The 115,343-nt window shown below is 69.2% G+C and carries 73 protein-coding genes and 2 pseudogenes (2 of these 75 only partly in view); 48 read left to right on the forward strand and 27 right to left on the reverse strand.

Going from position 1 to position 115,343, the window contains the following annotated elements; all coding sequences use genetic code 11:
- Nucleotides 1-13,025, reverse strand: the 5' portion of a protein-coding gene (locus tag BKA16_RS08785) for a non-ribosomal peptide synthetase (RefSeq protein WP_343067335.1). The gene continues 475 nt to the left of window position 1, outside the view; the window shows 13,025 of its 13,500 coding nt (coding positions 1-13,025); it begins with the start codon at nt 13,023-13,025; the stop codon falls past the left edge of the window.
- 155 nt (nt 13,026-13,180) lie between these two features.
- Here BKA16_RS08785 and BKA16_RS08790 point away from each other — a divergent pair, with 155 nt between their 5' ends.
- Nucleotides 13,181-13,795: a ClpP family protease gene (locus BKA16_RS08790; RefSeq protein ID WP_183370298.1), complete on the forward strand. Its 615-nt coding sequence runs from the start codon at nt 13,181-13,183 to the stop codon at nt 13,793-13,795.
- The gene (locus BKA16_RS08795; protein WP_183372973.1) at nt 13,792-14,403 is read left to right on the forward strand and encodes a ClpP family protease; all 612 of its coding nucleotides are present in this window, start codon (nt 13,792-13,794) and stop codon (nt 14,401-14,403) included. The genes BKA16_RS08790 and BKA16_RS08795 overlap by 4 nt, the downstream gene beginning before the upstream one ends.
- On the opposite strand, the gene BKA16_RS08800 is transcribed toward BKA16_RS08795, so the two are convergent.
- The 4 genes from BKA16_RS08800 to BKA16_RS08815 form a co-directional block, all read right to left on the reverse strand.
- Nucleotides 14,385-14,672: a helix-turn-helix domain-containing protein gene (locus BKA16_RS08800; protein WP_183370299.1), complete on the reverse strand. Its 288-nt coding sequence runs from the start codon at nt 14,670-14,672 to the stop codon at nt 14,385-14,387. The genes BKA16_RS08795 and BKA16_RS08800 overlap by 19 nt on opposite strands.
- Before the next feature lie 61 nt (nt 14,673-14,733).
- The gene (locus tag BKA16_RS08805; protein ID WP_183370300.1) at nt 14,734-15,573 is read right to left on the reverse strand and encodes a class I SAM-dependent methyltransferase; all 840 of its coding nucleotides are present in this window, start codon (nt 15,571-15,573) and stop codon (nt 14,734-14,736) included.
- Between the two features lie 29 nt (nt 15,574-15,602).
- Nucleotides 15,603-15,983 carry a hypothetical protein gene (locus tag BKA16_RS08810; protein ID WP_183370301.1) on the reverse strand — a complete coding sequence of 127 codons (381 nt, stop codon included), beginning with the start codon at nt 15,981-15,983 and terminating at the stop codon, nt 15,603-15,605.
- On the reverse strand, nt 15,983-17,146 hold the full coding sequence (locus BKA16_RS08815; protein ID WP_183370302.1) for a 3-ketosteroid-9-alpha-monooxygenase, oxygenase component: 1,164 nt from the start codon (nt 17,144-17,146) through the stop codon (nt 15,983-15,985). Before BKA16_RS08815 ends, BKA16_RS08810 begins: the two co-directional genes overlap by 1 nt.
- 133 nt (nt 17,147-17,279) lie before the next feature.
- On the opposite strand from BKA16_RS08815, the gene hsaA reads away from it, so the two are divergent.
- The 6 genes from hsaA (at nt 17,280) to BKA16_RS08845 (ending at nt 23,173) form a co-directional block, all read left to right on the forward strand.
- Nucleotides 17,280-18,464, forward strand: coding sequence for a 3-hydroxy-9,10-secoandrosta-1,3,5(10)-triene-9,17-dione monooxygenase oxygenase subunit (hsaA, locus tag BKA16_RS08820; protein ID WP_183370303.1), 1,185 nt, complete (start codon nt 17,280-17,282; stop codon nt 18,462-18,464).
- Between the two features lie 24 nt (nt 18,465-18,488).
- Nucleotides 18,489-19,406 (forward strand): iron-dependent extradiol dioxygenase HsaC, encoded by a 918-nt coding sequence (hsaC, locus tag BKA16_RS08825; protein WP_183370304.1) that lies wholly within the window; start codon nt 18,489-18,491, stop codon nt 19,404-19,406.
- A gap of 5 nt (nt 19,407-19,411) precedes the next feature.
- Entirely contained in the window at nt 19,412-19,987 is a 576-nt protein-coding gene (hsaB, locus tag BKA16_RS08830) for a 3-hydroxy-9,10-secoandrosta-1,3,5(10)-triene-9,17-dione monooxygenase reductase subunit (protein WP_183370305.1), read from the forward strand.
- Nucleotides 19,978-21,162 (forward strand): hypothetical protein, encoded by a 1,185-nt coding sequence (locus BKA16_RS08835; RefSeq protein ID WP_183370306.1) that lies wholly within the window; start codon nt 19,978-19,980, stop codon nt 21,160-21,162. Before hsaB ends, BKA16_RS08835 begins: the two co-directional genes overlap by 10 nt.
- 102 nt (nt 21,163-21,264) lie before the next feature.
- A complete protein-coding gene (locus BKA16_RS08840; protein WP_183370307.1) occupies nt 21,265-22,044 on the forward strand; it encodes an SDR family oxidoreductase in 780 nt (259 codons plus the stop codon).
- Nucleotides 22,037-23,173, forward strand: coding sequence for a sulfotransferase family protein (locus BKA16_RS08845; protein ID WP_183370308.1), 1,137 nt, complete (start codon nt 22,037-22,039; stop codon nt 23,171-23,173). The genes BKA16_RS08840 and BKA16_RS08845 overlap by 8 nt, the downstream gene beginning before the upstream one ends.
- Before the next feature lie 26 nt (nt 23,174-23,199).
- On the opposite strand, the gene BKA16_RS23820 is transcribed toward BKA16_RS08845, so the two are convergent.
- Nucleotides 23,200-23,427, reverse strand: a complete 228-nt coding sequence (locus BKA16_RS23820; RefSeq protein ID WP_343067336.1) for an HNH endonuclease — start codon at nt 23,425-23,427, stop codon at nt 23,200-23,202.
- Nucleotides 23,424-23,645, reverse strand: coding sequence for a hypothetical protein (locus tag BKA16_RS23825; RefSeq protein ID WP_246372566.1), 222 nt, complete (start codon nt 23,643-23,645; stop codon nt 23,424-23,426). Before BKA16_RS23825 ends, BKA16_RS23820 begins: the two co-directional genes overlap by 4 nt.
- A 447-nt stretch (nt 23,646-24,092) precedes the next feature.
- On the opposite strand from BKA16_RS23825, the gene BKA16_RS08855 reads away from it, so the two are divergent.
- A complete protein-coding gene (locus BKA16_RS08855) occupies nt 24,093-25,328 on the forward strand; it encodes an Nramp family divalent metal transporter (protein WP_183370310.1) in 1,236 nt (411 codons plus the stop codon).
- 67 nt (nt 25,329-25,395) lie between these two features.
- Here the strand turns inward: BKA16_RS08855 and BKA16_RS08860 are convergent, their stop codons facing one another.
- From BKA16_RS08860 to BKA16_RS08895, 8 genes are all read right to left on the reverse strand, one after another.
- Nucleotides 25,396-26,487, reverse strand: coding sequence for an acyl-CoA dehydrogenase family protein (locus tag BKA16_RS08860; protein ID WP_343067603.1), 1,092 nt, complete (start codon nt 26,485-26,487; stop codon nt 25,396-25,398).
- A gap of 131 nt (nt 26,488-26,618) precedes the next feature.
- Nucleotides 26,619-27,575 carry an acyl-CoA dehydrogenase family protein gene (locus BKA16_RS08865; RefSeq protein WP_183370311.1) on the reverse strand — a complete coding sequence of 319 codons (957 nt, stop codon included), beginning with the start codon at nt 27,573-27,575 and terminating at the stop codon, nt 26,619-26,621.
- Nucleotides 27,576-27,578: 3 nt separating this feature from the next.
- Nucleotides 27,579-28,736, reverse strand: coding sequence for an acyl-CoA dehydrogenase family protein (locus BKA16_RS08870; RefSeq protein ID WP_183370312.1), 1,158 nt, complete (start codon nt 28,734-28,736; stop codon nt 27,579-27,581).
- Entirely contained in the window at nt 28,736-29,656 is a 921-nt protein-coding gene (locus tag BKA16_RS08875) for an enoyl-CoA hydratase (RefSeq protein ID WP_183370313.1), read from the reverse strand. The genes BKA16_RS08870 and BKA16_RS08875 overlap by 1 nt, the downstream gene beginning before the upstream one ends.
- Nucleotides 29,657-29,829: 173 nt before the next feature.
- A complete protein-coding gene (locus BKA16_RS08880) occupies nt 29,830-30,684 on the reverse strand; it encodes a glycosyltransferase family 2 protein (RefSeq protein ID WP_183370314.1) in 855 nt (284 codons plus the stop codon).
- Nucleotides 30,685-30,870: 186 nt separating this feature from the next.
- Nucleotides 30,871-31,470 (reverse strand): helix-turn-helix transcriptional regulator, encoded by a 600-nt coding sequence (locus tag BKA16_RS08885; protein ID WP_343067337.1) that lies wholly within the window; start codon nt 31,468-31,470, stop codon nt 30,871-30,873.
- The gene (gene fdxA / locus BKA16_RS08890) at nt 31,467-31,814 is read right to left on the reverse strand and encodes a ferredoxin (protein ID WP_183370315.1); all 348 of its coding nucleotides are present in this window, start codon (nt 31,812-31,814) and stop codon (nt 31,467-31,469) included. The genes BKA16_RS08885 and fdxA overlap by 4 nt, the downstream gene beginning before the upstream one ends.
- Nucleotides 31,811-32,419 (reverse strand): DUF2249 domain-containing protein, encoded by a 609-nt coding sequence (locus BKA16_RS08895; protein ID WP_183370316.1) that lies wholly within the window; start codon nt 32,417-32,419, stop codon nt 31,811-31,813. Before BKA16_RS08895 ends, fdxA begins: the two co-directional genes overlap by 4 nt.
- 174 nt (nt 32,420-32,593) lie before the next feature.
- On the opposite strand from BKA16_RS08895, the gene cysD reads away from it, so the two are divergent.
- Nucleotides 32,594-33,481 carry a sulfate adenylyltransferase subunit CysD gene (gene cysD / locus BKA16_RS08900; protein WP_183370317.1) on the forward strand — a complete coding sequence of 296 codons (888 nt, stop codon included), beginning with the start codon at nt 32,594-32,596 and terminating at the stop codon, nt 33,479-33,481.
- The gene (cysC, locus tag BKA16_RS08905) at nt 33,481-35,346 is read left to right on the forward strand and encodes an adenylyl-sulfate kinase (protein ID WP_183370318.1); all 1,866 of its coding nucleotides are present in this window, start codon (nt 33,481-33,483) and stop codon (nt 35,344-35,346) included. Before cysD ends, cysC begins: the two co-directional genes overlap by 1 nt.
- A 94-nt stretch (nt 35,347-35,440) precedes the next feature.
- On the opposite strand, the gene BKA16_RS08910 is transcribed toward cysC, so the two are convergent.
- From BKA16_RS08910 to mftR, 3 genes are all read right to left on the reverse strand, one after another.
- Nucleotides 35,441-37,147 carry an AAA family ATPase gene (locus tag BKA16_RS08910; protein WP_183370319.1) on the reverse strand — a complete coding sequence of 569 codons (1,707 nt, stop codon included), beginning with the start codon at nt 37,145-37,147 and terminating at the stop codon, nt 35,441-35,443.
- Nucleotides 37,148-37,243: 96 nt separating this feature from the next.
- On the reverse strand, nt 37,244-38,302 hold the full coding sequence (locus BKA16_RS08915) for a ferredoxin--NADP reductase (RefSeq protein ID WP_183370320.1): 1,059 nt from the start codon (nt 38,300-38,302) through the stop codon (nt 37,244-37,246).
- 49 nt (nt 38,303-38,351) lie between these two features.
- A complete protein-coding gene (gene mftR / locus BKA16_RS08920; RefSeq protein WP_183370321.1) occupies nt 38,352-38,957 on the reverse strand; it encodes a mycofactocin system transcriptional regulator in 606 nt (201 codons plus the stop codon).
- Between the two features lie 142 nt (nt 38,958-39,099).
- Here mftR and mftA point away from each other — a divergent pair, with 142 nt between their 5' ends.
- The 5 genes from mftA (at nt 39,100) to BKA16_RS08945 (ending at nt 43,051) form a co-directional block, all read left to right on the forward strand.
- Nucleotides 39,100-39,192, forward strand: coding sequence for a mycofactocin precursor MftA (mftA, locus tag BKA16_RS08925; protein ID WP_132992091.1), 93 nt, complete (start codon nt 39,100-39,102; stop codon nt 39,190-39,192).
- Nucleotides 39,192-39,542, forward strand: a complete 351-nt coding sequence (gene mftB, locus BKA16_RS08930; RefSeq protein ID WP_183370322.1) for a mycofactocin biosynthesis chaperone MftB — start codon at nt 39,192-39,194, stop codon at nt 39,540-39,542. Before mftA ends, mftB begins: the two co-directional genes overlap by 1 nt.
- A gap of 4 nt (nt 39,543-39,546) precedes the next feature.
- On the forward strand, nt 39,547-40,830 hold the full coding sequence (mftC, locus tag BKA16_RS08935) for a mycofactocin radical SAM maturase (protein ID WP_382426897.1): 1,284 nt from the start codon (nt 39,547-39,549) through the stop codon (nt 40,828-40,830).
- Between the two features lie 88 nt (nt 40,831-40,918).
- The gene (mftD, locus tag BKA16_RS08940) at nt 40,919-42,136 is read left to right on the forward strand and encodes a pre-mycofactocin synthase MftD (protein WP_183370323.1); all 1,218 of its coding nucleotides are present in this window, start codon (nt 40,919-40,921) and stop codon (nt 42,134-42,136) included.
- A 114-nt stretch (nt 42,137-42,250) separates the two neighbouring features.
- Complete coding sequence (locus tag BKA16_RS08945) at nt 42,251-43,051, forward strand: mycofactocin-coupled SDR family oxidoreductase (RefSeq protein WP_183370324.1); 801 nt, start codon at nt 42,251-42,253, stop codon at nt 43,049-43,051.
- 12 nt (nt 43,052-43,063) lie between these two features.
- Here BKA16_RS08945 and BKA16_RS08950 read toward each other — a convergent pair whose 3' ends face one another.
- The gene (locus tag BKA16_RS08950) at nt 43,064-43,390 is read right to left on the reverse strand and encodes a nuclear transport factor 2 family protein (protein WP_183370325.1); all 327 of its coding nucleotides are present in this window, start codon (nt 43,388-43,390) and stop codon (nt 43,064-43,066) included.
- A 17-nt stretch (nt 43,391-43,407) separates the two neighbouring features.
- A complete protein-coding gene (locus BKA16_RS08955; protein ID WP_183370326.1) occupies nt 43,408-44,163 on the reverse strand; it encodes an SDR family oxidoreductase in 756 nt (251 codons plus the stop codon).
- Nucleotides 44,164-44,226: 63 nt separating this feature from the next.
- On the opposite strand from BKA16_RS08955, the gene BKA16_RS08960 reads away from it, so the two are divergent.
- Nucleotides 44,227-44,919, forward strand: coding sequence for a TetR/AcrR family transcriptional regulator (locus BKA16_RS08960; RefSeq protein WP_343067339.1), 693 nt, complete (start codon nt 44,227-44,229; stop codon nt 44,917-44,919).
- A 101-nt stretch (nt 44,920-45,020) separates the two neighbouring features.
- On the opposite strand, the gene BKA16_RS08965 is transcribed toward BKA16_RS08960, so the two are convergent.
- Nucleotides 45,021-46,136 carry a CaiB/BaiF CoA transferase family protein gene (locus tag BKA16_RS08965; protein ID WP_183370328.1) on the reverse strand — a complete coding sequence of 372 codons (1,116 nt, stop codon included), beginning with the start codon at nt 46,134-46,136 and terminating at the stop codon, nt 45,021-45,023.
- 151 nt (nt 46,137-46,287) lie between these two features.
- On the opposite strand from BKA16_RS08965, the gene mftE reads away from it, so the two are divergent.
- Genes mftE through mftG form a run of 3 tightly spaced genes read left to right on the forward strand, consistent with a single transcriptional unit; the run spans nt 46,288 to nt 49,624 of the window.
- Nucleotides 46,288-47,001, forward strand: a complete 714-nt coding sequence (gene mftE / locus BKA16_RS08970; RefSeq protein WP_183370329.1) for a mycofactocin biosynthesis peptidyl-dipeptidase MftE — start codon at nt 46,288-46,290, stop codon at nt 46,999-47,001.
- Entirely contained in the window at nt 46,998-48,413 is a 1,416-nt protein-coding gene (gene mftF / locus BKA16_RS08975; protein ID WP_183370330.1) for a mycofactocin biosynthesis glycosyltransferase MftF, read from the forward strand. Before mftE ends, mftF begins: the two co-directional genes overlap by 4 nt.
- Nucleotides 48,410-49,624, forward strand: coding sequence for a mycofactocin system GMC family oxidoreductase MftG (mftG, locus tag BKA16_RS08980; protein WP_183370331.1), 1,215 nt, complete (start codon nt 48,410-48,412; stop codon nt 49,622-49,624). Before mftF ends, mftG begins: the two co-directional genes overlap by 4 nt.
- Before the next feature lie 52 nt (nt 49,625-49,676).
- On the opposite strand, the gene BKA16_RS08985 is transcribed toward mftG, so the two are convergent.
- The 3 genes from BKA16_RS08985 to BKA16_RS08995 all read right to left on the reverse strand — a co-directional run bounded on the left by BKA16_RS08985 (nt 49,677) and on the right by BKA16_RS08995 (nt 51,712).
- Nucleotides 49,677-50,336 carry a vitamin K epoxide reductase family protein gene (locus tag BKA16_RS08985; RefSeq protein ID WP_183370332.1) on the reverse strand — a complete coding sequence of 220 codons (660 nt, stop codon included), beginning with the start codon at nt 50,334-50,336 and terminating at the stop codon, nt 49,677-49,679.
- An 8-nt stretch (nt 50,337-50,344) separates the two neighbouring features.
- Nucleotides 50,345-51,094: a thioredoxin domain-containing protein gene (locus tag BKA16_RS08990; protein ID WP_183370333.1), complete on the reverse strand. Its 750-nt coding sequence runs from the start codon at nt 51,092-51,094 to the stop codon at nt 50,345-50,347.
- Nucleotides 51,095-51,220: 126 nt separating this feature from the next.
- On the reverse strand, nt 51,221-51,712 hold the full coding sequence (locus BKA16_RS08995; protein ID WP_183370334.1) for a hotdog fold domain-containing protein: 492 nt from the start codon (nt 51,710-51,712) through the stop codon (nt 51,221-51,223).
- A 195-nt stretch (nt 51,713-51,907) separates the two neighbouring features.
- On the opposite strand from BKA16_RS08995, the gene BKA16_RS09000 reads away from it, so the two are divergent.
- Nucleotides 51,908-52,642: an SAM-dependent methyltransferase gene (locus BKA16_RS09000; RefSeq protein WP_183370335.1), complete on the forward strand. Its 735-nt coding sequence runs from the start codon at nt 51,908-51,910 to the stop codon at nt 52,640-52,642.
- A gap of 30 nt (nt 52,643-52,672) precedes the next feature.
- Here BKA16_RS09000 and BKA16_RS09005 read toward each other — a convergent pair whose 3' ends face one another.
- A complete protein-coding gene (locus BKA16_RS09005) occupies nt 52,673-53,170 on the reverse strand; it encodes an NADPH-dependent FMN reductase (protein WP_183370336.1) in 498 nt (165 codons plus the stop codon).
- 482 nt (nt 53,171-53,652) lie between these two features.
- Here BKA16_RS09005 and rpsJ point away from each other — a divergent pair, with 482 nt between their 5' ends.
- The 24 genes and pseudogenes from rpsJ to BKA16_RS09120 all read left to right on the forward strand — a co-directional run bounded on the left by rpsJ (nt 53,653) and on the right by BKA16_RS09120 (nt 112,208).
- On the forward strand, nt 53,653-53,958 hold the full coding sequence (gene rpsJ / locus BKA16_RS09010) for a 30S ribosomal protein S10 (protein ID WP_003938093.1): 306 nt from the start codon (nt 53,653-53,655) through the stop codon (nt 53,956-53,958).
- A 16-nt stretch (nt 53,959-53,974) separates the two neighbouring features.
- The gene (rplC, locus tag BKA16_RS09015; protein ID WP_183370337.1) at nt 53,975-54,631 is read left to right on the forward strand and encodes a 50S ribosomal protein L3; all 657 of its coding nucleotides are present in this window, start codon (nt 53,975-53,977) and stop codon (nt 54,629-54,631) included.
- A complete protein-coding gene (rplD, locus tag BKA16_RS09020) occupies nt 54,628-55,284 on the forward strand; it encodes a 50S ribosomal protein L4 (RefSeq protein ID WP_183370338.1) in 657 nt (218 codons plus the stop codon). The genes rplC and rplD overlap by 4 nt, the downstream gene beginning before the upstream one ends.
- A 2-nt stretch (nt 55,285-55,286) precedes the next feature.
- Nucleotides 55,287-55,592: a 50S ribosomal protein L23 gene (gene rplW / locus BKA16_RS09025; protein ID WP_183370339.1), complete on the forward strand. Its 306-nt coding sequence runs from the start codon at nt 55,287-55,289 to the stop codon at nt 55,590-55,592.
- 31 nt (nt 55,593-55,623) lie between these two features.
- Nucleotides 55,624-56,460 (forward strand): 50S ribosomal protein L2, encoded by an 837-nt coding sequence (gene rplB / locus BKA16_RS09030; RefSeq protein WP_183370340.1) that lies wholly within the window; start codon nt 55,624-55,626, stop codon nt 56,458-56,460.
- A 17-nt stretch (nt 56,461-56,477) separates the two neighbouring features.
- Nucleotides 56,478-56,759: a 30S ribosomal protein S19 gene (gene rpsS, locus BKA16_RS09035; RefSeq protein ID WP_183370341.1), complete on the forward strand. Its 282-nt coding sequence runs from the start codon at nt 56,478-56,480 to the stop codon at nt 56,757-56,759.
- Nucleotides 56,760-56,761: 2 nt separating this feature from the next.
- The gene (gene rplV / locus BKA16_RS09040) at nt 56,762-57,172 is read left to right on the forward strand and encodes a 50S ribosomal protein L22 (RefSeq protein ID WP_183370342.1); all 411 of its coding nucleotides are present in this window, start codon (nt 56,762-56,764) and stop codon (nt 57,170-57,172) included.
- A 3-nt stretch (nt 57,173-57,175) separates the two neighbouring features.
- A complete protein-coding gene (gene rpsC, locus BKA16_RS09045; protein ID WP_183370343.1) occupies nt 57,176-57,976 on the forward strand; it encodes a 30S ribosomal protein S3 in 801 nt (266 codons plus the stop codon).
- Nucleotides 57,977-57,979: 3 nt separating this feature from the next.
- Entirely contained in the window at nt 57,980-58,396 is a 417-nt protein-coding gene (gene rplP / locus BKA16_RS09050; protein ID WP_183370344.1) for a 50S ribosomal protein L16, read from the forward strand.
- The gene (gene rpmC / locus BKA16_RS09055; protein ID WP_221246786.1) at nt 58,396-58,629 is read left to right on the forward strand and encodes a 50S ribosomal protein L29; all 234 of its coding nucleotides are present in this window, start codon (nt 58,396-58,398) and stop codon (nt 58,627-58,629) included. Before rplP ends, rpmC begins: the two co-directional genes overlap by 1 nt.
- Nucleotides 58,626-58,907, forward strand: a complete 282-nt coding sequence (gene rpsQ, locus BKA16_RS09060) for a 30S ribosomal protein S17 (protein ID WP_183370345.1) — start codon at nt 58,626-58,628, stop codon at nt 58,905-58,907. The genes rpmC and rpsQ overlap by 4 nt, the downstream gene beginning before the upstream one ends.
- A 441-nt stretch (nt 58,908-59,348) precedes the next feature.
- Nucleotides 59,349-60,821: an ATP-binding cassette domain-containing protein gene (locus BKA16_RS09065; protein ID WP_382426908.1), complete on the forward strand. Its 1,473-nt coding sequence runs from the start codon at nt 59,349-59,351 to the stop codon at nt 60,819-60,821.
- Nucleotides 60,818-61,636 carry an ABC transporter permease gene (locus tag BKA16_RS09070; RefSeq protein WP_183370346.1) on the forward strand — a complete coding sequence of 273 codons (819 nt, stop codon included), beginning with the start codon at nt 60,818-60,820 and terminating at the stop codon, nt 61,634-61,636. Before BKA16_RS09065 ends, BKA16_RS09070 begins: the two co-directional genes overlap by 4 nt.
- A complete protein-coding gene (locus tag BKA16_RS09075; RefSeq protein ID WP_183370347.1) occupies nt 61,633-62,463 on the forward strand; it encodes an ABC transporter permease in 831 nt (276 codons plus the stop codon). Before BKA16_RS09070 ends, BKA16_RS09075 begins: the two co-directional genes overlap by 4 nt.
- A complete protein-coding gene (locus BKA16_RS09080) occupies nt 62,460-70,361 on the forward strand; it encodes an amino acid adenylation domain-containing protein (protein WP_183370348.1) in 7,902 nt (2,633 codons plus the stop codon). Before BKA16_RS09075 ends, BKA16_RS09080 begins: the two co-directional genes overlap by 4 nt.
- 35 nt (nt 70,362-70,396) lie before the next feature.
- Complete coding sequence (locus BKA16_RS09085; protein ID WP_183370349.1) at nt 70,397-94,474, forward strand: non-ribosomal peptide synthase/polyketide synthase; 24,078 nt, start codon at nt 70,397-70,399, stop codon at nt 94,472-94,474.
- 74 nt (nt 94,475-94,548) lie between these two features.
- A pseudogene (locus tag BKA16_RS09090) lies at nt 94,549-105,807 on the forward strand (non-ribosomal peptide synthetase); the annotation flags it as partial.
- 63 nt (nt 105,808-105,870) lie between these two features.
- Nucleotides 105,871-106,641: pseudogene (locus BKA16_RS24280) on the forward strand (thioesterase domain-containing protein); the annotation flags it as partial.
- Nucleotides 106,642-106,721: 80 nt separating this feature from the next.
- Nucleotides 106,722-106,943: an MbtH family protein gene (locus BKA16_RS09095; protein ID WP_183370351.1), complete on the forward strand. Its 222-nt coding sequence runs from the start codon at nt 106,722-106,724 to the stop codon at nt 106,941-106,943.
- Nucleotides 106,944-107,206: 263 nt separating this feature from the next.
- Nucleotides 107,207-107,557, forward strand: a complete 351-nt coding sequence (locus BKA16_RS09100) for a hypothetical protein (protein ID WP_183370352.1) — start codon at nt 107,207-107,209, stop codon at nt 107,555-107,557.
- A gap of 139 nt (nt 107,558-107,696) precedes the next feature.
- The gene (locus BKA16_RS09105; protein ID WP_183370353.1) at nt 107,697-108,950 is read left to right on the forward strand and encodes a sensor histidine kinase; all 1,254 of its coding nucleotides are present in this window, start codon (nt 107,697-107,699) and stop codon (nt 108,948-108,950) included.
- Nucleotides 108,947-110,002, forward strand: coding sequence for a hypothetical protein (locus BKA16_RS09110; RefSeq protein ID WP_183370354.1), 1,056 nt, complete (start codon nt 108,947-108,949; stop codon nt 110,000-110,002). Before BKA16_RS09105 ends, BKA16_RS09110 begins: the two co-directional genes overlap by 4 nt.
- A complete protein-coding gene (locus BKA16_RS09115) occupies nt 109,999-111,168 on the forward strand; it encodes an ATP-binding protein (protein WP_183370355.1) in 1,170 nt (389 codons plus the stop codon). The genes BKA16_RS09110 and BKA16_RS09115 overlap by 4 nt, the downstream gene beginning before the upstream one ends.
- Nucleotides 111,165-112,208, forward strand: a complete 1,044-nt coding sequence (locus BKA16_RS09120; protein WP_183370356.1) for a hypothetical protein — start codon at nt 111,165-111,167, stop codon at nt 112,206-112,208. The genes BKA16_RS09115 and BKA16_RS09120 overlap by 4 nt, the downstream gene beginning before the upstream one ends.
- A 77-nt stretch (nt 112,209-112,285) precedes the next feature.
- Here the strand turns inward: BKA16_RS09120 and BKA16_RS09125 are convergent, their stop codons facing one another.
- The gene (locus BKA16_RS09125; protein WP_246371697.1) at nt 112,286-112,813 is read right to left on the reverse strand and encodes an MTB12 C-terminal domain-containing protein; all 528 of its coding nucleotides are present in this window, start codon (nt 112,811-112,813) and stop codon (nt 112,286-112,288) included.
- A 53-nt stretch (nt 112,814-112,866) separates the two neighbouring features.
- The gene (locus BKA16_RS09130; RefSeq protein WP_183370357.1) at nt 112,867-113,616 is read right to left on the reverse strand and encodes an acetoacetate decarboxylase family protein; all 750 of its coding nucleotides are present in this window, start codon (nt 113,614-113,616) and stop codon (nt 112,867-112,869) included.
- A gap of 217 nt (nt 113,617-113,833) precedes the next feature.
- On the opposite strand from BKA16_RS09130, the gene BKA16_RS09135 reads away from it, so the two are divergent.
- The 3 genes from BKA16_RS09135 to BKA16_RS24170 all read left to right on the forward strand — a co-directional run.
- Nucleotides 113,834-114,505, forward strand: coding sequence for a response regulator (locus BKA16_RS09135; RefSeq protein ID WP_183370358.1), 672 nt, complete (start codon nt 113,834-113,836; stop codon nt 114,503-114,505).
- 168 nt (nt 114,506-114,673) lie between these two features.
- Nucleotides 114,674-114,997, forward strand: coding sequence for a response regulator transcription factor (locus BKA16_RS09140; protein WP_183370359.1), 324 nt, complete (start codon nt 114,674-114,676; stop codon nt 114,995-114,997).
- A gap of 16 nt (nt 114,998-115,013) precedes the next feature.
- A protein-coding gene (locus BKA16_RS24170; protein WP_183370360.1) for an ATP-binding protein crosses the window boundary here: on the forward strand, nt 115,014-115,343 show its 5' portion. Its footprint extends 900 nt past the window's final position; only the first 330 of its 1,230 coding nucleotides appear in the window; the start codon lies at nt 115,014-115,016; the stop codon falls past the right edge of the window.

Raw genomic sequence — 115,343 nt, forward strand, 5'->3', positions numbered from 1 at the left:
TGCGCGATCAGCCCGCCGAGCGACCATCCGAGCAGACGGTAGGGCCCGTGCGGTGCGACCTCGCGGATTCGCCGTACGTAATCGGCGGCGATCTCGTCGATCGACTCGGCCGGGACGGCACCCGACAGGGCCGGGTTCTGCAGCCCGTAGACGGCCCGGCCGTCGTCGACATGCGGCAGCAGGGTGGTGAAGCTCCACGCGAGTCCGATCGCCGGGTGGATCACGAAGAGCGGGGCGTTCGCCGTGTCGGGAGCACCGCGGCGCAGAGTCAGTAACGGCGCCAGTGCCGGAGACGAGGATCGGTCGCCCGCGGTCTCGTCGGAGAGCACAGCGGCCAGCTCGGCGGGTGTCGGTGCGGCGAACACGTCCGGGACGGTGAGCCGATGTCCGGTTCCGCGCAGCCGCGTCGCGAGCGTCGTGGCGAGCAGCGAGTCACCGCCGATGTCGAAGAAGTTGTCGTCACGGCCGATCCGTTCGGTTCCGAGTACCGCGGCGAATGCGTCGGCGATCTGCTGCTCGGTCTCGCCGACGGGTGCCTCTCCGACGACCGTCGACGGGGCGACCGGATCGGGAAGCGCACGTCGATCGACTTTCCCGACAGCGGTCATCGGGAGCCGGTCGAGAACGGTCACCGTCGTCGGCACCATGTGGCGCGGCAGGCGCCGGGCCACCGCGCGGCGGACCGACGCCGCGTCGAGCGGCCCCGCACCGGGCGCGGGCGTCACATAGCTGTGCAGGACGGTCTGATCGGACTCCGAGTCGGCGACCGTGACCGCGGTGTGCACGCGGGGCGCCTCGGTCAGCGCGTCGTCGATCTCGCCCAGCTCGACGCGGAAGCCGCGGACCTGGACCTGACCGTCGGTGCGCCCGACGTACTCGAGTCGCCCGTCGCGACTCCACCGGACGAGGTCGCCGGTCCGGTACATCCGTTGGCCGACGAACTCGGAGCCGAGGACCATCGGAGCGGCCGGGTAGCGGGCGGACGTCAGGGCCCGTCGCCCGTGGTATCCGCGAGTGATCTGCGGTCCGAGGAGGTACAGCTCGCCCGGCACGCCCGCGGGGACCGGGTGCAGTCGGTCGTCGAGCACGACCGCGGCCACACCGTTGTTCGGCGTGCCGATGGTGACCCGATCGTCGGGTGAGAGCGGTTCGGAGGATGTGGTGATGATCGTCGTCTCCGTCGGACCGTAGACGTTGAGCAGCGTCCGACCGGGCGACCACGCGCGCACGAGATCGGGTGCGACTGCCTCCCCGCCGACGGCGAGCGAGGTCAACGCGGGCATCGCGTCGGGCGACATCGTGGCGACCGCGGCGGGCGTGATGAACGCATGGGTCACCGCTCTGCGCACCAGAAGGCCTTCCAGGTCGGCGCCGCCGTAGACGGTGGTCGGGGCGACGACGAGGGTCGCCGCGCCCGACGCGGCCAGCAGGAACTCGAGCACTGACGCATCGAAGCTGGGGGAGGCGAAGTGCAGCACCCGCGACGTGGGGGTAGGCGACATGCGGTCGGCGAGCTCGTCGTGGACGGCGGCCAGGCCGCGGTGCGGGACGAGTACACCCTTGGGCGTGCCGGTGGAACCCGACGTGTAGATCACGTAGGCCAGGCCGTCGACGTCGATCGGTCGCGGCAGCTCGCCGTCGTCGATCGGCGCGGGCGGGGTCGCGGCCAGCCGCTGCTGGACGCCCGGGTCGTCGAGCACCAGACGGGGCGCCCCGTCGGCGGGCAGGGCCCTTGCGTGCGCCGCGGTCGTGACGATCAGGCAGGCGCCGGAGTCGTCGAGCATGTGCGCGATGCGGTCGGCCGGGTAGGTCGGGTCGACCGGGACGTACGCGGCTCCGGTGCGCACGATCGCCCAGATCGCTACGACGGCCTCGAGCGACCGCGGGACGGCGACGGCGATCACCGATTCCGGGTGCCGCGCCACCCCCTGTCGCAGGAGATGCCGGGCGAGACGGTTCGCCCGCCCGTACAGGTCGAGGTAGGTCACGTCGACCGTCGACCCCGCCGCGTTCTCGGCACTGACGGCGATACCGTACGGATTGCGGTGGACGGCGTCGTCGAGCAGGTCGGCGTAGGTCCGCGCAGTGCTCGCCGCGGGCCCCGACACCGGTGCCAGGCGGTCCACTTCGAGCGGATCGGTGATCCGGATGTCGCCGACGCATCGCTGCGGATCGGTGACGAGGGCGCGGAGCACCCGCAGCAGACGGACACTCAGCTCTTCGGCGCCGACGCGGCTGTACCGGTTGCGGGCGTACGTCAGCGACAGCCTCGGGGCCGGCGATTGAGAATTCATCCCGGTGATCGTGAACTGCAGGTCGAACTTGGCGGTGTGCAGGTCGAGCTCGGCGATCTCGCCGACCAGGTCTGCCGAGACCGGGAGCTGTTCGCCGGCGATCGAGTCGGTGAAGTCGTGCACCGACAGGGCCACTTGGAACAGCGGTCCGCGCCCGGGGACGCGCGGCGGGTTGACCGCCGAGACCACATCGTCGAACGGCGCCGTGAGATGGTCCCAGGCCGCCAGATCGTCAGCCCGCACATGATCGAGCAACGACTGCGCGCTGGCATTCGAGTCGACGACCGTGCGGAGCGCCACGGTGTTGACGAACATGCCGACGGTCCGGCGGAAGTCGCCGGCGTCGCCGCTCACCGACGCGCGGGTGTCGACGGGGGTGCCGATCACGAGATCGTCGCCGGCTCCCAGGCGGTTGAGCAATGCTGCGAGAGCGGTGTGCAGCACCGTGAACGCGGAGGTCGCGTTGGTGCGTGCGAACGCTGTGACGGCGTCGCGCAGCTCGTCGTCGATCGGTACGTCGACGCGGGCGCCACCGGTCCGGTCGGCGACCGCAGGGTCGGCGGCCACACTGCTCACCGGCCGTGCTCCGGTCAGCGTGGACGTCCAGTAGCGGAGGTCTTCGCTCTCCCGGTCGGCGTCCTGCGACCACGCGTAGTGGCGGTAGTCGGGGACGGCGGGCGCACGCGTGAGAGACGATCCGGTCGCGCCGGTCCGGGCGCGGTACGCGTCGAGGAGATCGCCGATGACGACCGGCATGGAGCCGCCGTCCGCGGCGATGTGATGTAGCACGATGACCAACGCGTGGCCGTCGCCGTCACCGGTGAGGGCGGCTCGCACCGGCACGTCGCGGGTGAGGTCGAACGGACGCTCGAGCAGTGCGGCGACGATCGTCTCGGTGTCGGCGTCGGCCACCTCGAGCTCACCGACCGCCCGGCGGGGATCGTCGGACACGACGCCGACCGGCCCCGATTCGGTGTCGGTGTAGACCGTGCGGAGAACCGCGTGCCGAGCGAGCACGTCGGTCAGGGATTCGCGGAGGGCCTCGGTGTCGAGGCTGCCGTGCAGTCGCAGAACGAAGGGCATCGCGTAGTCGACGGAATCGGGGTCGCTGCGATGCAGCGACCAGATCCGCTTCTGCATCGGTGCGAGCGGAAAACGGTCAGGATCGGTCGGCGACGTGCGCGCGGCGTCGCGGTCCACCGTCTCGGTGCCGCACGGGTCGTCGACCGCCGACGGGTCGATCTCGACCAGCCGCGCGAGTTGTGCGACGGTCGGGTCGTCGAAGACCGTGCGGACCCTGATCGGGTCGCCGCGGTGGACGGCGTTGATCCGGCTGACCAACGTGGTCGCCTGCAGCGACGTTCCGCCGAGTGAGAAGAAGTCGTCGTCGGCCCCGACACTGCCCGCGGGCAGCCCGAGTGCGTCGGCGACCAGATCGGCGACCACGCTCTCGGCGCCTGCGACCGGTCGCCGGGTGGAGGAGGGCTCGGTCCGTTGCGGTGCGGGCAGGGCGGCTCGGTCGACCTTGCCGTTGACCGTCAGCGGAATCGCGTCGATCGGGACGACGGCCGACGGGAGCATCTGGCGGGGCAGCCGTTCGGCGGCGAAGGCGATGACCTCGCTTTCGCCGACCGCTGCGTCACCGGCCGCCGTCACATAGCTGACCAGATGAGCCGCGTCGCCGGAGCCGAGGACCTGGGTGACCGAGGCTCCGACGTCCGGGTGTCGCGCGAGCGTCGAGTCGATCTCGTCGAGTTCGATGCGGAAGCCGCGCACCTTGACTTGTCGGTCGGTCCGTCCGTGGAAGGTGACGACACCCGCGAGATCCGTGGCGGCGAGATCGCCGGTCCGGTACATCCGGTCGCCCGAACCGTCGATCGCGCCGACGAAGGTCGCCGACGTCTGCCCGGCCCGATTCAGGTAGCCGCGTGCCAGCCCCGGCCCCATCAGGTACAGGTCGCCGGGCGCGTACGGCGGGACCGGCCGCAGCCGTGCGTCGAGGATGACCGCCCGGACTCCGTCCACGGGGGTGCCGATGGTGACCGGCGTGTCCGGAGCGACCGAGCCGATCATCGCGACGATGGTGGTCTCGGTGGGGCCGTAGCAGTTCAGGAACGTGCGGCCGCGTCCCCACCTCGAGACCAGTTCGCGGCTGAACGATTCGCCGCCCACGCCGAGGCACCGCAGGGCGGGCAGATCGCGCGGTGCGGCGGCCGCGAGTGCGGCCGGGGTGACGAAGGCATGGGTGACCTGTCGGTCGGCGAGGAACTCGGTCAGTTCGTCGCCGCCGTAGATCGAGGTCGGTGCGATGACCATCGTCGCGCCCGCATCGACCGCGAGGAGCAGTTCCAGCATGGAGGCGTCGAAGCCGGGGGCCGCGAAATGCAGGGTGCGGCTGTCGGCGTCGACACCGTAGCGGCGGGTCTGGGTCGCCGCGAACGCGGCGAGGCCGCGGTGCGAGATCGAGGCGCCCTTCGGGACGCCGGTGGTCCCCGACGTGTAAACGATGTAGGCGCAGCTGTCGAGGCGTCGGACCGGACGGTTCCGCAGACGTCCGAGAGCGCCCGGCGTATCGGCGGTCAGTTCGTCGACGGTGACCCACCGAAGCTCGTCGGGAGCGTCGCGGAGCAGGTCGGCGGTCGTGATGCCGAGTACGGCGCCGGAGTCGGTGATCATGTGCCGCACGCGGTCGGTCGGATGCCGTGGATCCACAGGCACGACGGCCGCGCCGGTCTTGGTGACGGCCCACGTCGCCAGGACCGACTCCGCCGATCGGCCGATCGCCACCGCGACGACATCGTCCGGACCGACGCCGTACGCGCACAGTGTGCGTGCCCAGCGGTCCGATATCCGGCCCGCTTCGCGGTAGGTGAGCCGACGGGAGCCGTCGTCGAGTGCCACGGTGTCGGGCCGCGTCCGCACGGCGCGGTCGATGATGCTTGCGAGGTGGGACGGATCGACCGCGGCGACCTGTGCGGCGGCCGGCCCGTCGTCGGGCCGGGCGATGTCGAGATCGCCGATCCGGCGGTCGGGGCGGTCGGCGATCTGCCGTGCGAGGGCGACGAACCGCTGTGCGAGGTCGGCGATCCGCCGCTCGCTGTAGAGACCCACGTCGTAGGTGAAACGTGCGACACCATCGCGGATGCGCAGTTCCAGATCGAACCGCGCTCCGCCGGTGCCGATCTCACGGGCGGACGCCGTGACGCCCGGCAACCGGATCGCCGCATCGTCGGACGGGGCGTCGAGCGTGATCGCGACGCCGAACAGCGGGTGTCGGCCGGTGCGCGGGGGAGCGAGCGCGGCCACGAGCTTCTCGAACGGCATGTCGGCGTGCGAGACGGCGTCGAGGTCCGCGTCGCGGACGGCGGCGAGCAGGTCGAGGAAGGAGTCGTTCGAGTCCACCCGGGTGCGCAGGGGCACCGAGTTCACGAACATTCCGACGAGGTCGGTCAGTCCGGGATCGGTGCGCCCGGCGACCGGGGTGCCGATGACGAGATCGCTGACGCCGACCCCCACGTGTGCGGCGGGATCGGCCGACATCCGGTGCAGCAGGGTTGCGAGCACCGCGTGCACCGTCATGAACTCCGTGGCGCCGGAGACGTCGCGGCTGCTCAGCGCGGACCGGAGGTTGTCGGGGAAGGCGACCTCGACCACACCCGCCAGCCCGGTCGCCGACGGCTCGTCGACGTCGGACATCAGGACGGGTGCGTGGTCGATGCCGTCGAGGTTCTCCCGCCACCACGAGGTGAGTTCGTCCAGCCGGGTCGACGGTTCCGGTGAGGCGGCGGCGTCGGCGAGCTGCGCCGTCTGCCAGCGCAGGTAGTCACGGTAGGTGAACGACGGCGCCGGCTGTCGAGGGTCACGGCCCGCATGCAGATCCGCGTAAGCCGAACCGATGTCGGCGGCGAGCGGAGCCATCGACGCCCCGTCGGCCGCGATGTGATGAATCACCAGGGTCAGGCGGTGGCGGACGGGGGCGCCGTCCTCGTTCGGCAGCCGATGCAGCGCCGCGCGCAGCGGCCGGTCCACCGTCAGATCGAACGGTTCGGTCGCGATCTCCCGGGCCCGATCCTCCCACTCGTCGTCGGCGACGAACTGCGGGTCCAATGCGATGTCCGGGGCGGGCAGCACGTCCAGAGTCGGGCGACCGTCGCGTGCCGGGTACCGCGTGCGGAGCGGTTCGTGACGGGCGATCGTGTGCCGCAGTGCGCCGCCGAGCGCGGCGACGTTCAGGTCGCCGTCCATGTCGAGCGCGAACGCGATGTGGTAGCCGGCGCCCTCACCCGGGTCCGCGAGCCGGTTGAGGAACCACAGCTGCTGCTGTGCCGGGCCGGGGTCGACCGGATCGTCCGATCGATCGTGCACCAGCGGTGCCCGGGGTCGACCGTCGTCGGCGAGCGGCCCGGCGTCGGGGGAACCGATCAGTCGGCCGATCGCGGCGATGCTGGAGGCGTCGAACAGAGCGCGTACCGGCACGCGGACGTCGACGTACTGCTCGAGGGCGGTCGCCAACTGGGTGGCGAGAAGCGAGTTGCCGCCGAGCTCGAAGAAGTCGTCCTCGCGTCCGAGCCGGTCGGCGTCCACGTCGAGGATCCGGGCGACGGCGTCGGCCGCGGCGTGCTCGGCGTCGCCCCGCAGCGGTGTGCGCGCCTGGGCGTCGTCGACGTTCCGGGGCGCAGGCAGCGCGCGGGTGTCGACCTTGCCGGCAGGCGTCACCGGGATCTCCTCGACGGGGATGACGGCGCCGGGCACCATGTGCCGCGGCAGCCGGGCGGCCAGCCGGTCGCGGACCGCGCGGACGGCGTCGTCGTCGAGCACAGTGCCTTCGGTTCCGGTGGCGTACGCGATCAGGCGCGCGGAGTCGTCGGTACCGGACACGATGGTCACCGCGCCGCGAATCGCCGGGTCGGCGACCAGAGCGGCGTCGATCTCGCCTAGTTCGATCCGGTGACCGCGGATCTTGGCCTGGTGGTCCGCGCGGCCGCGGAAGTCCAGGGCGTGGTCCGCACCCCAGCGGACCAGATCGCCGGTGCGGTACATGCGTTCGCCCGGCTCGCCGAACGGATTCGCCACGAACCGCTTAGAGGTCAGGGGCCGTACCCCGTGGTAGCCGCGGGCGAGATGCGGACCGCACAGATAGAGTTCGCCGACCACACCGGGCGCCACCGGCCGCAGCCGTTCGTCGAGGACGATGGCGGACACGCCGCGAATCGGCCTGCCGATGGTGACGGCGTCGGTGGGTTCGATGCTCTCGGACATCGTGGCGACCACTGTGGCCTCGGTCGGACCGTAGGCGTTGATGAGACGTCGACCGGCGGACCAGCGTCGGACGGCTTCGGCGTTCGGGTGTTCGCCGCCGATCACGAGGGTGCCCAGCGCGGGGAGATCGTCGGGCGACATGGTGGTCAGAAGCGACGGGGTGAGGAAGGCGTGTGTGATCGCGGCGTCGGCCATCAGATCCGACAGGTCGCGGCCACCGACGATGTCCGCCGGAGCGATGTGCATGCAGGCGGCGGAACCGACGGCCATGATCACCTCGAGCACCGACGCGTCGAAGCTCGGCGACGCGAGGTGCAGAGTCCGGCTCTTGCTGGTCAGTTCGAGACGCGAGACCTGCTCGGCGGCGAAGTCGGCCAGTCCGCGGTGGCTCACGACCACGCCTTTCGGCCGCCCGGTGGTGCCGGAGGTGTAGATCAGGTACGCGGGCTGATCGACGTGGACCGGAGCGAGTCGGTCGGTGTCGGTGATCGGCGCCGGATCGGTTGTGCGCGGGATGTCGCCGTCGAGCACGACGACCGTGTGCTTCTCGGTCGTGGGCAGTCCGGTCGCCGACGCCGAATCTGTGACGACGATGCGTGCATCCGAGTCGGTGAGCATGAAGTCGGTGCGGGCCCGCGGATAGGCGGGGTCGACCGGAACCCAGGCAGCGCCGGTCTTGGCGACCGCCCACAGCGTGACCATCCACATCGCACCCCGCGGGAGGGCCACCGCGACGTAGCGTTCGGGTCCGGCGCCCGCGTCGATGAGGCTCCGCGCGAGCGCGTCGGAGGCCTCGTCGAGCTCCCGATAGGTGAGACGGCGATTGTTCGCGGCGTCGACGACGGCCGAACCGAACGGCTCGGCCGCCACCGCCGCCTGCAGGAGCCGAGTGAGGTGTTCCACCGGCCGGGCGCCGCCGCCGACGGCGGGCACGAGGTCGAGGCGATCGGAGGCGTCGAGGACGCACGCGTCCCCGATGGACATGGCGGGTTCGGCCACCACGGTCTGCAGGAGCCGGACGAATCGAGACGCGAGGCCTGCGACGGTCGCCCGATCGAAGAGTTCGTCGGCATATCCCAGGGTCAGATCCATCCCGCCGTCGGCCGCCCGGTCGGTGACAGTGAACTCGAGGTCGAATTTGTTGGTGCCGGTGTCGACCTTGGTCGCGGTCGCGGCGAGACCGGAGAAGTCGACGGCCACCTGCGCCGGGTCCTCGAGCGTGACGGACACGTCGAAGTACGGTTGGCCGCTGCCGCTGCGCGCCGGGTTCAGTTCGGTCACCAGGCGGTCGAACGGTACGTCGGCGTTGTCGAACGCTGCGAGATCGCGTTCGCGGACGACGGCGAGCAGGTCGCCGAAGGAGGCGTTCTTGTCGACCGGTGTGCGCAGGGCGAGCGTGTTCACGAACATGCCGATCAGCGGGTCGAGATCGTCGGCTCCGCGTCCGGACACCGGGGTGCCGACGACGATGTCGTCGGTGCTCGACAGCGTGCGCAGCAGTGCGGCGACAGCCGCGTGCACCACCATGAACGGGGTGGCGCCGTGCCCCTCGGCCAGCGCGACGAGGCGTTCGCGGGTGGCCGCGTCGATCGGCGCCGTGGTGTGGGCGCCGGAGCGGCGGTCGACGGCCGACGGCGAGCGGTCGTACGGCAGTTCGGTGTCGACGGGTGCGTCGGCGAGCGTCCGCGCCCAGAAGTCGATCTGTGCGGCGGCGCTGGAGGCCGGGTCGGCGAGCCAGGCGAGGCGGTCGGCGGCCGCCTGGCGGTAGGTGATCGGCAGATCGGGCCATGACGGAGCGTCGCCCGATCGGCGGGCCTCGTACGCGTCGGCGAGATCGTCGGCCAACGGTCCGAGCGACCAGCCGTCGGCGGCGATGTGGTGGATCACCACGGCGAGCGTGTGGTCGTGGGGGTCGTCGGCGTACAGCCTCGCCCGGATCGGGAGATCGGCGCCGAGGTCGAACGGCGCAGCGGCGAACTCTTCGATGTCCGCGGCCGCTGATCCCGTCTCGACGCATTCCACGCCGAGAAGCCGTCCGTCGGTCGGCACGACGTCCTGGTACGCGGTGCCGTCATCGTCGACCGCGATGGTGGTGCGTAGGGGTTCGTGCCGGTCGACGACATCGTTCAGTGCCGCGATGAGCGCGTCGACGTCCAGGTCGCCGATGAGCCGGACCGTGAACGGGACGTTGTATGTGGCGGCCGCCTCGGGGTCCAGGCGTCCGGCCAGCCAGAGGCGGTGCTGTGCGGGCGAGAGCGGGACCGGCCCGTCGATCTCCACATGGGCGGACTCCGCGGCGGACGGCGACACGTCATCGGGCACCCCCTGCGCACGCGCCGCCTCCGCGATGCCCGCGACGTCGGCCGCGTCGAGGATCGTTCGGATCCCCAGACGGCTGCCGGTCGCGGTCGAGAGCCGCGCGGCGATCCGGGTCGCGGACAGGGAACTGCCGCCGAGTTCGAAGAAGCCCGCCGCCATCGACGTCTCGGCGACGCCCAGAACCGAGCAGACGGTGTCGTGCACCAGCCGCTCGAGCCCGGTGGACGGCGTGTCATGCGTCCCGGTCGCCACGCCGGCGCCGTCGAGAGCGGGGTCGGGGAGGGCGCGGCGGTCGAGTTTGCCGTTCGCGGTGGTCGGCAGTTCCGCGCAGACCACGACGGCGGTGGGGATCATGTGCGACGGGATCGACGCCGACAGTTCGGCGCGCAGGTCACGGTCGTCGAGCCGGTCGCCGCTGACGTACCCGACGATGATCCGCTCGGTGAGGAGATCGTCGCGGAACACGGCCCCGGCCGCGCGCACGCCGTCGAGTGCGGCGAGCGCGCTCTCGATCTCACCGAGCTCCACGCGACGCCCACGGATCTTGATCTGCGAGTCGCTGCGGCCCAGGTACTCGAGTTCGCCGTCGCGGCGGCGGCGAACGAGATCGCCGGTGCGGTAGAGCCGACCGTGACCGTGCGGGTCGGCGACGAAGCGATCGGCCGTGAGGTCGGGGCGGCCCCGGTAGCCGCGGGCGAGCTGGACGCCACCGAGATAGAGTTCGCCGACCGCACCCGTCGGTGTCGGTTCGAGGCGCCGGTCGAGGACGTACGCGGTGGTGTTGTGCACGGGGCGTCCGATGGGGACGACCGGCTCGGCCGGGTCGCACGCGTCGTGACGGGTCACGTCGATGGCCGCCTCGGTGGGGCCGTACAGGTTGTGGACCGGGGCGTGGGTGAGAGCCGCGGTCGCGGCGACGATGCCCGGGGTGAGCGCCTCGCCGCTGGTGAAGATCGCGCGCACCGACGCGAGCGCGCTCCGGGTCCGCTCGGCCGTCTCGGCGTCGGCGCCCAGGGTCTCGGTGAACACGGCGAGCATGGACGGGACGAAGTGCAGGACGCTCACCTCGGCCTGTTGCACCATGCCGCGCAGGTACCACGGATCGCGATGACCGTCGGGCGCGGCGACGACGGCCGCGGCCCCGACCGTCATCGGCAAGAAGTACTCCCACACCGACACGTCGAAGCTCGCCGGGGTCTTCTGCAGCACGCGATCGGCCGAGGTGAGCGCGTATTCGGACTGCATCCACAGCAGCCGGTTCACCAGCGCGCGATGACTGATCATGACGCCCTTCGGCGCACCGGTCGATCCGGAGGTGAACAACAGGTACGCACCGTTGTCCGGGTGGACGCGCACCGCGGGCGGCTCGGCGGGCTCGACGTCGAGGGCTCGCAGCGTGGCGGTCCGCACCGGGAGAGACTGGTCGTCGTCCACGATCACGAGGGCGGGCGCGGCGATGCCGATGATGCGGTCGCGCCGTGCTTCGGGTTCGTCCGGTGTCAGCGGTACGAACGCCGCACCGCTGGCGATGATCGCGTGCAGTGCGATCTGCTGGTCGACGCCGCGCGGGAGCATCACGCCGACGATGTCCTCGGGTCCGATGCCGTGCGCGCGTAAGCCGGCCGCCACTGCGGCGACCCGATGTCGCACGTCCGAGTAGGTGAGGTGCTCACCGTCGGGGGCGATGAGCGCCGTCCGGTCGCCGAAGCGGTGGTACGCGTCGGCGAGCAGTCCGGTCACCGTCCGATCGCCGCAGTCGGCGATCGGGCCGGTCGCGCAGCGGTCGGCGAGCGCGGTCTCGTCGGCGGTCGCCACCGGCAGTCCGGTGACCGGCCGCGCAGGCTCGGCGGCGACGAATCGGGAGAGGAAGTCGACCAGGCGTTCGTGGTGAGCACGCACGTCGGCGTCGTCGTAGACGTTCGGATTCGCCTCGAGGTCGAGGTGCATGCCGCCGGATATCGAGTCGTAGACGTTCACCGACGCGTCTTCGACGGGGCCGGTCGAGAGGATGTTCAGCGCGCCGGTCAGCGAACCGAAGTCGATGTGCTTGAAGAACAGCATCACGTTGAGCATCGGCCCGAAGAAGCCGCGTCGCCCGCCCGCGGCGCCGAGGACCTCGGACATGATCTCCTCGTGGCGGTAGTGCTGGTGGCGGACGGCGTTCTTGATGTCCCGGTCGACGTCGCGGATCAGCTCGTCGACCGGGATCGGTCCGTCGGCGTGATCGATGCGGGCCAGGACGGGCACCACGTTGGAGGTGAGGCCGGTCGACGAGCGGAGCGCGGGGGTGTCGCGCGCGGCGACCGGGAGGCTCAGCATGGCATCCGCGGTGTTGTTGAATCGAGCGAGGTACACCGCGAGGGCCGCCGAGATCACGGATGCGGGCCGCACCCCGAGGTCGGCGGCGCGTGACCGGATCTTCTCGACCACGGGGTCGTCGAGAGCGGTCGAGACGACGGTCGCCAGCGGCGCCGCGACGTCGCTGCGGGTGGAGAACGAGGTGCTCGGCAGGGCCTCGAGGTCGTGCCCGAGACGGCCGGACCAGTACTCCCGGTCGTCGGCGAAGCGCTGCGACCCGCGGTAGTCCTCGTCGATGTCGGCGACGTCGGCCATCGACGCGATGGCGGCGTCGGGAAGGTCGCCGCCGTCGGCCGTGTATCGCTGGGCTACGCGCAGCATGATGTACATCGCGCCGTAGCCGTCGAAGGCCAGGTGGTGCGCCCAGCAGTACCAGATGCTGTGGTTCGGACCGAGAGTCAGGAGGTAGGTCTCCAGGAGCGGTTCGGTGAACAGGTCCGGGACGTGAGCACGATGCTCGTCGATCCACCGCAGCGCGGCGGCGCGGGGGTCGTCCTGCCCGGAGAAGTCCCGACGGCCCAGCGTGACGTCGCGGTCGTCGTCGACCAGTGCGGTCGGTTCATCGTCCCCGTGGTCGACGAGTCGCAACAGGCCCGACTCCGTCTCGATCGCGGACTCGGTGACCGCGCGGCCGAGGCGGTCGACGTCCAGGTCGCCGTGGAACTCGACGAATGCGGCGACCGACATCGGGACGTGCGGATCGATCTGCTGGGCGTAATAGATGCCACGCTGCGCGGCGGTCAGCGGCAGTTGCGCTCGAGTCTGTGCGGAATGAATCAGATTGTCTGTGCTCACGCGGTCCTCCTTCGGCAGCTGTCATAGGTGCTTCGGCTGGGAGCCCGGCGCAGATGGGTCGGATGCGGATCTTTTTTCTTCGGCGCCGCTATGAGCGGATCTGCCCTGGGCAGAGAGTCGGGCGCCGCGGTCGGCGTCGGGCGCACGATGGCCGCATGGACGAGATTCGAGAACCCAGACGATTCACCAGACGAGACCGCGACGAACTGCTCGCGCGGCGCGTCCTGGTCCTCGACGGCGCGCTCGACGACGACAACGGCACCCTGCTCGCCACCCAGATGCTGACGTTGGCGGCCGCCGATGACGCGGACATCGCGCTGTGGATCCACTCGCCGGGCGGCTCGGTTCCGGCGATGCTCGCCATCCGTGACGTGATGCGCTTGATTCCGTGCGACGTGTCGACGCTCGCCCTCGGCCTCGCGTGCAGTGCCGGACAGTTCCTGCTGTCGGCCGGGACTGGCGGCAAGCGCCGCGCGCTCCCGCACGCCCGCATCCTCATGCACCAGGGTTCGGCGGGCATCGGGGGAACGGCCGCCGACGTCGAGCTCCAGGCCGACGATCTCCGTTACACCCGCGACACCGTCCTCGGGTTGATCGCCGAGGACACCGGGCAGCCGATCGACGCGGTCTTCGCCGACTCGATCCGCGACCGCTGGTACACCGCGCAGCAGGCGCTCGACTACGGGTTCGTCGACGAGATCGTCGCCGACTTCTCGGTCCTCGCCCCGCCCGCGCCACGCACCGGGTTCGGTCTCACGGGAGGAAACTGATGTCGTATCCGATTCCGAACGTCGTCGAACGGACCCCGGCGGGCGAGCGATACAGCGACGTCTACTCCCACCTTCTGTCCGGACGCATCGTCTACGTCGGCACGCCGATCGACGCGGGCGTGGCCAACGCGCTCGTCGCGCAGCTGCTGTACCTCGACGCGGAGAACTCCGAGCGCGATGTGGAGCTGTACATCAACTGTTCCGGCGGCGATCCGGCGGCCATGCTCGCCGTCTACGACACGATGCGGCACATCCGCGCGGATGTCGCGACGACGTGCGTCGGGCAGGCGGTCTCGGTCGGCGCCGTACTTCTCGCGGCGGGCGCGGACGGGAAACGATCGGCGACGCCGCACTCACGGATCGTGCTGCACCAACCGGGTGTCGAGGGCGGTCGGGGGACCATTCCGGATCTGATCATCGAGGCCGACGAGCTCGTGCGGGTCCGGGCGCAGATCGAGTCGGTCCTGGCTCGCCACACCGGTCGCGAGCCCGCACAGATCCGATCGGACACCGAGCGCACCCGCGTGTTCACTGCACCGGACGCCGTCGACTACGGGCTGATCGACGCGGTGGTCGACGGGGATGCGACTCATGCGGCGAGCGCGTAGGCGCGCGTCGACGCGGGTCGGCTCAGTCGTTCGCCGACGGCGGTCGACACCTCGGCGACACTGACGTCGAGGGCTCCGGACACGGCCTCGATCATCTCGCTGGACGGATCCTTGCGGCCGCGTTCGATCTCCGACAGATACTGCGTGGAGATGCCCGCCCGCTCGGCGACATCGGACAGGCGTTCGCCGCGTTCGCGTCGCAGGTCGCGCAGATGCGCGCCCAACTCCTCGCGGAAGAGCGGCATCCGAGTCCCGGCGAGAAGTCTCATGACCGCAGCGTAGACCGGATCCGCGCACCTCCGCTCGGCGTTCTGCTCTCGGCGGAGCGACTCACGCTCGTGCGGTCACCGACCAGCAGTGTCCCTCGTGGGCGAGCCGACCGTCGACGACGTCCGCGCGCAGACTCTCCCGCACGCGGTCGAGGAGCTCGGTCCACCCGTCCTCGCCGAGCCGTTCGCGGACCTCGCCCTCGACGAGCTGCCCGGTGCTCGTCGCGAGGATCACCGCGAGCCTCTCCTCGACGCCGTCGCTCGTCGGTGTCGAGTAGTCGGCCGTGAACGTGAACGGATCGATCGCGACGGCGGACCATCCGGCGGCGGTGAGCACATCGCGCAGATAGCTGGAGTCGGCGAAGGCGACCGGTCCGGGTGCCCGCGGCTGCGGGCGTGCGGGCTTCTCGTCGAGCGCTTCGATCAGCGTGCTCGTCCCCAAGGTGAAGATCGGATTCTTCCGACCGTCCTGCCAGCACATGAACGCCATCGAGGCATCGGGTGCGGCGGCGCGACGGATGTTCGTGAACGCCGCGACCGGGTCGCCGAAGAACATCACGCCGAAGCGCGAGACGAACCGGTCGAAGCCGTTCGGTGCGAGTGCCGTCAGATCGGTGGTCTGGGCGTCGGCGACGACGACGGTCGCCTGCGGAACCCGCTGCGCGGCGGCCTCGACCATCGCCGACGAGATGTCGACCCCGACCGCCGTCGCTCCCGCGTCCACCGCCGCTTCGATCAGAGTGCCCGTACCGCAGCCGATGTCGAGTACGGTCCCGGACAGGTCGGCCGCCTCCACGATCGCTCGCGTCACCGGTGCGAAGATGCGGTCGAAGACGACGTCCTGCGCGGCCCAGCCCGCGCCGTGTCGTGTCCAGTCGGGTCCGAGCGTCTCATCGGTCATGGCGTCGACGGTAGCGGACTGGTCGGACCTCACCAATAGCCGTCGGGGTCGGCGTCGGGCGACTCGCGCGGCACGATGCCCTCGGTGACGCCGTGGTCGATGCTCGCCGACATGCGCGGGCACGTCGGGAGCAGGGCCGGGTTGCCGCCCTCGGCGAGGATCTTCGAGATCTCGGTGCATCGGCTGCGCGCGTCGCCGGTCCACTGAACGCTGGTGTGATGCGGGCTGGTCTTCTTGACCAGCGCGCACCCGTGGCACGTCCGGCACTCGATCGGGGTCATCCCGCCCGCCAGATAGTGCCGACGGTCGCGGGCGGTCGCCGCCGCGATCGTCGACCGGCGTTCCGGGTCGGCCGAGTAGTCGGGGGCCTTGGCCCAGCCGCTCGCCTCCGACGCGTCCGTCACGGACATCAGACCGACGCGCCCGATTCTGCGGCGGACTCCTCGGCCGCCTTCTCCTCGGCCTGGATCCGCAGATTCTCCTGAACCTCGAGGTCCCAGTTCTCCAAGGCCTTCTCGGTGTCGATCTCGTATTCGAAGCGACCGGTCATCTCATCGGTCACATCGTCGACGTCGACATAGAACTGCTCGTACCAGCGACGCAGCTGGTAGACCGGGCCGTCCTCCTCGACCAGGAGCGGATTGTCGATGCGGGTCTTGTGCCGCCAGATCTCCACGTCCTGCAGGAAGCCGACCTCGACTCCCGCGGTGATCTTCTGGGCCATCCTGGCGCCCTGTTCGACCGAGAGGCCTTCCGGAATCTTCGCCATCACGCCGTACATCAGGACGAACGAGTTGGCGTCGATCGGGTAGTGGCAGTTGGTCAGAATCGTCTCGACCGCGTACTCGCCGTAGTACTGCACCATCGGGTTCAGCATGTAGGAGGGGCCGTAGTAGGCGGCGATCGACTCCAGCCGACTGTCGCCGTAGGCGGAGGTCAGGGCGATGTCGGGGCGTCCACGACTGTTCATGTACTGCGCGGCGGTCTCGCCCTCGAAGACGTTCTTGAAATAGTCGGGCAGGGCGTAGTGCACATAGAAGAAGTGCGCCATGTCGACGACGTTGTCGATGATCTCGCGGCAGTTGGATCCCTCGATCACGATCTTGTTCCACGTCCAGTCGGTCCATCCTTCGGCGCCGTACTCGGCGACCTCGGGGATGACGACGTTCTCGGCCGGTGGATTGCCCTCGGGATCGTTGTAGACGAAGACCTGACCGTTGCGGATCATGGTGGGCCAGGTGCGGGTCTTGGCCAGCTTCGGATGACGCTTGGCGTAGGGGACGCCCGCGCAGCGCCCCCGGCCGTTCCACTGCCAGCCGTGGAACGGGCAGGCCACGTTGTCGCCGCGCAGCTTGCCCTGCGAGAGGTCGGCGCCCATGTGTCGGCAGTAGGCGTCGAGCGCCTTCACCTGACCTTCGGTGTCGGCCCAGACGACGAGCTTGGTGCCGAAGATCTCCAACGAATGCGGCTTGCCGTCGGTGTAGTCGCTCACCAGGCCGATGCAGTGCCAACCGCGCGCGAAACGGGTGGGCGGTGTCCCGGTGTCGATCTCTCGGATGTCGGTGTCAGTCATCTGCTCGTGGCTCCTCGTCGATGTCTGCGCGTGTACTCGTCTGTCTCAATAGTAGAACAGGTTCCAGTCAGAATGAGAACGTGTTCTAATATTGGCAACAGAGATCGAGCCGCACATCGAACAGGAGAAGGCCATGGGAGCACAGCGAAGCGAGGCAGCGCAGGAGGTTCTGACCAAGATCGACGCCCTGCTGCCGGAGCTCGCACAGCGGGCGCAGTCGACCGAGGACGCGCGTCGGGTGTCCGACGAGGTCGCCGACATGCTCGACGCCACCGGCTTCTTCAAGCTGATGCAACCCGCTCAGTGGGGCGGATACGAGTCCGATCCGGTGACCTACTACGAGGCCGTGCGACGGATAGCCACCGCATGCGGCTCCACCGGTTGGGTGGCCGGCATTGTCGGCATCCACAACTGGCATCTGGCCCTGTTCGACCAGCAGGCGCAGGAGGACGTGTGGGGACAGGACACGAGCGTCCGCATCTCGTCGTCGTATGCGCCGATGGGCATGGGAGAGGTGGTCGAGGGCGGTTACCGGGTGAACGGCTCGTGGGCGTGGTCGTCGGGATGCGACATCGCCGACTGGGTCGTGGTGGGCGGGCCGGTGATCAAGGACGGCAAACCCGTCGACTTCGTCAGCTTCCTGATCCCGCGCGGCGACTACTCGATCAAGGACGTGTGGAACGTCGTCGGACTCCGCGGCACCGGATCGAACACCATCGAGGTCAAGGACGTGTTCGTCCCGACGCATCGCATGCTGAGCTTCGGCAAGATGAGTCAGGGCAAGGCGCCCGGGCTGGAGCGCAATACCGCCCCGGTGTATCGGATGCCGTGGGGCACCGTGCACCCGTCGACCATCTCCGCCCCCATCGTCGGGATGGCGTACGGCGCGTACACCGCGCACGTCGAACACCAGGGCAAGCGCGTCCGCGCCGCGTATGCGGGGGAGAAGGCCAAGGACGATCCGTTCGCCAAGGTCCGGATCGCCGAGGCCGCCAGCGAGATCGACGCGGCGTGGCGGCAGCTCTCGGGCAACCTGCAGGACGAGTACGACCTGATCCTCGCCGGCGAGGAGGTGCCGATGGAGTTGCGGTTGGCCGCCCGACGCGATCAGGTCCGGGCGACGGGCCGAGCGATCGCAGCCATCGATCGGCTCTTCGAGAACTCGGGTGCGCATGCGCTCGAGAACGGAACGCCGATCCAGCGCTTCTGGCGTGACGCGCACGCGGGCCGGGTGCACGCGGCCAACGATCCCGAACGCGCCTACGTCGCCTACGGAAACGGGGAGTTCGGCATCCCCATCGGCGACACGATGGTCTGACCCGGGGTGACGTGAGGAGAACAGATGACACAGCAGCAGAGTCCGATCCGATCGCTCGGCTACATGCGGATCGACGCGACCGACATGGACGCGTGGCGTGAGTACGGACTGAAAGTCCTCGGCATGGTGGAGGGCTCCGGTGCGACGCCCGATGCCCTGTACCTGCGCATGGACGATCACCCGGCCCGCCTGGTGATCGTCCCGTCCGATCGCGACCACCTCGCGTGCTCGGGGTGGGAGTGCGCGAACGCCGAAGCGCTGCAAGAAGTTCGAGATCGTCTTTCCGCCGCCGGTGTCGAGTTCCGAGAGGGCACGCGCGAGGAGCTCGCCGACCGCGCCGTCGTCGAACTGATCGTGTTCGCCGATCCCGACGGCAACGTCCTCGAAGCCTTCCACGGTGTCGCGCTGCAGCACCGACGGATCGTCAGCCCGTACGGGCACCGGTTCGTGACCGGGGAGCAGGGGTTGGGGCACGTCGTGCTCACCACCACCGACGACGCGAAGGCGCTCGCGTTCTACCGGGACGTCCTCGGCTTCCGCCTGCGTGACTCGATGCGACTCCCACCGCAGGTCGTCGGTCGTGAGGAGGGCGACGAGCCCGCCTGGCTGCGGTTCTTCGGCTGCAATCCGCGCCACCATTCGCTCGCATTCCTGCCGATCCCGAACAGCACCGGCATCGTCCACCTGATGGTCGAGGTGGAGAACTCCGATGACGTCGGCCTGGCCCACGACCGCGCACTCCGCCGGAAGGTCCCGATGTCGGCGACTCTCGGCCGCCACGTCAACGACCTGATGCTCTCCTTCTACATGAAGACGCCAGGTGGCTTCGACATCGAATACGGCTGCGAGGGAAGGCAAGTCGACGACGGCGAATGGATCGCCCGTGAGTCGACGGCGGTCAGCCTGTGGGGTCACGACTTCACCGTCGGAATGAAGGGCTGACCGCGATGGCGCCGCAGTCGCCGTACGGCACGGCCGAGTTCGACTCCCGCGCATTCCGGACGGCGATGGGCCAGTTCTGCACCGGCATCACCGTGATCACCTCGATCGACGGCGTCGGCGACCCCGTCGGCTTCGCCTGTCAGAGCTTCGCGGCGCTGTCGCTGGATCCGCCGCTGGTGATCTTCTGTCCAATGAAGACGTCACGGACCTGGCCGGTGATCGCCGAACGGGGCTCGTTCGTCGTCAACGTCCTGTCGAATCGTCAGCAGGCGGTCAGCGCGGTGTTCGGGGCGCCGGGACAGGACAAGTTCGCCTCCGTCGAGTGGGACCCGTCGCCCGCGGGAATGCCGGTGATCCGGAACAGCCTGACCTGGGTGGAATGCGGCGTCGAGACGGTGACCGACGGCGGCGACCACCACGTCGTCATCGGACGTGCGAACGTTCTCGGCGAGGTCTTGCAGGACAAGCCGCTACTGTTCTACCGAGGCGGATACCTCTCGACCGAGCATCCGCGCGTGACACCCGTTCAGGAGGAACTCGAGAACTTCCTCACCTGGAACGGAGGGGACACATGGCTGTGAACGAGCCGGTCACGAAGCCGTTCACCGATGCGATCGCCGAAGCCGAGGCGCTCGTCGCGTCCGCCCGGTTCGCCGAATCGGACGCCGACCGGGCCGAGGGTCTGGACTATCTGGCCGGCGGCATCTCGTCGATCCTGCAGCTGGCGCGCACGCACAGCAAGAGCCATCCGACGTTCGTCACCTCGACCGGACCGTACGCCAAGATGGGGCTGGACAACCCGGACACGATCTACTACCACGCAACCGTCGAACCCGATGCCACGTACATCGTGCGCGGAGTCCGCGGCAGCACGGCGGATCTGAGCTTCCAGGTGCTGCGCGGCGACTACACGCCGACGAACGTGCCCGGCGGCGACGACGCCTTCGACGACCGGCGCATCCCGATCGCGGACGACGGATCGTTCCAGATCACCTTCGGGCCCGCCGTTCCCGATCCCGCTCCCGGATACTTCGTCCTCGGCGAGGGATCGTCGATGCTTGCGGTGCGCGAGGTCTACTCCGACTGGGCGGTGCAGCGGCGCGGGTCGGTGACCATCGAGCGTGTCGACACCGTGGGGACCGCTCCCGACGACCTCACCGAGGCCAGAGCCGCGCGACGGTACGCGATCGCGGCGTCGATGCTCAAAGCGCGCATAAACACGTGGTTCAACTTTCCGAAGTGGTTCTACCTCGACGAGCCGGTCAACACGTTCACCGCGCCGCGGACGACGCCGGGCGGGCTGTCGACGCAGTACTCGTCGGTCGGTCACTTCGATCTGCCCGCGGGGAGGGCCATGGTGGTGACCGTCCCGCGATCGGATGCGCCGTACCAGGGTTTCCAACTCGGCAGCCTCTGGTACATCTCGCTCGACTACGTCAATCATCAGACGTCGCTGAACTCGACGCAGGCGCAGGTCGATCCCGACGGGATGATCCGCATGGTGATCTCCGACCGCGATCCCGGCGTCGCCAACTGGATCGAGACGACGGGGCGGCGGCGCGGCATCCTGCAGTTCCGGTGGCAGCGGGTCGACGGGCCGGTCGGTCTCGAACTGGGACCGAACTGCGTCGTCGTCGACGACGCGGACGTCCCCGATCACCTGCCGTTCCATGAGCAGAACCGCATCGACGCCGACGGCTGGGCCCAGCGGATAGCCGAGAGGCAACGCGCCTTCGCCTGGCGCATGCTCGGCTAGTCCGTGACGGAGACACCGCCTGGGCCCGCGGGCCGCCCTTCGCCGGCGGAGGGACCACAGCACTCTGATGAGACGACAGCACTCTGATGAAGGGACCACCCCATGACACTCCTCACCGACAAGGTCGTCGTCGTCTCCGGCGTGGGCCCCGGCCTCGGCCGGTCGCTCTGTCTGCGCGCGGCGGCCAACGGCGCGTCCGTCGTGCTCGGCGCTCGCACGGAGTCGAGATTGACCGAGGTCGCCGCGGAGGTGCGCGACCTCGGCGGCACCGCCCTCGTCGTCCCGACCGACATCACCGACGACACCGCCGTCGACAACCTCGTCGCTCGGACCGTCGACGAGTTCGGGCGGGCCGACGTCCTGATCAACAACGCGTTCGCGATGCCGTCGATGAAACCGTTGGGGCGCACCGACTTCGATCAGATCGAGGCGAGCCTTCAGCTGACCGTCCTCGGTACGCTTCGCGTCATCAAAGCGTTCACGCCATCGCTGACCGATTCGGCGGGAGCGATCGTCAACATCAACTCGATGGTCATTCGGCACTCCGAACCGCGGTACGGCAGCTACAAGCTGACCAAGTCGGCGCTGCTGGCGATGTCGCAGACCCTGGCCACCGAGCTCGGCGGCCAGGGCATCCGCATCAACAGCGTGGCACCCGGCTACATCTGGGACGACCAGCTCAAGTGGTACTTCGGTGAGATCGCCAAGAAGTACGAGATCACCCCCGAGCAGGTGTACGAGCAGACAGCGTCCAAGAGCGATCTGAAACGGCTGCCCGAACCGGACGAGATCGCCGACGCCGCGGTGTTCCTCGCATCCCCGATGGCCAAAGCGATCACCGGGCACACCCTCGATGTGAACTGCGGTGAATACCATGACTGAAGCACGCACCTCTGTCGGCACCGTCGACGATCTGCACGCCGCCGCGACGCGGGCCGTCGGCCTCGACGACTTCGGCGAACCCGACTATCTCGAGGGACTCGAGGTTCTGCTCACCTCGTATCGGGACGACGCCGGACTCACCGAGCTCGGCAGCAAGATGTTCCGCTACTTCCTCAAGGGCGCCCTGATCGCGCGGCTGCTCAGCGAGGCCGGGTGGAAGAGCAATCCGTCGTACGTCGACGTCGAGGTGGAGCGTCCGGTGTTCGTCACGGGCCTGCCGCGGACGGGTACGACGGCGTTGCATCGGCTGCTCGCCGCCGATCCGGCCCATCAGGGATTGCAGATGTGGCTGGCGGAGTTCCCGCAGCCGCGGCCGCCCCGTGACACCTGGACCGACAATCCGGTGTTCGCGCAGATCGAGGCGGGACTGAACCGGCACCACGTCGAGAACCCCGAGTTCATGGGGCTGCACTACATGAGTGCGGGCGAGGTGGAGGAGTGCTGGCAGTTGCTGCGGCAGTCGCTCATGTCGATCTCGTACGAGTCGCTCGCCTACCTGCCGACCTACTCGCAGTGGCTGCAGGCCCGGGACTGGGGACCGGCATATCATCGGCATCGCCGAAATCTGCAGCTCATCGGCCTGAACGACCCGGGCAAGCGATGGGTGCTCAAGAACCCGAGTCACCTCTTCGCGCTGGACGCTCTGATGGAGGCGTACCCGGACGCCGTGGTCGTGCAGACGCATCGTGCGCCGGAGACGATCATTCCGTCGATGTGCAGCCTTGCCGAGCATGCGACCGAAGGGCATTCGTCGGTGTTCACCGGGGCCACGATCGGCCGGACCCAGCTCGAACTCTGGTCGCGAGGTCTACGCGAGTTCTCCGCGGCCCGCGCGAAGTACGACCCGGCGCAGTTCGTCGATGTCCACTTCGACGAACTGCGCGCCGACCCGTTCGCCGCCGTCGGTCGCGTCTACGACGCCCTCGGCACCCCGATGTCCGACGAGGCAGGCGCCGCGATGGTCGCGCTCGACGAGGAGTCCAAGTCGGGCGATCGCAAGCCCGTCCACAAGTACTCGCTCGAGGATTACGGCCTGACCGTCGAACAGGTACGGGAGGCGTTCGCCTGACGCACCCGGGCGTTCAGACCTTGCCGTCACGCCGCGTCGGCGGTCTCGTGGACGGTTATGGTTCGGCGTGTGTGCGAGCGGATCGCCCGCCGCGCGCCGGGTCGGTTCGGGTCGGTCGGGGGTACGAACCACGGATGGCCGTCGTGCCCGATGAACACCTCCCATCCACCGTGATGGATCAGAGTGTGACAGCGGCGGCAGAGCAGGACTCCGTTGTCGATGCCGGTTTCGCCGCCCTCGGACCAGGGAGTCACGTGGTGGACATCGCACCAGGCGGCGGGTCGGCCGCATCCTGGTCGGGCGCAGCACCGGTCGGTAACTCGGCGTCGTCGATGCCGGTGCGCGACAGTCGGTCGAGCCGGACGGCCAGGCGGAGGCCGGGGCCTTCGGTGTCGGCGAGTTCGTCGGTGGTGGGCGGGGCGAGTTCGTCGACGATGCGGTCGGCGAACTCGGTGATCAGAGCAGCAAACATGACTTTCGCCTTCCTGGAAGGGATGACGCGATGAGGTGCCGTGAAATCGTCGCGGCAGACAGCAGAGACAAACGCGTGGTGACCGCATTCGGTCGTGGACCGTAGCGCTCCGGGGCACTCCCCGAGGCGGGCGCCGCCGCAATACCCTTCACCGCAGTTCGACTCACCCGAATCGCTTACCGCGAAGTCGCCTGTGTGCGGCGCGCTATGCGGTTGTCAAGGAACGTATATGTCATAGATTATACGCACATATGTTCGAATAGACCAAGAGTTCGACGAAGGTTCTTTCGGGACGGCTCAGCCCTCCGTGGTCCCGTGCTGTGGTGAACCGCTCGGCTATTCTCCGTTCATACGATCGGAGACCGAATGGTGGAGCCGAACTGGCCGAAACGCCTTGAATTAATATTTCGGTTGACCGAACTTTCTAATAACGTCTAACCTCAAAACATGTTGAGGAAGGGTCGGACAGGGGTGTATGCGCGGACGGGCGCGTTGCTCGGTCCAGCGTTCGTCGCGGCGATCGCCTATGTGGACCCGGGGAACGTCGCGGCCAACATCACGGCCGGCGCCAAGTACGGCTATCTGTTGGTGTGGGTGCTGGTGCTGGCCAATGCGATCGCCGTGATGGTGCAGTATCAGTCCGCGAAGCTCGGCATCGTCACCGGCCGAACACTGCCGCAGACTCTGGGCGACAGGCTCCCGCAGAAGTCGCGCCTCGCCTACTGGGCGCAGGCCGAACTCGTCGCCGGTGCCACCGACATCGCCGAGGTGATCGGCGGCGCCGTGGCCTTGTACCTGCTGTTCGGGCTTCCGCTGCCCGTCGGCGGTCTGATCGTCGGTGTGGTCGCGATCGTTCTGCTGACCACCGCGAACAGGCGCCGGCAACGGCAGTTCGAGACCATCATCGTCGGACTGCTCGCGATCATCGTCGTCGGATTCCTCGCCGGCCTCGTGGTGAGCCCGCCCGATGCCGGCGGCGTGCTCGGTGGCCTGGTGCCGCGGCTCGACGGCTCAGAGACGGTCCTGTTGGCCGCGTCGATGCTCGGTGCGACGGTGATGCCGCACGCCATCTACCTGCACTCCTCGCTGGTCATCGATCGGCATGGCGAGCCGACTACTCGTCAGCGCACGCGCAAGCTGCTGTCGATCACCAAGGTCGACGTGTGGATCGCGCTCGCGCTGGCCGGTGTCGTCAATATCGCGTTGCTGGTTCTCGCGGCCACCAGCCTCTACGGACGGGAGGGAACCGACAGCATCGAGGGTGCGCACGCCGCGGTTCGTGACGCGCTCGGGCCAGTGGTCGCCGGCGCGTTCGCCGTCGGACTGCTCGCCTCGGGCATCGCGTCGACGTCGGTGGGTTCGTACGCCGGCGGTGCGATCATGGCGGGCATGCTGCGCAAGCAGCTCCCGATGATCGTTCGCCGGTCCGTCACCCTGGTTCCTGCGATCATCATCCTCGCGGCGGGCCTCGACCCGACGACGGCGCTCATCGTCTCCCAGGTCGTCTTGAGCTTCGGCATTCCCTTCGCCATCATCCCCCTGCGTCGATACACCTCGAACAAGGCGATGATGGGCGACTTCGTCGACGGTCCGTGGCTGCGGTGGGCGTCGGCCGCCGCGGTGGTCGCCGTCGTCGTGCTCAATGCGGCGCTCATCGTGCTGACCGTGAACGGCAGCGGATAGCCACCGCTAACGACGGTGCATGGGCGTGGCGCGCGTCGGCGGTCCGTCCGTGCGTGGAGGTGTCGACCTACAACGACACCGCCGCGAGCGCGGTGCTCGGCCGGCCGAACAGTTGCGCGTCGGCCTGTGCGCGTTTGAAGTAGAGGCCGATGTCGTGCTCCCAGGTGATGCCGATGCCGCCGTGCAGCTGGATCGCTTCACCGGTGACGCGCATGTACTCCTCGGAGCACTGCACGTGAGCGATGGCGGCGAGTTCGGCGGCGTCGTCGCGGCCGGAGACGACGGCATCGATCGCGGCCGCCGACATCGAGCGCATCGCTTCGACGGACACGTACATGTCGGCCATACGGTGCTTGAGTGCCTGGAACGAGCCGAGGGCGCGGCCGAACTGCTTGCGGGCCTGCGTGTATTCGACCGTGAGTGCGAGGGCGCGAGCCGCACCGCCGACCTGCTCGGCCGAGAGCATCGTCCATGCGAGGGTTCGTATCCGATCGAGCAGGTCGGGCGGTGTCGGGATCGTGGTGCCGGCGACCTCGTCGAATGTGACCCGAGCCAACGCGCGCGTCGGATCGAGCAGCGGCAGCGGGGTGATCGTGACGCCGGGTGCGTCCGCGGCCACCTCGTGGAGGGTGGTCGGCCCGCCGTCGTCGGTTCCCGCGACGACGAGCAGAACATCGGCGGTCTCGCCGTCGATGACGTAGTCGGCGGTCCCGGATAGCAGCCCCGCGTTCGCGGACACCCCGGGGCGGTCCCACCCGGCCGGATCCGCCCAGCAGAGCGCGCCGATCGACTCACCGGAGGCGAGGGCGGGGAGCAGGCGCGCGGCGGTGTCGGAGTCGCCCGAGGCCAGTACGGTGCCGACGGTAAGTACGGCGGATGAGAAGACCGGCGCGGGCGACAGGGTCGCACCGAGCTCTTCGAGGGCGAGAGCCGTCTCCGCCCAGGTGGCCCCCGCGCCGTCGAACTCTTCGGGAACGGCCAGTGCGGCGACGCCGATCTCGTCGGTCAGCGTGTCCCACAGGCCGCGATCGATCCGCCCGGGTGAGGCCATGGCGGTGCGGACGGCCGCTGATCCGGATCGTCTGCGGAGGACGTCGCCGATCGCGTCGGCCAGCGCGGCGCGTTCCTCGGCGCCGGGAGCGGAGTGAGCGGGCCGGATGTCGTCGGCGCCGGGAGCGGAGTGAGCGGGCCGGATGTCGTCGGCGCCGGGAGCGGAGTGAGCGGGCCGGATGTCGTCGGCGCCGGGAGCGGAGTGAGCGGGCCGGGTGTCGTCGGCGCCGGGAGCGGAGGTCACAGTGTCTCCAGGATCGCGGCCCGGTGATGGGCGGGGGTGCCCCACGCGGTGAGCAGCGCGCGGGTCTTGGTCAGGTACAGGGAGAAGTCGTGTTCGGCGGTGTACCCGATGGCGCCGAGGACCTGCAGGCCGCGACGGGACGCCAGATAGGCGGCATCGCCTGCGGCGACTCTGGCTGCGGATACGTCGCGGGAGACGTCGGTACCGTCGGGGGCCTGGCCGTCGAGTCCGACGGCGGCGCCGTGCACGAGCGGTCGAGCCATCTCCAGGGCGATCGCGACGTCGGCGAGGTGATGTTTGACGGCCTGGAACGATCCGATCGCGCGATGAAACTGGGTGCGGGTCTTGGCGTATTCGGCGGACAGGTCGAGCATCGCCGATCCCAGACCGAGCAACTGGGCCGCGGTGGCCAGCGCCCCGAGGTCGCCGGCACGGTCGGTGGTGCCTTCGACGGTGTCGCCCCCGGTGATCTCGGCGACCTTGCGCGTCGGGTCGACGGTGTCCAGGAGTTCGCCGGTCGTCGCCGCGTGCACGCCGTCGTCGGTGATCAGTAGGGGCACTGCGATGTCGGGGTTCGCCGCCCGCGGGTGCAGCGGGGGCATCGCGCACGTCGTCGGTGTCCCGGCGAGGAGGCCATCGAGGGCGGGCCCGGCGCCGAGGATCCCGGGCGCGACGGCGAAGGTCTCGGCGACGGGGCCGGGCAGGCAGGCGCGGCCGAGGCGTTCGACGGCCACGACCGTCTCCACCGCGCCCGCGCCGCTGCCGCCGAGTTCGTCGGGGACCAGCAGACCGGTGATCCCGGCCTCGGCGAGCTTGCGGTACGCGGCGAGCGCGGGAGCGTGGTCGCTTTTGTCGGCCCAGTCGCGGGCCAGGTCGATGCCGCCCGCGCGGTCGACGATGCCGTCGACGGTCGCCGCGAGATCGGTGTGGAAGTCGGCGAGGAGGAAGTCCATGGTCTATCGGTCCCCTCGGGGTAGGCCGAGCAGGCGCTCGGCGATGACGTTGCGTTGAATCTCGTTGGTGCCGGCGTAGATCGGCCCGGACAGGGAGAACAGGTAGCCGTCGGTCCAGCCGGTGTCGAGTTCGGCGTCGGCGCCCAGCAGGTCCAGTGCGGTCTCGTGCGCGGCGATGTCCCACTGCGACCAGAACACCTTGTTGATCGACGACTCCATGCCGAGTTGTCCGCCTGCCGCCAATCGGCTGACGGTCTGATACGTCGACAACTCGTAAGCACGCGATCCGATCCATGCATCGGCGACGGCTTCGTCGCTGGTGGGGACCGTGTCGCGGCGCGACTTCCAGAGCGTGATCAGCCGGTCGGTCGCGGCCAGGAATCGACCCGGGGAGCGCAGCGACAGTCCGCGTTCGTTCGCGGCGGTACTCATCGCGACCTTCCACCCGTTGTTCACCGCGCCGATCACCCCGGAGTTCCCCGGATCGGCGGGGTCGTCGGGCACGAACACGTCCTCGAGGAACAGTTCGGCGAAGCCCGGCTCGCCGTCGAGTTGGGCGATCGGACGCACCGTCACACCGGGCGCGCGCAGATCGAACATGAAGTACGTGATCCCGCGATGACGGTCGGCGGCGGGGTCGGTCCGGAACAACCCGAAGCCCATATCGGCGAAACTCGACCGCGAACTCCACGTCTTCTGCCCGTTGAGCAGCCAGCCGCCGTCGGTGCGGGTGGCCGTCGACCGGAGTGAGGCCAGGTCGGAGCCCGCCTCGGGCTCGCTCCACGCCTGACCCCAGATGTCGTCGGCGCGCGCCATCCGCGGCATGATCCGCGCCAACTGGTCGGGATGGGCGTGTTCGAACAGAGTGGGAGCGAGCAGGAAGATCCCGTTCTGGCTCACCCGACCCGGGGCGCCGGACCGGTAGTACTCCTCCTCGAAGATCACCCAGTGCAACAGGCTCGCGTCGCGGCCGCCGAACTCCGCGGGCCAGCTGACCACCGACATTCGCGCGTCAGCCATCGTCGCCTCCCAGGCACGGTGGGCCTCGAAACCTTCGGCGGTGTCCATCGACGGCAGCGGCTGGTCGGGGACGTTGGCCGCGAGCCATTCGCGGACCTCGATGCGGAACGCCTGGGCGGCGTCGTCGAACAACAGGTCCATCAGACGGTGCCCTTCTCGGCCGCGTTCTTCATCGACTTGGCGTCCATCCCGCCGAGCGAGTCGCCGGAGTCTGCGTCGTTCGCCGCGTGCGCGTAGTGATGCCACCCGAACACCGAGTCCATGGCGGTGCGCATGCCCATCTGGTCCTCGCAGATGTTGACGGCCTTCTTGCTCAGGAACAGGCCCTGCATCGGCATCTGCGCCATCTGCTCGCAGATCGCATCGACCTTGCCGTCGAGGTCCGCGCGCGGCACGACGTGGTTGACCATGCCCCAGTCCAGGGCCTGCGCCGCGGTGAACCGTTGCCCGGTGAACAGGATCTCCTTCGCACGACGAGCCCCCAGGACGTATGCGTGGGCGAAGTACTCGACGCCCGGGATGCCCATGCGCGCCACCGGATCGGAGAAGAACGCATCATCGGAGGCGACGATGAAGTCCGCCGACCACGCCAGCATCAGCCCGCCCGCGATGCACGCGCCGTGTACCTGCGCGATCACCGGCTTCGGGATCTCGCGCCACCGACGGCACATGCCCATGTACACCTCGATCTCGCGTGCCAGACGCTGGTTGCTGTCCAACGGCTGCCCGTCGCCGCGGGTGTGGTCCCAGTGCAGTGTCGCCGTGTTCGGGTAGTAGGTGTCGAAATCGCGCTCGGGTGTGCCGATGTCGTGCCCGGCCGAGAAGTGCTTGCCGTTCGCGCGCAGCACGATCGTCTTGACGTCGCCGTCGTCGACGGCCCGCCGGAACGCCGCATCCAGTGAGTACGTCATCACCGAGTTCTGGGCGTTGCGGTAGTCGGGGCGATTCAACGTCACGTAGGCGACGGAGTTCGCGGGCCCGCCGACCTCGTAGGAGACCGGAGAGGTGTCCGGTCCGAGATCGTCGGGGCCCAGTGCGGGAGGGATCGCGGCATCACTCATACCGTCGACTGTAACCGAGCAAGTGCTTGGTTGGTAGTCGGATGGGTGGGATGTCCGGCCTAGGTGGGCTTCGTTCGCGTCGATAAGGGCCGCATCCGCGCGCTCGCGCCCCGTCCGACGGGCGCGGACCGCTGCGAAAGGTTCGACTCGATCCGCCTTCTAGAGGGTTTCCGTCAATCGCGGAGCGCTGTCACGTCGCCGTGATCATGATCGAGCGGGAGGACGAGCCGGTGCGGCCGCCAGGTCTGCTTCCGGTCATTCCACGGTCGGAACACCAGCCACGACACGGTGAACAGGATGAATCGGAGCGGCAAGTCGATGCGCATGGTCTTCAGCGACTTCGCATCCCCGCGGGCCTTGGCGGTTCTGATGCCGCCGAACAGATAGTGCCAGTTCGCGATCGGCGACTTCTGCTGCGTTCGGCACGAGGTCGACACTTGTTGCTGTGGCGTGTACCAGATGCGGAGACCCTTCTCCTTCAGCGCCATGGAGATGTCGAAGTCCTCCCACACGTCGGGACGGCGCGTCAGCGTATCGCGGATCTGCAACCACGCCGACTTGCGGATCGCGTGGTTCGGGCCGACGAGCGTCGGAGCCTCCTGTGCCTCGGCGACGCCCTGGGTGACCTTCTCGATGATCTTGAACGGCGGTCCGTCGTACAGCGACACCGAGCCCGTCGATGCGCTGAACGGTCGGCCGGCCTCGCTGTCGAAGAAGTCGACGATCGTTTCGGCCCACCGCTCATCGACGAGCGTGTCGGCGTCGGTGCGCGCGATGATGTCCGACGTCGCCGCGTCGTATCCGGCCGCGCGAGCCGCATAGCAGCCCGGTTCCGACTCGGAGATCAATCGCACGGTGGGGTGTTCGGCAGCGATCTCGGCGACTCGAGTCGATGAATCGTCCGTGGAGTTGTTGTCGACCACGATGATCTCGTCGATCGGCCGACTCTGTCGGAGGAGTGCGTGGAGTGTGTCGGCTATGCGGTCGTGCTCGTTGTACATCGGTACGACGACGGAAACGGATGCCATAAGGTTGAAACCTTTGAGGTGGAGATCGGCTGGACAATGCTGAGCCCTCGCTCGGGAGCGGCGGGACCATCGCGAATGCTACTGCCCGCACTGAGCAGAGTAAGTGGTACTTCGGGTTTCGGATCGGCGTGACGCCTCGCTCGGGATCGGCGGCGGCCTCTGCCTGCTCGCGGTGGCTCGAACGTCTCACCCGGCGACTCGCGACAGCGTCGCCGTGCAGTGGTCGTCGTCGACGAACGCGTCGAGCCGCACCTCGACGTCGACGCGGTGCGCGTCGAGTACGCCCTGCATCAGACCTCGATGCACCGAGCACGTCACGGCGGGGTTCTCTCGGGCGGTCTCCAGGAACGGGCACCGTCGCAGACGGATCTCACCGACCGGCCGAATCTCGGGGTCGAAGCCGAGATCGGCGAGGACACGCGTCAGATCGGCCTCCGTCTCGACGTCGCAACGGGCCCGCCCGGCGCCGATCCGCCGACCGGCCGCGGCGGCCAGCTCGGGTCCGCCAGGCGCCGCGTCGAGAGCCGCGACCAGTGCGTGGGAGAGCATCTCGTATTCGCGCGGGCCCGCCGGATCCATGCCCGACCGCGCCCGATACCGCACGCTCGGGCGGCCGGGTCCGGCGGCGACGTCGGTGTGCGCGTCCGCGAGCGAATCATCGGTCAGCGCTCGGAGATGGAAGCGGATCGTCGTCGCGGGCAGGTCGAGCGTCGCGGTGAGATCGGCGACGGTGACCGGTTCGGACGCCTCCCGCAGGGCGGCCAGGACCATGGCTCGCGTGGTCACGGCTGCGCCTGCGGCTCGAGAGAGGTCACCAGGGGCGCGTCCGAACCGGTCGGTCCGAGTTTTGCGGCTCCGCCCGGTGAGCCGAGCGGAGCCTCGCGTCCGGGCAGGACCTCGGTGAAGAACTCGGCGTTGTCGGTGATGTACGGCTCCCATTCATCGGGGACGTCGTCCTCGTAGAAGATCGCCTCCACCGGGCACACGGGCTCGCAGGCGCCGCAGTCGACGCATTCGTCGGGATGGATGTACAGGCTGCGGCCACCCTCGTAGATGCAGTCGACGGGGCATTCCTCCACGCACGCACGATCCATCACGTCGACGCAGGGGAGTGCGATCACGTATGTCATGGTCGTGGTGCCTGCGGCGCGAGCGGTTCGATCGTCAGTGTCGGTTCGCGGTGCGTGTGCACCGTCAGATAGCTCAGTCCGTCCGGACCCGCGGTGAACGAGCGCCGCGAACGACGCGGCAGCCACAGCAGGTCGCCCGCGCTCACCTCGACGTCGTCGGCCTCCGTGCCGAGAGTCCCTGATCCGGCGACGACGTGCACCAGCACGTCGACCTCGCCGCCGGCGTGCGCGGCGATCGCGCCGCCTGCGGCCAGTCGGATCAGATTGGAGTCGAGGTGCCGATCGGACGAGGTGAGCTTCCACGCGACGTCGGCGGCGTCGACGGGCCGCTCGGTGAGTTCGGCCGTGTTGCCGAGTCGGCGCGGCGGGGTGGCCGCCGTGGTCTTGCCGATGCGGATCCGGTAGTCCCGCTTCTCGCGGACCAGGTAGTCCCACGAGTAGCCGCCCGCCCGGTCGGCCTCGAACTCGTCGTGCAGGTGCCGCGGGTCGTGATCGTTCACCAGAACGAGCGCGTCACCGACGTCGAGGCCGTCGAAGATCGCGAAGATCTTCGGGTGACGCTGCGGTTTCGGGATCTCGCGGACGTCGAGAGTGATGTCGGGCATCGGGCGCCTCCTGGGTTATTACAATGTCTTCTTGTAAAAATACTCTCGACGGCGACGCACGTCGACGGCCGCCGGTCGATCCGGGCCGGATTCGCCCGGGGTCCGCGACGAGAGGACCGTCGTCGGCCACAATGGTCCTCGACCGTCCGACCCCGTCCAGGAGGCTGTCCTGCCGTGATCTCCGAACTCGAAGCCGAATCGGTGCACATATTCCGCGAGGTCGCGGCGACCTTCGAGCATCCGGTGATGCTGTTCTCCGGTGGTAAGGACTCGGTGGTCATGTTCCACATCGCGCGCAAGGCGTTCTGGCCCGCGCCGGTGCCGTTCCCGTTGATGCACGTCGACACCGGGCACAACTTCGACGAGGTCATCGAGTTCCGGGACCGGCTCGTCGAGCAGACCGACGCGCGGCTCGTCGTGAGCAGCGTGCAGGACGACATCGACGCCGGCCGCGTCGTGGAACAGACCGGGCCGGGCACATCGCGCAACCGGTTGCAGACCGCCGCGCTGCTGCGCGGGATCAGAGAGGGCGGGTTCGATGCGGTGTTCGGCGGTGCCCGCCGGGACGAGGAGAAGGCCCGTGCGAAAGAACGAGTGTTCAGCTTCCGCGACGCGTTCGGAGCATGGGATCCCCGCAACCAGCGGCCCGAACTGTGGAACCTGTACAACGGTCGGCATGCGCGCGGTGAGCACATCCGGGTGTTCCCGATCAGCAACTGGACCGAGCACGACATCTGGGAGTACATCGCGGCCGAAGACATCGAACTCCCGTCCATCTACTACGCGCATGAGCGGGCCGTCGTGCCGCGCGACGGAATGCTGTTGGCCGACACCAGATTCCTGGAGAAGTATCCGGGGGAGAGTGCGCACGTGGAGCGGGTGCGGTTTCGCACCGTCGGCGATGCGACGTGCACCGGCTGCGTCGAGAGCGACGCCGACACCCCGGCGAAGGTGATCGCCGAAGTCGCCGCGACACGCGTCACCGAGCGCGGCGCGACACGTGCCGACGACCGCATCTCCGAAGCAGGCATGGAAGACCGTAAGAAGGAGGGCTACTTCTGATGAGCGCCCCCACGATAACCGAGAACACGCGTACCGATCTGCTCCGCATCGCCACCGCGGGCAGCGTCGACGACGGGAAGTCGACCCTCATCGGTCGACTGCTGTACGACTCGAAGTCGATCTTCACCGATCAACTGGAAGCGATCGAACGGACCAGCGCCCAGCGGGGCGACTCCACGGCCGACCTCGCCCTGCTCACCGACGGCCTGCGCGCCGAACGCGAGCAGGGCATCACGATCGACGTCGCCTACCGCTACTTCTCGACGCCGGAACGCAAGTTCATCATCGCCGACTCACCGGGTCACGTGCAGTACACGCGCAACATGGTGACCGGAGCGTCGACCGCCGACCTCGCGATCATCCTCGTCGACGCGCGCAAGGGGGTGCTCGAGCAGACTCGGCGGCACGCGTTCCTGTCGTCCCTGTTGGGCATCCCGCATCTGACGGTGTGCGTCAACAAGATGGATCTCGTCGACTACTCGCAGGACCGCTACGACGAGATCGTCGACGAGTTCACCGCGTTCGCCGCCAAACTCAACGTGAGCGACGTGTCGTTCATCCCGATCTCGGCACTGCGCGGCGACAACGTCGTCGAGCGTTCCGAGCCGATGGACTGGTACTCCGGTCGCTCGCTTCTCGGGCACCTCGAAGCCGTGCACATCGCCTCCGACAAGAATCTGATCGACGCGCGGTTCCCCGTGCAGTACGTGATCCGGCCGCAGCGCGGCGACGGTCTCGACCATCGCGCGTTCGCCGGGACGGTCGCGGGCGGCGGTCTCACAGTGGGGGACAAGGTCGTCGCTCTTCCCGGCGGATTCGGCACCGAGGTCACCCGGATCTGGGGGCCGGGTGGAACCGAGCTGGCCGAGGCGTCGGCGGGGCAGGCGGTCTCGATCTCGTTGGCCGATGAGATCGACATCGTGCGCGGCGACATGATCGTGCGGCCCGGCAACCGCCCGCATGTGGGCCGCGATCTGGACGCGATGGTGTGCTGGTTCTCCGAGAGCCGCAGCGTATCGGTGGGTGACACCTTCCTCATGCTGTGCGGCACCCGTGAGACGCGCGTGTCGGTCAGCGGCCTGAACTATCGGCTCGACGTCAACACGCTGCACCGCGACGCCGACGCCGACGAGTTGGAACTCAACGAGATCGGCCGCCTCACGCTGCACGCGCAGCGGCCGATGATGTTCGACGAGTACCGCCGCAACCGGGCCACCGGCAGCTTCATCCTGATCGACGAGGCCACGAACGCCACCGTCGGCGCGGGGATGATCGGTGCTCCGGTCGCGCACGACTCCAATGTGGTGTGGCAGGAGACCAAGGTGACGCGCGAGCACCGCGCCTACCGGGGTGCGACGATCTGGCTGACCGGGCTGTCCGGGTCCGGAAAGTCGACCATCGCCACCGAGTTGGAACGCCGTCTCGTCGCCGAGGGACGCCCGGCGTACATGCTCGACGGCGACAATCTGCGACACGGCCTCAACGCCGACCTGGGGTTCAGCGACGACGACCGCCGCGAGAACATTCGACGCACCGCCGAGGTCGCGGCCCTGTTCGCCGACTCGGGTGCGGTGTCGTTGGTGTCGCTGATCAGCCCGTTCGCCGCCGAACGGCAGCGTGCGCGGGAGATTCACGAGGCGCGGGGACTGACGTTCGTCGAGATCTTCGTCGACACCCCGCTCGACGACTGCGAGTCCCGCGACCCGAAGGGCTTGTACGCGAAGGCCCGCGCCGGTCAGATCGCCCAGTTCACCGGCATCGACTCCCCGTACGAGCGGCCGATCACGCCGGAGATCGTGATCCGCCCGTCCGACGGTCCGCCCGCCGAGATCGCCGAACTGATCATCGCGCGGCTGGGGATGTGAGCAAGTCGGGACACCGCCCTCCACAGCGGTGCCGCCGAACGATCGACTGCGGACAGCGCAAGAGAAGCGACCGCGGAGGTCGGGCAGGCGTCGATCACCGTAGACCCACCGTGCACCTCGCCAACGCCGTCCGGATGTCGTCGCCGGTCAACGACATGAGGTCGGCGTCGGTGAGCGCATCGGGGTCGGTGCTCGAGGCGAGACGGTGCTCACGCTCCTCCTCGGCCGCCTCGATCACGTTGCGCACGTGCCGACCGTTGCCCGCGACGTCGATGCCGGAACGGCCGCCGACACGGGTCGAGCACAGCCGCTCGAACGAGGACTCGAGCAGATCGGCGGCGTCGGCGGTCAGTCGTCCGTCGCGTGCGCGTGTCATCGACTCGGCGATCTGAACCAGTTCGCTCGGCGAATACGATCCGAAGCCGATCCGCCGGGCGAACCGAGAGGCCAGCCCCTCGTTCGCGGCGAGCAGACGATCGATCTCGTCGTCGTAGCCGGCGATCACCACGACGAGACGGTCCCTGTCGTTCTCCATCCGGGCGAGGAGGGTGTCCAGGGCTTCCCGCCCGAACGCGTCGCCGCCGGAGAGCCCCTCCTGAACCAGCGTGTACGCCTCGTCGATGAAGAGCACCCCGCCGAGCGCACGGTCGATCACCGCCGACGTCTTCGGTGCCGTCGACCCGAGATGTTCGCCCACGAGATCGCGACGGCTCACCTCGACGACGGTGTCGGACTCGAGCAGGCCGAGACCGCGATACATGCGGGCGACGATCCGTGCGACCGTGGTCTTACCGGTGCCGGGCGGTCCGGTGAACGCCAGGTGCAGACTGCGTGCTGAAGTCCGAAGGCCTTTCGCCGCGCGGAGATTCGCGAGGAGAACGGACGAGCGGAGCCGCTCCACCTGATCTTTCACCGCAGTCAGCCCGATCTGCGCGGCCAGCTCGGCGTCCGCTCCCACCAGGACCTCCGCCCGATCGTCGTCGACCGGATCGGGCGCCTGCCGGTCGTCGAGCACCAGTCGGTACGCCGGGTCGGCGAGCGCGCGGGCGGCATCGGCCAACAGCGGGTCGAGCGCATACGCCTCCTGGAAGCAGCCTCGGGCCCGCTCCTCGTCGCCCGTCGTTCGCAGCGCCATTCCGATCGCGAACACGGCTGCCGCGCGCGCGTTGTCCAGGCCGCCGTCGCGCACGGATTCGAGCAGCCGGATCCCCTCGTCGAACATCGCGAGCTGAATGCACGCCGTGCCCGCCACGTAGTCCGCGGCGGTGGACAGGACCGGATCGGACCAGCCGGTCCGCCCGTTCAGCTCGGACAGCGCCGCCCGCCAGTCGCCGGATCGCAGGGCCCACACGCCGCGGCAGTACGCGATCACCGGTTCGTCCCGGTCGAGGGTGTCCAGCACTCGGCGTGCGCCGTCGAGATCGCCGCCGTCGATCAACGACGACGCGTACGCGGCAGCCGCCCGATCGGCCGTCGTGATCGGATAGTCGACGAACAGGCCGATCGGCGCGAGCCCGGCGAGCGCGCCGCGCGGCAACCCGATCCGACGCTGCTGCACCCCGATGCTCGCATGGGCCCGATGCAGGCCGAGGAGAGCGGGTCCCGACCGGTCACCGGCGGCGAGACGGCCGAGCCAGGCGTCGCCCATCGCCGGATCGATCTCGCTCGCCCGGGTGAAGGCGGCGAGCGCGCGATCCCGGTCGGGCGGATCGTCGCAGACGAGATAGCCGAGTGCGGCCAGACCCGCGTCGAAGAACGCTCGCGCATCGCCGACCGCCGTGGACTGCCTCGTGCTTGTCATCTGGTCCCCCCGAACCTCGACACAGTGCAAGCGACTCTAACCCTCGGATCGGTCCGATATCGGCGTTTGCGTCGTATCCGTCCGATATCGATCGCGTCAGAACTCGATGCGCAGCCTGTCCGACGTCGGACGCGCCTGGCAACCCAGGATGTAGCCGTCGTCGATGTCCTCGGGATCGAGTGCTCCGGTCACCGCCATGTCGACGGTGCCCTCGACGAGCGTGCACGCGCACGAACCGCACTCGCCCTCCTGACAGGAGTACGGCGCGTCGAGTCCGGCGGCCAGCATGATGTCGATGAGCGTGCGCGAGCGCGGCCACGACATCTCGTGCACTTGGCCGTCGAGCTCCACTTCCACCTGGGCGGAGGCGGACGCCTCCTCGTCGGAGACCTCCTCGAGCTCGACGTCCTCGAACGGATCACCCGACAGGGAGTTGTAGATCTCGGTGTGCACGTTGTGATGGTCGAACTTGGCCTTGGTCAGGCCCGCGTGCACGGCGTCCATGAACGGGCCGGGGCCGCAGATGTACGCGGTGTGCGTCCGCGACATCGGAGCGAACAGCGTCGCCAGCTTCTTCTCGCCGGGCAGCCCCTGCACAGTCTCGAGCCAGTGGATCACGGTGAGGCGGTTCGGATGCCGGTCCTGCAGTTCGCGCAGCTCGGCGGCGAAGATCACGTCGTTCTCGCTGCGGTTCGCGTAGAAGAACGTCACCGGACCGGTACCGTCGGCCAGCGCCGTCTTGAGGATGGACATGACTGGTGTGACGCCCGATCCCGCCGCGATCAGCAGCATCGGAGCGTGGATGTTCGACGGGGTGAAGACCCCCGACGGCGGAAGCGCCTCTATCCGGGAGCCGGCCGCGAGGTTGTCGCAGATCCAATTCGATCCGTATCCGTCCGGCGTCCGCTTCACGGTGACCTTCGGCCGATCGTCGTGGCGAGCGGCCGACGACAGCGAGTAGCACCGAGCGACCGACCCCGTCCGATCGCTCGGGATCCGCAGTGTCAGGAACTGTCCGGGCAGGTAGTCGGCGAATCTGTCGCCGTGCTCCTCGGGGATGTCGAAGACGATGCTGCGCGCATCGGTGGTCTCCTCGATCACCTCGGCGACGGTGAGGATCGCGCTGCGCGTGCTGTGCGGGGTCAGATCGGTCATGCGGTCGCTCTCTGTGGAAAAAATTAGAACGTGTTCTATTTTCAGACTATCACCGGTCGAGTGCGCCGACACCGTCGATCAGCGTCTCCGATCCTGCCCGAAGCAGCTCGGTCAGATCCGAGGCGGGGTCGGCGAGCCATTGGTCGTAGGCGGACAGTGCGACGCCGAGAGTCATCCAGGCGACCGTCTGGGGCAAGTGCCCGTCGGCGGGCAGCGACAGGCGGGCCGCGCAGTGCTCGGCGATCACCTGTCGCCAGTCGGCGTACATGATCATCGAGTGCGCCTGCAGGGCGGGGACGCGCAGGAGTAGCGACATGCGACGACGGTGCTGTTCGACGACGTCGTCGGGGACTTCGTTGAAGTCGATGAGGGCCTGTCGCAGGCTCTCGCCCAACGGGACCTCGGTCGGGATCTCGGCCAGGAGCGCGCGGAGTCCGTCGAGATGGTCGGCGAACTCGCCCCAGGCGAGTGAGTTCTTCGACGGGTAGTAGCGGAACAGGGTTCGTCGGGCGATTCCCGCCGCGGACGCGATGTCGTCGATGGACGTCTCGTCGAACCCGTGCGTGGCGAACAGGTCGACGGCGACGTCGGACAGCCGGCCTCGGGTGGTCGCCGCCGGGCGCCCGCCGAGCGGTCCGGACCGCTTCGCTGTCATCTCGGAACTCCTTCGCACACGGTGTCGTTGCTGGTCACGATGGTACTTGCCGGTTGGTTTCGCACACCCCTTGCGATTATGCACTCGGTGCCATTACTGTGTGTCTCGAACCACAAATATCTACATCAGGAGGTTGGTTCACATGGCCGAGCAGGCAGCCCAGACTCACGACGAACTCGTCGCCGAGTCGCTGGTGGAGGAAGTGTCCATCGACGGGATGTGCGGCGTCTACTGATGACGACTGCAACGACCCTCGCTTCCGGCGACCGCAGTGCGGTCGCCGGGGGCGAGCCCGCCCCGCTCACCCAGCCCGTCTTCGATCCGGCCGCGGCCTGGACGCTCAACCCGAAGGTCGCGCTCCGCCCCGAGCCGTTCGGTGCACTGCTGTACCACTTCGGAACGCGCAAACTCTCGTTCCTCAAGAACCTGACCGTCGTCGGCATCGTCCGCGACCTCGGCGAGCAGCCCAGCGCCGATGCGGCCCTGGCCGCAGCAGACGTCGCCGACGCCGCCCGACCCCTGTACCTGCAGGCGCTCACCGCGCTCTGCGAGTCGGGGATGATCATCCCGCAGACCAAGGAGTGAACCCGTGACCACCGTGGAATCCCCGGTCATGCCCTCGATGACCCCGCCGCTCGACCTGCAGCCGCCTGCGCAGCAGACTCCGAAGGTCGGTCGCCTCGTCGATCAGTTCGAGAAGGGCCTCGACGCCCCGATCTGTCTGACCTGGGAGCTGACCTACGCGTGCAACCTGTCGTGCGTGCACTGCCTCTCGAGTTCGGGCAAGCGTGATCCCCGTGAACTGAGCACCGAGCAGTGCAAGGCGATCATCGACGAACTGCAGCGCATGCAGGTGTTCTACGTGAACATCGGCGGCGGCGAGCCGACCGTTCGTCCGGACTTCTGGGAACTCGTCGACTACGCGACCAGCCACCAGGTGGGTGTCAAGTTCTCCACGAACGGTCTGCGCATCACCCCGGAGGTCGCCGAGCGACTGGCCGCCTCCGACTACGTCGACGTGCAGATCTCGCTCGACGGCGCGACCGCCGAGGTCAACGACAACGTTCGCGGTCCCGGTTCCTTCGACATGGCCGTCCGTGCCCTGGAGAACCTGTCGAACGCGGGTTTCAAGGATGCGAAGATCAGCGTCGTCATGACCCGGGAGAACGTCGCACAGCTGGACGAGTTCAAGGCGCTCGCCGACAAGTACGGGGCGACACTGCGCATCACCCGCCTGCGTCCGTCCGGTCGCGGCGCCGACGTCTGGGACGACCTGCATCCGCTGCCCGAGCAGCAGCGTGAACTGTACGACTGGCTCGTCGCCCACGGCGACAACGTCCTGACCGGCGACTCGTTCTTCCACCTGGCGGCGTTCAGTGAGTCCGGCGGCAGCGGCCTGCCCGGCCTCAACCTGTGCGGTGCGGGTCGTGTGGTCTGCCTGATCGATCCGATCGGCGACGTCTACGCCTGCCCGTTCGCGATCCACGAGAACTTCCTCGCGGGCAACATCACCACCGACGGCGGTTTCCAGGAGATCTGGCAGCGCAGCGATCTGTTCACCGAACTCCGCGAACCGCAGAACGCCGGTGCGTGCACCAAATGTCAGCACTTCGACGCCTGCCGCGGCGGCTGCATGGCGGCCAAGTTCTTCACCGGACTTCCGCTCGACGGTCCCGACCCCGAGTGTGTCCAGGGCTTCGGTGAGGAACTCCTCGCGGGCGACCGGTCCAAGCCGACCGCCAACAAGGACCATTCCCGCGGTGTTCCGCTGACCCTCATGACTCGTCCTCCTTCGCGGGACTGCGACGAGAATCCGCTCGCCGGATTCGCGCCGACCACCGCGAGCGGCTGCTCGTCCACCAACTGCTGCTGACCCTCGAGCCCCCAACCGCTGATCGAGCGGAGTCGAGATCACCTCCGACTCCGCTCGACCGGCGCGTCTAGAACCGAGAAAGAACCCCATGTCTAAACTCTCCGAACTCGCCGAGAAGAACCCGTGGCGTCGCAACCCGTGGTTCGAGACCGTCGGCGAAGCGCAGAAGCGCGCACGCAAGCGTCTGCCGAAGACCGTCTACTCGTCGCTCGTCGCCGGTACCCAGGCCGGAATCACGCTGAACGACAACATGAACGCCTTCGGTGAGCTCGGCTTCGCCCCGCACGTCATCGGCGCCACGCCCGAGCGCAAGCTCGACACTCGCGTGATGGGTGTCGACCTGCCGTTCCCGGTGATGATCTCGCCCACCGGTGTGCAGGCCGTCAACCCCGACGGCGAGGTCGCCGTCGCCCGTGCGGCGGCCAACCGCGGAACCGCGATGGGCCTGTCGAGCTTCGCGTCCAAGCCCGTCGAAGAGGTCGCCGCGGTCAACGACAAGACCTTCTTCCAGATCTACTGGCTCGGCAGCCGCGAGGACATCCTGGCTCGCGCGCAGCGGGCCAAGGAGGCCGGGGCCAAGGGGCTGATCGTCACCACCGACTGGGTGTTCAACGTCGGGCGTGACTGGGGCAGCCCGGAGATTCCGGAGCAGGTCGATCTGCGCGCCGTCGCGAAGCTGGCGCCGGAGATGATCACCAAGCCCAAGTACGCGCTGAGCTGGTTCCGCGACGGCAAGCTCCTCGTCCCGGATCTGAGCGCGCCGAACATCGCGCACCGCGGTCAGCCCGGGCCGACGTTCTTCGACGTCTACGGCCAGTGGATGAACACTCCGCCGCCCACCTGGGAGGACCTGCAGTGGCTGCGCGAGCAGTGGGGCGGCGAGTTCATGGTCAAGGGCATCACTCGCATGGATGACGCCAAGCGGGCCCGCGACATCGGCGCCACCGCCATCTCGGTGTCGAATCACGGCGGCAACAACCTCGACGGCACCCCCGCGACGATCCGCGTGCTCGGACCGATCGCCGACGAGGTCGGCAACGATCTCGACGTGCTCCTCGACGGCGGCATCCGCCGTGGCAGCGACGTCGCCAAGGCGCTCGCCCTCGGTGCCAAGGCCGTCATGATCGGCCGTGCCTACCTGTGGGGTCTGGCGGCCAACGGCCAGGCGGGCGTGGAGAACGTCCTGGACCTCATGCGCATGGGTCTCGACTCGGCGATGATGGGCCTCGGCCGCAGCGACGTCGCCGATCTCTCGCGCGACGATCTCATCATTCCGGAGGGCTTCGAGCAGACCTTCGGCGCCTAGGGCCGTCTCAGCGGCCCGAGCGGCAGGCGCGGATCTCGCGACCGGCGTATGGATGAAACTAGAACGTGTTACAGTTTGATCATTCGCGGAGTTCGTTGAGGAAGGCGTGCGTTCATGGGGCAGTTCGACGGTCAGGTCGTGTACATCACCGGCATCGCGCGAGGTCAGGGGCGCAATCATGCGCTTCGGTTCGCGCAGGAGGGTGCCGCGGTCATCGGTATGGACATCGCCGACCGCGTCGCCGATCACACGACCTATCCGCCGGCGACCGCTGAAGATCTCGATGAGACCGTCCGCCTGGTGGAGCTTGCGGGCGGCAAGATACTGGCGCGTCGGGGCGACACCCGGGACCTCGCCTTCCAGCAGCAGCTCGTGGCCGACGGCGTGGAGCAGTTCGGGCGGCTCGACCACGTCGTCGCCAACGCTGGAATCCTGTCGTGGGGGCTCGCCTGGGAGCAGACCGAGGATCAGTTCACCGACGTGATCGATGTGAACCTGGTGGGCACCTGGAAGACCCTCAAGGCCGCCATCCCCAGCATGATCCACGCGCGCAACGGCGGCAGCATCACCGTCGTCTCCTCGTGTGCGGGCCTCAAGGCGATGCCCGCGCAGTCCGGCTACTCCGCATCGAAGTTCGCACTGCGCGGGCTCACCCAGTCGGTCGCGAAAGAGCTGGGCGACAAGCGGATCCGGGTGAACTCGGTCCACCCGTACGCGGTCCACACACCGATGGGCCTGGAAGACACGTCGGCCTTCGCGGCCTTCGAGGCCTGGGGCCGCCACTTCCCGTCGATGATGGATCACTATCCGGTTGCCAGCGTCGACGACCTGTCGGACGCGGTGCTCTATCTCGCCGGCGCCAAAGCGGTCACCGGCGCCGAGTTCCAGATCGACATGGGATCGGCGAAGGTGTAGGGCCCGGGGGCCTCAGCCCTCGCGGATCGTCATCGATGCGAGTTCGTCGCCGTCGACGACGAAGACGAACTTCGACAGTCCGTTGGCGTGCGTGCTGCGCCAGTCGGCGATCACGGTGACCGTGTCGCCGTCGACCGATGCCTCGGTGACGGTCATGGTGCCGTTCGCGCCGATGAACTCCTTGTCGCTCCACGCCTTGATCTCGGCTCGACCGGTGAACACCCGTCCCCAGTCGTCGACGAATCCGGAGTCGGCGAAGGAGTCGAGGAAGCCCCGCTCGTCATGTGCGTTCACAGTGTCGATGAAGGCCGTCACCGTTGCGGGCGTCTGAATGGTCATGGTGATTCCTCTCGGTGTCAGCGGGTGGTGTAGCCGCCGTTGGCGAAGATCGTCTGGCCGGTGATCCACCAGCCCTCGGATGCGAGGAAGCGCACGATAGGTGCGATGTCCTCGATCTGCGTCAACTGGTTCCCCATGGCCTGCGACTTGTGGAACTCGACGCGTTCGGGGGTCTCCTGGCCGTAGAAGAACGGCGTGTCCATCGGTCCCGGAGCGACCGCGGTCACCGAGATCCCGCGAGGTGCGAACTCCTTCGCCGCGGCCCGGGTGAAGTGCTCCACCGGGCTCTTGCCTCCGGCGTACGTCGAGTAGCCGTCGGTGAACGCGGCGAGCAGTGCGGTGACGATCGTGATGACCTTGCCGCCGTCGTTCAGTGTCCGGCCCGCCTCCTTGATGAAGAAGTACGCCGACTTCGCGTTGACGTCGAACATCTCGTCGTACTCGGTCTCGCTGGTCTCGGCGATCGGCTTGCGGAGCACTTTTCCGACGGTGTTCACCGCGACGTCGAGTCCGCCCAGTGAGTCGCGCGCCTCGTCGAAGACACGGGCGACGGTGTCCGGATCGGTCAGATCACCGGTGAGCAGCACGCCGGTCCGGCCGGCCGCTCGGACGTCGGCCAGAGTCGTCTCCGCCTCGGCGCGCGACGACTCGCTGTTGTAGTGGATCGCGACGTCGGCGCCCGCGGCCGCCGCCTGTCGGCTGATCAGGCCGCCGAGATTCTTGCCGCCCCCGGCGATCAGCACCTTTCGGCCGTCGAGTGAATGTGTCGTCATGACGCCTCCCGTATATCGTTGATATGTACGACTATATCTACGATACAGTATTACTGTGGCGGTGTGCCAGAGCAGGAGAACGGTGATACACGGACGCGGTTGCTGGAGGCGGCCGCGGAGCTGATCGCGGCCGCACCGGGCGAAGACTTCTCGCTGCGAGAGGTGTGCGAGCGGGTAGGCGTCCGGATGCCGACGCTCTATCACTTCTTCGGCAGCAAACAAGGTTTGATCGACGCCGTCGTCGAGCGGGGATTCGAGTTGTATCTCACGGAGAAGGAGGGGCACGAGTCCAGCGGCGACCCGATCGCCGATCTGCGCGACGGCTGGGACTCGCACGTGAGATTCGGAATCGAGAACCCGGGCTACTACACGCTGATGTACGGCAAGGTGCGTCCTGGATATTCGCCTGCGGCACATGCGAAACCGACGATGCTGCTGCGCGAGCTCACCGATCGAGCGGCAGCGCAGGACCGGCTCGTCGTCGATCCCGAGCAGGCGGCGGCGCACATCCTGGCCACCAATATCGGTGTGACCCTCCGTCAGATCATCCTCGCGGAGCCCGATCCCGATCTGTCGGCGGCCGCGCGTGATGCGGTCATCGCGGGGATCACCGGCGAGGGCGGCGGGACCGCGGTGAGCGACGAAGTGCGACGAGTCGCCTCGCTCGCGGCGAGTATGCCCGACGTGCTGGGTGCGGCGGAGACCGCGCTGTTGGGGCAGTGGCTGCGGAGACTGGCCGAGCACATGGCGGATTGACGCCGCTCTCTCACACAGACCGCTCTCACACAGAGAATCGCGCCGCGCGATAGAACGTTCTATCGCCCGACGCGATTCTCCGGGTCATGCGGACTCTGGACTCAGTCCTGCCAGAGCGACGCGGGATCGGTCGCCGTGCGGGCAGGCGGCTCCGGCGTCGTCGTGGTCGCGCGGGAGAAGCGAGGGGCCACCTGAGCCTGCGTCACGCCGTCGATCTCGACCAGGGTGCCGCGGGCGGTCAGGTGGGCGTCGGCCGGCGCCTCGGTCCAGTCGAGGATCGGCGACGTGCACGCGTCGGTTCCGTCGAAGACCGCGGCCCACTCGTCGCGGGTCCTGGTCTTGAACGTGTCGACGAAGATCTGCTTCAGCTCGCCCCAGCGCGCCATGTCGTTCTGTCCCGGAATCGCCTCGGGGTCGAGTTCGAGTCCCTGGAGCAGCGCTGCGTAGAACTGTGGTTCGATCGCCCCGACGGCCATCCACTTGCCATCCGAGGTCTCGTAGACCTCGTAGTACGGGGCGCCCGTGTCCAGGAGGTTCACCCCGCGAGCGTCCTGCCACATGCCGGTGCCGCGGAACGCCCACATCATCTGGCCAAGGGCCGACGCACCGTCGACCATGGCGGCGTCGATCACCTCGCCCTTGCCCGAGACGCTGCGCTCGACCAGGGCGGCGAGCACCCCCATCACGAGGAACATGGAGCCTCCGCCGAAATCGCCGACGAGGTTCAGCGGAGGAGTGGGCTTCTCCTCGCTGCGGCCGATCGCGTGCAGCATGCCGGTCAGCGAGATGTAGTTCATGTCATGACCCGCGAGGTTCGCGCGCGGGCCGGTCTGTCCCCAGCCGGTCATGCGGCCGTAGATCAGCTTGTCGTTGACCTTCGCCAGATCATCGGGACCGAAGCCGAGACGCTCCATCACACCGGGGCGGAAGCCCTCCAAGACGACGTCGGCCTTGGCGACGAGATTCAGAATGGTCTCGCGGTCGGACGGGTTCTTCAGGTTGGCCTCGACCACCTTGCGGCCGCGCAGCAGAGCGTCGGCCTTGCGGTTCGGGTCGGGCAGTTCGCCCGGACGCTGGACGCGGACGACGTCGGCGCCGAGGTCGGCGAGGAGCATCGCCGCGTGCGGACCCGGGCCGATGCCGGCGAACTCGATGACGCGAATGGAATTCAGGGGGCCGGAGCGTCCGGACGGAGCGCGATCGGTCGTCGTTGACATGGGAATCCTCTACTGCTCGTTTGTGTGCAGGTTCACCTGGTGTAACTCAGCATTACACATGTCTCATCGGGGTCGCCGTGAGGGCGGTGCGTGGTGAAAACGGCACCGGAGAATGCTGCTCGCACGCTCGGCACTTAGTAGGGTTAGGCGAATGACCCCTGCGCTCGAATTGGGGGCCCGTACGTGGCGCGATCTGGTCGACAGGGAACTGACGATCGTCGTGCCGGTCGGAGCCGTCGAACAACACGGCCCGCATCTGCCCGTCGACACCGACGGCACGATAGCGGGCGATGTCGCCTTACGAGCGGTCTCCGCGGCCGCGGAGACGATCGACGTCCTCCTCGCACCGACGATCGCGTACGGCGCGTCCGGTGAGCACGAGGGCTTTCCCGGCACCATATCGATCGGCGCCGACATCCTGGAGAAGGTGATCGTCGAATACGGTCGGAGTGCATGCCGGTGGGCCGCGCGGATCGTGTTCGTCAACGGACACGGTGGAAACGCGTACGCACTGGCCGCCGCCGTTCGACTCCTGCGGTACGAGGGGCGCGACGCCGCGTGGTGGCCGTGCGCCTTCCCGGGCGCCGATGCGCATGCCGGACACACCGAGACCTCCCTGCTGATGTCCATCGCACCGGACGACGTCCGGACCGACCTCGTCGAAGTCGGCGCAGTCGAACCGGTGTCCGAACTCATGGACGCGCTGCGTGCCGGCGGAGTGGCCGCGATCAGTCCGAACGGGGTCCTCGGCGATCCGACGGCCGCGGACGCCGCGCACGGTGCGACTCTGCTCCGGCGACATGCGACGGCCCTGGCCGCGGCGCTGACCACCTGGGCCGTGAGAGACGACGGGCGTCTCACGTGAACCACGGCCCCCGGACCACCGAGCTGCCCACCGGATTCCAGGTGCAGATCGACCCGAGATGCGTGCGCGGAGGCAGTCTGCGCCATCTCGTCGGCGGCTCGCCGCTGCGCGTGATGAAGCTCTCCGATCCCGCACTCGGCATGACCTCCGACGACGGTCGGATCGCCGTGCACGACACCGGTACGCAGATCTTGGCGCGCCGACTCCTCGATGCCGGAATCGCGCATCCGCGTCCCATGTCGGGACCCGACGTCGACGATGTGACAGTGGTGATCCCGGTGCGCGGCAACCAGTCCGGAATCGACCGCCTGCTGGCGGCGCTGGGCCCGTCGACGACGATCGTCGTCGACGACGGCTCCGACGAACCGATCACGGTGCCCGGCGACGTGCGGCTGATCCGGTTCGACGAGAACCGCGGTCCGGCCGCGGCGCGTAACGCGGGCACCGCGGCGGCCACCACCGAGTTCGTCGCCTTCCTCGATTCGGACACGGTCCCCGCCGCCGGATGGCTGACGATGCTGCTCGGGCATTTCGCCGATCCGACGGTCGCCATCGTCGCCCCGCGCATCGTCGGCCTCGGTCGCGTATGCGCCGTCGAGGCGGAGTCGTCGGCGGTCGCCGAATACGCGAACCGCTTCTCCTCCCTCGACATGGGCCCGCGCGAGGCGCTCATCGCACCTGGCAGCCCCATCGCTTATGTGCCGAGCGCGGCGATGATCGTGCGCCGCAGCGGATTCCTCGGCTTCGACGAGTCGCTGCGCGTGGCCGAGGACGTCGACCTGTGTTGGCGCACCCACGGGGCCGGATGGCGGATCCGCTACGACCCGATCGCCTCGGTCGGCCACGACCACCGGGAGACGCTCCGCGCCATGCTGAACCGTCGACGGTTCTACGGCACGGGTGCGGCGGAGCTGGCGCACCGTCACGGCGACCTCGCCGCACCGGTCGTCACGACGGTGCCGCTGGCCGTCGTGGTGGCCGGGCTCATGACGCGCAACCGGTGGGGCGCGGCAGTGGCCGCCATCGTCCTGTCGATCGTCTACCGGCGGACCAGCGGTCTGCTCGACGCGGTGCCGCGCGGACGCCGGATCGCCGCGCAGAACACCGCTCGCGCCGCCGGATTCGGTCTGTTGCAGGGGTGCGCCGCGGTCCTTCGGCACTACTGGCCGCTGTCGTTGATCGCCTGCGTGTGCAGTCGCCGATTCCGGCGCTGGTTCGCGGCGGTCGCAGCATCGGAGGCCGCGGGCATGTGGGTGCGCAATCAGCTGGTCGATCCGGAGGCGCCCGTGATGAGCCCGGTGCACTACGCGGTGTACCGCAGGCTCGACGATCTCGCGTACGGGACCGGGTTGTGGCAGGGAGCGTTGCGCCGTCGCAGCCTTCGCGCGCTGCGGCCGGTCGTGTCGCGGTGACCGTCGACGTCCTGATCGTCGGCGCAGGGTCGGCGGGATGCGTTCTGGCCGAGCGACTCTCGCGTGATCCGGCGCGACAGGTTCTGCTGGTCGAACGCGGCCCCGCCGATGTGAGTTCGGCGCCGCTGGATCGCCTGCCGATCGACTCGCCCGCCCGTGCCGTGTCGGTGCCCGAAGGCGGCGGACGACCCGTCGTCCGCGGGCGCGGACTCGGCGGGTCGTCGGCGATCAACGGCGGCTACTTCCTCCGCGGGCACCGAGCCGACTACGTGAGCTGGCCGTGGCCGGAGGCGGAGATCGCCGATGCGTTCCGGGTCGCCACCGGTCTGATGCGCGCGACGCCGTTCGCCGACGCGGAGCTCGGCGATGTCGCTCGGGCCTTCGAGACGTGGCACGCGGGCGCGACGAACACGGCGGCGTGGCCGACGGAAGGCGTCAACCGCGTCTGGAGCAACCGTGTCGACGGCGCGCGGTGGACCAGCGCCCATGTCCTCGCGGCAGCGGGCCCGCGGCCCGGCCTGACCGTGCGGCCCGACGTCGAGGCGGTCGCGCTGACGACGCGGGAGACCACCGTGACCGGGGTGCGTACCGCCGACGACGAGGTGATCGTCGCCCGTGAGGTGATCGTGTGCGCGGGAACCCTCGGCACCGCGATCCTGCTCTCGCCGCTCACCGGACCGCTTCCGGTGCACGAGCACGCCGAGACGATCGTGCGTTTCACGCCGCGCAGGCGGTTGCGCGCGCCCGCGCTGCTGCAGTCCGTCGCGCATACGGGCGGCGTCGAGATCAGGCCCTACGGCGACGACTTCGCCGCCTTCGCCGCCCTGCGGGCGACCGGCGTGCCGATCGGCGTGGCCGACATGGCCGGGACCACCGGAACCGTCGACGGCCGGGCAGTCGATCTCGGGAGACCCGACGACGCCGCGAACCTGCGGATGGCTGGCGGTGTCGAATCGGTCGTCGCGATGCTGACGGACGACGCCTTCGCCGACCTCGTCGAACCCGGATCGATCCGCGTCGACCCGGTGACGGGCATGTCCCAGCACGCGTGGGGATCACTCCCCGCCGGAGACGCCACCGACGCGGACGGGGCGCTCGACGGGTGGACTCGGCTGCGCGTCGTCGACGGATCGATCCTGCCCGGTCCGCTGCGCAGCGGGCCGCACGCGAGCATCGTCATGCTGGCGGTGCTGCTCGGGGACCGGCTGTAGCCGGGGGAGGGCCCGAAATCGGCGGGCGGGCGCGATCACCGCGCAGATGCGATCAGAACAGCGTCTGCCAGTAGTCCCAGAACTTGACGCCGCCGGTGACGATCACCGCGACGTACCAGACCGGCAGCAGGACCCACATCCACTCGCGGACGGAGCGGCCGAGGGCGCTGTCGGGCAGCGCGCGCGAGACGCTGAGCACCAGGATCACCGGGGTGATCGTCCAGACCACCATGCAGTACGGGCACAGGGCGCCGATCCGGAACATGCTCTGGAAGATCAGGTAGTGGACGAACACCCAGCCGAGCGCGGTGCCGATCGACTGCCCGACCCAGTACCAGCGGGGGAGCTTCACGCGCCCGATCGACAGGATCGCGGTGACGATGATGACGGCGAACGCGGGCAGTCCGAGGATCGGGTTCGGGAAACCGAAGAACTTCGCCTGCTCGGTGGTCATCACGTTGCCGCACGAGATGATCGGATTGAAGTTGCACGAGAGCGAGGCGCTCGGGTTGATGAGGAGTTCGATGCGTTCGATGGTGAGCGCACCCGCAGCGGCCAGGCCCAGCACACCGGCGACCAGGAGCACCCAGGCCGCGACGGGCCGCAGGCCGCGGGGCTCGGTCCACACGCTGCCCGACCACCTGTCGGCCGCCTCCGCGTCCGCGTCGCCGTCGAGGGGCCCGGTCGCGTCGACGACGTCCTGTTCGCTCATCGGCCGGACTACTTCGCCGCGGCGTTGACGGCGGCGGTGAGGTCCGCCGGGCTCATCCCGCTGAGGTTCATGGTCTCACCGTTCAGACGGACCCAGGGGGTGCCGGTGAAGGCCTTGTCGTTCAAGATCTTGTCGGTCTGATCGATGATGTACTGGCCGTAGTCCAGGCCGGTGATGCACTTGCTCACGTCGGTGGCGCCGGCCTGCTTGGCGAAGTCGACCAACTGGTCGTTGGTGAATCCTTCGGTGCCCTCGGCCATCTGGTTCGCGAAGAGCAGGTTGTGGAACTTGATCCACACGCCGAAGTCACCGTTCTTCGCAGTCGACTCGGCGACGCACTGCGAGGCGTTCGCGGTGGTGAGCGAATACTTGTTGCCGAAGTTGCGGTCGAGGAAGTTCATCGGGATGTAGTCAACGGCGACGTTCGGATTGTCGGTCAGCTTCTGAACGGTCTCGCCGTACATCTTCTCGAACGATCCGCAGGCGGGGCACTGGAAGTCCTCGGCGATCGTCACGACGGCCTTGGGATCGGTGCCGGCCGGCGCATTGGTGATGCGGATCGCTCCGTCGGTCACGGTGGTCGGAACCGCCTTGCCGATCACGGAGTCGCTGTTGCTGTCCTTGTTGCTGACGACGGCCCAGATCCCGACGCCCGCGGCGATCGCGATCAGCACGACGGCCGCACCGATCTTGAACATGAGGGACCGGCGGCGTTCTGCCTTGCGCGGGTCGACGACGGTGCGGCGGTTCTGGGTCACAGTTCATCCTTCGCAGGTGGTGCGTACTCGGGTGCCAACATTACTGGTCCCACCCTGAGAAGTTCATGACAGCCGGTGCGAAGCGCTCGACATGCCCCGAGGGCATCGACCGATCTGCCCCGTGCGTCAGGCGGGTGTCACCCACGTCGTGATATCGCAGTGCACCACCTCGTTGCTCGCGGTGTCCAGGATCCGGACCGCGACGACGATGTCGGCGCCCTCGGTGATCGAGGCGAAATCGACGGATTCGGCGAGTTCGGCGTGCGCGGTGAGCCGCGTCGTCGCCTTGGCCAGATACTGCGTGTTCATGGCCTTCGGGATCCAGCGGTGCGTGGTGGGGACGGTCGCCTCCATGAGCATGCCCATCGACGTCTCGGCGAGATTGCAGGCGGCGATCGCGTGGAACGTGCCGATGTGGTTGTGGACACCGAACCAGTTCGGCGCACTCACCCGGCAGTATCCGGGCTCCATCTTCTCCACGAACGGCAGAATGGTCCCGAAGTAGGGGACGCGGGCGACCATGCCGATGGAGAACAGGGCGTCGCCGATCCTGTTCTTCGGGAGCTTGCGTCGGAGCGCGTACGTGGCACCCTTGGTGTTACTCGCAGTTTCACTCATGTGTCGATCCTAACGTGCGCCGCCGTCGAGTCCGGTCCGCCGGCGATGCCGGGTCGAACCAAGCCGACACCTGCCTCGCCCGACCGGTGTGCGGCGTCCGGGCGCGAGCACGGCGTGGGGTCGTCGGCGCGGGTTCCATCTCACCTCGAGAGATATCCGCTCGCGCGCGCCGGGCCGGGCTCGTACGGTGACGGCATGACCGACCCTCTGCACGACCTCTTCGTCCGCGCGCACGACGGCCTGCCTCGGCAGGCTCCCGGTTCGGACTCGACACTTCGGCTCCTGCTCCGGCTCGTGGACGGGTTGCCCGAGCGGCCGAGAATCGCCGACATCGGCTGCGGACCGGGGACGGCGACTGTGTCGCTGGTCCGTGAGACCGGCGGGACCGCGACCGGCTTCGACACCCACGAACCGTTCCTGGCGGCGTTGCGGGAGCGTGCACTCGAGAGCGGCGTCTCGGGCAGCGTCTCCGCGGTGAACGCCTCGATGCTCGCTCTGCCGGTCGGGCCGGGCGGTGTCGACCTCGTCTGGGCGGAGGGGTCGGCCTACATCATGGGGTTCGACGCGGCGTTGGCCGCGTGGCGGCCGCTGATTCGCGACGGCGGCGCCGCAGTGGTCACCGAGTGTGAATGGCTCGTCGACGAGCCGTCCGCTGAGGCCGCAGCGTTCTGGGAGGCGTATCCGGCGATGCGGACGACTCCTGAGAACGTCGCCGCAGCGTGGAGCGCCGGTTACCGCGTCGACGCGACATACGTTCTCCCCGACTCCGACTGGGACGAGTACTACGTGCCGCTCGCCGCTCGCATCGAACAGATGCGGGCCGACGGTGTCGACGAACAAGCGCTCGCGGCCATCGGAGAGGAGATCGATCTTCGCCGGCGGTGTGCTCACGAGTACGGGTACACGGCGTATGTGCTTCGGCCCAGGTGAGCGCCGATCCACCGCGGTGGGCTCGGGCGGTCAGACGCTTGTGGTCTGCGCCGTCACCGCGCCACGCCAGCGATCGGCGTACTCGGCGATCCGACCGTCGTCGGTGTACGACGAGTCGAGGAGATACAGGCCCGGCGCGGGACACGTCGCTCCGAGTTCCACCAGAACCGGTTTGAGGAGCAGATCGGGTGCCAGCGCATGGGCGGGCCCGCCGCCGAGCATCAGCGGTACGGCGGTCACGTCGCGCAGGCCGTCGCCGGTGGCGAACTGGTCGAGGAACAGTTTCAGCACACCGGTGTACGTGGCCTTGAACGTCGGACTCGCGACGACGACGAGATCGGAGGCGGCCGTCGTCGACACCGCGGCGGCGACGGCCTCGTCGCCCCAGCCGAGCAGCCCCGAGCCGAGTCCGATCACGTCGATCACGTGATCGGGTGAGCGGCCGGTCAGCGCTTCCGCGAGTCGGGTGGCCGCCTCCAGAGTGCGGGAGCCGGGCTTCGGGTTGCCTGCGACGACGGTGGTGACCATGACATCCTCTCGGTACGTGTGCCCCATCGGGGCTCCGGTGAACTGAGTACCGCCTCGTCGTGCCGCGATCCAGGGTTGTGCTCAGCTCGCGCGCAACCCGACTATCCGCGAGACCGAGATCACGCGGCGCGACCTCTCTCGACGATTTGAGATCATCGGGTCCGTCCTGCATACTGTTCAGGTTGCCTCCGAGCAGGAGGCTGACTTACTTCTAGGGCCGCAACTGCGGGCCGAGTGTGTAACGCGTGCGATTTGCTGATCGACACGGTCTCGACACGCCCGACCGCGGGGTACCGGAGGCGACGTCGGCGAGAGTCGGCAGCCGGATGAGAGTCCGGCAACGTACAACGACAGAAGAACAGCGTCGATCCACCCGTCTCACGGGGTTGGTCATGTGGCTCAGTTGCCGCTCGTGTCTGTGCACGGGTGTGAGCTGCGCGGTGTTCGTCTGTCGAGAGAAACCAGACGGAAGAGGACACAGCGTGGCGGGACAGAAGATCCGCATCAGGCTCAAGGCCTACGACCACGAAGCGATCGACGCTTCGGCGCGCAAGATCGTGGAGACCGTGACCCGCACGGGTGCACGCGTGGTCGGCCCGGTGCCGTTGCCCACCGAAAAGAATGTGTACTGCGTCATCCGTTCGCCGCACAAGTACAAGGACAGCCGCGAACACTTCGAGATGCGCACTCACAAGCGACTCATCGACATCCTCGACCCGACGCCCAAGACGGTCGATGCCCTCATGCGCATCGACCTGCCTGCCAGCGTCGACGTCAACATTCAGTGACGGAGGATCGGATTAAATGAGCAAGCAGAATGCAACCAAGGGCATCCTGGGCACCAAGCTCGGCATGACCCAGGTCTTCGACGAGAACAACCGGGTCGTCCCGGTGACCGTGATCGCGACCGGCTCCAACGTCGTCACCCAGCTCCGCACCCTGGAGCGCGACGGCTACACGGCAGTCCAGCTCGCCTACGGCGCCATCGACCCCCGCAAGGTGAAGAAGCCGGTCGCCGGCCAGTTCGCCAAGGCCGGAGTCACCCCGCGCCGCCACCTCACCGAACTGCGTGTCAACGACATCGCAGAGTTCGAGGTCGGCCAGGAGCTGGGCGCCGACCTGTTCGCCGACGGTGTCAAGGTCGACGTGACCGGCACCTCCAAGGGCAAGGGCTTCGCCGGTGTCATGAAGCGTCACGGCTTCAAGGGCCTGAACGCATCGCACGGCGCGCACCGCGTCCACCGTGCACCGGGCTCCATCGGCGGCTGCGCGACCCCCGGTCGCGTGTTCAAGGGCATGCGCATGGCAGGCCGTATGGGCAACGACAAGGTGACCACGCAGAACCTGACCGTGCACAAGGTCGACGCTGACAACGGTCTCCTGTTGATCAAGGGCGCGATCCCCGGCCGCAAGGGCGGCGTCGTGGTGGTCCGCGAGGCAGTGAAGGGTGGCAAGAAGTGAGCACCGAGACCGCAACCAAGCTGACGCTCGACGTCCGTGCGGCTGACGGCTCCGTCAACGGAACCGCCGAGCTGCCGGCCGAGCTGTTCGACCAGACCGCGAACATCGCACTGATGCACCAGGTCGTCGTCGCACAGCAGGCCGCGGCACGTCAGGGCACGCACTCGACCAAGACGCGTGGGCTCGTCTCCGGCGGCGGCGCCAAGCCGTACCGCCAGAAGGGCACCGGTCGCGCCCGCCAGGGTTCGACCCGCGCACCGCAGTTCGTCGGCGGTGGCACCGTCCACGGCCCGCAGCCGCGCGACTACTCGCAGAAGGTCAACAAGAAGATGAAGGCCGCTGCTCTCCGCGGCGCACTGTCGGATCGTGCTCGCAGCGAGCGCATCCACGTCGTGACCGAGCTCGTCGCGGGTCAGACCCCGTCGACGAAGGCCGCTCGCAAGTTCCTGGAACTGCTTAGCGACCGTCGCAAGTTCCTCGTCGTCCTCAGTCGTGAGGACGAGGCGGGGTGGAAGAGCATCGCGAACCTGCCCTCCGTTTCGGGCATCACCGCCGATCAGCTCAACACCTACGACGTCCTCGATTCGGATGAGGTCGTGTTCAGCGTCGAGACTCTGAACGCCTTCATCGCGCAGAACAAGAAGGAGGCCTAGGAATGGCTACGCACGCAGACCCGCGTGACATCATCCTGGCGCCGGTGATCTCGGAGAAGGCCTACGGCCTGATCGAAGACAACGTGTACACCTTCCTGGTGCACCCGGATTCGAACAAGACCCAGATCAAGATCGCTGTCGAGGCGATCTTCGACGTCAAGGTCTCCAGCGTCAACACCGCGAACCGCCAGGGCAAGCGCAAGCGCACCCGCTTCGGTTACGGCCAGCGCAAGAACACCAAGCGCGCCATCGTGACGCTGTCCGCTGACAGCAAGCCCATCGAGATCTTCGGGGGAGCGGTCAGCTGACCGCCCGCGAGAAGAATAGGGACTAACACTCATGGCAATTCGTAAGTACAAGCCGACGACCCCGGGTCGCCGCGGATCGAGCGGTGCCGACTTCTCCGAGGTCACCCGTTCGCACCCCGAGAAGTCGCTGGTCCGTCCGCTCACCAAGAGCGGCGGCCGCAACGCCCACGGTCGCATCACCACCCGTCACAAGGGTGGTGGCCACAAGCGTGCCTACCGTCTCATCGACTTCCGTCGTAACGACAAGGACGGCATCAACGCCAAGGTCGCTCACATCGAGTACGACCCGAACCGCACCGCGCGCATCGCGCTGCTGCACTACTTCGACGGCGAGAAGCGTTACATTCTCGCGCCGAAGAACCTGAAGCAGGGCGACGTCGTCGAGTCCGGTCCGAACGCCGACATCAAGCCGGGCAACAACCTGCCGCTGCGCAACATCCCGACCGGTACCCAGGTCCACAACGTGGAGCTGCGTCCGGGCGGCGGCGCCAAGATGGCACGCTCGGCCGGTGCGTCGATCCAGCTCCTCGGCAAGGAGGGCCCCTACGCCACGCTGCGTATGCCGTCCGGTGAGATCCGTCGCGTCGACGTGCGCTGCCGCGCCACCGTCGGCGAGGTCGGCAATGCCGAGCAGAGCAACATCAACTGGGGCAAGGCCGGCCGCATGCGGTGGAAGGGCCATCGCCCGACCGTCCGCGGCGTCGTCATGAACCCGGTCGATCACCCGCACGGTGGTGGTGAGGGCAAGACCTCCGGTGGTCGCCACCCGGTCAGCCCGTGGGGCAAGCCGGAAGGCCGCACCCGCAAGAACAAGCCCAGCGACAAGCTGATCGTCCGCCGCCGTCGTACCGGCAAGAACAAGCGATAACTAGGAGGAGGTAAAAAATGCCACGCAGCCTGAAGAAGGGCCCGTTCGTCGACGACCACCTCCTGAAGAAGGTGGATGCTCAGAACGAGAAGGGCACCCACCAGGTCATCAAGACCTGGTCGCGTCGCTCGACCATCACCCCGGACTTCATCGGACACACCTTCGCCGTCCACGACGGTCGCAAGCATGTACCGGTGTTCGTGTCCGACTCGATGGTCGGCCACAAGCTCGGCGAGTTCGCCCCCACCCGAACCTTCAAGGGTCACATCAAGGATGACCGGAAAGCGAAGCGCCGGTAACCATGACTACTGAGACTGATAACGCAGTGCAGACCGCACGGGCGACCGCGAAGTTCGTTCGCGTCACCCCGATGAAGGCTCGCCGCGTCCTCGACCTGGTCCGCGGCAAGAACGTGGACGAGGCTCTGGACATCCTGCGGTTCGCCCCGCAGTCGGCCAGCGAGCCGGTGTACAAGGTGCTCGCCAGCGCGATCGCCAACGCGGAGAACAACCAGGGGCTGGATCGTCGCACCCTGGTCGTCTCGGAGGCTTTCGCCAACGAGGGTCCGACCCTGAAGCGGTTCCAGCCGCGTGCCCAGGGCCGTGCGTTCCGCATCCGCAAGCGCACCAGCCACATCACCGTGGCCGTCGCGGCTACCGCGGAGAACGGCGGACGTGCTCGTTCGCGCCAGCAGAAGAAGAAGGGAGCCTAACTCGTGGGCCAGAAGATCAACCCGCATGGCTTCCGCCTCGGTATCACCACCGACTGGAGCTCGCGCTGGTACGCCGACAAGCAGTACGCGGACTACGTCAAGGAAGACGTCGCCATCCGCAAGCTGCTGAGCACCGGCCTCGAGCGCGCAGGCATCTCCAAGGTGGAGATCGAGCGCACCCGTGACCGTGTTCGCGTGGACATCCACACCGCCCGTCCGGGCATCGTCATCGGCCGCCGCGGCGCCGAGGCCGATCGCATCCGTGGCGACCTGGAGAAGCTCACCGGCAAGCAGGTTCAGCTGAACATCCTCGAGGTCAAGAACCCCGAGGCCGACGCCCAGCTCGTCGCTCAGGGCGTCGCCGAGCAGCTCTCGAACCGTGTCGCGTTCCGTCGTGCGATGCGCAAGGCCATCCAGTCGGCCATGCGTCAGCCGGGCGTCAAGGGCATCCGTGTCCAGTGCTCGGGCCGTCTCGGCGGAGCTGAGATGAGCCGCAAGGAGTTCTACCGCGAGGGACGCGTGCCGCTGCACACGCTGCGCGCCGACATCGACTACGGGCTCTACGAGGCCAAGACCACCTTCGGCCGCATCGGCGTGAAGGTGTGGATCTACAAGGGTGACGTCGTCGGCGGTCGTCGCGAGCTGGCTGCGGCCGCTCCGGCAGAGGACCGTCGCCCGCGTCGTCCCAGCCGCCCGCGCCGCAACGCGAACGCGTCCGGCGCCGACGCAGGCCGTACCGCGCCTGCCGAGGGTGCGGCTGCCGAGGCGTCTGCGCCTGCGCAGGCAGAGAAGCAGGAGGGCTAGCCCATGTTGATCCCTCGTCGGGTCAAGCACCGCAAGCAGCACCACCCCAGCCTGAAGGGTCAGGCATCGGGCGGAACCAAGGTCACCTTCGGCGACTACGGTATCCAGGCCCTGGAGGGTGCTTACATCACCAACCGTCAGATCGAGTCCGCTCGTATCGCGATCAACCGCCACATCAAGCGTGGCGGCAAGGTCTGGATCAACATCTTCCCGGACCGCCCGATCACGAAGAAGCCCGCCGAGACCCGCATGGGTTCCGGTAAGGGTTCGCCCGAGTGGTGGGTCGCCCCGGTCAAGCCGGGTCGCATCCTGTTCGAGATGAGCTACCCCAATGAGGAGACCGCTCGCGAGGCCCTGCGTCGCGCACAGCACAAGCTCCCCATGAAGACCCGGATCGTGACCAGAGAGGAGCAGTTCTGATGGCTATCGGAATCGCTGCGTCTGAGCTCCGCGAGCTCAGTGACACCGATCTGGTCGCACGTCTGAAGGAGTCGAAGGAAGAGCTCTTCAACCTTCGCTTCCAGATGGCAACCGGCCAGCTCGACAACAACCGTCGCCTGCGTACCGTGCGTCGCGAGATCGCTCGCGTCTACACGGTCATGCGTGAGCGTGAGCTGGGCCTCGCGGCCGGACCGGAAGGTGACGACGCATGAGTGAGGACCAGAACGTGAACGTCGAAGAGCGCAACAGCCGTAAGGAACGTATCGGCTACGTCGTGAGCGACAAGATGACCAAGACCATCACGGTCGAGCTGGAAGATCGCAAGAGCCACCCGCTCTACGGCAAGATCATCCGCACGACCAGCAAGGTCAAGGCGCACGATGAGAGCGAGACCGCCGGCATCGGCGACCGCGTTCGCATCATGGAGACCCGACCGCTGTCGGCCACCAAGCGCTGGCGCCTGGTCGAGGTCCTCGAGAAGGCCAAGTAGCCCTCTCGCAGAATCGACGGAACGTCCCCTCCCGGGCTCGGGAGGGGACGTTTCGTGTTTCGTGCGGCGGAACGCCCACAGGAGCCCCGTTGTCGTCCGTTTGAACGTCATTCGTTCGGTTTCAATCGATCGATCCAGTCGCTCAATACCGGGCGGGTGCCGATTTGTTCGAATCGTGGCGAGTCGAACCGCGAGTTACTCATCGGTATCCGACGAACGGTGGACGAATTGGCGAGTCGTGGATCATGAAATGGCTTGCAAGGCAATCTGATGCGAGGCATAGTCAGATGTGTTGCGGGGGGTTTAAGATGTCGCTTCCCGATTTCAGATCGGTGAATCATGAAACGGTCCCGGATTTGTCAGCGATAGTCCTAAGGTAGCTATTCTGTCCATTGAACGTATTAGCGTGAACGTAGTACAGACGACGAGGGGGATCGACACATGCCAGACCCTGCCGAGCGTCCCGTGATGAACGGCGACGGCCCTGGCGAGCGTGGGCATGGGCGTGGGGCCGATCCTCTCGAACAGACCATGCCGTGGATCCCCGACGACGATCCCATTCTTCGCGAGTTGCGCGCATGGCGCGACGATCTCAGCGCGCGTGACGGAGCGGACGCGACGCAGTCCGCGGTCGGTGTCCGGTCGCGCACCCCGGAGTCGTCCACCGACGGCGCGTACTCGCGGACTCCGGTGACGACCATTCCGGAACCCGCGGTCGCGCCGACGCCGCGGCCGGTCGGCGCGGCGAGCCCTACCGACGTCCCACGGCGGACCCGACGGGCCTCCTCGCGTCCTCGTCACGCCGCGTGGAACGTCATGTCGTCCGCGCCTCCCGCACCGATCGAGAGCGAGGAGGAGCTGCGCCTGGCCAACCAGAGCACGATCGCTTTCCCGTCGATCGATCCGGCATCTCTCGAACCGGCCGTGGACAGTCCACCGGCCATCGTCGTGAAGAACCTCAAGAAGACGTTCGGTGACTTCACCGCCGTCGCCGATGTCAGTTTCGCGGTGCCCAAGGGCACCATCGTCGCGCTCCTCGGACCGAACGGCGCCGGTAAGACGACCACCGTCAACATGCTGTGCACGTTGTTGTCCCCCGACGGTGGATCGGCGGTCGTGGCAGGCCACGACATCGCCACCGAGGCCGCGGGGGTCCGCGCGTCGATCATGCTGACCGGCCAGTTCGCCGCGCTCGACGAAGCGCTCACCGGCCGGGAGAACCTCGTCCTGTTCGGCAGGCTGCTGGGGCTGACCAAGAAGCAGGCCGTCGCGCGCGCCGATGAGCTCCTCGACGAGTTCTCCCTCGCCGACGCGGCGGGCAAGCGGGTCGGGCAGTACTCCGGCGGCATGCGGCGCCGTATCGACATCGCCTGCGGGCTCGTGGCGTCGCCCGAGGTGGTGTTTCTCGACGAGCCGACCACCGGACTCGACCCGCGCAGCCGGCAGGACGTGTGGAATCTCGTGGAGCGACTGCGCGAGGACGGCGTCACGATCTTGTTGACCACGCAGTACCTCGAAGAGGCGGACATGCTGTCGGACAACATCGTCGTCATCGACAAGGGGCGAGTCATCGCCGAGGGGACCTCGGACGAACTCAAGGCGGCCACGGGCGCGGCGTACTGCGAGGTGACGCCCGCCCATCCCGCCTATCTGCCGCGTCTGCGCGCACGACTGCGCGATCTGATCGGGACGGCGGCGGCCGACGACGTCGACAATGATTCGCCGACCGTCTCGGTTCCGGCGCCACGGGGGCCGGAGACGCTCGCCGAGGTGATGCGCCGGACCGAGGCCGCGAAGATACCGCTCGCCGACATCGCGCTTCGACGACCGTCACTCGACGAGGTGTTCCTAGCGCTCACGGGGGAGGACGATGAGCGCACGTCCGGGGTCGTGAAGGAGTCTGACGAGGGTTGACGACCCACACCGACACTCCGGGCGCTCCGCAGGCGATCAGTGTGCCCAGCGGAGTGCGGACGTTGCGGCAGTGGCAGACCTTGACCTCCCGCGGTCTGCTGAAGGTTCTGCGCAACGGCGAGTTCATGTTCGCGTTCATCGCCCCGGCCTTCCTCGCCTTGTGCTTCTACCTCCCACTGCGCAAGGTGATGGACTCCGCTCCCGGCATGGACTACGGCCAGTTCCTGATGCCGATCATCCTGCTGCAGGCGGTGAGCTTCGCCGGGACATCGGCGGCGATGCGGTCGTCCTTCGACGTCAGCCGGGGCATCAACACCCGCTTCCGGGTGCTCCCGATGGCGGGCTGGGTGCCGTTGACCGCACGACTGGCCACCAACGTGGTCCTGCTGTGCGTCTCGATGCTGTGCGGCGTCGTCGCATGTCTGATCATCGGATGGCGACCGGGCGGCGGCATTGCCGGAACCATCGGCCTGTTCGCGATCACCCTGGGCATCGGTGTACTCCTCGCGTTGGTGGCCGACGGGCTCGGTCTCGTCGCGGGCACTCCCGAGGCCACCAGCCAGTTCCTCGGACTCCCGACGATGGTCCTCGGCATGGTGTCCACCGGGTTCGTCCCCGAAGAGCGGTTCCCCGAGTGGATCCGCGGTTTCGCGCGGAACCAGCCGATCTCCCAGTTCGTCGACGTCATGCGCGTGGCCGACTCCTCCGAGCCGATGACCTGGTCGGTCGCCGCGCCCACCGTCTGCTGGTGCGCGGGACTGGCCGCGCTCGCCGGGTACCTCGTGGTCGCCGGTACGCGGAAGGCACGACGGTGACGGTCGACGCGGTGCAGACCACCGCAGCAGCAGACGTCGCGAAGCGGGAACGGTCGCTGGCGACGTGGTTCGCGAACAGTCGCGTCCTCACCGGGCGGCAGATCGTCGTGTACATCCGCAATGTGCCGACGGTCCTCCAGTCGTTGATCATCCCGGCGGTGTCGCTGGTCCTGATCAAGGTGGTCCTCGGCGACACGGTCGGCGAGGCCACCGGACAGGACAGTCTGTACGGCACCGTGCCGCTGATGATTCTCGTCGGCTCCATGGGAGGGTCCATGGTGTCGGCCATCCGGTTGAACCGGGAGCGGTCCACCGGTCTCCTGGCCCGCCTGTACGTGATGCCGATCAACCGGGCCGCCGACCTCACCTCCCGGGTGGCCGCAGAAGCGGTGCGCATCCTGGCCGTGACGCTGATCCTGCTGGCCGTCGGATACGCGATGGGTTTCCGGTTCTCCCAAGGCGTGGGCTCGGCGATCGCGCTCGTCGCGGTGCCCGTCGTCTTCGGTTCGGCGTATGCGGTGTTGGTCCTGGCCATCGCGGTCAGCTCGCCGTCCGGGGCGCCGCTCGTGCAGTACCTCGGGCTCCTGATGAACGTGCTGATGTTCTTCAATTCCGGCTTCAGTCCGATCGACGCGTATCCGGGCTGGCTGCAGCCGATCGTGGCCAACCAGCCGATGACACCGGGGATCGACTTGATGAGATCGCTCGCGACGGGCGGCCCGATCACCGAGAACCTGATCAAGGTCGCCGTCTGGGCGGCGATCTTCGTCGGCGCAGGCGTGTATCCGGCGCTGGTCGGCTATCGAAAGGCGGCGACGGCCAGATGACAACCACGAGCAGGACCTCCGACGACGCCGTGCTGCTGCCGCTCACCGCGGCTCAACGCGGCATGTGGTTCGCCGAGAACATGTCCCCGGAGTACTCGGTGACCGTCGCCCACTACCTCGACATCCGGGATGCGGGTCGTCCACTCGACGTCGAGGCGATGGTGGCGCTGCACGACGAGAGCGCCCACGAGCTGGAGAGCGCCTTCACCCGCATCGTGTTCGTCGACGGCACGCCGATGCAGACCGTCGACCACTCGCTCGACTTCACCCTCGAACTCGTCGACCTGCGCGAGGCGGGCGATCCGGAGGCTGCGGCGACCGCCTGGATGAACGAGGACTACCGCAGTCCGGTGGAGCTGGTCACCGACCGACCGCTCGCCCGCGCGGCCCTGCTGCGCATCGCCGACGATCGCGTGTTCTGGTACATGCGCGCCCACCACCTCCTCCTCGACGGCTTCTCCGCGCTGAACAGCGTCCTGAGGCTCGTCGACCGGTACAACGCGGCCGCGGCGGGAGAGGCGTTCGCGGTGAAGCCGCACGCCGATCTCGCAGAACTCGTCGCCGACGATCAGGCGTATGCGAGCGGAACGCGTCGCGAACGCGACCGTGAGTACTGGTCCGAGCGGGCCGCCGATCTGCCCGAACGCGTCACCTTGGCGCGGGCGTCGTCGACCGCAGCGCTCTCGCCGGTCAACCTCGTCGCAGGTCGGGTGCTCGACGCCGCCTTCCAACAGCGGCTCATCGACCTGGCAGCCCACCACTCGACGTCCGTCTCGGTCCTGCTGACCGCCGGGTTCTCGGCGTATCTGTCGCGAATGACCGGCACCGACGAGGTGGTGTTGAGCGTGCCGGTGACCGGCCGCGCCACCGCCAAGATCAAACGGGCCAGCGGGATGGTGTCGAACATGCTTCCGGTGCGGGTCAGCGGCGCATCGGCGCTGACCACCGCCGACCTGTTGGCGCAGATCCAGTTGGAGTTGACCGGTGTGCTCCGGCACCAGCGGTACCGGTTCGAGGACATCCGGCAGGACGCGGGTATGCGCGATGCCGCGACCGCGTCGTTCGGTCCGATCGTCAACATGATGTTCTTCGACAAGCCGATCGAGATCGTCGGTGCCGACGTCGAATATCACATCCTGTCCTCGGGCATCCTCGAAGACCTGCGCATCAATCTCTATCAGGCCAGTCCGACGTCGCCGATCCGCGTGGATCTGCACGGCAATCCGAACCTGTACGCCGAGGGCGAACTCGCGGTGCACCTGGACCGCCTGCTCGAACTGTTCGCCGCGATGATCGACGAGCCGGGCCGTCGCCTGGCCGATCTGCCCCTGCTCACCGCGGCCGACCAGGCCGCCGTGCACGGCGCACGGCACGGTCGCCACGTCGACTACTCCGCGCTCGGTACGCATCTGCTCGACGGTTTCGAGAGGCAGGTCCGGACCCGACCAGACGCCGTCGCGGTGTCGTTCGAGCGGCACCGACTGACGTACGCGGAGTTCGACGACGCGCGTCGTCGCCTCGCCGCCCGGTTGATCGGCGACGGGGTGGAGCCTGGAGACGCCGTGATCGTCGCCCTCGACCGCGGCATCGACCAACTCGTCGCGATCTATGCGGTCGTGACCGCGGGCGGCGCCTACGTTCCCGTCGATCCGACGCATCCGTTGCAGCGTCGCGAACTCGTGTCGACGACTGCGCGCGCCCGACTGACGGTCGACGAGCAGTATCTCGCCGCACCGGTGGGCGAGGACCGCGCCGACACGGTTCGCGTGCCCGCGAGCTCCGCGGCGTACGTCATCTTCACCTCCGGCTCCACCGGAACCCCGAAGGGCGTGCAGGTGCCGCACCACGCGGTGGTCAACCGACTGGCGTGGACCGACGACCACTACCCGCTCTCGACGGACGACGTCGTCCTCTACAAGACGCCGTTCACCTTCGACGTCTCGGTGTGGGAGTTGTTCTGGCCGCTCGCGGTCGGTGCGCGGACCGTGATCGCGCGTCCCGACGGGCACCGCGACCCCGCCTACCTGAGTCGGGTCACAGCCGACGAGTCGGTCACCGTACTGCACTTCGTGCCGTCGATGCTCGATGTGTTCCTCGACGACCGGGCCGCCCGTCCGAGCGCCGAACGCGTATTCGCCGAATCGGTGCGCCGCGTGTTCACCTCGGGTGAGGCGCTGACCGGCAAGACCGCCGACCGTGTCCTGAACTCGGGCGATCTCGACCTGATCAACCTGTACGGTCCGACCGAGGCCGCCGTCGACGTCACCGAACACCGCGTCCGCGCGGGCGAGTCGACGCCGCCGATCGGGTCACCGGTCCCGAACACGAGCGTGCTCGTCCTCGACGCGCGGCTCACCCCGGTGCCCCCGGGCGCACCCGGGGAGCTGTATCTCGCCGGATCGCAGCTGGCCCACGGCTACCTCGGACGGACCGCGCTGACCAGCGAACGGTTCGTCGCCGCCGTCGGTTCCGAGACCGCGGGCGCCCGCATGTACCGGACCGGCGACCTGGTCCGCTGGAATAACGAGGGCGGCCTCGACTACCTCGGTCGTACCGACTTCCAGGTGAAGATCCGCGGGCAACGCGTGGAACTCGGCGAAGTGGAGTCGGTGCTCACCGATCACCGCGCCGTCGACGGAGCGGTGGCCGTCGTGCGCGACGACGTCGCCGCGACGCCCACATTGGTCGCCTACGCCAAGGCGTCGTCGGACTCCGACGAACCCGAACTGCTGGCGTGGTGCCGGAGGCGCCTGCCGTCGCACATGGTGCCCACGGCGATCGTGGTGCTCGACGACTTTCCGCTGAACTCGTCCGGCAAGATCGATCGCCGCGCCCTGCCGGTGCCGCAGCTGCGGACGGCGGGTTACGTGGCACCGCAGACCGAGACCGAGGTGGAGCTCGCCGGCATCATCGCCGAACTACTCGGGGTCGACGAAGTGGGCCGCCGCGACAACCTGTTCGCCCTCGGCGGCGACTCGCTGATCGCGGCACGACTGGTGACCCGGGCTCGCGACGGCCTCGGCGTGGACCTGCGACTGACCGACGTGTTCGAGGCCGCCGACCTCGCTGAGCTGGCGGCGGGCGCCGTCCACGCCGACCACGACGCCGACTCGCCGCTGGTCCACATCGAACCGCGACCGGAGACGATCCCGCTCGCGACCGCACAGTCACGGCTGTGGCTGGTCAACCAGATCGACCCCGCCGCGTCCACCTACAACATGCCGGGTGCGGCGCGCCTGCGCGACGATGTCGACACACGGGTCCTCGAGGCCGCGGTCGGTGACGTCGTCGCCCGCCACGAGATCCTCCGTACCCGGTTCGTCCCCGGGGCCGACGGGACGCCCCACCAGGTGATCGCCGCGGCCGAGGAAGCGGCCGCCGACCTCGACTTCGCCCCGATCGACACCGACGACGTCCACGCTGCGGTCCGCCAGATCACCGAGCGGGGCTTCGACCTCACCGTCGACGCACCGCTGCGCGTCCGACTGGTCCGCGACCGCGCCGGGCTCGTCCTGGTCGTCGTGGTGCACCACATCGCCGCAGACGGACAGTCGTTGGTACCGCTGATCGCCGACCTCGGCCAGGCATATGCGGCCCGTGCCGCGGGCGAGGAGCCCGACCTGCACCGCGGCGGTCTGCAATACGCCGACTACGCCCTGTGGCAGGACGAACACCTCACGGGCGCGGCGACAGTCGACGACGACCTGATGTTCTGGCGCACCGAACTCGCCGGTCTGCCCGAACTGCTGCCGCTGCCCACCGACCGCCCACGACCGACTGTCGCGTCCGGTCGAGGCGCCTACGTAGACTTCGCCGCCGATCCGATCTTGACCGGTCGGATCCGTGATCTCGCCAAGGCCGCGGGGGTCACCACCTTCTCGGTGATCCACGCCGCGGTCGCGCTGGTCCTGGCCCGGTGCAGCGGTACCGGCGACGTAGCGGTCGGCGTGGCCGTCGACGGACGCCGTGACGACCGACTGGCCCGATTGATCGGCATGTTCGTCGACACGGTGGTCCTGCGTACCAGTGTCGCCGAGGGTTCGAGTCTGCGTGACTACTTGACCGATGCGCATCGCACCCGCGCTCGCGCCATGGCGCACGCGACGGTGCCGTTCGAGCGCGTCGTCGACGAGTTGGCGCCCGCCCGCTCGACGGCGCACACCCCGCTCTTCCAGGTCGGCCTGACCATGCTCGCCGACACCACGAGTGCACTGGGCGATTCGCCGATCGTCGCCGGGCTGCTCGACGCCCGTGTGCCCTCGGCCAAGTACGACGTGTCGGTGTCGGTCACCGAGGGCGCCGAACACCTTGACCTGGAGATCTCTTACGCCACCGACTTGTTCGACGAGCCGACCGTCTCGTGGTTCGGCCGTGCCGTGCTGCGCGTGCTGGACCGTTTCACCGCCGTCGATCTCGACGCGACCGTCGGCGGCCTCGACATCATCGGCCGCCGCTCGATGGCCGCGCTGACCGCACCGCCGTCGCCTGCCTCGGCCCCGATCGTCCTCGGGGACCTCTGGCACCGGCACGGCGCCGCGAACCCCGGCCCGGTGAGCGATCCGACACTCTCTCTGACCCGCGCCGACTTCGACGCCGCGGCGAACCGGCTGGCCCGCGAGCTGTTGGCCCGCGACATCGGCGCAGGCGACGTGGTCGCCGTCGGGACCGGCCGCGGCGTGGCCGCGGCGATCGCCGTCGTCGCGATCAGTACGACCGGCGCCGCGTTCGTCTCCGTCGACCCGGCACTGCCGGACGAGCGGCGCATCGAGGTTCTCGGCGACAGCGGAGCCGTGCTGGGCGTCGGCACGGACCGGCTGCCCGGCGTCGACTGGATCGACCCCGACGGCACGGCGGTCGCCGCGCGATCGAGCGAGCCGGTCGTCGTCGACGATCTGCGCCGCGCGGTCCACGCGGACGACGTCGCATACCTGATCTACACCTCCGGATCGACCGGCAAACCCAAGGCCGCGGTCGTCAGCCACCGCGGACTGGCGAACATGACCGCCAACCAGCGGTCGATCCTGTCGGTCGACGAGACGAGCACCGTCCTGCAGGTGGCCGCGCCCAGCTTCGACGCCTCCGTCTTCGAGATCACCATGGCACTGTGCAACGGCGCAGGACTCCACGTGTCCCCGGCCGACGTGTTCGCCGGACAGGAACTGACGCGGGTGATCGTCGACGGCGGCGTCACCCACGTGGTGATGACCCCGTCGGTGCTCGCCGGACTCGACCCAGCCGCCCTGCCGAGCCTGCGCACCGTCGTGAGCGTCGGCGAGGCCTGTCCACCGGAACTGGCGCAACGGTGGGCGGATGCGGGTCGTGCCTTCTTCAACCTGTACGGCCCCACCGAGGCGACGATCTGGGCGACGGCTGCCGGTCCGCTCACCGCCGACGACGAGGTCACCATCGGCGACGCCGTACCCGGTGTCGGGGCACTCGTCCTCGGCGGCGGGCTCCGACCCGTCCCGGCCGGAGTGCCGGGGGAGCTGTATCTGACCGGCGACCAGCTGGCACAGGGATATCTCGGTCGCGCCGAACTGACTGCGTCCCGCTTCGTCGCGGCGCCCTTCGGCCGACCCGGCGCACGCATGTACCGCACCGGCGACCGCGTGACGCGTCTGCCGGGAGGCGGTCTGCGCTACTTGGGACGAACCGACTTCCAGCTGAAGGTGCGCGGTATGCGCGTCGAGCCCGGCGAGGTCGACGGTGCGCTCATGACCCATCCGGCGATCGGCGCGGCACTGACGGTCGGGACGGCCGGACCGACCGGCGACACCGTGCTCGTCTCCTACGTCACCGGACGGGACGGCGCCGCAGTCGATCCGGTGGACGTGCGAACCCATGCCGCCGACCTGCTCCCGGGCCATCTCGTTCCGCACACTGTGGTGCCGGTCGAGGAATTCGTGACCACCGACGTCGGCAAGATCGACCGAGCGTCGCTTCCGCCGGTCGACTTCGCCGCCGGCCGCGAGTTCGTCGCTCCGCGCGACGCCGTCGAACGCCTGGTCGCCGAGGTGTTCGCCACCGAACTCGGCGTCGACAGAGTGAGCGTGACCGACAGCTTCTTCGAGATCGGCGGCACCTCGTTGTCGGCCGTCGGCGTCACCGGGCGGCTGGGCACGCTGCGCGGTCGCCGGGTCGGGATGCGCGACATGTTCGAGCACCCGACCGCGGCCGCACTGGCGGCCTTCCTGGCCGACGCTGCTGCGGCCGACAGCGAGCCGCTGCGTCCGCGCGGCCACGACGAGCCGGTCCCGGTGTCCGGGACGCAGCGTTCCATGTGGCTGCTGAACCGCAACGACCCGGAATCTGCCGCGTACAACATCGCGCTCGCCCTCCGACTGCGCGGAGTCGTCGACGTCGCGGCGATGACTGCCGCACTCGGCGACGTCGTGGAGCGACACGAGGCGTTGCGCACCGTGTACCCGATGATCGGCGGCGAACCGATGCAGCTGGTGCGACCGGTCGCGCAGGCCCGCGCCGAGGTCGACTTCGCGGTGCGCGAGGTGACCGGATCGCTCGAGCAGGCGGTCGCCGAGGTCACCGGCCGCGGCTTCGACGTCTCCGAGCGGCTGCCGATCCGCGGAGCGCTGCTGCGCACCGCGCCCGACAGCCATGTTCTGGTGCTGTCGATCCACCACATCAGCGCCGACGGTTCATCGATGGCGCCGCTGGCGATCGACATGATGAGCGCGTACGCCGGGCGCATCGACGGCGCCGCACCGGCCTGGCGACCGATGCCTGTGCAGTACGCCGACTACGCGGACTGGCAGGCGCGGCGCCTGGCCGCCGTCGGCGGAGACGGTCGCACCCTGCGGCAGCGACAGCTCGACTACTGGGAGTCGCGGCTGTCCGACGCGCCGGCCGCACTCGACCTGCCGACCGATCGGACCCGGCCCGAGTCGCCGTCGTTCGTCGGCGACGCCGTCGACTTCACCGTGGACCGCGCCGTCACGACCGCGCTCACCGAGGTCGGACGCATCCGCGGAGCCTCGCTGTTCATGGTCGCGCACGCGGCGTACGCGGTGCTGCTGTCTCGATTGTCGGGACAGCACGACGTGGTGGTCGGCACGCCGTACGCCGGACGCGACGCGGCCGCGCTCGAACCCGTGGTCGGCATGTTCGTCAACACTCTCGCGCTGCGCAGCGGGATCAGCCCGGGTCAGCGGTTCGCCGACGTTCTCGCCGCGGTCCGCGACGACGACCTCGGTGCCATGAGCAACGCCGATGTGGCCTTCGATGAGATCGTCGACCGGCTCGGCGTCGGGGCCTCGCGTGGCCGCAACGCGGTCTTCCAGGCGATGTTCGTGTTCCAGAACCTGGCGTTCCCGCGCGTGGAACTCGCCGGGCTGACGGTGTCGGCCGAGGACGAACAGTTGACCGCGGCCAAGGTCGACGTCCAGCTCACCCTGTTCCCGAACGACCCGAAGGACCCCGATGCGACCGGGGGCATGCGTGGCCAGCTGATCTACGCCGCGGACCTGTTCGATCGAAGCACGGCCGAGGCCATGGTCGAGCGGTACCTGCGGATCCTGACCGCCGTCGTCGACGACCCCGACATCGTCGTCGGGGACATCGCACTGCACGACGAGACGGCGCAGGTCGCCGATGTCGACGCCGGCCCGCAGAACCTGTCCGAAGTAGTCGCCGAGGCCGCGGCACGACTGCCGGACGCCGTCGCGATCGATCGGCACGGAACGACGGTGACGTTCGCCGCGATCATGTCGACGATCGAGACTCTCGAAGCCGTGATGCCCGGCACCGACCGCGACTCCCTGCTGACCATGACCGTGATGAGTTCGGTTCCCGGGCTGGCCGAGGCCGGTCCCGACGAACTCGACGTCGTCCTGCAGGGTGTGCGGGCGAACGCGACACCGGATGCGGCGAACGCCCACTGAGAATGACCGAGACACCGAGAACGGGAGACCTTGACGTGGCCGACGCGACCGCCCTGAGCACCATCTGGGGCACGACCGGATCGACCCTGGACATCGTTGCGGCGGCGGCCGCGATCGCGCCGTCGGCGACCGCGATCGACGGCGCCTCCGGCTCGGTGACGTTCGCGGACTTGAACACCCGGCTGTCGGCGACGGCGGGCGTGCTGGCCGCGCAGGGGCTCGACACCGACGGTGCGGTCACCGCGGGCGTCTCGGCGATCGTCAAGACCCCCGACATGTCGCCGGTCGACGCGATCGTCGCGGCCGCGGGCGCGGTGGCCGCGCTGCGCGCGGCCGCCCAGGCCGTGATCGGGAGCACCGATGTCGGCAGCCTTCCCGGGCTCTTCGCCTCGGCGGCGCACCGGTTCGGCGACCGCGTCGCCGTAGTCGACGGCGAGGGCACGGAACTGACCTACGCCGAGCTCGCCGACCGCTCGGACGCGGTCGCTCGCGCTCTCGTCGATCGCGGCGTGCGTCCGGACACGACCGTGGCGATGGCCGTCGATCGGACCGTCGCGCTGCCCGTCGCAATCCTCGGCATCATGAAGGCGGGCGGCGCGTACGTCCCCCTCGATCTGGCGCACCCGGTGGAGCGGCTGGCGTACGTCGTGGAGAACGCCGGGCCGGTCGGACTCCTCGTCGACGAGTCGATCGGCGACGTCCTCGACGGGCTGCCGCTCGCGGCCTGGCACCTCGACGAACTGATCGACCGGGGCCGTTCCTCCAGGACGTCGTTGTCCGCGATCGATCCGGCGTCGAGCGCCTACGTCATCTACACCTCGGGGTCGACCGGTCGACCCAAGGGGGTGCAGGTGGAGCACCGCAACGTGGTCGCGTTGATGAAGGCCGCGCAGATCCACTACGGGTTCGACGAGAACGACGTGTGGTCGATGTTCCACTCGCACGCCTTCGACGTGTCGGTGTTCGAACTCTGGGGGCCACTGCTGTTCGGCGGGCGGCTCGTGGTCGTCGACCGCGGTGTCGCCCGTGAGCCGGGGCAGCTCGTCGCGCTGGTGGCGCGCGAAGGCGTCACCGTGTTCAGTCAGACGCCGTCGGCCTTCTACCAGTTCGTCGAGGCCCGTGAGCGTGGTCACGAGCCGCTGGCGGTCCGGTATGTGGTGCTCGCCGGCGAAGCGGTCAGCTTCGAGCAGATGCGCCGCTGGTACCGCAGCTTCCCCGACGACCCGGCGGTGGTCGTCAACATGTACGGCATCACCGAGACCACCGTGCACACCACGTTCCGCGCGCTCGACGCGCGTCTGGTGGAGTCGACCGACGCCTCCGACGTGGGTGACGGCCTGCCCGGGCTGACCGTGCACGTCCTGGACGAACGACTGCGCCACACTTCCGACGGCGTGCCCGGCGAGATCTACGTGAGCGGCCGGCAGGTGACCCGCGGGTACCAGAACCGATCGGATCTGACGGCGACGCGGTTCCTCGCCGATCCGTTCGCCGCGGACGGCACCCGCATGTACCGCAGCGGCGATATGGCGATCCGGCGCGGTGACACCGTCGAATACCTGGGCCGTAGCGACGGCCAGGTGCAGTTGCGCGGCTACCGCGTGGAGATGGGCGAGGTCGAAGCGGGCCTCCTGCGCTGCGACGACGTGTCCGGTGCCGCCGCCCAGGTCATGACCGGTCCGACCGGCGACGACCTCCTCGTCGGATACGTGGTGCCCACCGATCCCGCGGCGGGACCGATCGACCCCGCCGATCTGCGTCGTCGCACCGGTGCGCACGTGCCCGGCTACATGGTTCCCGACGTGATCGTCGAACTCGACCGGCTGCCGCTGACCGTCAACGGCAAACTCGACCGCCGTGCGCTGCCCGCACCGGAGTTCGGCACGGCCGAGCATGTGGCACCCGAGGGTGAGACCGAGACCGCGATCGCCGCGGAGTTCGCGGCCGTCCTCGGCGTGGACGATCCGAGCGTCACCGACAGCTTCTTCGATCTCGGCGGCAACTCGCTGGCCGCCGCGCGCATCGTCGGTCGCGTCGGGGAACTCCTCGACGTCGACCTGTCGGTGCGCGACCTGTTCGATGCGCCGACCGTGCGTGAACTCGCGGCCGCCGTCGCCGGCCGGGCGCCCGCGCTCCCGCCGATCACGCCGGTGAGCCCGCGTCCCGGGGAGATCCCGCTCTCGCTCGCGCAGCAGCGCATGTGGTTCATCAACCGATTCGAATCGGGTCGAGCAGAGCGAGAGGGTTCGGCCGCTGCCGCCACCTACAACATTCCGGCGGTTCTGCGCATGACCGGTCCGCTCGACGCCGACGCGCTGCGCACCGCGCTCGTCGACGTCGTGGAACGGTACGAGGTGCTGCGCACCCGGTTCCCCGACACCGACGGCACGCCGCGGCAGGAGATCGCGGCAGCGACCGAGGTGGCGGCCGGTCTCGACTTCGCGGCGGACTGGTCGAGCGGAGTCGAGACCGCCGTCACCGCGGGCTTCGACCTCGCGACGCAGTGGCCGATCCGTGCTCGCCTGATCGAAACCGGCCCCGACGATCACCTGTTCGTCCTCGTCGTGCATCACATCGCGGCCGACGGCGAATCGCTCGGTCCGTTGGTCGCTGATCTCCTCGCCGCGTTCGCGGCTCGGTCGGCCGGGCAGGCCCCGGCGTTCGAGCCGCTGCCGGTGCAGTTCGCCGATGTCGCGCTGTGGCAGCGCGACGTCCTCGGCGCCGTCGACGATCCGTCGTCGGTCCTCGGCGGCCAGCTCGACTACTGGCGCCGGCAGCTCGCGGGCACCCCCGATGTGCTCGAACTGCCGACCGATCGTCCGCGCCCGGCCGCGGCCTCCTACCGCGGTGCCGAACTCGAGTTCACGATCCCTGAACGTGTCGCCTCCCGCGTCGAGGCGGTCGCCACCGCACACGGAGCCACCGGGTTCATGGTGGTGCACGCCGCCGTCGCCGTGCTGCTCGCACGGCTGTCCGGCGGGGACGACGTCGCCGTGTCGACGCCGGTCGCCGGCCGCGGTCAGGCGGTCCTCGACCGTCAGGTCGGCATGTTCGTCAACACGCTGGTCCTGCGCACCGGCATCGACCCGGCGATGTCGTTCGCCGATCTCGTCGACGCCGTGAAAGACGTCGATCTCGATGCCTTCGCGAATCTCGACGTGCCGTTCGAGGCCGTCGTCGACGCCGTCGATCCGGTGCGCAGCGAGGCGTTCGCGCCCCTCGCACAAGTGATGCTCTCGTTCGATCCGGCGGCCTCACTCGACGTCGCAGACCGACTCACCGTCGGCGACGTCGAGATCTCGCGACTGGACTCCCCGTCGATTCCGGCGCAGGTCGATCTGACGATCGTCGTCTCCACGGCAGTCTCCGAGACGGGGGACTGGTCGGGTTCGGTCACCTACGCCACCGACCTGTTCGACGCCGGCAGCGTCCGGACGCTCATGGACACCCTGGTGTCGCTGCTCGACGCGCTGACCGTGACGCCGACCGCCGCCGTCGGCGACGTCGGCCTCCTCACGCAGGAGCGGCTCGCGCTCGTCGGCGGATTCGCCCGCGGACCCGTCGTCGACGTGCCCGCGACGACGCTGGCCGCTCAGGTCGCGGACGCCGTCGTGACGCACGGCGACGCGCCCGCGCTCGTGTTCGAGGGGCGAAGTGTGTCGTTCACCGAGTTCGGTGCGCGCGTGAACACTCTGGCTCGCGAGCTGATCGCGGCCGGCGTCGGACCGGACACGGCGGTCGCGGTCGCCGTGCCGCGGTCGATCGAGATGATGGTCGCGGTCCACGCGGTCGTCGCCGCGGGCGGACAGTACGTCCCCGTCGACTCGGACCTGCCCGACGATCGCATCGAGTACATGCTCACCACCGCGGGCGCGGCGATCGTGCTCGTCGCCGACCGCGAGGCGGTGCCCGCCGGTGACACCCGCGCGCTGGTGGTCGACGCCTCGACGCCCGTCGACGGCTCGGTCGCCCCGATCACCGATACGGTCCGACTCCGGCCGCTCGCCGCAGATGACGCCGCGTACACGTTGTTCACGTCTGGTTCCACCGGCCGTCCGAAGGGCGTGACGGTGAGCCATCGCGCGGTGGTGAATCGTCTCGCGTGGATGGATGCGGACCATCCGATCTCGGCGGCCGACCGGGTGCTGCAGAAGACGCCGATCACCTTCGACGTATCGGTGTGGGAGCTGTTCTGGCCGGTCATCGCCGGTGTGCCGCTGGTGATCGCCGCACCCGGCCGGCACGGTGACGCTCACTACCTGGCCGATGTGATCGCCGCCGAGGAGGTGTCGGTGCTGCACTTCGTGCCGTCGATGCTCTCGGCGTTCACCGACGTCCTCGGGGCACGAGTAGCTGATCTGTCGTCCGTGCGGACCGTGTTCACCTCCGGTGAGGCGTTGACGCCCGCGGTGGCCGACTCACTGCTGGCCCGACTACCCGGAATCGGCCTGCACAACCTGTACGGTCCGACAGAGGCAGCCGTCGACGTCACCGCGCACACGGTCGCGCGAGGTGAGACGGTGATCCCCATCGGTGCTCCGGTGGCGAACACCTCGACCGTCGTCCTCGACGCACGGCTGCGCCCGGTGGACGTCGGTGTGCCCGGTGAGCTGTACCTGGGCGGCGTTCAGCTGGCTCGCGGGTACGCCTCGAGGTCGGATCTGACGGCGGAGCGGTTCGTCGCCGATCCGTTCGGCGACGGCGCCCGGCTGTACCGGACGGGCGATCTGGTCCGGTGGAATCGTGACGGTGAGCTGGAGTACTTGGGCCGCACCGACTTCCAGGTGAAGCTGCGCGGTCAACGCTTGGAGCTCGGTGAGGTCGAAGCGGCGATCGCCGGGGCACCCGGTGTGGTGCATGCTGCGGCCGACGTCGTCGAAGTCGTGGGCGGGCAGCAGTTGGTGGGCTATTTCGCGCCGGCGTCGGTGAGCGTCGATACGGTGGCTGCGGTGGTGGCCGAGCGGTTGCCGGAGTACATGCGGCCGACGGCGTGGGTGCCGGTCGAGGAGATGGTGTTGACCGTCTCGGGCAAGGTCGACCGCAAGGCGTTGCCGTCGGTGGACTCCGTTCGAGGAACGGTCGGCGAGTACGTCGCGCCGTCGGGGGAGATCGAGCAGACGATCGCCGCAGTGTTCGGCGATGTCCTGGGCAGCGACCGGGTGGGCGCCACCGACTCGTTCTTCGCTGCGGGCGGTAACTCGTTGTCGGCGATGCGTCTGGTGGCGCGTCTGTCGGATGCGCTCGGGGTCGAGGCGTCGATTCGTGACGTCTTCGACGCACCCACCGTCCGCGAACTGGCAGCGGCGGTCGCCGACCGTGCGAGGGCACTGCCTCCGGTGACCCGCGTCGAGCCGCGGCCGGACGTCCTGCCGCTCTCGTACTCGCAGCAGCGCATGTGGTTCATCAACCGTGTCGAACCCGAGCTGGCCACGTACAACATTCCGGCGATCTTCGCCCTGTCCGGACGCGTCGACATCGAGGCCCTGCACGCGGCGACCGTCGACGTGCTCGTGCGGCACGAGGTGCTGCGGACCGTGTTCCCCGCGATCGACGGTGTGCCCTACCAGAAGATCCTGCCCGTCGGCGAGGTCGGCGAGCGCCTCGACTGGGCGGTGGTCGATGAGGCCGCGCTGGCCGCCGACCTGCGCCGCGGATTCGACGTCGGCGTCGACCTCCCGCTGCGCGCCCGCCTGACCCACACGGCCGACGGCGGCGCGACGTTCGCCCTCGTGGCCCACCACATCGCTTTCGACGGTCAGTCGTTCGGACCGCTCGCCGCCGATCTCCTCGCCGCGTACACGGCCCGCGCGCAGGGCGCCGAACAGAACTCCGAACCCCTGGCCGTCCAGTTCGCCGACTATGCACTCTGGCAGCGCGAGGTCCTCGGTTCTCCCGAGGACCCCGACTCGGTGCTCGGCCGCCAGCTCGCGTACTGGACCGACGCGCTCGCGGGCGTCCCCGACGTCCTCGATCTGCCCGCCGACCGTCCACGCCCGTCTGTCGCCACACACGACGGCGCGCTCGTGCACTTCGACGTACCCGCCACGATCGGAGCCCGCGTCGACGAGATCGCGGCCCGCCGCGGCGTCACCCGCTTCATGGTGTTGCACGCCGCGCTCGCCGTGCTCCTCGCGCGCCTGTCGGGTACCGATGACGTCGCCGTCGGCACGCCGATCGGCGGCCGGGGCTCCGGCGGCGTCGACGCTCTCGTGGGGATGTTCGTCAACACTCTGGTGCTCCGCACCGGTATCGACCCGGCCCGCAGTTTCGCCGAGGTCCTCGCCGACGTCCGTGAGGCCGACCTCGACGCGTTCGGCCACGCCGACGTGCCGTTCGAGTCCGTCGTCGACGCCGTCGATCCGATCCGCAGCGAGGCGTTCTCCCCGCTGGTGCAGGTGATCCTGTCGGTGGATCCGCTCGGCACCGGAAGTGGAGCCAGCGGGCCGAATGCGCTCGGCACCGGCCTGGACACGGTCTCCGCCGAGGGCATGACGGTGACTCCCGTCGACGTCGCCGAGGCTCCGGCCCAGGTTGATCTGAACCTGACGATCGCGACATCGGCGGCCACGGACTGGTCCGCGATCTGGACCTACGCCACCGACCTGTTCGACGAGGCGACGATCGTCGCGTTCGGCGACCGGTTCGTGCGACTCCTCGACGGACTGCTGGCCGACATCGACCGGCCGGTCGGCGACGTCCCGCTGCTGACGGCCGCCGAGGAGACCGCGGTTCTCGCGGTGTCGTCGGGGCCGGATGCGCACCCGAGCGACGACACGATCGCCGGTCTCGTCGCCGCGCGCGCCGTCGATTCGGCAGACGTACCCGCTCTGGTGTTCGGCGGGCGATCGATGACGTACGCCGAGTTCGGGCTCCGCGTCGCCGATCTCGCCCGCACATTGATCGCCGCGGGGATCGGCCCGACTACCGCGGTCGGCATCGTCGCCGACCGCGGCGCCGCTTTCGTGATCGCCGCCCATGCCGTGATGGCGGCCGGCGCACAGTATGTGCCGATCGATCCGGGTACCCCGCTCGACCGTGTGCAGTACATGGTCTCGACCGCGGGCGTGGGCCCGGTCATCGTGGACGCCGAAGCGGAGCGCCCGAGCGTCGTGACCGATCTCGGCGTCGAGACCGTCATCGCGGTCGACGCCGCCGCCGAGCCGCCTGTCGATGCGCGTCTGCTCGACCCGGCCGAACGCCTCGCGCCGCTGCGTCCGGGCGACGCCGCGTACACGATCTTCACCTCCGGCTCCACCGGCACGCCGAAGGGCGTGACGATCCCGCACAGCGCGGTCGTCAACTTCGTCGCCTGGTTCGACACGCTGATCCCGGACGGGCGTCAGCGCCTGCTGTACAAGACTCCGCACACCTTCGACGCGTCGATCCTGGAACTGTTCTGGCCGCTCGCGACCGGGCACACGATGGTGATCGCCGATGCCGACGGACATCGCGATCCGCACTACCTCGCCGACCTGATGGCCGCGGAGAAGGTCACCGTCGCACAGTTCGTCCCCTCGCTGCTGTCGGCGTTTCTTGAGGTGGTGGACCCCGTCCACCTGCCCGACCTGGCAGTCCTGTTCAGTGGCGGCGAAGCACTGCCTCCCGCCGTGTGGCACCGGTTCACCGCGGCCGTCCCGCAGGCGCCGGTGGTGAACCTGTTCGGTCCCACCGAGGCCGCCGTGTACACGATGGCGAGTGTGCTCGACGCGGTGACCGACGTCGTGCCGATCGGGCGCCCCATGCCGCGGACCTCAGCGATCATCCTGGACTCCCGTCTGCACCCGGTGCCCGACGGCGTCGCGGGCGAGCTGTACCTCGGCGGCGTCCAGTCGGCCCGCGGTTACGCTTCGCGCCCGGATCTGACCGCCGAACGGTTCGTCGCCGACCCGTTCGCGGGAACCGGATCGCGCATGTATCGGACCGGCGACCTCGTCCGTCGCCGCGCCGACGGCAAGCTGGAGTACCTGGGCCGCACCGACTTCCAGGTGAAGCTGCGCGGTCAGCGCATGGAACTGGGCGAAGTGGAGTCCGCGATCGCCGACGCGCCCGGCGTGGTGCACGCCGCCGCGCGCGTCGTCGCGGGCCCGGCAGGCGATCGACTCGTCGGCTACCTCGCACCCGCCACCGTCGATCTCGCTGCGGTGCGCGTCGCCGTCGCCGACCGCCTCGCCGAATACATGCGACCCACCGCGTGGGTGCTGCTCGACGAGATGCCGCTCAACTCGTCCGGCAAGGTCGACCGGCGCGGGTTGCCCGACCCGGAGTTCGCCGAGACCGACGAGTACATCGCTCCCGCGACCGACGACGAGGCCGTCGTCGCCGCCGTGTTCGCCGGACTCCTGGACCTCGACCGGGTGAGCGCGACCACCGGCTTCTTCGACCTCGGCGGCAACTCACTGGCCGCCATGCGCCTGGCCGCCCGCGTCGGCGAGGCGCTGGGCGTCGACGTGTCGGTGCGCGACGTGTTCGACGCACCGAGCGTCCGGGAACTCGCGGCGGTCGTCGCCGGGCGGTCGCCGGCCCTGCCTCCGATCACCGCCGCCGACCCGCGTCCCGACCGGGTCCCGCTCTCGTTCGCGCAGGCGCGCATGTGGTTCATCAACCGTCTCGACGCGGCGTCGGCCGCGTACAACATCCCTGCGGTGCTCAGGCTGACCGGTCCCGTCGACGTCGAGGCCCTGCGCTGCGCCGTCGCCGACGTCGTGATCCGCCACGAGGTGCTGCGCACCGTGTTCGTCGACGACGACGGCGTCCCGTACCAGCGGATCGATCCCGCCGAGCAGGTCGCACAGACACTGGACTTCGAGGTGATCGCCTCGCCGGACGAGCGCGACGCCGAAGCGCTTCTGGAGACCACGATCGCGACCGGCTTCGACCTCGCGACGCGGTGGCCGATCCGCGCCCGACTGATCGCCGTCGCCCCCGACGAGTATGTGTTCGCGATCGTCGTGCACCACATCGCCGCCGACGGTGAGTCGATGGGACCGCTGATCGGCGATCTGGTGACCGCCTACCTCGCGCGGACGTCCGGCCGCGCACCCGACTTCGCGCCGCTGCCCGTCCAGTTCGCCGACGTCGCGATCTGGCAGCATTCGGCGCTCGGCTCCACAGACGATGCCGACTCCCCGGTGGCGCGCCAGCTCGACTTCTGGCGAGACGAGCTCGCGGGCGTTCCCGACGTGATCTCCCTGCCCACCGACCGCCGTCGCCCGGTCACCTCGTCGGGGCGCGCGGCCACCGTCACCACGACCGTCGCACCGGAGATCGTCGCACGCATCGGCGACGTCGCGACCGGCCACGCCGCGACACCGTTCATGGTGCTGCATGCGGGTCTGGCAGCTCTCCTCGCACGCCTGTCCGGCGGCGACGACATCACCGTCGCGACCCCGGTCGCCGGTCGCGGACTCGAATCGGTCGACAGCCTCGTCGGCATGTTCGTCAACACCCTGATCCTGCGGTCGGCGGTGCACACCGGCATGTCGTTCGACGACCTGGTCGGCCGTGTCCGCGCCGGGGACCTGGCCGCTTTCGCCGCCGGCGACGTCCCGTTCGAAACGGTCGTCGACGCCGTCGATCCCGTGCGCAGCGAGGCGTTCGCGCCACTGGCCCAGGTCATGCTGTCGTTCGATCCCGGTCGTTCGGCGAGCGGATTCACCGTGCCCGCGGGCGACGTGATCGTGGAATCGATCGATCCTCCCGTCCAGGAGACGGCGATGGATCTCGAGTTCATCGTCGTCCCCGACGACGAGGGCGGCTGGTCGGTGAGCGTCGTCTACTCGACCGACCTGTTCGATCGCTCCCGCGCGGAGACCATCGCCGCGGGTCTGATCACTGCCCTCGACCGGCTCACCGCCACCCCGCAGGCGCCGGTGGGGCAGTTCTCGCTCCTGTCCGCCGTAGCCCGCGACGAACTCCTGGCCGCAGGAGTCGGACCCGCGCTCGACGTTCCGGACGAGACCGTCGCCGATTATCTGGCGCGCGGTGCACGCGAACACGCGGACGCCGTCGCGATCACGTTCGGCGACCGCGCCGTGACCTACCGCGAATGGTTCGCCCGCGTCACCGACCTCGCGCACACCTTGATCGGCGCGGGTGTCGGCCCCGACCGGTCGGTCGGGGTGTGCATCGACCGCTCCGTCGAGACGGTCGTGGCGATCCACGCGATCGTCGTCGCCGGTGGACACTACGTGCCGATCGACGTCGACGCCCCCGCCGACCGCGTCGACTACCTCACCGCGACCGCGAACGCGGCCCTCGTGCTGATCGGCCCGGGAGCAGTGCCCGCGGGAGTCGTCGCCGCGGGGGCACGCACCCTCACCGTCGACACCTCCGGTCCCGTCCCCGCACCGACGCCGATCGACGACGCCGCGCGCCGCGGCCCGCTGCGTACGGACGCCGCCGTCTACACGCTGTTCACCTCCGGCTCCACCGGCCGGCCCAAGGGCGTCACCGTGACCCATCGGGCGTTCCGCAGCCACCTGGAGAAGACGGCCGCACTGTACGACGAGCTACAGGTCCGCACCGCGTTGTTCAAGACCACCTACACGTTCGACGCGTCCGTGTGGGAGCTGTTCTGGTCGTTCGGCGTCGGCGGCCGACTCGTCATCGCCCGCCCGGGCGGACACCGGGACATCGGCTACCTCCTCGACCTGATCGCCGCCGAACGGGTCGAGGCGACCGAGATGGTGCCCGCCGTCCTCGCCGCGGTCGCCGACCAGGGGCCCACCGTCGTCCGTGACCGATGCGCATCGCTGCGGCTGCTGATCACCGGCGGCGAGGCACTCACTCCGAGCCTGGCCGGGCAGATCACCGACCTGCTACCGTCGGTCGCCTTCTACAACCAGTACGGCCCCACCGAGGCCACCAACTATGTCGTCGATCACCGCGTGCTCGACGGCACGCCGCCCCCGATCGGGCGGCCCATCGAGAACACAGTGGTCCGCGTCCTCGACGACCGCCTGGGGGTGGTCCCGACCGGTGTGGTCGGCGAGCTGTACCTCGGCGGCGTTCAACTGGCTCGCGGCTACACGTCGCGGCCGGACCTCACCGCCGAACGCTTCGTCGCAGATCCCTGCGGGGAGCCCGGTGCACGCCTGTACCGCACCGGCGACCTCGTCCGCTGGAACGACGACGGCAGCCTGGACTACCTGGGACGTTCGGACTTCCAGGTGAAGCTCAGCGGTCAGCGACTGGAACTCGGCGAGGTCGAGACGGCGATCGCCGCCGCCGACGGAGTCGCCGAGGCCGCCGCCGCGGTGATCGACACCCCGGCCGGAGCACACCTCGTCGGCTACGTCGCTCCCGCGACGGTCGACACCGACGCCGTCGCCGCGGTGCTCGCCGAGCGACTGCCCGCATTCATGTGTCCCACCGCGTGGGTCGCGCTCGACGTCTTGCCGTTGACCGGAGCCGGCAAGGTGGACCGGCGCGCACTCCCGGTCCCGGAGTTCTCCGAAGAGCAGTTCGTCGAACCAGACACCGACGACGAGCGGACCGTCGCCGCGGCGTTCGCCGAGGTCCTCGGTCTGGAGCGGATGTCAGCCACCGCGTCGTTCTTCGACGTCGGCGGCAACTCGCTCTCGGCGATGCGCGCCGTGGCGCGAGTCGCCGAGGCCGTCGGTGTCGACGTGTCGATTCGTGACGTCTTCGACGAGCCGACCGTCCGCGGTCTGGCCGCCCGTCTCGCCGGCCGCGGCGCCGCACTGCCGCCGGTCGCCCCGGCCGATCCGCGTCCGGAGCGGATCCCGCTGTCTCTGCAGCAGGCACGCATGTGGTTCCTCAACCGGCTCGACGAGCAGTCCCCCGCCTACAACATTCCGTCCGTGCTGAAGATCAAGGGTTCGCTCGACGTCGAGGCGCTGCAGGCCGCGCTCTACGACGTCGTGTCCCGCCACGAGGTGCTGCGGACGACGTTCCCGGACGAGTCTGGGGTACCGCATCAGCGGGTGCACACGATCGACGAGATCGCCCACCGACTCGACTTCCGAGAGACGACTCTGGACGAGTTGTTCGAATCGGTCATCACCGGCTTCTCGCTCGCGGCGCAGTGGCCGATCCGGATCCGTCTGCACACGGCGGCGCCGGGCGAGCACGTCATCGCGATAGTCATGCATCACATCGCCTCCGACGGCGAGTCTGTGGCCCCGTTCGTCACCGATCTCATCGCGGCGTACACCGCCCGAGTCGCCGGACAGGTTGCGCCGCTGCCCCCGCTGCCAGTGCAGTTCGCCGACTACGCGATCTGGCAGCACGACGTCTTCGGCTCGGTCGACGATCCGTCGTCGATCCTGTCCGACCAGCTCGGATACTGGAAGACACAGCTAGCCGGACTGCCAGACGTGCTCGACCTCCCGACTGATCGTCCGCGTCCGCTCATCGCATCGGGGCGTGGCGTGCGGGTTCCGTTCACGATCCCGGGGACCATCGCCGCGCGGGTCCGTGCGATCGCGGCCGAGCACGACGTCACGGAGTTCATGGTCGTCCATGCGGCGCTCGCGGTGACAGCGGCTCGGCTCTCGGCAACCGGCGACATCGCGGTCGGCACTCCGGTGTCCGGGCGCGGGCACCAGACGTTAGACCCGGTCGTCGGCATGTTCGTCAACACGTTGGTTCTGCGATTGCGCGTATCGTCGAGCATGTCGTTGAGCGAACTGCTCGAGGACACTCGGCGCACCGACGTCGACGCTTTCGCCAACGCGGATGTCCCGTTCGAAGCCGTTGTCGAAGCCGTCGACCCGGTCCGCTCCCAGGCTTTCGCGCCGCTCGCGCAGCTGATGTTCGTCTCCGAGTCGACGACGACAGATGTGTGTGTCGATCCGGCGTCAACGGGCGGAGTGTCGTTCGAACCCGTGGCGAGTGCCGAGGTGCCCGCGCAGCGAGATCTGACGGTCAATGTGGCATTCGGCGACGGTGACTGGTCCTGCTCCGTCGTGGCCGCCGCTGATCTCTACGATGCGGCTTCGGTCGAGACGTTCGCAGCACGTCTGGTCCGCGTCCTCGACGGACTCACCGCCGACCCGCGATCGGCGGTCGGCGACGTCGATCTGTCCGCGCCGACCGATCGCGCACTTCTCGAATCGTTGCCCGCGCCGGTCGTCGAGACCGCCAATGCGGGACGGACGCTGGTGGACTTGTTCGAGGACACCGTCGCCGACCACTCCGCGCGCACCGCGGTGACCGCTCGGGGGAGGAGTCTGTCGTATGCGGATCTCGCTGCTCGTGTCGACGGCATCGCCTGCGTGCTGGTCGATCGTGGAGTCGGACCCGGCGATCTCGTAGGTATTGCCACCGCGCGCTCGACCGACCTGACCGCCGCGATTCTCGCGGTGCTGAAGACTGGCGCCGCGTACCTGCCTCTCGATCTCGGGAACCCAGTGCAACGCCTGGCGTTCATCGTCGGAGACGCCGATGTCGCAGCGGTGCTGACCGATGCGGAGTCCGGTTCCCATCAACTCTTCGCGCACCTCCCACTGCACACGGCCGTGATCGACGTCGACACGATCAGCGACTCCGCAGGTGACGTCGTGCGGGTGCAGACGCCTGCCGACGCTCCCGCGTACGTGATCTACACGTCGGGCTCCACGGGACGGCCGAAGGGCGTCCAGGTGACGCATCGTGACGTCGTGACGTTGCTGGACACCGCGTCCGGCGACTTCGAGTTCGCGCCGACGGATGTGTGGACGATGTTCCACTCCTACGCCTTCGACTTCTCCGTATGGGAGCTGTGGGGACCGCTGTCCACGGGAGCTCGGCTGGTAATCGTCGATCGTGATCTCGCTCGCGATCCGGCAGCGTTCGCAGCGCTCCTCGTGGCGGAGGGTGTCACCGTTCTCAACCAGACGCCGTCAGCGTTCTACCAGCTCGTAGATGCTCGTCGGCGAGACCGCCGCGCGACGGCTCTGCGGTACGTCGTGTTCGGCGGTGAGGCGTTGAACTTTGACCAGGTGCGTCGCTGGTTCGCTGAGAACCCCGCAGAAGATGCGTGCCTGGTCAACATGTACGGCATCACCGAGACGACAGTTCACGTCAGCTTCCGCGAGATCGCACGCGACGCCGACGGTGAGTCGGCTGCGTCGTTCATCGGGCGGCCGTTGTCCTCATTGGCGATTCACATCTTGGATGATCGACTGCGTCCGGTCCCGGACGGGGTGCCGGGCGAGATGTACGTGGCGGGAGGCCAACTTGCGAGCGGCTACCTGTCGCGACCGGGGCTGACGTCGACGCGCTTCGTCGCGAACCCGTTCGATGCGGCCGGCTCTCGCCTGTACCGGACCGGTGACCTCGCCCGGCGTATCGGCACGGACATCGAGTACCTCGGGCGGGGCGATGCACAGGTCCAGCTGCGCGGCTTCCGGATCGAGTTCGGTGAGATCGAAGACGCGCTGACCCGAGCGTGCCCTCGGGCGTCCGCGGCGGCCGTGCGCGTCGTCGTCGACGAGGCCCGCGGCGAGCAACTCGTCGGGTACCTCGTCGTCGACAGCGCGGCCGAGCTGGACGTCGCGGCGATTCGCGCGGCGACCGGCCTTCTGGTCCCGGGATACATGGTCCCGGATACGATCGTCGCCGTCGGTGCGTTGCCGCTGACCGCGAACGGCAAACTCGACCGCGATGCACTCCCGGTTCCGGAGCCCGCGGCTGGGCACGGCGAGTACGTCGCACCGGAGTCGCCGATAGAGGAGGCGATCGCCTCCGTCTACGCCGGTGTCCTCGGTGTCGATCGCGTCGGAGTCACCGACGAATTCTTCGACCTGGGAGGCAACTCTCTGTCTGCGGCGCGACTCGCTGCGCTCGTGTCCGAGGCGATCGACCGTGCAGTGTCCGTCCGCGATGTGTTCGACGCTCCGACGGTTCGAGACCTGGCCGCGACGGTCGGCGATCGATCTGCCGCGCTTCCACCGGTCACCCGCATCGATCCGCGTCCGGTCCCGATCCCGACATCGCGGGCTCAACGCCGCATGTGGTTCCTCAACCAGTTCGACCCCGCTTCTGGCGCGTACAACATCCCGACTGCGTTGACTCTGACCGGCGACGTCGATGAGGATCTACTCGCTGACGCGGCCCGTGACGTCGTGGCGCGCCACGAGGTCCTGCGCACGATCTACCCCTCCGTCGACGCGCTGCCTGTGCAAGAGATCCTGCCCGCTGCGGCCGCGCGCGCCATGCTCGACTGGTCGGTTGTCCCGACGCTCGACGCGCTCGTCGCCTCGACGACCGCGGGCTTCGACGTGGCCAAGCAGCTCCCGATCCGCGGCCGCGTCCACCGCGACGACACCGGTCTGCATCTGGCCGTCACCGTCCACCACATCGCGATGGACGGTGAATCGGTCGAGGTCCTTCTGCGGGACCTGCTCGCGGCCTATGCCGCCCGCAGGGGCACGGCGCCGGCGTCGACGGCCCCGCCCGTCCAATACGCCGACTACGCGATCTGGCAGCAGCAGATCATCGGCGACGCCGCGGATCCGGGCAGCGTCGCTCACTCTCAGCTCGACTACTGGCGGGACGCCCTCGCCGGACTGCCCGCGGTCACCGACCTGCCGTCCGACCGCCCGCGCCCGGCGCAGCCGACTGCGACCGGCGGCCTGATCCGCGTCGACCTCGACGAGACGATCGCCGCCGGCGTCGACGACCTCGCACGCAGGCATGGCATGTCGGCGTTCATGGTCACGCACACCGCGTTCGCAGCGACCGTCGCTCGGCTGGCCGCCACCTCTGACGTCGTCGTCGCCACGCCCGTCGCCGGCCGCGTCGGCCCCGAGGTCGATGATCTGATCGGCATGTTCGTCAATACGCTGCTGCTGCGCACGCCGGTGCCGTCGAGCCGACGCGCCGCTGACCTGCTCGACGACGTCCGTGCCGCCGACCTGGACGCGTTCGCCAACGATCAGGTGCAGTTCGACGACCTCATCGATGAGTTCGCGCCGGACCGGCCGACGTCGTACCAGCCGCTCGCCCAGATCTCTTTCACGTACACCGACGGCACTGTCGGACAGGAGGCGTTCGAAGCAGCCGGCGTGCAGGCGCGTGCTCTCACCTCCGACGAGGTCGAGGCTAAGTTCGATCTGACGACCGTCGTGAGCGCCGCCACAGCGGCCGCACCGATGAGCGTCGAGTTCATCTACGCCGCTGACCTGTTCGACGAGTCCACCGTGCAGCGGTTCGCCGCCGTGTACCGCCGCGTCCTGACCGCGATGATCGACGACGAGACCGTCGTCGTCGGCGACATCGACATCGTCGAGCACGGGGAGACCGGCTCCGCGTCGCGGGTCGCGCGCACCCCGAGTGCCCTGGTCGGCACCGGAGGCACCGTCGAGGAGGGCACGATGATCGACCTGCTCGCCCAACGCGATCTCGACCTCGATCATCCCGCCCTGATCTGCGACGGCGACGAACTCGACTACGCCGAGTTCGAGGAACGCACCAACGCGATCGCACGCGCCCTGCTGGCGCGCGGGGTCACACCCGAGGACGTCGTCGCCGTCGGCATGGAACGGTCCATCGGATCGGTGCTGGCCACTTGGGGCGTCATCAAGTCCGGCGCCGCCTACGTCCCGATCGACCCGGCGTACCCGGACGACCGCATCGCGTACATGGTCGACGACTCCGCCGTGTCCCTGGGCATCACGGCACCGAGCGTCCGCGATCGGTTCGGCCGTTCGCGGTGCGAGTGGATCGAGTTGGACGAGTTGGAGGCCGAAGCCGAGTCGGGTGACGACATCGCCGACGACGAACGCAACGGCTCGGTGCGCCTGAGCAACCTCGCCTACCTGATCTACACGTCCGGCTCCACCGGACGCCCGAAAGCCGTGGGCGTCAGCCACACCGGTCTCGCCGACTTCGTGTCGTCGCTGGCCAAGATCACCGCCGGACCGCCGGAGGACGAGCCCGACACCCGCATCCTGCATGTCGCGTCGCCGAGTTTCGACGCGTCGATGTTCGAGATGGCATGGGCGATCCCGGCCGGTCACACTCTCGTGATCGCTCCGCACACCGATTTCGCGGGGGACGCCCTCGCGACGGTCCTCGAGCGCGACGAGGTGACCGACATGATCATCACCCCGTCGGTGCTGGCCACCGTCGACCCGGACCGCGCGGAGTTCGTGCGCAACCTGGCGACCGGCGGCGAGGCGTGCCCACCCGAACTGGTCGAACGCTGGTCGCAGCGCGGCCGCCGCATCTTCAACTGCTACGGACCCACCGAAGCCACCGTGTGGGCGACCCGCTCACGCCTGCAGGCCGGCAAGCCCGTCACCATCGGCAAGGGCGTCGACGGTTTCACGACCCGCGTCCTCGACGCACGCCTGCACGAGGTCCCCACGGGCGTGGTGGGTGAGCTGTACCTGTCGACCGAAGGTCTGGCCCGCGGTTACCTCGGCCGCCCGGACCTGACCGCGACGGCGTTCGTAGCCGATCCACACGGCGAACCCGGCGCGCGCATGTACGCCACCGGAGACCTCGTCCGCATCGGCAAGTCGGGCAACCTCGAATTCGCCGGCCGTGCCGACCACCAGGTCAAGATCAACGGTCAGCGCGTCGAGCTCGGCGAGATCGAAGCGGTTCTCGACGATCAGCCCGGCGTCGCGCAGTCGGTGGTCGTGGGCGTCGACTCCACGCGCGGGAACCGTAAGCACACCGAGGTCGTGGCGTACCTGGTCGCCAAGCCGGGGGAGAGCGTCGACTCCGAGGCGGTGCTCGCCGACGCCGCGCAACGGCTGGCCGCACACATGGTGCCGTCGCAGGCCATCGTCATCGACGAGATCCCGCTGACCCCGGCGGGCAAACTGGACCGGACCGCGCTGCCCACGCCCCACGAGCCGACCGAGTCCGAGTACGTGGCCCCGGAGACCACGGAGGAGCAGACGCTCGCCCGGATCGTCGCCGGGCTGCTCGGCGAGGAGCGGGTGAGCGTCACCGAGTCGTTCTTCGCACTCGGCGGCGACTCCATCATGTCCATCCAGCTGTCGTCCGCGGCGAAGGCCGCCGGGCTGCATCTGTCCCCGCGGGAGATCTTCGAACTCAAGACCGTCCGCGCGATGGTCGACGCGGCGGGTACCGGCGAAGCGCCTGATCTGCTCGCCGAGCTGCCAGGCGGCGGCGACGGCGAGATGCCGTTGCCGCCGATCGTGTCGTGGATGATCGAGCACTCTCGACATCCGTCGGATTACGCTGACTTCTCCCAACCGCTCGTCTTCGCCGTGCCGCGCGAGGCGACGGTCGCCGACCTGCAGGCGGTGATCGACGCAGTCGCCGCGAACCACCCGATGCTGCGGGCCCGACTGGCCCGGTCCCTCACCGCGGGCGTCGGCACCGTCGCGCCCGTCACCGAGATCGTCACGAGCGGCGACCTCGACGACGAGGTGATCGTCGACGCGCACCGGCGGCTGCTCTCCGACCTCGATCCAGAAGCCGGATCGCTCGTCGGCGCCGCCGTCGTGACCGGCACTGACCGTCGACGACTGATCCTGGCGATCCACCACCTCGGTGTGGACGGCGTATCGTGGCCGATCCTCGTCGAGGACCTCCTCACCGCGTGGTCGCAGCACCGCGCCGGGAAGCCGATCGCGCTGCGACCGGAGGAGACATCGGCGAGGCGCATCGCGCATCTGCTGGCCGATCAGGTCGAGGAGCGGGCCGCCGAGCGTCGCTACTGGCTGGCGCAGGCCCCGGAGCGTCCCACGTCGTTCGGTCCTGAGACGCAGCGCGCCGACCGGCGGTGGCGTGACCAACGGACCCTGCGCGTCGCGGTGCCCGCGGACGTCACCGACGCGGTGCTGACCGCGGTCCCCGCCGCCTTCGGCGGCACTGTCGACGATGTCCTACTCGGTGCGCTGGCACGCGCCGTCCGTGCGTGGCAGCGTACCGAGGACATCGACGACGACGGCCCGATCACCGCGGCCACCGAGACCCACGGGCGCGACGAGGCGCTCGCAGGCGTCGACCGGATCGATCTCGCGCGCACCGTCGGATGGTTCACCGCCATCACGCCGATCGCCGTCGACGCGTCGACCGATCTGGTGCACGCGATCAAATCGGCGAAGGACGCCCGCGCGGCACGTCCCGCGGGCGGCGTCGGATTCGGAGTCCTGCGGTACGGCGGCGACGCCGAACTCGCGGCGCGTCCGTTGCCGACCATCATGTACAACTACTTCGGCGCGGGTTCGGCCCCCGCCGACCTCGGCCACGCGGACGAGTTCCTACCCGCCGCCGACGCGCCTTTCCTGCCCCCGACGGTGTCGGGCGCCATGGCGGCGCCGAGCCTGTTCGGGCTGAATGTGGCCGTCGACGCGGACCGGCGCTTCACCGTCGACGTCACGTACGCCGCCGACGTCCTCGACGAGCGGGCCGCGTCGTACATCGTCGCCGCGTGGCAGGCCGAACTGGCCGCCGCGGCCGAACTCGTCGCCGGTGACGCGGAGATCGGGCTCAGCACCGCCGACGTGCCGGGGACGGCGTTGACGCAGGCCGATCTCGACCACCTCGCGCAGGAGCATCCGGGGTCGGACGTCTGGCCGATGACGCCGCTGCAGCACGGTCTGTTCGTCGAAGCGGACCTGGCGGGCAGCGTCGCCGACGGTTCCGGGCTCGACGTGTACGTGACGCAGACCCGCCTGTCGCTGGGCGGCGACGTGGACGCCGACCGTCTCCGCACCGCGTTCGACGAACTCGTGGCCGCTCACCGCGTGCTGCGCTCGGGATTCGTTCGGGTGCCCAGCGGTGCCGTCGTGACCATCGTCCCCGCGACCTCGACGGTCCCGTTCCGGACCGTCGATCTGCGTGCGGGCGGCGGCACTGTCGACGATGTCCTCGCCGCCGAGTCCGCTGAGCCGTTCGACATGGCGCGTCCGCCGCTGATCCGTGCGGTCCTGGTCCGCCACGGCGACGGCGTCGGGAGCGGTGCGAACGGGCCGCGGCAGCCCCGCACGGACCTGATCATCACCAACCACCACCTGCTGGTCGACGGATGGTCCAGTCCGCTCGTCCTCGCCGACCTGGTCAGCCTGTACACGACCGGTGCCACGTTCACCGGATCGCTGCCCGGTGCGGGTGCGGGCCGGGACTTCGCCGACCACGCCCGCGCCGTGGCAGCCGTCGACACGCAGGCGGGTCTCGCCGCTTGGCGACAGGTGCTGGCTCCGGTCACCGAACCGACCTTCGTCGCGCCCGGACACCAGCCGTCGGCCGACGCGCCGCCGCGCGATCATCTGTTCGAGATCGACCGCGACGTCGTCGCCGGTCTCGAAGTCCTCGCGCGGTCGCAGTCGGTGACGATGGCGACCCTCGTGCAGTTCGCGTGGGCCGTGCTCCTGTCCAGGCTGACCGGGGTGCGGACGGTGTCGTTCGCCGAGACCGTATCGGGACGATCCCCGGACATCGAGGGCGTCGAATCGATGATCGGCATGTTCATCAACACGATTCCCGCTGTCGTCGACGTCGATCCGGCCGCGAGCGTCGCCGACGTCCTGGCCGCCGTGCAGCGCGATAAGATCGCCGTCCTCGACTACCAGCAGCTGGGGTTGCCGTCACTGATCGCGCAGACCGGCCTTCCGGCCCTGTTCGACACGCTCGCCGTGTACGAGTCGTACCCGGTGGACATCGATGCGGTGACCGATGTGGACGCATCGGTGGCGGGCGGTCTGCAGGTGACCGATGCCGCCACCGCGGACGCCACGCACTATCCGCTCAATCTGTCGGCGTCGCAGGAGGGCGAGGTCCTCTCGGCGAAGCTCAAGTACCTGCCGACCGCGTTCACGCCGGAGCAGGTCGCGGTGTTCGCGGATGTGCTGACGCAGATCCTGCGCGTCGTGGCCGCCGATCCGACGACGGCCTGCGCCGATCTGCCGCTGTTGACCGACGAGGCGGCCGCGGAACTGACTCCGGTCAGCGGCGGCGAACCGCACGAGCCGCAGTTGTTGCCCGACCTGTTCGCCGACGCCGTGCGCCGCGCCCCGGAGCGGGTCGCCGTGGTCGACGGCGACGGTCGGGCGCTCACCTACGCCGAGCTCGACGAGCGGTCGAACCGGTTGGCTCGCTGGCTGATCGGTCGGGGAGTGGGACCGGAGCGTCCGGTGGCGCTGGCCATCGCGCGTTCGGTGGACCTGCTGACCGCGATCTGGGCCGTCGCAAAGACCGGCGGCGCATACGTGCCCGTCGACCCCGACTATCCGGCCGACCGTGTCGCCGCGATGGTCGAGGACTCCGGTGCGGTGCTCGGACTGGCCGTCGCCGCCTCGGGCGAACTGCCCGCGCGCGGATTCGAGTGGATCGCCCTGGACGAGCCGTCGGTCGCCGACGAGGTCGCCGCGCAGAGCGATGCGTCGGTCACCGCCGCCGATCGTCTCGGCGTGATCGGCGCGTCGAACCTGGCGTACGTGATCTACACGTCCGGTTCCACCGGACGGCCCAAGGGCGTCGCCGTGACCCACTCGGGTCTGGCGAACTTCGCCCGCGAGGAGACCCGGCGCCTCGATGCGCCCGACGGCGCCGTGGTGCTGGGCTTCGCATCGCCGAGCTTCGACGCCTCGGTGCTGGAATACCTGTTGGCGACGGTCACCGCGGGCACTCTCGCGTACCGGCCGTCCGACGCGGTCGGCGGACCGACGTTGGAGCGCTTCGTGGCCTCGGTCGGCGCCACGCACACATTCCTGACGCCGTCGGTGCTGGCGACGATCGACCCGGCCGCGGTGCCGAGCCTGACGTCGATCGCCGCGGGCGGTGAAGCCGTGCCGCAGCAGGTGGTCGACCGCTGGGCGGGTGTCACCGGTCTGCGCAACCTGTACGGACCCACCGAGACCACGATCGGCATCACGATCAGCGTGCCGATGTCGGTCGGCGAACCGGTTCGCCTCGGCGGACCGATCGGCGGCGTCGATCTCATGGTCCTCGACGAGCGGCTGCGCCCGACGCCGATCGGCATGCCCGGTGAACTGTACGTCGCGGGCGGCGCGCTCTCCCGCGGGTACCTCGACCGTCCCGGTCTGACCGCCGAGCGGTTCACCGCGAATCCGCATGCGAGTGCGGGGGAGCGGATGTACCGCACCGGCGACGTCGTCGCGTGGACACCCGACGGTCGCGGCGGCCTCACCCTCGAGTACACCGGCCGGTCGGACGATCAGGTCAAGCTGCGCGGTCTGCGGATCGAGCTCGGCGAGATCGAAGCGGTCCTCGCCGAGCACGACGCCGTCGCATCCGCCGTGGTCGTCGGCGACGGAGGTTCGGTGGCCACCTCCCTGGCCGCGTACGTCGTCCCCTCTCGCGGAGAAGTCGACGTCACTGTGCTGAAGGCGTTCGCCGGGCGACGACTGCCCGCCTACATGGTGCCGTCATCGATCACCGTGCTCGACGAACTGCCGCTGACCCCGGTCGGCAAACTCGACAAGCGGGCGCTGCCTGCACCGCCCGATCCCGGCGTCGACGGCGTGTTCACGGCTCCGGCCGACGGTGCCGAACGGATCGTCGCCGATGTGGTGGCGGCCGTCCTGGACCTCGATCCGGCGCAGGTGTCGGCGACGGCGAACTTCTTCGACTTGGGCGGCGACTCGCTGTCGGCGGCACGGTTGGCGGCGCGGCTGTCCGATCAGACGGGCACGGCGTTCTCGGTGCGCGATGTGTTCGACGCCGACTCGGTGGCCGCACTCGCCCGCCGTGCGACCGACGCGACTGTCCCGGACGCGCTGCCGCCCGTCACCGCGACGACGCCGCGGCCCGAGACGATCCCGCTCTCGTTCGCTCAGCAGCGGATGTGGTTCATCAACCGACTCGACCCCGAGGCCGCCACCTACAACATCCCGATCGCGGTACGTCTCGACGGTCTCCTCGACATAGATGCGCTGCACACCGCCGTGCGGGACGTCGTGACTCGCCACGAGATCCTGCGGACCACGTTCCCCGACGTCGACGGTGAGCCGTCGCAGCTGGTTCACGCGGCCGGTTCGCCGGTCGCCGAACCCGACTGGGCGGTGGTCGTCGACGAGGCCGATCTGCTGGCCGCGTCGAGCGCGGGCTTCGACGTCGCCGTCGCACCGCCGCTGCGGGTGCGTGTGCTGCGTCGATCGGAGGACGAGCATGTTCTGGTCGCGATCGCGCACCACATCGTCGCCGACGGCGAGTCGATGCGGCCGCTCATCGGCGACATCGTAGCCGCGTACCTGTCTCGGCTGTCCGGTGCGGCGCCGACGTTCGCGCCGCTCGAGGTGCAGTTCGCCGACTACGCGCTGTGGCAGCGGTCGGTACTCGGCGACCTTCGGGACCCGACTTCGGTGGTCGGCCGTCAACTCGACTACTGGGCCGAGCGCCTGGCAGGTGCACCCGATGTGCTCGACCTGCCGATGGACCGGCCGCGGCCGACTGTGGCGACGCACACCGGTGCGACGGTCTCGGTCACCGTCGACGGGTCGCTCGGCGACCGTATCGACGTCGTTGCGCGCGAACGCGGTGTCACGCCGTTCATGGTGGTGCACGCCGCGTTGGCGGCCCTGCTGTCTCGGCTGTCCGCATCCGACGACGTCACCGTGGCGACGCCGATCGCCGGTCGCGGACAGGCCGCGATCGAACCGCTGGTCGGCATGTTCGTGAACACGCTGGTTCTACGGACACCGGTGTCGCCGCGGACGACGTTCGTCGATCTCCTGGACGTCGTCCGGGACGCCGATCTGGAGGCGTTCGCGCACGCCGACGTGCCGTTCGAGGCGATCGTCGAACGTGTGCAACCCGTCCGCTCGCAGGCGTTCTCGCCGCTCGCGCAGGTCATGGTGACCGTCGTCGACGCGGCCGCCGTCGGGGACGCGTCGGCCGACGCGGGCTCGTTGACCCTGACCTCGCTGGAGCCGCTCGTCACCCCCGCCCAGTACGACCTGTCGATCACCGTCGTCCCGCACGCGAGCCAGATCCGCGCGATCTACGCCACCGACCTGTTCGACGAGGCCACCGCGCAGCGGCTGGTGCAACGTCTGGCCGATGTCCTCGACCACGTGACGCGGGCGCCGGACGCACCGATCGCGCAGGCTCCGCTGCTCGACGCCGTCGAACGCGCCGCCGTCCTGGCGTGGTCGCGCGGTGAGGACAGACCGCCGTCGTCGACCACCTTGGCGGCCCTGGCCGCGCGAGCACAGCGACGATGACCATCCCGACCCCCGAAGAGGAGAAGCTGAACGTGTCGAGCGAGCAGACGTCACCCGTCGCGACGGAGCCGGTCGCCCTGGTCTTCGGGGGCCGGCGGGTGCCGCGCGCGGAGTTCGAGGCGCGCGTGGCCGGTCTGCGTCGCGAGTTGATCGCGGCCGGCGTCGGACCGGAGACGGCGGTCGGCGTCCAACTCGAACGATCGGTGGAACTGCTCGTCGCCATCCATGCGGTGATCGCGGCGGGCGGGCACTACGTCCCGTTGGACGCGAGCCTGCCCGACGAGCGGTCCCGCTACATGGTCGCGACAGCGGGTGCCCGGATCGTGCTGGTTCCGGAAGCGGACGTCGACGCCGCCGCCGAGCGATACCGGGGGCTGGCCGACGTCCGAATCGTCGACTGCTCGGTCGCCGTCGTTCCCGCTGTCGAAGCATCCCTGCACGAGGTGACGCCGGTGACCGGCGGTACCGCGGCCTACACCCTGTTCACCTCCGGATCGACGGGGCGACCCAAAGGCGTCACCGTCTCCCACGAAGCGATCGCGAACCGCCTCGAATGGATGCACGAGTGGTACGGGCTCGGAGCCGACGACGTCTTCGTGCAGAAGACGCCGATCACTTTCGACGTGTCCGTCTGGGAACTGCTTCTCCCGATCGCGCTCGGCGCCACCCTGGTGATCGCCGAACCCGGCCGCCACGGCGACCCCGAGTACATGGCGGATCTGATCGAGACGGAGGCGGTCACGGTCGTCCACTTCGTGCCGTCGATGCTGTCGGCGTTCACCGACGTTCTCGGCGACCGGCTCGCCGCGCTCACCGGCCTGCGTGTCCTGTTCACCTCCGGTGAGGCGCTCACCGCGGCGGTCGCTCGCCCGGTCCTGACCGCGCTGCCGGGGCTGGCACTGCACAACCTGTACGGCCCCACCGAGGCAGCCGTCGACGTGACCGCCCAGCCCGTACGGACCGTCGATACGGGCATTCCGATCGGTGTGCCGGTCCCGGCCACCACCACCTACGTGCTCGATCCGGCGCTCGAACTCGTCCCCGCGGGCGTCCCCGGCGAACTGTATCTCGGCGGCGTCCAGCTGGCCCGCGGCTACGCCTCCCGCAGCGATCTGACCGCCGAACGCTTCGTCGCCGACCCGTTCGGCGGGCCGGGGGACCGGCTGTACCGGACCGGCGACCTCGTCCGCTGGAACGCCGACGGCGCCATCGACTACCTCGGTCGCACCGACTTCCAGGTGAAGCTCCGTGGTCAACGCCTCGAACTCGGCGAGGTCGAGGCCGCGATCGCCGCCGCCCCCGGCGTGGTGCACGCCGCGGCGACCGTCGTCGACGCCCCCGGCGGACAGCAGCTCGTCGGCTACCTCGCACCCGCCGACGTGGACGTCGACGCCGTGTCCGCGCAGGTGGCCGACGTCCTACCCGAATATATGCGCCCCACCGCGTGGGTGACGCTATCCGCCATGCCGCTCGGCAGTTCCGGCAAAGTGGACCGGCGTGCGCTGCCCGCGCCGGAGTTCGGAACGGGCGAGTACGTCGCGCCGAACGGAACGGCCGAGCATGCCGTCGCCGCCCTGTACGCCGACCTCCTCGGTCTCGACCGGGTCAGCGTCGTCGACTCGTTCTTCGACCTCGGCGGCACATCGTTGTCGGCCACGCGCATCGCCGCGCGTGTGGCGGGTGAACTCGGCCTCGCCGTGACGGTCCGCGACGTGTTCGACGCGCCGAGCGTCCGCGACCTCGTCGCGGCCGTCGCCGACCGCGCCCCGGCGGCCGAGCCCGTGCGCCGCGCCGATCCGCGGCCGGCGCACATCCCGCTGTCGCTGCCGCAGCAGCGCATGTGGTTCATCAACCGACTCGACCCGACCAGCGGCATGTACAACATTCCGGTGGTCCTGCGGATCACCGGACCGCTCGATCTGGGCGCACTGCGGGCAGCCGTCTGCGATGTCGTGGTGCGCCACGAGACGCTCCGCACCACCTTCCCCGACATCGACGGCCGGCCGTTTCAGCTGATTGCCCCGGCCGACGCCGTCGCCGACCGCCTCGACTGGCGGTACGTCGGCTCGTCCGCCGACCTGGTAGCGGCGGTGACCGCGGGATTCTCGCTCGCCGACGAGTGGCCGATCCGTGTCCGCATCCTTGAATCCGCGCGCGACGAACACGTCCTGGCGGTCGTCGTGCACCACATCGCCGCCGACGGCGAGTCGATGCGGCCGCTCGTCGGCGATCTCGTCACCGCCTACGCCGCGCATGCGGCCGGCGTGAGCGCCGACGTCGAGCCGTTGCCGATCCAGTACGCCGACTACGCGATCTGGCAGCGCGAGGTCCTCGGCTCGCCCGACGACCCCGACTCGGTGGTCGGCCGACAGCTGGCCTACTGGTCGCAGCGCCTCGACGGACTGCCCGACGTCCTCGACCTGCCGACCGACCGACCACGCCCGCAGACCGCCACCGGCGCGGGTGCCGTCGTGCGGTTCGACGTCCCCGCGGCCGTCGCCGACGGCATGACCCGCCTTGCGTCGCGCCTCGGAGTGACGCCCTACATGGTGGTGCACGCCGCGCTCGCCGTCGTCCTGGCCCGACTCTCCGGCGCCGACGACCTCGCGATCGGCTCGCCGTTCGCCGGTCGCGGGCAGCGCGCCCTCGACCCGCTCGTCGGCATGTTCGTCAACACCGTCGTGCTCCGCTCCCGGATCGACGGCGACGACACGTTTGCGCAGCTGCTCGCGCAGATCCGCGACACCGACCTGGAGGCGTTCGCCAACGCCGACGTCCCGTTCGAATCCGTCGTCGAGGCCGTCGACCCGGTCCGCAGCGCGGCGTTCGCTCCGCTGGCCCAGGTGTGGCTGTCGGTGGAGACCGGCGACGTCGAGACGTCGCCGACCGTCGAGACGAACGGACTGACCGTCGCTCCCGTCGACGACGGTCCGGTGCTCGCCAAGGTCGACCTCGCCGTAGCGGTCCACACCGCCCGCGCGGGTCGCGACTGGTCCGGATCGATCACGTATGCCACCGATCTGTTCGACGCGACGCGCGTGGACGCCCTCGCGCAGCGGCTCGTCGGCGTTCTGGCAGCGGTGGTCGCCGACGTGGACGTCGCCGTCGGCGCCCTCGACCTGCTCACCGACGTCGAACGCGCGCAGATCCGCGACTGGTCGGGGGAGACCTCTTACCGCGCCAACCAGGTCGGCACGGGTACGCTCGCCGATCTGCTCGAACACGTCGAACCCGGACTGCTGGCCCGGCCGGCGATCATCGACGGCGACCGGACGATGGACTACCGCGAACTCACCGCCCGCACCAACGTGCTGGCCCGTCGCCTCATCGCACTCGGCGTCGGCCCAGACTCGGCCGTCGCCGTGTCGACGCCCCGCTCGATCGAGATGATGCTCGCGCTGCACGCGGTGATCGCGGCCGGCGGCCATTTCGTCCCGGTCGCGATCGACGCACCCGCCGACCGCGCGCGTTACATCGTCGAGACCACCGGCGCCCGCGTCGTGATCGTCGCGGCTCACGCGAGCGGCGTCGCCGCCTGGGCCGACGGCGTCGCCGAGATCGTCGAGGTGGACGCGTCCGCGCCGCTCGTCGGCGACGCGTCGATGATCACCGACGCCGACCGCACCGCCCGCCTGTCGGTGGACGACGCCATGTACACGATCTTCACCTCCGGCTCCACCGGTCGTCCCAAGGGCGTCACCGTCGCGCATCGCGGCGCCATGGCCATGCTGCACGCCGATCACCGCGACCACGGTTTCACCGCCGACGACGTGGTCCTGGCCGTCCTCGACTTCACGTTCGACCCGTCGGTCCTTGACCTGTTCCGCCCCACGATCAGCGGTGGCACCCTGGTCCTGGTCGGTCAGGGCGAGCAGCGCGACCCGTGGGCGCTGCGCCGCTACGTGGCCGACCACCGCGTCACGTCGATGATGGTCGTCCCGTCGATGCTCGCGGTGATGCTCACCGAGCTGTCCGACGACGAACTCGCGACGATGCGGTCGATCCGCACCGTGCAGGTCGGCGGCGAGGCCCTGGTGCCGTCGGTCGCCGACGCCATGCACCGGGCGTGGCCGCAGGCGACCCTGCACAACCAGTACGGGCCCACCGAGACCGTCATCTACTCGACGATCGCCGAGGTGGGATCGGGGCTGCACACGGTCCCGATCGGCCGTCCCACCCCGCACGCCACCGCGCATATCCTCGACACGCGCCTGCGGCCGGTCCCCGTCGGCGCCCCCGGCGAGCTGTACCTCGGCGGCAGCCAGATGGCGCGCGGCTACACCGCCCGCCCCGATCTGACCGCCGAACGCTTCGTCGCCGATCCGGCCGGTCCGCCCGGATCGCGGATGTACCGCACCGGCGACGTCGTGCGATGGGCGAGTGACGGCCAGATCGAATACCTCGGCCGCGTCGACTTCCAGGTGAAGCTTCGTGGGCAGCGCATCGAACTCGGTGAGATCGAAGCGGTGATCGCCGGCGCGACCGGGGTCCGCGAGGTGTCGGCGGCCGTCGTCGACGCACCGACCGGGGGACAGGTCCTCGTCGCATACGTCGTCGCACTCGACGGCGTCACCGTCGCCGACCTCCGGGACCACGCGGCCGACGGGCTGCTGCCGTTCATGCGGCCCGCCGTCTGGACGATGCTCGACGAGATGCCGGTCAACGCGGCCGGCAAGGTCGACCGCAAGCGACTGCCCGAGCCCGACTTCACCGGCCACGACTACGTCCCGCCGGCCGGACGTCGCGAGGAACTGGTCGCCGCGGTCTTCGCCGACCTCCTCGGCGTCGACCGGGTCGGTGTCACCGAGTCGTTCTTCGACCTCGGCGGCACATCGCTGATCGCGGCCCGGCTCGCCGCACGCACCGCCGCCGCGCTCGGCACCGATGTCGGCGTCCGCGACGTGTTCGACGCGCCGAGCGTCCGCGAACTCGTCGCGGCGACCGCAGGCCGCAGTCCGGCGCTGCCGCCGGTCACCGTCGTCTCGCCGCGTCCAGCGCGGGTGCCGCTGTCCCTGCAGCAGCAGCGCATGTGGTTCATCAACCGATTCGCCCCCGACGACCGCACCTACGACCTCACCAACACGCTGCGCCTGACCGGCCCCCTCGACGTCGACGCTCTGCGCGCCGCCTTCGTCGACCTCGTCGTCCGCCACGAGGTGCTGCGCACCAGCTTCCCGGCCGTCGACGGCGTGCCGCAACAGCTCGTCGCCGACCCCGACACGGTGGCCTCGCGTCTGGACTTCGCGTACGGGCCTCGCGCAGTCGAGACCTTCGACCTCGCTGTCGACTGGCCTATCCGCATCCGCCTGGAGGAGGTCGCCGCAGACGACCACGTTCTGGAGATCGTGCTCCACCACATCGCCGCCGACGGCGAATCGCTGCGTCCGCTGATCGCCGACCTCGTCGCCGCCTATCTCGCGCGGCGCGACGGGGCCGCGCCCGCCTTCGCGCCGCTGCCCGTCCAGTTCGCCGACTACGCGGTCTGGCAGCGTACCGTTCTCGGCTCGCCCGAGGACCCGACATCGGTCATCGGCCGCCAGCTCGACCACTGGCGGACCGCACTCGACGGTGTCCCCGACCTCCTGGAACTTCCGTACGACCGGCCGCGTCCGCGCGTGGCGTCCGGCGTCGGCGCCACCGCAGCGTTCACCCTCGACGAGTCGGTCGCCCGCCGCGTCGGCGACGTCGCCGCCCGGACCGGCGCCACTCCGTTCATGGTGCTGCACGCGGCGCTCGCGACCTTCCTGGCACGTATGTCGGCGACGGACGACATCGTCGTCTCCACCCCGGTCGCCGGTCGCGGCCACGCCGAACTCGATCCGCTGATCGGCATGTTCGTCGGCACCCTCGCGCTGCGCACGCGTGTGGACCTCGGGGAATCGTTCGCCGACCTCGTCGCACGGACCCGGACCGACGCGCTCGCAGCGTTCGAGAACGCCGACGTCCCGTTCGAGACGGTCGTCGACGCGGTGAACCCGGTGCGCAGCGAGGCCTTCGCCCCGCTCGCCCAGGTGATGCTGACCCTCGATCCAGGCGCCGCGGCCTCCGACGTCGAGATCGCCGTCGGCGACCTCGCCTTCGAGGGAGTCGAGTCGGAGTCGACACCCGCACAGGTCGACCTGACCTTCATGATCACCACCGCCGCCACCGGTGACTGGCAGGGCGCCCTCGTATACGCGAGCGAACTGTTCGACCCGTCCACCGCGGACGCACTCGCCGGGCGGTTCGTCGAACTGCTCGACGGGCTCACCGCCGATCCGGCCGGGGCCGTCGGCGACGTCGTGTTCCTCGACGCCGCCGACCGCGCCGCGACCGCACGGCTCGAACGGGGTGCGGACCGGCATCTGCCCGTAGAAGACCTGGCCTCGGCGGTGGCCGCCGCAGTGGCGGCCCATCCGGACCGCGAAGCACTGCGGTTCACCGGGCGCAGCGTGGACTACCGCGAATTCGGCGCCCGAGTGAACACGCTCGCCCGCGAGCTCATCGCCGCCGGGGTCGGCCCGGACGTCGCCGTCGCCGTGTGCCTGCCGCGATCGGTGGAGCTGATGGTCGCGATCCACGCGATCGTCGCCGCAGGCGGGCAGTACGTTCCGGTCGACACGGCGGCCCCGGCCGAACGCGCCGAGTACATGCTGTCGACCGCCGGCGCGTCGATCGTCCTCGTACACGCGGGCGAGCCGGTGCCCGGACCGGTCGTCGGACTCGACGACGACGTCCGGGTGATCGCCGTGGACGCCTCCATCGAGGTCGATCCGGCGACTCCGCCGATCACATCGCGCGAACGGCTCGGCGCGCTCACCCCCGCGCACGCGGCGTACACGATCTTCACGTCCGGATCGACCGGCCGCCCCAAGGGAGTCACCCTGCCGCACGAGGCCGTCGTCAACCGACTCCGCTGGGGTCTGCACGAGCTGCCGATCGACGCCGACGACCTCGTCGTCCTCAAGACGCCGTACACCTTCGACTGCTCGGTCGCCGAACTGTTCGCCCCGCTCATACAGGGCTCACGGCTGCTCATCGCCGAGGCCGACGGACATCTCGACCCGGTGTACATGGCCGAGCTGATCGCCGCGGAACGGGCGACGATGGTGCACTTCGTGCCGTCGATGCTCTCGGTGTTCCTCGAACTCGCCGGCCCGGAACGGCTGGCCCGCCTCGACTCGGTGCGGATCGTGTCCACGACCGGTGAGGCGCTGCCGCCGTCGGTCGCGGCCGACACCCGGGCCGCGATGCCGGCGGCGCTGCTCTACAACCTGTACGGGCCGACCGAGGCCGCCGTCGAGATCACCTACGCGCGGCTCGACGAGGTCGGCGACGTCGTCCCGATCGGCGTCCCGGTGTGGAACTCGACCGCTTACGTCCTCGACGGTCGACTCAACCCGGTGGCCGCCGGCGTACCCGGCGAACTGTACGTCGGCGGAGTCCAGTTGGCGCGTGGATACGCCGCCCGCCCGGACCTGACCGCCGACCGCTTCCTCGCCGATCCGTTCGGACCGTCCGGATCGCGCATGTACCGCACCGGCGACCTGGTGCGCCGCAATCTCGACGGCGAGCTGGAGTACCTGGGCCGCACGGACTTCCAAGTGAAGCTGCGCGGCCAGCGGATCGAACTCGGCGAGATCGAGGCGGCGATCGCGCAGGCGCCCGGCGTGGTCCACGTGTCGGTGACGGTGGCCGCCGCACCCGACGGCGGTGAGCACCTCGTCGCCTATGTGGCGGGAACCCCCGCGCAACCCCTCGACCTGGACGTGATCCGCACCGCCATCGAGGCCCCGCTGCCCGAGTACATGCGGCCGACCGTATGGATGCCGCTGCAGGAGATCCCGCTCAACAGCGCGGGCAAACTCGATCGGAAGGCATTGCCCGCACCGGAGTTCACCGCGGGCGATCTCGTCGCACCGGCGACCGCCGACGAGCAGGCCGTCGCGGCGGTGTTCGCCGAGGTACTCGGCGCCGCTGAGATCGGCGTGACCGACAGCTTCTTCGACCTCGGCGGCAACTCGCTGTCAGCCATGCGGTTGGCCGCTCGGGCAGGGGAGGCGCTCGACACGCAGATCTCGGTGCGCGACGTGTTCGACGCGCCCACCGTCCGCGAACTGGTCGCCGCGACGGTCGCCGCGGGCCGCGGTCGGAGCCTGCCCGCGATCGTCCGTGTCACGCCGCGACCCGAGCGGATTCCGCTCGCGTACGCGCAGCAGCGCATGTGGGTGGTCAACCGGCTCGATCCCTCCTCCGGCATGTACAACATCCCGGCGGTACTGCGGCTGACCGGACCGCTCGAGGTCGACGCCCTGCGCGCGGCGGTCGGCGACGTCGTCTCCCGCCACGAGATCCTACGGACCCGGTTCCCCGCGAACGACGGGCAGCCGTACCAGCAGATCACGCCGGTCGGACAAGCCCTCGGCGAGCTCGACTGGGCGATCGTCGACGGTCAGGACTCCGTCGACGCCGCCGTCACCGCCGGTTTCGATCTGACCCGCGACCATCCCATACGCGTGCGGCTGTGGCCGGTCGGCGACGGCGAGCACGTTCTGGCCGTCGTCGCACACCACATCGCCGCCGACGGCGAGTCGATGACGCCGCTGGTCGGCGATCTCGTCGCCGCGTACGCCGCACGCGTGCAGGGCGCCGTACCGGGCTTCGACCCGCTCGAGGTCCAGATCGCTGATCACGCGATCTGGCAGCGCACCCACCTCGGCGACCCCGACGACGCATCGTCCGTGATCGGCGGCCAGCTCGACTACTGGACCACCCGACTCGCCGGGCTCCCCGCGGTGATCGATCTGCCGGCCGATCGGCCGCGGCCCGCGGTGGCGAGCGGTCGCGGCGAATCCGTGGGTTTCGAGATCCCCGCCGACGTCGTCGAGGGGGTCGCCCGGATCGCGGCGGATGCGCGCAGCACCGTGTTCATCGCCGTGCACACGGCGCTGTCGGTGCTCCTGTCGCGGTTGTCCGGTACCGACGACATAGCGATCGGCACGCCGATCGCCGGGCGGGGCGACCCCGTTCTGGCACCGCTCGTCGGCATGTTCGTCAACATGCTCACGCTGCGCACCGGCATCGATCCGACACGCGGGTTCGCCGACCTGCTGGCCCAGACGCACGCCGCCGACGTGGAGGCGTTCGCGCACGCCGACATCCCGTTCGAGGAGATCGTCGACGCCCTCGACGTGGAGCGGACACAGGCGTTCGCACCGCTCGCACAGGTGTGGCTGACCCTCGACGAGGTACGCGAGCACGAGCAGGCCGACACCGATCTGCCGCTCGCCGTCGAGCCGCTCGAGATCGGCAACGCCCCCGCGAAGGTCGATCTGCAACTGCACGTCGGCATCGCGCCGACCGGTGCCTGGCGGGGCGGCATCCTGTACGCGACGGACCTGTTCGACGCGTCGACGATGCGGTCGTTCGCCGACCGCTTCGTCGAGGTGCTGCGTGCCGTCGTCGCCGATCCGACGGTAGCCGTCGGCGACATCGAACTCGGCGGCACGGCCGGACTCGTCCCCGTGTCAGGCGGCGCCCCCGCCGCTCCGGTCCTGTTGGCGGACCTGTTCGACGCTGCGGTACGACGCGCACCCGACGCGGTCGCCGTGCTGGGCCCCTCGGCTTCGCTTGGGACGGGCTCCGCCGACTCGTCGGCGACCTACGCCGAACTCGACGCGGCGGCGAACCGGCTCGCGCGCTGGCTCATCGGCCGCGGTGTGGGTCCCGAGGCGCGAGTGGCGCTCGCCCTGCCGCGATCGGTCGAGCTGCTCACCGCGATCTGGGCCGTCGCCAAGACCGGCGGTGCGTATGTGCCGATCGACCCGGACTATCCCGCCGACCGTGTCGCGGGCATGATCGCCGACTCGGGCGCGGTGCTCGGACTGGTCGCGGGGGCGGCGAGTCTGCCGGGCGACGGTTTCGACTGGATCGATGTCGCCTCGGTCGACACGACAACGCTCTCGGACGCGCCGCTCACCGCCGCCGACCGACGCGCCCCGGTGCGGCCGGAGAATCTGGCCTACCTCATCTACACATCGGGATCCACCGGTCGCCCCAAAGCCGTCGCGGTGACCCACTCGGGTCTGGCGAACTTCGCCCGCGAGGAGGCGATGCGTCTGGGCGCTGCCGACGGCGCGGTGGTGCTGGGGTTCGCGTCACCGAGCTTCGACGCATCGGTTCTCGAATACCTGCTGGCCACGGTCACCGCGGGCACGCTCGCGTACCGACCGTCGACGGCGGTCGGCGGCCGCGAGCTGGAGTCGTTCATCGCCGCGCACGCGGTGACGCACACATTCCTCACCCCGTCGGTGCTGGCCACACTCGACCCGGCCGCGGTCCCGACGCTCGTGTCGATCGCCGCGGGCGGCGAAGCGGTGCCGCAGGCGATCGTCGACCGGTGGGCCGGTGTCACGGCGCTGCACAACCTGTACGGGCCCACCGAGACGACCATCGGCATCACCATCGGGGAACCTATGCGCACCGGCGAACCGGTCCGGCTCGGCGGTCCGATCGGCGGCGTCGACCTGCTGGTGCTGGACGCGCGCCTGCGTCCGGTGCCGACCGGTGTTCCCGGCGAACTGTACGTGTCGGGTCCGGCGCTCTCCCGCGGATACCTCGATCGGCCCGGTCTCACGGCCGAGCGCTTCGTCGCCGATCCATACGGCGGTGCGGGCGATCGCCTGTACCGGACGGGTGACGTGGTGCGCTGGGTGATCGTCGACGGTGCGCCGTCCCTGGAGTACACCGGACGGTCCGACGACCAGATCAAGCTGCGCGGTCTGCGGATCGAACTCGGCGAGATCGAATCCGTCCTGACCCGGCATCCCGATGTCGCTTCGGCGGTCGTGGTCGGCGTCGGTTCGTCGGATCCCTCGACCTCACCCGGAACAGGCTCCGTCGCTACGGCGCTGGCCGCGTACGTCGTACCGGCGGCCGACGGCGTCGTCGATCCGATCGCCTTGGCCGCGTTCCTGAGCGAGGATCTGCCCACGCACATGGTGCCGTCGACGATCACCGTCTTGCACGCACTGCCGTTGACACCGGTCGGCAAGCTCGACAAGCGGGCGCTGCCGAAACCGGACGACTCGGCGCGTGTGGGCGAGACAGTCGAGTTCGTCACGCCCGCGGGCGAGACCGAGATCGCCGTGGCACAGGTCTTCGCCGACGTCCTCGACGTCGACGTTCACCAGGTGTCGGCGTCCGCGGGCTTCTTCGACCTGGGCGGCAATTCGTTGGCGGCCGCTCGGGTGGCGTCGCGGCTGCGGGACGCCACCGGCGTCGACGTCGAACTGTCGTGGCTGTTCGCCGATGCGACCGTCGCAGGCCTGGCACGCCGGATCGCCGGCCGCACGGTCGGCGTGAACTCCGTGCTGATCGGCCTGCGGACATCCGGTGCGCGGGCGCCGCTGTTCTGTGTACATCCGGCCGGCGGTCTCGCGTGGTTCTTCGGCGGGCTGGTGCCGTACCTGCCCGACCGGCCCGTCTACGGGCTGCAGGATCCGCATGTGGTCGCGGGGGAGGAGCCGATCGTCGACGTCCCCGCGCTCGCCGCGCGGTATGTGAACGAGATCCGCGCCGTGCAACCCGACGGCCCGTATCACCTGCTGGGCTGGTCGATCGGCGGCACGCTCGCCTACGAGATGGCGCGACAACTGCGTGAGGCCGGTCAGGCAGTGGCCTATCTCGGCGTGATGGACGCGTCGCTGACCGCCGCGGAGTCGGTCGGTCCGGAAGCGGCGGCGTCGGCCACCGACACGGTCGCCGACCTCCTCGGCGGCTGGCGGGACCTGTTCGATCTCGGCGACGACGTCCACGCGTCCAGCGCGGAGGAGGTCGCCGCCGTCGTGCGTGCGCAGATCGCCGGTATGGGACTGCTCGCCGAGGAGCAGGTCGAGGCGATCATGACGAGCTTCGCCACATCCGGCCGGATGCTCGAGGGCTATCGACCGGGCCGGTACCGGGGCGATGTCCACTTCTTCACCGCAACCGCCGACAAGCCCGACCCGGCGTCGTTCCGGGCCGATTGGGCAGCGCATGTCGACGGCGTCGTCGCCAACGTCGACGTGCCGACCCACCATCTGGGAATGGCCGATGCGGCCGCTCTCGCGGTGATCGGTCCGGTGATCGCGCAGACACTCGACGTGCCCGGTGTCGACGCGCGAGACCGGCCTGGAATGATTGACTAGAATTCGACGACGTCACACGTTCGAAGGACTGAATCACTACAGCGGTGCGCAATTCGGTGCGCCGCCAGGAAGGACGCCACATGACGAACCCGTTCGACGACGAGGACGGCCGCTTCTACGTACTCGTGAACGACGAGAACCAGCACTCCCTGTGGCCGACGTTCGCCGATGTCCCGGCGGGGTGGACCAAGGTGTTCGGCGAGGACTCGCGTGCGGCGTGCCTGGAGTACGTGGAGAAGAACTGGACCGATCTGCGTCCGCAGAGCCTCATCGACGCGATGGAAGCCGACAAGTCCGAGTAGACGCGTCAAGCGCGCGCTTGCCTTTCGGGTATCGATTGTGTAACGAAATTTTATCTTGCACCGATCACGTGTCAGATCGATGCAGGTCGGAGGCGTGCAGTCAAATCGACGTCATCTGATCGGATGATCAACTTCGCGGCGCGGCACAGTTTTGATCTGGCAGGTCGCCTTCACGTTAAGTTACGCTGTCGTAAGCGTAGACAAACATGGTCTACCAGCAGCAACAGTGAATGGGGACACTGTGACGACGGGAGGATCGCGCGATGAGCACGACCACACGCAGCGGCCGTGACGAATGGATCGAGCTGGTCTGCATGCACGTCGCCGACCGCGCCGAGTCGACCGGCTGGATGGTCGCCGTGCGGCACGGGGCAGACGCGGTCACCTTCGGCGACCTCGCCGCGGGGATCAACGACTACCGTCGCATCGTCGGGGCCCAGCAGCTCTCGCTCGAAAGCGCGCTGACCGGAGCACTGCTGCACGCCGCACCCGGGCTCATCGGGCTCGATCCCGCCGACTGCGCCCGCGCAGTCGATCAGATGATCTCCTGGCTGGGTCGTGACATCGCCCCGGTCGCGGTCTCGTCGGCGCCCGTGCTGCGCTCGGTCGGCTAGCACCCCTGAACCTCGATCGGCTCCTGCTCCGGACTTCCGTAGCGGGAGCCGATTCTCGTCGGCGGATCGGCCGACACGTCCGACAGCGCATGCGCGCATGAGACCATGGGGGCCTCACAGCGAGAGGAGGCCGCGCGCGGTGTTGAACGACCCGGAACACTCCCCTTCGAGCCGGCTCGGCGACCGGATCATGGGCGACCTCCGCAACCGTTCCCGCGCGCACACGTCCACCCAGACGGTCCAGTCCGTCGGCGCGGGGATACTCGGCGGCGCGTACTTGGTTTACCTGGTCACGGCGACGGGCTCGTTCACCGACTTCGGTCGACTCGTCGATCCGTGGTGGCTGCCGATCAGCGCCGTCGTCGTGGTCCTGTCCGGATTCGCGCTGCTGGCGGTCGCGTTCACCGGGCGCATCGACCGACTGTTCCCGGCCGGGGCGATGTGCGCCGTGGGATATCTGGCCATGATGGGCCTCTGGTTCCTCGCGTGGAACGGCGCCGCGACCGACGTCGACGGCCGGTCGCCGACCATCGTCGTCTGGTTCACCATGCTCCCGGAGCTGGCGTCGCTCGCGCTCGTCCTCGCCGAACGTCCCGTTCTCGCCGCCGGGAACTTCGTCGTCTCCGGAATTCTCGGCGAGGCGGTCGCATCCGTCGGTCGGACCGGTGCCTACGGCGATCTCGAGTCGGCGATGCGGACCCTGTGGTCGCTCTCCTGGGGCGGCATCTTCCTGGCGATGGGCGTCACCGCCGTAGCGTTCGCCCGCCGACTCGACGACACCCGGTCGACGACCGTCGAAACCGTTCGCGACCGTGCTCGCGAGGACACCCGCGGCATCGAACAGCGGCGCCTCGACTCCCTCGTGCACGACCGGATCATCGCGCTCCTGCTCGCTCTGCGCCCGGGATCACCGGAACCGGAGACCGTCGCATCGGCGGCGTCGGTCCTCGATGAGCTCGACCACTGGTGGGACCGCGCGACCGACGCCGACTCCGACGGTCGGGAGTTCGTCGAACGACTCCGGGCGACGGTGGTCCTGCTCGGCGATCGGGTCGCCGTCCGGGCGGAACTGAGCGCCGCGCCTGCGACGCGATTCCCGTTCGAGGTCACCGAAGCGATCCTGGACGCGGTCGCCGAGGCGGTCCGCAACTACCACCGCCATGCGGGTGAGGGGGCCGACTGCCTGGTGATCGCCGTGATCGACGACGATTCGATCGCCGTGACCGTCGTCGACGACGGTGTGGGTTTCGATCCGGACGCAATCCCTCTCGGTCGGCTCGGCCTGTCGTTCGGGATCACCGGTCGCCTCGATTCCGTGCCCGGCGGAACCAGCAGTGTGCTCAGTGCCATGGGACAAGGGGTCCGCGTGCACGTGGGATGGGAGCGACCGTGACCGTCGAGGACGAGTCGGCACGAAACCCCGTCGCCCGCGGTCTGATCGCCGTCGTGCTGGGCGCGTATGTCTGCGTTCTCGGTGCATACACGCTGGTCTGCGGAATCCACGACTTCACCGCGGTCGGCTGGGTCGGGATGGGCATCGCCTTCACCTGCTACGTCGCGATCGCAGTCGTGCTGTGCGTGACCGTCGTCGACGACCTCACGGACGCTCAGGCGCGGATCGTCGCAGGACTCACCGTGATCGCGGTGACTGCGACGTGGGCGTCCGCGGCACACGCGTACACCGGTGCTCTGGGCGCGTACCAGCCGATGCTGTCGAGTTCCACCGTCGTGGCGGTGATCCTGATGCTGCGCGGCCGGTCGGCCCTTGCGTGGACGACGATTCTTATCAGGGTCGTGATCGGTCTCGTCCTTGGCCCCTTGACCGGGTCCGGATTGTGGTTCAACGCAGTGCTTCCACGCGCGAGCTTGACCATCCTGTTCGTCGCCACCTGTGCGGCCGTCTTGTTGGCACCGCAGATCGCCGAGATGCGTGCGCTCGGCATCCGCCGCCGAGACGCGAACTCCGGCACCGACCGCACCGCGGGCGTCGGACTCGCCGACCGCGGTGACCGGATCCGACGCATCGACGCCAGGGTCCGGCCGCTCCTGACGAAAGTCGCCGAGGGAGGCGATCTGACTGTCGGCGACGTGGCGTACGCGAGATTGACGGAGGCGAGACTGCGTGACGGAATCCGCGGACGAGGGCTCGACGTCCCGCGCATCCGCGACGCCGTGTGGGCCGCGCGTGCCCGGGGTGCCTCGGTGACGCTCCTCGACGACGGCGGTCTGGTCGACCTGTCCGCCGAACGGTCGTCTGCAGTGATCGAGTCCGTCGCCGACGTGGTCGACGCGGAGCTGGCGGACCTGAGTCTGGGCGACGTCGTCGTACGGATCGCTCCGGCCGGCCGTGATCCCGTCGCAACGGTGACGATCGTGTCGCAGACCTCGCGTCGGCGCGTCGAGTTCGGCGTCGACGGCTTCGTGCTGCGGACGGTGCGGACGTGAACGAGTATCGGCTGCGACGTGCGGCCGCCCTCACCGTCGCGGTGTGCACCGTCGTCGTCGCGTGCATCTCCGTCCTCGCCCTGGTGCGCGGCGCTCAGATCACTCGGTTCTGGTGGACGCCAGTGTCTCTCACGATGATCGTCGGTTCGGCGCTCGTCCTGTTCGTCGTGGCCCGCCCGGTCGCGGGTCGCGGCCTGGACGCGCTCGTCTACGCGATCCTGACCATCGGCGCAGCCAACCTGCTCGCCCTGGCCCTGTGGTTCGTGGCCTGGACGGGTCGGACCTCGGCGGTGGTCGGTTCGCCGCCGGTGTGGGTCGCCAACACGGTCGCGCTCCCCGCAGTCGCGCTCGCGACCGTCGCACGTCTGCGCTGGGCCATGACGTACGCCGTCGTCGCCCTCGGCACCCTGGCACTGGTGCAGCAACAGGCCGGATTCGGCGGCGTCGGCGCCGACGCGTTCGCCAACCAGGTCATGACACTCGCCCTTCTGGGGGTCTTCCTCACCATGCTCGCGGGCGCACTGCGGATCGCGCGCGACGTCGACGCGCGCCGCGCGGCCGTGCTCGTCGAGGCCGTCGAGTCGGCGACCGCTGCGGCGCGCACGGCCGAGGACCGCAGGCTCGACGTGGTGGTCCGCGACCGGATCATCGCGGTGCTGCGCGACATCGGCGTCGGCAGGCCCGACGAACGACACCGCGCCGACGCCGCCGTCGCGCTCGCCGACCTCGACGGCAGCCTCGCCGGCACGCATCGGCCGACCGAGACAGCCGCCGCCTCCGTCGCGATCCGTTTCCGCGAGACCGTCACCGCGTTCGGCGACGACGACGTGCTCGTGTCCATGGAGGCGGCCGTCGACGCGGCGGATCTGCCCGACGACGTGGTCGACGTCCTCGGCGACGCCCTCTCCGAGGCCGTCGGCAACGCCCTGACCCACGCCGGGCCCGACGCGTCGACCGTCGTCGTCGGGCGTATAGCGGACGCGGGAGTCCGGATCCGCGTGTTCGACGACGGCCTCGGCTTCGACCTCGATCGTGTCGCCGCCGACCGATCCGGAATCGCCCTCGGCATCGTGGGCCGCCTGGCCTCGTTGCCCGGCGGCAGCGCGGACATCCGCACCTCGCCGGACGAGGGCACCATGGTGTCGCTGGAATGGTCGCGCGCATGAGCGCCGACGTCGAGATGCCGGTGATGCTCGGCCTGCGCACCCGCAGTCTGCACGCGGCGCTCGCGGTGCTGCTGGTCGCCTACGTCGTGATCCGGGCGACCGCGTTCGGCGAACCGCGCGGACTCGATCGCTGGGTGCTGGAGGCGGTCGCCGTGATCGGCTTCGCGGCGGCGCTGCGCCTGGTGGTCGCCGGGAACGAGGACCCGATGCCGCCGCGGGACGCGTGGGCGGTCGCGGCGACGGCGGCCGGAGCAGTGACCGCCGCGTGGTGGGCGATTCCCGACTCAGCGGGGATCTGGGTGCAGCCCGGGACGGCGGTCGTCGTGTTCTCGGTGATCGCGGGCCTGCTCGCCCTGCGCGGTCGGGCGGTGTTCGCGTGGCTCACGTGCACGGGCGTTCTCGTCATCGCCGTGTTGTGGGCGCTCCAACGTGGCGGCACGGTGACCGCGGGTGGACAGATCACGCTGCGCATGGTGATGGCGCTCCTTCCGGCCACTCTGATGGCCGTGCTGGTCCGCCCGATGATTGCCTTGACCGGTGCGCTCGAGGCGCGGCGAGCGGCGACGGTCCGCACGGCCGCGGTCACCGCGGCGACCGCAGCCGAACGAGCCGAGCGACTGCACACTTTCGGCGCCGAGGTGCGCCCCTATCTGATGCGGGTCGTCGACGGTGACGAGTTCGACGCCGTCGCCGTCGAACAGGCCAGACTGCTCGAGAACGATCTACGCGACGCTGTTCGCGGCGGCGTATGGCGGACGCCGCAGACGCGTGCGACGGTGGCGTCCGCTCGCCGTCGCGGGATCGTGGTTCGACTTCTCGACGACAGTCCCGAACCGGTGTCGGTCGACGATGCCCGCGTACTCCAAGACGGACTCCGCAGCGTCCTCGACGCCGTGACATGCGGTGTGGTGACCGCGCGGATCCTTCCCCCGGGCCGGGACTCGTTCGCCGTGCTCACCGTCGTGACCGCCGACGGCACCGACCGTGCGGTCTGTGAACGGGGCCGAGGCGTCCTGCGCTGGTCCGGAATCGACTGCTGAGAACAGAGTGCGCACGAACGGTCAGGTGATCACCGTTCGTGCGCATTCTCTACTGCCGGGTCGCCGACCGTGCCGGGTTACCGGCCGTGGCTGGTCATCTGCGAGGCGAGTGCCTCGACGGCCGCGGCGGACAGCTTCCACGTGCCGTCCACCTGGACGTACTCGAAGTCCATGTCGACCGGTGCCGGGGCGTGCGGCGACGCGACCGCGACCGTCGCGGTGGCCTTCTCGCCGTCTGCCTTCACCGACTTCACCGTGTAGATGTCGGGGGTGTAGCCCGCCTTCGACGATCCCTGCGCGTATCCGATCAGGGCCGCCTTGACGCCCGGGTTCGTGATCTCGACGATGCCGTCCAGATCGGCTTCCGGGGTCGCCGGGTCGACGGCCTTGCGGAGGATGTCCTGTGCCTGGGCGTTGCTCAGTTCGGCGGACTGGTCGGCACCGGACTGGTCGGCACCGGTGGAGGCGGACGTCGTCGTCGACGTCGAGGCGTCGGCGCTCGAGTCGTTGTCGTCCGACGAGCAGCCGGTCAGCGCGATGGTCGCGCCCGCGGCGAGTGCGACGACGCCGACGAGTGGTCGACGCCAGGCGGGAGAGATGGTCATGTAAGGTCCTTTCCTCGTAATAAGGTGAACCTAACACAGCCCGCCGTGGCGGGTCAGCCGAGGACGGTCGCGTCGTCGAAGATCATCGACAGAGAAGACACCGAACTGGACATCAGGGCGCGCCGGGACAATCGCAGTCGCCGGAGGTCGCCGGCCATCGGGTCATCGCCCAGACGGAGCGTCGCGCCGCCGATCCGGGTCCGGGTGCCGCTGGTCGACGAGAGCCGCCACGGTGTGCGGCGAGTGACGCCGTCGAGCTGCGAGTACGACTGCAGGACGGCTTCGGATCCACTGTCGGGCACGCCGATTCCGCGTCGCACCGTCAGTTCGGCGATCATGCGACCGCAACGGCTGACCCGTCCGGTCTTGGTGGACGCGTCGTGATCGACGTCGAAGTCGGCGAGCACCTTGGGGAAGCCCCAGATTCCGCGTCCGGCAGCGAGGGTGAAGTCGCCGTCCACCGGGAGTTCGTGAATGAGAGCGTGGGCGTCGCCGGCCGCGAGCGAGCGCAGCGCGCCCAGCGGGGAGGTCCGCGGTCCGGCCGGATCCTGGAGGAGGAAGCACACGCCGAACTCGTTGTACGGTCCGAGATCGCCGTCGACGTAGTCGACGAAGACGATCATGCACATCGCGCGTCCCGGGCGGATCACGAGCGGCTGCAGATCGACGTCGCCGCGCGCCGCGATCGCCGACCGCACGGCACTCGCAGAGGCGGAGAAGCCCGCGACGAAGCATCGTGCGGTGCGGATGCGGACCGGCATGGACACGGTGGTGCCGAGGATCTGATGGGTCGAGTCGGACATGTGTCGACGGTAGGGCACCCGGCGCGGTCGTGGACCGCTTTCCCCGTGCCGGACACGACGCATCGTGTCATCACGGAGGGCAAGGCGTGCCACGTGAAGGGCAGAAGGTCCTGCGAAAATTTGCTGAGTCGGGATTTGTCGTCTGAATCCACTACCGTGAAGAAAGGAGGCCGGTATCGAGTGGGCCCGCGAGAAGAGAAGACGAGGACCTCGAAAGATGACGGATTCAGAGCCGCAAGTGGCAGTGCGGGTCGGAATGGTCGACGACCATCCGTCACCGGTGTGGGGGATCGATCGTTTGCTGGAACCGCAGCCAGACCTCGACTTCGTGTGTGCGGCGGCGACAGTGCCCGAACTCCTCGCGAAATCAACGGATCTGGACGTCGTCATCCTCGATCTCCGGCTGAACGACGGCACGACTCCTCGTGAGAACGTCGAACAGCTCGCCGAGCGCGGGATCGGCACCGTCGCGTACACCTCCGGCGAACATCCGGACCTGTTGCGGTCGGCGGCACGGGCGGGCACTCTCGGCGTCGTTCTCAAATCGGCGTCCGAGGAGGAGATTCTGCACGCCGTGCGAACGGCGGGCGCCGGTCGGGAGGTGCTGACCACCGAGTGGGCCGCCGCGATCGACGGCGACCCCAATCTCGACGCGGTCGATCTGAGCCCGCAGCTGCAACGCGTGCTGACCCTGTACGCGTCGGGCGGAACGTCCGCGAGCGTCGGTCGGGAGCTCGGTGTCGCACCCGACACCGTCAACGAGTACCTCAAGCGCATCCGGCAGAAGTACGCCGATGCGGGTCGCCCGACACACACCAAACTGGATCTCTTCAAGCGGGCCGTCGAAGACGGCTGGCTCCCGATGCCGCACCGGCCCCGGAAGGGCTGATTCGGGAGGCGCGAGCCGCGCACGCCGATCTGACACGTGGTGTCACTAGATCTGGGTCTACCGGCGGATGTCGTGCGTTCGTATGGTTGGTTTCATGCCTGTAGAGGGGATTGCCCGAAACGCAGGCGATGACGTCATTGGTCGGGTAGTCACCAGGAGGTTCATCCCATGACCGTTGCAGAAGTCGATCCGATCGCGATCCCCGAACGGGCGTCGGTGCTCGTGGCGAAAGCGCCGCAGCTGGCCGCTGTCGGCCGATCATCGGTCCGCCCATCGCTCTCGTCGCGAGAGGTCGAGGTTCTCCTGGCATGGCTCGCCTCCGAGTCGAAGGAGGACGCCGCCGCGCGTCTGTTCATCTCGGCGTCGACGGTGAGTACCCATATCTCCCGCATCCGGGCCAAGTACGGCGCGGTGTCGCGGCCTGCGCCGACCAAAGCGCATCTGCTGGCGCGCGCTCTGCAGGACGGCTACACGACGCTCGACGTCTGGTGACCGCCAGGCGGTGTCGGTGACCGTCGGGTCGCTCCTGGGCAGGGGCGCACGACGCCGCACCGAGGGCGCCGATCGCGGTCGACTGCGCGGGGAGGCGCGGCTCGGCGGGCCGACCGACAGCGACCGGATCGTGATCGTCATCTCGACGATCCTCGGCGTCGGCTACCTCGTGTACGCGGGCGTCTCTCTTCCCGTGATGATCGAGGAGGCCGCCGGAGTAGTCGCGGGCTGGTACCCGGCGTTCTGCATCGTCGTCGTCTTCGCTCCCGGGCTCGCACTGTTCGGTGTGCGGTGGGCGCGTCGTCCGGCCGTCGTCGGATCCGCGGTGGCGCTCGCGTGCCCCGCC

Source organism: Gordonia humi, from assembly GCF_014197435.1.
Taxonomy (GTDB): Bacteria; Actinomycetota; Actinomycetes; order Mycobacteriales; family Mycobacteriaceae; genus Gordonia; species Gordonia humi.

Bases quoted from the DNA above. Each gene is read 5' to 3' on its own strand.
- rpsS (WP_183370341.1), top strand. From the start codon at position 56,478: ATGCCACGCAGCCTGAAGAAGGGCCCGTTCGTCGACGACCACCTCCTG.
- BKA16_RS08805 (WP_183370300.1), bottom strand. From the start codon at position 15,573: ATGACCGATGAGACGCTCGGACCCGACTGGACACGACACGGCGCGGGC.
- BKA16_RS09130 (WP_183370357.1), bottom strand. From the start codon at position 113,616: ATGTCCGACTCGACCCATCAGATCCTCGGCACCACCGTGTCCATGCCG.
- BKA16_RS08870 (WP_183370312.1), bottom strand. From the start codon at position 28,736: ATGGACCTGTTGTTCGACGACGCCGCCCAGGCGTTCCGCATCGAGGTC.
- rplB (WP_183370340.1), top strand. From the start codon at position 55,624: ATGGCAATTCGTAAGTACAAGCCGACGACCCCGGGTCGCCGCGGATCG.
- BKA16_RS08800 (WP_183370299.1), bottom strand. From the start codon at position 14,672: ATGAGACTTCTCGCCGGGACTCGGATGCCGCTCTTCCGCGAGGAGTTG.
- rplW (WP_183370339.1), top strand. From the start codon at position 55,287: ATGGCTACGCACGCAGACCCGCGTGACATCATCCTGGCGCCGGTGATC.
- BKA16_RS09120 (WP_183370356.1), top strand. From the start codon at position 111,165: ATGAGCGCCGACGTCGAGATGCCGGTGATGCTCGGCCTGCGCACCCGC.
- rplV (WP_183370342.1), top strand. From the start codon at position 56,762: ATGACTACTGAGACTGATAACGCAGTGCAGACCGCACGGGCGACCGCG.
- rpmC (WP_221246786.1), top strand. From the start codon at position 58,396: ATGGCTATCGGAATCGCTGCGTCTGAGCTCCGCGAGCTCAGTGACACC.
- hsaA (WP_183370303.1), top strand. From the start codon at position 17,280: ATGGGAGCACAGCGAAGCGAGGCAGCGCAGGAGGTTCTGACCAAGATC.
- BKA16_RS09135 (WP_183370358.1), top strand. From the start codon at position 113,834: ATGACGGATTCAGAGCCGCAAGTGGCAGTGCGGGTCGGAATGGTCGAC.
- BKA16_RS09125 (WP_246371697.1), bottom strand. From the start codon at position 112,813: ATGACCATCTCTCCCGCCTGGCGTCGACCACTCGTCGGCGTCGTCGCA.
- BKA16_RS09100 (WP_183370352.1), top strand. From the start codon at position 107,207: ATGAGCACGACCACACGCAGCGGCCGTGACGAATGGATCGAGCTGGTC.
- BKA16_RS08985 (WP_183370332.1), bottom strand. From the start codon at position 50,336: ATGAGCGAACAGGACGTCGTCGACGCGACCGGGCCCCTCGACGGCGAC.
- BKA16_RS08865 (WP_183370311.1), bottom strand. From the start codon at position 27,575: ATGGACTTCCTCCTCGCCGACTTCCACACCGATCTCGCGGCGACCGTC.
- BKA16_RS09005 (WP_183370336.1), bottom strand. From the start codon at position 53,170: ATGGTCACCACCGTCGTCGCAGGCAACCCGAAGCCCGGCTCCCGCACT.
- BKA16_RS08945 (WP_183370324.1), top strand. From the start codon at position 42,251: ATGGGGCAGTTCGACGGTCAGGTCGTGTACATCACCGGCATCGCGCGA.
- BKA16_RS08965 (WP_183370328.1), bottom strand. From the start codon at position 46,136: ATGTCAACGACGACCGATCGCGCTCCGTCCGGACGCTCCGGCCCCCTG.
- mftD (WP_183370323.1), top strand. From the start codon at position 40,919: ATGTCTAAACTCTCCGAACTCGCCGAGAAGAACCCGTGGCGTCGCAAC.
- BKA16_RS09000 (WP_183370335.1), top strand. From the start codon at position 51,908: ATGACCGACCCTCTGCACGACCTCTTCGTCCGCGCGCACGACGGCCTG.
- BKA16_RS08950 (WP_183370325.1), bottom strand. From the start codon at position 43,390: ATGACCATTCAGACGCCCGCAACGGTGACGGCCTTCATCGACACTGTG.
- BKA16_RS09140 (WP_183370359.1), top strand. From the start codon at position 114,674: ATGACCGTTGCAGAAGTCGATCCGATCGCGATCCCCGAACGGGCGTCG.
- BKA16_RS08910 (WP_183370319.1), bottom strand. From the start codon at position 37,147: ATGACAAGCACGAGGCAGTCCACGGCGGTCGGCGATGCGCGAGCGTTC.
- rplC (WP_183370337.1), top strand. From the start codon at position 53,975: ATGAGCAAGCAGAATGCAACCAAGGGCATCCTGGGCACCAAGCTCGGC.
- cysC (WP_183370318.1), top strand. From the start codon at position 33,481: ATGAGCGCCCCCACGATAACCGAGAACACGCGTACCGATCTGCTCCGC.
- BKA16_RS08955 (WP_183370326.1), bottom strand. From the start codon at position 44,163: ATGACGACACATTCACTCGACGGCCGAAAGGTGCTGATCGCCGGGGGC.
- BKA16_RS08845 (WP_183370308.1), top strand. From the start codon at position 22,037: ATGACTGAAGCACGCACCTCTGTCGGCACCGTCGACGATCTGCACGCC.
- rpsQ (WP_183370345.1), top strand. From the start codon at position 58,626: ATGAGTGAGGACCAGAACGTGAACGTCGAAGAGCGCAACAGCCGTAAG.
- BKA16_RS08835 (WP_183370306.1), top strand. From the start codon at position 19,978: ATGGCTGTGAACGAGCCGGTCACGAAGCCGTTCACCGATGCGATCGCC.
- rplP (WP_183370344.1), top strand. From the start codon at position 57,980: ATGTTGATCCCTCGTCGGGTCAAGCACCGCAAGCAGCACCACCCCAGC.
- fdxA (WP_183370315.1), bottom strand. From the start codon at position 31,814: ATGACATACGTGATCGCACTCCCCTGCGTCGACGTGATGGATCGTGCG.
- BKA16_RS08810 (WP_183370301.1), bottom strand. From the start codon at position 15,983: ATGTCCGTGACGGACGCGTCGGAGGCGAGCGGCTGGGCCAAGGCCCCC.
- BKA16_RS09080 (WP_183370348.1), top strand. From the start codon at position 62,460: ATGACAACCACGAGCAGGACCTCCGACGACGCCGTGCTGCTGCCGCTC.
- BKA16_RS08875 (WP_183370313.1), bottom strand. From the start codon at position 29,656: ATGAGTGATGCCGCGATCCCTCCCGCACTGGGCCCCGACGATCTCGGA.
- BKA16_RS08790 (WP_183370298.1), top strand. From the start codon at position 13,181: ATGGACGAGATTCGAGAACCCAGACGATTCACCAGACGAGACCGCGAC.
- BKA16_RS23825 (WP_246372566.1), bottom strand. From the start codon at position 23,645: ATGTTTGCTGCTCTGATCACCGAGTTCGCCGACCGCATCGTCGACGAA.
- BKA16_RS08895 (WP_183370316.1), bottom strand. From the start codon at position 32,419: ATGCCCGACATCACTCTCGACGTCCGCGAGATCCCGAAACCGCAGCGT.
- BKA16_RS08995 (WP_183370334.1), bottom strand. From the start codon at position 51,712: ATGAGTGAAACTGCGAGTAACACCAAGGGTGCCACGTACGCGCTCCGA.
- BKA16_RS09095 (WP_183370351.1), top strand. From the start codon at position 106,722: ATGACGAACCCGTTCGACGACGAGGACGGCCGCTTCTACGTACTCGTG.
- hsaC (WP_183370304.1), top strand. From the start codon at position 18,489: ATGACACAGCAGCAGAGTCCGATCCGATCGCTCGGCTACATGCGGATC.
- BKA16_RS08880 (WP_183370314.1), bottom strand. From the start codon at position 30,684: ATGGCATCCGTTTCCGTCGTCGTACCGATGTACAACGAGCACGACCGC.
- mftR (WP_183370321.1), bottom strand. From the start codon at position 38,957: ATGACAGCGAAGCGGTCCGGACCGCTCGGCGGGCGCCCGGCGGCGACC.
- mftB (WP_183370322.1), top strand. From the start codon at position 39,192: ATGACGACTGCAACGACCCTCGCTTCCGGCGACCGCAGTGCGGTCGCC.
- mftE (WP_183370329.1), top strand. From the start codon at position 46,288: ATGACCCCTGCGCTCGAATTGGGGGCCCGTACGTGGCGCGATCTGGTC.
- BKA16_RS08815 (WP_183370302.1), bottom strand. From the start codon at position 17,146: ATGACTGACACCGACATCCGAGAGATCGACACCGGGACACCGCCCACC.
- hsaB (WP_183370305.1), top strand. From the start codon at position 19,412: ATGGCGCCGCAGTCGCCGTACGGCACGGCCGAGTTCGACTCCCGCGCA.
- BKA16_RS08915 (WP_183370320.1), bottom strand. From the start codon at position 38,302: ATGACCGATCTGACCCCGCACAGCACGCGCAGCGCGATCCTCACCGTC.
- BKA16_RS09065 (WP_382426908.1), top strand. From the start codon at position 59,349: ATGCCAGACCCTGCCGAGCGTCCCGTGATGAACGGCGACGGCCCTGGC.
- BKA16_RS08840 (WP_183370307.1), top strand. From the start codon at position 21,265: ATGACACTCCTCACCGACAAGGTCGTCGTCGTCTCCGGCGTGGGCCCC.
- mftA (WP_132992091.1), top strand. From the start codon at position 39,100: ATGGCCGAGCAGGCAGCCCAGACTCACGACGAACTCGTCGCCGAGTCG.
- BKA16_RS08855 (WP_183370310.1), top strand. From the start codon at position 24,093: ATGTTGAGGAAGGGTCGGACAGGGGTGTATGCGCGGACGGGCGCGTTG.